The 115343-nt window shown below is 65.2% G+C and carries 96 protein-coding genes and 2 pseudogenes (2 of these 98 only partly in view); 55 read left to right on the top strand and 43 right to left on the bottom strand.

Features of this window, described 5'->3' with window-relative positions; genetic code table 11:
• Positions 1-52, top strand: the final stretch of a protein-coding gene (locus AC5P7I_RS16790) for an amino acid permease (protein ID WP_046433392.1). The gene continues 1376 nt to the left of window position 1, outside the view; 52 of the gene's 1428 nt are visible here — the last part of the coding sequence; its start codon lies off the left edge, out of view; its stop codon occupies positions 50-52.
• Between the two features lie 93 nt (positions 53-145).
• On the opposite strand, the gene AC5P7I_RS16785 is transcribed toward AC5P7I_RS16790, so the two are convergent.
• The gene (locus AC5P7I_RS16785; RefSeq protein ID WP_164077271.1) at positions 146-1387 is read right to left on the bottom strand and encodes a membrane dipeptidase; all 1242 of its coding nucleotides are present in this window, start codon (positions 1385-1387) and stop codon (positions 146-148) included.
• A gap of 135 nt (positions 1388-1522) precedes the next feature.
• Entirely contained in the window at positions 1523-2692 is a 1170-nt protein-coding gene (locus tag AC5P7I_RS16780; RefSeq protein ID WP_032958445.1) for a class I SAM-dependent rRNA methyltransferase, read from the bottom strand.
• Between the two features lie 386 nt (positions 2693-3078).
• Between AC5P7I_RS16780 and AC5P7I_RS16775 the strand changes: the two genes are divergently transcribed.
• Together AC5P7I_RS16775 and AC5P7I_RS16770 are read left to right on the top strand one after the other, a co-directional pair.
• The gene (locus tag AC5P7I_RS16775; protein WP_164077270.1) at positions 3079-4041 is read left to right on the top strand and encodes a TerC/Alx family metal homeostasis membrane protein; all 963 of its coding nucleotides are present in this window, start codon (positions 3079-3081) and stop codon (positions 4039-4041) included.
• A gap of 106 nt (positions 4042-4147) precedes the next feature.
• Complete coding sequence (locus tag AC5P7I_RS16770; protein ID WP_262087900.1) at positions 4148-4918, top strand: rhomboid family intramembrane serine protease; 771 nt, start codon at positions 4148-4150, stop codon at positions 4916-4918.
• A 153-nt stretch (positions 4919-5071) separates the two neighbouring features.
• On the opposite strand, the gene AC5P7I_RS16765 is transcribed toward AC5P7I_RS16770, so the two are convergent.
• From AC5P7I_RS16765 to rpmH, 6 genes are all read right to left on the bottom strand, one after another.
• Positions 5072-6178: a glycerophosphodiester phosphodiesterase family protein gene (locus AC5P7I_RS16765; protein WP_164077269.1), complete on the bottom strand. Its 1107-nt coding sequence runs from the start codon at positions 6176-6178 to the stop codon at positions 5072-5074.
• Between the two features lie 137 nt (positions 6179-6315).
• Entirely contained in the window at positions 6316-7665 is a 1350-nt protein-coding gene (gene mnmE, locus AC5P7I_RS16760; RefSeq protein ID WP_049408439.1) for a tRNA uridine-5-carboxymethylaminomethyl(34) synthesis GTPase MnmE, read from the bottom strand.
• Between the two features lie 3 nt (positions 7666-7668).
• Positions 7669-10341, bottom strand: a complete 2673-nt coding sequence (locus tag AC5P7I_RS16755; RefSeq protein WP_053494814.1) for a polysaccharide deacetylase family protein — start codon at positions 10339-10341, stop codon at positions 7669-7671.
• Positions 10342-10456: 115 nt separating this feature from the next.
• Positions 10457-12172, bottom strand: a complete 1716-nt coding sequence (gene yidC, locus AC5P7I_RS16750; RefSeq protein WP_014648955.1) for a membrane protein insertase YidC — start codon at positions 12170-12172, stop codon at positions 10457-10459.
• A complete protein-coding gene (gene rnpA / locus AC5P7I_RS16745) occupies positions 12172-12666 on the bottom strand; it encodes a ribonuclease P protein component (protein WP_080053031.1) in 495 nt (164 codons plus the stop codon). Before rnpA ends, yidC begins: the two co-directional genes overlap by 1 nt.
• A gap of 5 nt (positions 12667-12671) precedes the next feature.
• A complete protein-coding gene (gene rpmH / locus AC5P7I_RS16740; protein WP_005411729.1) occupies positions 12672-12812 on the bottom strand; it encodes a 50S ribosomal protein L34 in 141 nt (46 codons plus the stop codon).
• Positions 12813-13067: 255 nt separating this feature from the next.
• Between rpmH and dnaA the strand changes: the two genes are divergently transcribed.
• From dnaA to AC5P7I_RS16665, 15 genes and pseudogenes are all read left to right on the top strand, one after another.
• Positions 13068-14399, top strand: coding sequence for a chromosomal replication initiator protein DnaA (gene dnaA, locus AC5P7I_RS16735; protein WP_014645405.1), 1332 nt, complete (start codon positions 13068-13070; stop codon positions 14397-14399).
• A 275-nt stretch (positions 14400-14674) separates the two neighbouring features.
• A complete protein-coding gene (gene dnaN / locus AC5P7I_RS16730) occupies positions 14675-15775 on the top strand; it encodes a DNA polymerase III subunit beta (protein ID WP_005411731.1) in 1101 nt (366 codons plus the stop codon).
• 992 nt (positions 15776-16767) lie between these two features.
• Positions 16768-17862 carry a DNA replication/repair protein RecF gene (recF, locus tag AC5P7I_RS16725; protein WP_014645406.1) on the top strand — a complete coding sequence of 365 codons (1095 nt, stop codon included), beginning with the start codon at positions 16768-16770 and terminating at the stop codon, positions 17860-17862.
• A 112-nt stretch (positions 17863-17974) separates the two neighbouring features.
• Entirely contained in the window at positions 17975-20434 is a 2460-nt protein-coding gene (gene gyrB / locus AC5P7I_RS16720; RefSeq protein ID WP_014645407.1) for a DNA topoisomerase (ATP-hydrolyzing) subunit B, read from the top strand.
• Positions 20435-20501: 67 nt separating this feature from the next.
• Positions 20502-21350: a CPBP family intramembrane glutamic endopeptidase gene (locus AC5P7I_RS16715; protein WP_046433405.1), complete on the top strand. Its 849-nt coding sequence runs from the start codon at positions 20502-20504 to the stop codon at positions 21348-21350.
• A 71-nt stretch (positions 21351-21421) separates the two neighbouring features.
• A complete protein-coding gene (locus tag AC5P7I_RS16710) occupies positions 21422-22228 on the top strand; it encodes a M48 family metallopeptidase (RefSeq protein WP_014645409.1) in 807 nt (268 codons plus the stop codon).
• A 132-nt stretch (positions 22229-22360) separates the two neighbouring features.
• The gene (locus AC5P7I_RS16705; RefSeq protein WP_014035419.1) at positions 22361-23554 is read left to right on the top strand and encodes a tetratricopeptide repeat protein; all 1194 of its coding nucleotides are present in this window, start codon (positions 22361-22363) and stop codon (positions 23552-23554) included.
• 143 nt (positions 23555-23697) lie between these two features.
• The gene (locus AC5P7I_RS16700; RefSeq protein ID WP_049408447.1) at positions 23698-24366 is read left to right on the top strand and encodes an energy transducer TonB; all 669 of its coding nucleotides are present in this window, start codon (positions 23698-23700) and stop codon (positions 24364-24366) included.
• Between the two features lie 94 nt (positions 24367-24460).
• On the top strand, positions 24461-25222 hold the full coding sequence (exbB, locus tag AC5P7I_RS16695) for a TonB-system energizer ExbB (RefSeq protein ID WP_005411738.1): 762 nt from the start codon (positions 24461-24463) through the stop codon (positions 25220-25222).
• 61 nt (positions 25223-25283) lie between these two features.
• Positions 25284-25709, top strand: a complete 426-nt coding sequence (locus AC5P7I_RS16690; RefSeq protein ID WP_005421196.1) for an ExbD/TolR family protein — start codon at positions 25284-25286, stop codon at positions 25707-25709.
• 3 nt (positions 25710-25712) lie between these two features.
• Positions 25713-26126, top strand: coding sequence for an ExbD/TolR family protein (locus AC5P7I_RS16685; RefSeq protein ID WP_005411740.1), 414 nt, complete (start codon positions 25713-25715; stop codon positions 26124-26126).
• A gap of 173 nt (positions 26127-26299) precedes the next feature.
• A complete protein-coding gene (gene cls, locus AC5P7I_RS16680; RefSeq protein WP_014645411.1) occupies positions 26300-27760 on the top strand; it encodes a cardiolipin synthase in 1461 nt (486 codons plus the stop codon).
• Between the two features lie 40 nt (positions 27761-27800).
• The gene (locus tag AC5P7I_RS16675) at positions 27801-28070 is read left to right on the top strand and encodes a hypothetical protein (protein ID WP_014645412.1); all 270 of its coding nucleotides are present in this window, start codon (positions 27801-27803) and stop codon (positions 28068-28070) included.
• A 9-nt stretch (positions 28071-28079) separates the two neighbouring features.
• The gene (locus AC5P7I_RS16670; RefSeq protein ID WP_014645413.1) at positions 28080-28823 is read left to right on the top strand and encodes a pyridoxine 5'-phosphate synthase; all 744 of its coding nucleotides are present in this window, start codon (positions 28080-28082) and stop codon (positions 28821-28823) included.
• A gap of 142 nt (positions 28824-28965) precedes the next feature.
• Positions 28966-29202: pseudogene (locus tag AC5P7I_RS16665) on the top strand (PA0069 family radical SAM protein); the annotation flags it as partial.
• A 159-nt stretch (positions 29203-29361) separates the two neighbouring features.
• Here AC5P7I_RS16665 and AC5P7I_RS16660 read toward each other — a convergent pair.
• Entirely contained in the window at positions 29362-29586 is a 225-nt protein-coding gene (locus tag AC5P7I_RS16660) for a helix-turn-helix domain-containing protein (protein ID WP_012478633.1), read from the bottom strand.
• Positions 29587-29666: 80 nt separating this feature from the next.
• Here AC5P7I_RS16660 and AC5P7I_RS16655 point away from each other — a divergent pair, with 80 nt between their 5' ends.
• The 7 genes from AC5P7I_RS16655 to AC5P7I_RS16625 all read left to right on the top strand — a co-directional run bounded on the left by AC5P7I_RS16655 (position 29667) and on the right by AC5P7I_RS16625 (position 38888).
• Positions 29667-30002, top strand: a complete 336-nt coding sequence (locus AC5P7I_RS16655; RefSeq protein WP_012478634.1) for a hypothetical protein — start codon at positions 29667-29669, stop codon at positions 30000-30002.
• A gap of 150 nt (positions 30003-30152) precedes the next feature.
• Entirely contained in the window at positions 30153-31244 is a 1092-nt protein-coding gene (locus tag AC5P7I_RS16650) for a PA0069 family radical SAM protein (RefSeq protein ID WP_021204599.1), read from the top strand.
• A gap of 299 nt (positions 31245-31543) precedes the next feature.
• Complete coding sequence (locus tag AC5P7I_RS16645; RefSeq protein WP_232418926.1) at positions 31544-32332, top strand: hypothetical protein; 789 nt, start codon at positions 31544-31546, stop codon at positions 32330-32332.
• A gap of 118 nt (positions 32333-32450) precedes the next feature.
• Entirely contained in the window at positions 32451-32924 is a 474-nt protein-coding gene (locus AC5P7I_RS16640) for an NIF family HAD-type phosphatase (RefSeq protein WP_021204601.1), read from the top strand.
• A gap of 619 nt (positions 32925-33543) precedes the next feature.
• Positions 33544-34845 carry a tyrosine-type recombinase/integrase gene (locus tag AC5P7I_RS16635; RefSeq protein WP_012478638.1) on the top strand — a complete coding sequence of 434 codons (1302 nt, stop codon included), beginning with the start codon at positions 33544-33546 and terminating at the stop codon, positions 34843-34845.
• A gap of 90 nt (positions 34846-34935) precedes the next feature.
• Complete coding sequence (locus AC5P7I_RS16630; protein ID WP_021204602.1) at positions 34936-36777, top strand: hypothetical protein; 1842 nt, start codon at positions 34936-34938, stop codon at positions 36775-36777.
• A 38-nt stretch (positions 36778-36815) separates the two neighbouring features.
• Positions 36816-38888, top strand: coding sequence for a hypothetical protein (locus AC5P7I_RS16625; protein ID WP_005414981.1), 2073 nt, complete (start codon positions 36816-36818; stop codon positions 38886-38888).
• Here the strand turns inward: AC5P7I_RS16625 and AC5P7I_RS16620 are convergent.
• From AC5P7I_RS16620 to AC5P7I_RS16570, 11 genes are all read right to left on the bottom strand, one after another.
• Positions 38851-39276 carry a hypothetical protein gene (locus AC5P7I_RS16620; protein WP_146033496.1) on the bottom strand — a complete coding sequence of 142 codons (426 nt, stop codon included), beginning with the start codon at positions 39274-39276 and terminating at the stop codon, positions 38851-38853. The genes AC5P7I_RS16625 and AC5P7I_RS16620 overlap by 38 nt on opposite strands.
• A gap of 244 nt (positions 39277-39520) precedes the next feature.
• The gene (locus AC5P7I_RS16615) at positions 39521-40942 is read right to left on the bottom strand and encodes a UvrD-helicase domain-containing protein (RefSeq protein ID WP_012478642.1); all 1422 of its coding nucleotides are present in this window, start codon (positions 40940-40942) and stop codon (positions 39521-39523) included.
• Positions 40932-42659, bottom strand: coding sequence for an ATP-dependent nuclease (locus AC5P7I_RS16610; RefSeq protein ID WP_005414983.1), 1728 nt, complete (start codon positions 42657-42659; stop codon positions 40932-40934). The genes AC5P7I_RS16615 and AC5P7I_RS16610 overlap by 11 nt, the downstream gene beginning before the upstream one ends.
• Before the next feature lie 686 nt (positions 42660-43345).
• Positions 43346-44680: an MFS transporter gene (locus tag AC5P7I_RS16605; protein WP_005414984.1), complete on the bottom strand. Its 1335-nt coding sequence runs from the start codon at positions 44678-44680 to the stop codon at positions 43346-43348.
• 165 nt (positions 44681-44845) lie between these two features.
• A complete protein-coding gene (locus AC5P7I_RS16600; RefSeq protein WP_005414985.1) occupies positions 44846-45085 on the bottom strand; it encodes a hypothetical protein in 240 nt (79 codons plus the stop codon).
• Positions 45086-45124: 39 nt separating this feature from the next.
• A complete protein-coding gene (locus tag AC5P7I_RS16595) occupies positions 45125-45763 on the bottom strand; it encodes a hypothetical protein (protein ID WP_012478643.1) in 639 nt (212 codons plus the stop codon).
• 19 nt (positions 45764-45782) lie between these two features.
• Positions 45783-46514: a HupE/UreJ family protein gene (locus tag AC5P7I_RS16590; protein ID WP_012478644.1), complete on the bottom strand. Its 732-nt coding sequence runs from the start codon at positions 46512-46514 to the stop codon at positions 45783-45785.
• Positions 46511-49648: an efflux RND transporter permease subunit gene (locus AC5P7I_RS16585; protein WP_012478645.1), complete on the bottom strand. Its 3138-nt coding sequence runs from the start codon at positions 49646-49648 to the stop codon at positions 46511-46513. Before AC5P7I_RS16585 ends, AC5P7I_RS16590 begins: the two co-directional genes overlap by 4 nt.
• Before the next feature lie 9 nt (positions 49649-49657).
• Positions 49658-50893, bottom strand: a complete 1236-nt coding sequence (locus AC5P7I_RS16580) for an efflux RND transporter periplasmic adaptor subunit (protein WP_005411786.1) — start codon at positions 50891-50893, stop codon at positions 49658-49660.
• Positions 50890-52140 carry a TolC family protein gene (locus tag AC5P7I_RS16575; protein WP_012478646.1) on the bottom strand — a complete coding sequence of 417 codons (1251 nt, stop codon included), beginning with the start codon at positions 52138-52140 and terminating at the stop codon, positions 50890-50892. The genes AC5P7I_RS16580 and AC5P7I_RS16575 overlap by 4 nt, the downstream gene beginning before the upstream one ends.
• A gap of 90 nt (positions 52141-52230) precedes the next feature.
• Complete coding sequence (locus tag AC5P7I_RS16570) at positions 52231-52599, bottom strand: hypothetical protein (RefSeq protein ID WP_012478647.1); 369 nt, start codon at positions 52597-52599, stop codon at positions 52231-52233.
• 421 nt (positions 52600-53020) lie between these two features.
• Between AC5P7I_RS16570 and AC5P7I_RS16565 the strand changes: the two genes are divergently transcribed.
• Both AC5P7I_RS16565 and AC5P7I_RS16560 read left to right on the top strand, forming a co-directional pair.
• On the top strand, positions 53021-53608 hold the full coding sequence (locus AC5P7I_RS16565; RefSeq protein ID WP_012478648.1) for a cyclin-dependent kinase inhibitor 3 family protein: 588 nt from the start codon (positions 53021-53023) through the stop codon (positions 53606-53608).
• A 120-nt stretch (positions 53609-53728) separates the two neighbouring features.
• Positions 53729-54583, top strand: a pseudogene (locus AC5P7I_RS16560) (PA0069 family radical SAM protein); the annotation flags it as partial.
• 56 nt (positions 54584-54639) lie between these two features.
• On the opposite strand, the gene AC5P7I_RS16555 reads toward AC5P7I_RS16560, so the two are convergent.
• From AC5P7I_RS16555 to AC5P7I_RS16545, 3 genes are all read right to left on the bottom strand, one after another.
• On the bottom strand, positions 54640-55347 hold the full coding sequence (locus tag AC5P7I_RS16555) for a 2OG-Fe(II) oxygenase (RefSeq protein ID WP_049408471.1): 708 nt from the start codon (positions 55345-55347) through the stop codon (positions 54640-54642).
• 108 nt (positions 55348-55455) lie between these two features.
• Positions 55456-56472, bottom strand: coding sequence for a class 1 fructose-bisphosphatase (locus AC5P7I_RS16550; protein ID WP_014035428.1), 1017 nt, complete (start codon positions 56470-56472; stop codon positions 55456-55458).
• A gap of 259 nt (positions 56473-56731) precedes the next feature.
• Positions 56732-57934, bottom strand: coding sequence for an amino acid aminotransferase (locus AC5P7I_RS16545; RefSeq protein ID WP_014645417.1), 1203 nt, complete (start codon positions 57932-57934; stop codon positions 56732-56734).
• Between the two features lie 171 nt (positions 57935-58105).
• Between AC5P7I_RS16545 and AC5P7I_RS16540 the strand changes: the two genes are divergently transcribed.
• Entirely contained in the window at positions 58106-60199 is a 2094-nt protein-coding gene (locus AC5P7I_RS16540; protein WP_262087901.1) for a TonB-dependent receptor family protein, read from the top strand.
• A gap of 79 nt (positions 60200-60278) precedes the next feature.
• On the opposite strand, the gene AC5P7I_RS16535 is transcribed toward AC5P7I_RS16540, so the two are convergent.
• Positions 60279-60623: a hypothetical protein gene (locus tag AC5P7I_RS16535; protein ID WP_142235492.1), complete on the bottom strand. Its 345-nt coding sequence runs from the start codon at positions 60621-60623 to the stop codon at positions 60279-60281.
• 146 nt (positions 60624-60769) lie between these two features.
• Here AC5P7I_RS16535 and AC5P7I_RS16530 point away from each other — a divergent pair, with 146 nt between their 5' ends.
• The 3 genes from AC5P7I_RS16530 (at position 60770) to ligD (ending at position 64749) form a co-directional block, all read left to right on the top strand.
• A complete protein-coding gene (locus tag AC5P7I_RS16530; protein ID WP_014035432.1) occupies positions 60770-61168 on the top strand; it encodes a hypothetical protein in 399 nt (132 codons plus the stop codon).
• A gap of 164 nt (positions 61169-61332) precedes the next feature.
• Positions 61333-62253, top strand: a complete 921-nt coding sequence (gene ku / locus AC5P7I_RS16525) for a non-homologous end joining protein Ku (protein WP_049408879.1) — start codon at positions 61333-61335, stop codon at positions 62251-62253.
• A 3-nt stretch (positions 62254-62256) separates the two neighbouring features.
• Complete coding sequence (ligD, locus tag AC5P7I_RS16520) at positions 62257-64749, top strand: DNA ligase D (RefSeq protein ID WP_262087902.1); 2493 nt, start codon at positions 62257-62259, stop codon at positions 64747-64749.
• Positions 64750-64824: 75 nt separating this feature from the next.
• On the opposite strand, the gene AC5P7I_RS16515 is transcribed toward ligD, so the two are convergent.
• From AC5P7I_RS16515 to AC5P7I_RS16500, 4 genes are all read right to left on the bottom strand, one after another.
• The gene (locus tag AC5P7I_RS16515; RefSeq protein ID WP_014645422.1) at positions 64825-65217 is read right to left on the bottom strand and encodes a hypothetical protein; all 393 of its coding nucleotides are present in this window, start codon (positions 65215-65217) and stop codon (positions 64825-64827) included.
• Positions 65218-65383: 166 nt separating this feature from the next.
• A complete protein-coding gene (gene adhP / locus AC5P7I_RS16510) occupies positions 65384-66412 on the bottom strand; it encodes an alcohol dehydrogenase AdhP (protein ID WP_014645423.1) in 1029 nt (342 codons plus the stop codon).
• 96 nt (positions 66413-66508) lie between these two features.
• Positions 66509-67147, bottom strand: a complete 639-nt coding sequence (eda, locus tag AC5P7I_RS16505) for a bifunctional 4-hydroxy-2-oxoglutarate aldolase/2-dehydro-3-deoxy-phosphogluconate aldolase (RefSeq protein WP_262087903.1) — start codon at positions 67145-67147, stop codon at positions 66509-66511.
• Positions 67148-67264: 117 nt separating this feature from the next.
• Positions 67265-67855, bottom strand: a complete 591-nt coding sequence (locus tag AC5P7I_RS16500; protein WP_014645425.1) for a cysteine dioxygenase family protein — start codon at positions 67853-67855, stop codon at positions 67265-67267.
• A gap of 240 nt (positions 67856-68095) precedes the next feature.
• Between AC5P7I_RS16500 and AC5P7I_RS16495 the strand changes: the two genes are divergently transcribed.
• On the top strand, positions 68096-69151 hold the full coding sequence (locus AC5P7I_RS16495) for a LacI family DNA-binding transcriptional regulator (protein ID WP_041862907.1): 1056 nt from the start codon (positions 68096-68098) through the stop codon (positions 69149-69151).
• 106 nt (positions 69152-69257) lie between these two features.
• Here AC5P7I_RS16495 and phhA read toward each other — a convergent pair whose 3' ends face one another.
• Positions 69258-70151 carry a phenylalanine 4-monooxygenase gene (gene phhA, locus AC5P7I_RS16490; protein ID WP_164077263.1) on the bottom strand — a complete coding sequence of 298 codons (894 nt, stop codon included), beginning with the start codon at positions 70149-70151 and terminating at the stop codon, positions 69258-69260.
• Between the two features lie 125 nt (positions 70152-70276).
• Here phhA and AC5P7I_RS16485 point away from each other — a divergent pair, with 125 nt between their 5' ends.
• Positions 70277-70762 carry an Lrp/AsnC family transcriptional regulator gene (locus AC5P7I_RS16485; RefSeq protein WP_049446786.1) on the top strand — a complete coding sequence of 162 codons (486 nt, stop codon included), beginning with the start codon at positions 70277-70279 and terminating at the stop codon, positions 70760-70762.
• A gap of 39 nt (positions 70763-70801) precedes the next feature.
• Here the strand turns inward: AC5P7I_RS16485 and AC5P7I_RS16480 are convergent, their stop codons facing one another.
• Together AC5P7I_RS16480 and AC5P7I_RS16475 are read right to left on the bottom strand one after the other, a co-directional pair.
• On the bottom strand, positions 70802-71794 hold the full coding sequence (locus AC5P7I_RS16480; protein WP_032958418.1) for a patatin-like phospholipase family protein: 993 nt from the start codon (positions 71792-71794) through the stop codon (positions 70802-70804).
• Between the two features lie 204 nt (positions 71795-71998).
• Positions 71999-73018: a TIGR00266 family protein gene (locus AC5P7I_RS16475; protein ID WP_164077262.1), complete on the bottom strand. Its 1020-nt coding sequence runs from the start codon at positions 73016-73018 to the stop codon at positions 71999-72001.
• Between the two features lie 157 nt (positions 73019-73175).
• Here AC5P7I_RS16475 and AC5P7I_RS16470 point away from each other — a divergent pair, with 157 nt between their 5' ends.
• A complete protein-coding gene (locus tag AC5P7I_RS16470; RefSeq protein ID WP_049408885.1) occupies positions 73176-75446 on the top strand; it encodes a TonB-dependent receptor in 2271 nt (756 codons plus the stop codon).
• 133 nt (positions 75447-75579) lie between these two features.
• On the opposite strand, the gene AC5P7I_RS16465 is transcribed toward AC5P7I_RS16470, so the two are convergent.
• Complete coding sequence (locus AC5P7I_RS16465; RefSeq protein WP_049408886.1) at positions 75580-76419, bottom strand: acid phosphatase; 840 nt, start codon at positions 76417-76419, stop codon at positions 75580-75582.
• Positions 76420-76677: 258 nt separating this feature from the next.
• Here AC5P7I_RS16465 and AC5P7I_RS16460 point away from each other — a divergent pair, with 258 nt between their 5' ends.
• Together AC5P7I_RS16460 and AC5P7I_RS16455 are read left to right on the top strand one after the other, a co-directional pair.
• Positions 76678-77556 (top strand): hypothetical protein, encoded by an 879-nt coding sequence (locus AC5P7I_RS16460; RefSeq protein ID WP_032962353.1) that lies wholly within the window; start codon positions 76678-76680, stop codon positions 77554-77556.
• An 11-nt stretch (positions 77557-77567) separates the two neighbouring features.
• Positions 77568-78770 (top strand): DUF4785 domain-containing protein, encoded by a 1203-nt coding sequence (locus tag AC5P7I_RS16455; protein ID WP_046427650.1) that lies wholly within the window; start codon positions 77568-77570, stop codon positions 78768-78770.
• Positions 78771-78900: 130 nt separating this feature from the next.
• Here AC5P7I_RS16455 and AC5P7I_RS16450 read toward each other — a convergent pair whose 3' ends face one another.
• On the bottom strand, positions 78901-79722 hold the full coding sequence (locus AC5P7I_RS16450; protein ID WP_164077261.1) for an ABC transporter ATP-binding protein: 822 nt from the start codon (positions 79720-79722) through the stop codon (positions 78901-78903).
• 151 nt (positions 79723-79873) lie between these two features.
• Here AC5P7I_RS16450 and AC5P7I_RS16445 point away from each other — a divergent pair, with 151 nt between their 5' ends.
• From AC5P7I_RS16445 to AC5P7I_RS16425, 5 genes are all read left to right on the top strand, one after another.
• A complete protein-coding gene (locus tag AC5P7I_RS16445) occupies positions 79874-81076 on the top strand; it encodes a DesA family fatty acid desaturase (protein ID WP_164077260.1) in 1203 nt (400 codons plus the stop codon).
• A complete protein-coding gene (locus tag AC5P7I_RS16440) occupies positions 81073-81405 on the top strand; it encodes an EF-hand domain-containing protein (RefSeq protein WP_164077259.1) in 333 nt (110 codons plus the stop codon). Before AC5P7I_RS16445 ends, AC5P7I_RS16440 begins: the two co-directional genes overlap by 4 nt.
• Positions 81406-81603: 198 nt before the next feature.
• Entirely contained in the window at positions 81604-82422 is an 819-nt protein-coding gene (locus tag AC5P7I_RS16435) for a hypothetical protein (protein WP_164077258.1), read from the top strand.
• Positions 82423-82498: 76 nt separating this feature from the next.
• Complete coding sequence (gene mutM, locus AC5P7I_RS16430) at positions 82499-83311, top strand: bifunctional DNA-formamidopyrimidine glycosylase/DNA-(apurinic or apyrimidinic site) lyase (RefSeq protein WP_014645439.1); 813 nt, start codon at positions 82499-82501, stop codon at positions 83309-83311.
• A 105-nt stretch (positions 83312-83416) separates the two neighbouring features.
• On the top strand, positions 83417-85021 hold the full coding sequence (locus AC5P7I_RS16425) for a glucan biosynthesis protein (RefSeq protein ID WP_164077257.1): 1605 nt from the start codon (positions 83417-83419) through the stop codon (positions 85019-85021).
• A 541-nt stretch (positions 85022-85562) separates the two neighbouring features.
• On the opposite strand, the gene AC5P7I_RS16420 is transcribed toward AC5P7I_RS16425, so the two are convergent.
• Genes AC5P7I_RS16420 through AC5P7I_RS16410 form a run of 3 tightly spaced genes read right to left on the bottom strand, consistent with a single transcriptional unit; the run spans position 85563 to position 87630 of the window.
• Entirely contained in the window at positions 85563-86183 is a 621-nt protein-coding gene (locus tag AC5P7I_RS16420; protein ID WP_014645441.1) for a thymidine kinase, read from the bottom strand.
• Positions 86184-86192: 9 nt separating this feature from the next.
• Positions 86193-86921, bottom strand: a complete 729-nt coding sequence (locus tag AC5P7I_RS16415; protein ID WP_032962363.1) for an SEL1-like repeat protein — start codon at positions 86919-86921, stop codon at positions 86193-86195.
• 37 nt (positions 86922-86958) lie between these two features.
• Entirely contained in the window at positions 86959-87630 is a 672-nt protein-coding gene (locus tag AC5P7I_RS16410; RefSeq protein ID WP_014645443.1) for an SEL1-like repeat protein, read from the bottom strand.
• 99 nt (positions 87631-87729) lie between these two features.
• Here AC5P7I_RS16410 and AC5P7I_RS16405 point away from each other — a divergent pair, with 99 nt between their 5' ends.
• Positions 87730-89706, top strand: a complete 1977-nt coding sequence (locus AC5P7I_RS16405) for a UvrD-helicase domain-containing protein (protein WP_495222169.1) — start codon at positions 87730-87732, stop codon at positions 89704-89706.
• Between the two features lie 83 nt (positions 89707-89789).
• A complete protein-coding gene (locus AC5P7I_RS16400; RefSeq protein WP_032962369.1) occupies positions 89790-90314 on the top strand; it encodes a GNAT family N-acetyltransferase in 525 nt (174 codons plus the stop codon).
• 131 nt (positions 90315-90445) lie between these two features.
• Here AC5P7I_RS16400 and AC5P7I_RS16395 read toward each other — a convergent pair whose 3' ends face one another.
• Positions 90446-91096, bottom strand: coding sequence for a YceH family protein (locus AC5P7I_RS16395; protein WP_046427683.1), 651 nt, complete (start codon positions 91094-91096; stop codon positions 90446-90448).
• A 101-nt stretch (positions 91097-91197) separates the two neighbouring features.
• On the opposite strand from AC5P7I_RS16395, the gene AC5P7I_RS16390 reads away from it, so the two are divergent.
• The 5 genes from AC5P7I_RS16390 to plsB all read left to right on the top strand — a co-directional run bounded on the left by AC5P7I_RS16390 (position 91198) and on the right by plsB (position 97789).
• Positions 91198-92121, top strand: coding sequence for a 5'-nucleotidase, lipoprotein e(P4) family (locus AC5P7I_RS16390; RefSeq protein WP_032962372.1), 924 nt, complete (start codon positions 91198-91200; stop codon positions 92119-92121).
• Entirely contained in the window at positions 92118-92843 is a 726-nt protein-coding gene (gene pyrF, locus AC5P7I_RS16385; RefSeq protein WP_164077855.1) for an orotidine-5'-phosphate decarboxylase, read from the top strand. The genes AC5P7I_RS16390 and pyrF overlap by 4 nt, the downstream gene beginning before the upstream one ends.
• A 218-nt stretch (positions 92844-93061) precedes the next feature.
• Positions 93062-93883, top strand: coding sequence for a trypsin-like serine protease (locus AC5P7I_RS16380; RefSeq protein ID WP_164077854.1), 822 nt, complete (start codon positions 93062-93064; stop codon positions 93881-93883).
• 316 nt (positions 93884-94199) lie between these two features.
• Positions 94200-95153, top strand: coding sequence for a hypothetical protein (locus AC5P7I_RS16375; protein WP_014645453.1), 954 nt, complete (start codon positions 94200-94202; stop codon positions 95151-95153).
• Positions 95153-97789, top strand: a complete 2637-nt coding sequence (plsB, locus tag AC5P7I_RS16370; RefSeq protein ID WP_032962379.1) for a glycerol-3-phosphate 1-O-acyltransferase PlsB — start codon at positions 95153-95155, stop codon at positions 97787-97789. The genes AC5P7I_RS16375 and plsB overlap by 1 nt, the downstream gene beginning before the upstream one ends.
• A gap of 100 nt (positions 97790-97889) precedes the next feature.
• Here the strand turns inward: plsB and AC5P7I_RS16365 are convergent, their stop codons facing one another.
• Positions 97890-98093, bottom strand: a complete 204-nt coding sequence (locus tag AC5P7I_RS16365; RefSeq protein WP_032962381.1) for a YdcH family protein — start codon at positions 98091-98093, stop codon at positions 97890-97892.
• Between the two features lie 91 nt (positions 98094-98184).
• On the opposite strand from AC5P7I_RS16365, the gene ttcA reads away from it, so the two are divergent.
• The 3 genes from ttcA to AC5P7I_RS16350 are packed head-to-tail and all read left to right on the top strand — an operon-like array spanning position 98185 to position 100886.
• The gene (gene ttcA, locus AC5P7I_RS16360) at positions 98185-99105 is read left to right on the top strand and encodes a tRNA 2-thiocytidine(32) synthetase TtcA (protein ID WP_032962383.1); all 921 of its coding nucleotides are present in this window, start codon (positions 98185-98187) and stop codon (positions 99103-99105) included.
• 36 nt (positions 99106-99141) lie between these two features.
• Complete coding sequence (locus AC5P7I_RS16355) at positions 99142-100047, top strand: recombination-associated protein RdgC (RefSeq protein ID WP_005411825.1); 906 nt, start codon at positions 99142-99144, stop codon at positions 100045-100047.
• A gap of 59 nt (positions 100048-100106) precedes the next feature.
• Positions 100107-100886 carry a M48 family metallopeptidase gene (locus tag AC5P7I_RS16350; protein ID WP_262087904.1) on the top strand — a complete coding sequence of 260 codons (780 nt, stop codon included), beginning with the start codon at positions 100107-100109 and terminating at the stop codon, positions 100884-100886.
• Positions 100887-101211: 325 nt separating this feature from the next.
• Here the strand turns inward: AC5P7I_RS16350 and AC5P7I_RS16345 are convergent, their stop codons facing one another.
• The gene (locus tag AC5P7I_RS16345; protein WP_014035467.1) at positions 101212-102078 is read right to left on the bottom strand and encodes a methylglyoxal synthase; all 867 of its coding nucleotides are present in this window, start codon (positions 102076-102078) and stop codon (positions 101212-101214) included.
• A gap of 166 nt (positions 102079-102244) precedes the next feature.
• On the opposite strand from AC5P7I_RS16345, the gene AC5P7I_RS16340 reads away from it, so the two are divergent.
• The gene (locus AC5P7I_RS16340) at positions 102245-104653 is read left to right on the top strand and encodes an ATP-binding protein (protein WP_262087905.1); all 2409 of its coding nucleotides are present in this window, start codon (positions 102245-102247) and stop codon (positions 104651-104653) included.
• Here AC5P7I_RS16340 and AC5P7I_RS16335 read toward each other — a convergent pair.
• The 3 genes from AC5P7I_RS16335 to AC5P7I_RS16325 form a co-directional block, all read right to left on the bottom strand.
• Positions 104639-106084: an FAD-dependent oxidoreductase gene (locus AC5P7I_RS16335; RefSeq protein WP_032962391.1), complete on the bottom strand. Its 1446-nt coding sequence runs from the start codon at positions 106082-106084 to the stop codon at positions 104639-104641. The two genes, AC5P7I_RS16340 and AC5P7I_RS16335, sit on opposite strands and share 15 nt — an antisense overlap.
• 61 nt (positions 106085-106145) lie before the next feature.
• Positions 106146-110600, bottom strand: a complete 4455-nt coding sequence (gltB, locus tag AC5P7I_RS16330; RefSeq protein ID WP_069118198.1) for a glutamate synthase large subunit — start codon at positions 110598-110600, stop codon at positions 106146-106148.
• 174 nt (positions 110601-110774) lie between these two features.
• Positions 110775-111164: an I78 family peptidase inhibitor gene (locus AC5P7I_RS16325; protein WP_014035471.1), complete on the bottom strand. Its 390-nt coding sequence runs from the start codon at positions 111162-111164 to the stop codon at positions 110775-110777.
• 111 nt (positions 111165-111275) lie between these two features.
• Between AC5P7I_RS16325 and AC5P7I_RS16320 the strand changes: the two genes are divergently transcribed.
• A complete protein-coding gene (locus AC5P7I_RS16320; RefSeq protein ID WP_014645460.1) occupies positions 111276-112334 on the top strand; it encodes a DNA topoisomerase IB in 1059 nt (352 codons plus the stop codon).
• Here AC5P7I_RS16320 and AC5P7I_RS16315 read toward each other — a convergent pair.
• Positions 112322-112630 carry a hypothetical protein gene (locus AC5P7I_RS16315; RefSeq protein WP_014645461.1) on the bottom strand — a complete coding sequence of 103 codons (309 nt, stop codon included), beginning with the start codon at positions 112628-112630 and terminating at the stop codon, positions 112322-112324. The two genes, AC5P7I_RS16320 and AC5P7I_RS16315, sit on opposite strands and share 13 nt — an antisense overlap.
• A 218-nt stretch (positions 112631-112848) precedes the next feature.
• Here AC5P7I_RS16315 and AC5P7I_RS16310 point away from each other — a divergent pair, with 218 nt between their 5' ends.
• Both AC5P7I_RS16310 and AC5P7I_RS16305 read left to right on the top strand, forming a co-directional pair.
• On the top strand, positions 112849-113955 hold the full coding sequence (locus AC5P7I_RS16310) for an SDR family oxidoreductase (RefSeq protein WP_014645462.1): 1107 nt from the start codon (positions 112849-112851) through the stop codon (positions 113953-113955).
• A 114-nt stretch (positions 113956-114069) separates the two neighbouring features.
• Positions 114070-115343 carry the 5' portion of an XVIPCD domain-containing protein gene (locus AC5P7I_RS16305; protein ID WP_164077875.1) on the top strand. Its footprint extends 142 nt past the window's final position, so the window shows 1274 of its 1416 coding nt (coding positions 1-1274); it begins with the start codon at positions 114070-114072; its stop codon lies off the right edge, out of view.

Here is a 115343-nt window from a genome sequence, read left to right as displayed (position 1 = left end):
CCTGGTGCTGTACCTGCTGTACAGCCGACGCCATGCGCTGATCGCGAAATAGACCGATCACCGGTAGTGCCGGCCGCTGGCCGGCAACCCGAATCCTGTTGATAGGGGCGATGCCGGCCGCTGGCCGGCACCATCGCAGGGCGTTTCAACCGCCCTGCTTTGCGGCGTAATCCTGCGCCTGGCGCATCACCCGCAGCAGGTTGCCGCCCCAGATGCCGGCAATCTGCTGCTCGGTATAGCCCTTGCGCAGCAGCCAGGCGGTGATCTTCGGCAGCTGGCTGACATCGGGCAGGTCGCTCAGGCCACCGCCGCCATCCCAGTCCAGGCCGATACCCACGTGCTCGGGGCCGACCACCTTGAGGATGTGCTCGAAGTGGGCGAAGAAGTCGTCCAGGCTGGCATGCCGCACGGGGTGTTCATGGTCCAGTGCCTGTTCGGCTTTCAGCAGGGCCACGCCCTGCTCGATGCCCATCCCTTCCCAGCCGCCCAGCTGCCTGCTCAGCGCTTCTTCGGCCTGCTTGCGCTCGGGTGTCTTCGCCGTGTCGATCAGGTAGCCGCCATAGGCGTTCACCTGGATCACGCCGCCGGCCTTGGCCAGCTTGCGCAGCCGCGCGTCATCAAGATTGCGCGGGTGGTCGTAGACCGCCTTGGCCGAGCTGTGCGACAGCACGAAGGGCACCGGCATCATCGCCAGCAGGTCGTCGAACACCGCGTCCGAGGCATGCGACTGGTCGATCACGATGCCCAGCTTCACCGCCTGCCGCACCAGCTCCTTGCCGGCCAGGCTCAGGCCCTTCCACTCCGCGCCCTTGGGATCGGTGGCCGAATCGGCGAACTCGTTGTTGGCGAAGTGCACGGTGCTGAGCAGGCGCAGGCCGGCGCGGTGGTAGAACGAGAGCAGGCTCGGGTCTTCCACCAGCGGGCTGGCATTTTCCATGCTGATGTAGACCACGCGCTTGCCGGCGGCCTTGATCCGCGCCGCATCATCGGCGGTCAGTGCCAGCGCGAAGCGCGCGGGATTGGCCGCCAGCATCTCGCGGATTTCCAGCAGTCGCTGCAGGCCGTGGTCACGCTCGGCCAGGTGGGCCGCTGCGCTGCGATCGCCCTGGTCGGTGTAGATCGCCCAGAAACCGCCATCGAGCGCACCTTCGACCATGCGCGGGTAGTCCACCTGCGAAAGCGCGTTGCGGTCGTGGCGCTGCTCGATGTCGAAGCCGGTGCGGCCGAAGTTGGCCGGTGTATCCAGGTGGCTGTCGAGCGTGACCAGGCGCTGCTGCAGCGCCTTGGCACGGGCCAGTTCCTCGGCGCTGAACTCGATGGCGTGAGCCGAAAGCGGCGCGCACAGCGCCACGGCGAGCACGACGGACAGGTGGCGCAACGATGGCATGGGCTCTCACCGGCATTGGGAAGAGCCCGACCATAGCGCCGCACCCGGCCTTTTTGTAGAGCCGAGCCCATGCTCGGCTGCCAGACAGATCAGCCGAGCGTGGGCTCGGCTCTACAGAGATCGGCAGTGACGCGGTCAGTCCACCACGCGGCAGAACACGGCCTTCAGGTAACGCGATTCCTGCACGTGGGCCATGAACGGGTGGTCCGGACCGGCGCCGGCCACCTTCAGGATCTGGATCGTGCGGCCGGAGAAATACGCCGCGCGGCGCAGCATGTCGAGGAACTGGTCCTCGGCCACCAGGCCGGTGCAGGAGAACGTGGCGAACAGGCCGCCCGGCTTGACCACGCCCAGCGCCAGCTTGTTCATGTCCAGGTACTTCTTCAGCGCAGTGATGACCTGGTCGCGGTCGCGGGTCATCTTCGCCGGGTCCAGGATCACCACGTCGTACTGCTCGCCACGATTGGCCGCATCACGCAGCCACGGGAAGATGTCGGACTGGACGAACTTCGGGCGCACGTTGTTCAGGCGCGAATTGCCCTTGGCGATCTGGATGACGTCTTCATCGATGTCGATGCCGACCACTTCCGAGGCGCCTCGCGCCGCCGCGTACACCGCAAAACCGCCGGTGTTGCAGCACAGGTCCAGCACGCGCTTGCCTTCCACCTGCTGGCTCAGCCACTCGCGGTTCTCGCGCTGGTCGGCGAAGAAGCCGGTCTTGTGCGCACCGGCCGGGTCGGCGCGGAACTTGATGCCGTACTCGGTGATCACCGACGCTTCGGTGGTGGTATTGCCGTGGAAATCGAAGCTTTCCTGTTTCTGCACGTGCTCATCGGCGAAGCTGTGGAAGCGGCAACCCGGGAACTGCTCGCGCAGGGCGTCGTAGATCCACTCGCGGTGGCGGAACATGCCGGCGGCGAAGAATTCGACCACCACCAGGTCGCCGTAGCGATCCACCACCAGGCCGGACAGGCCGTCGCCTTCGCTGTGCACCACGCGCCAGGCGTCGGAGACCGCGTCGAGCTTGAGCACCTCACGGCGCAGTGACACCGCCTGGGCAATCTTGCGCGAGAACCAGCCGGCATCCACCGGCACGTTCTGGTCGGTCTCAAGGATGCGCACGGCAATGCGCGAATGCCCGTTGTAGAACCCGCGGCCAATGAACTCGCCATCAATGCCGACCACGTCGACGATGGAACCGGGCTTGGGCCGGACGGTCGGCTTCTCGACCAGTTTCTGGAAGATCCACGGGTGGCTGGAGCGCCACGCATTCTTGAGGCGGACAATCGGAAGGGGGGTATTCATCCACCCATTGTAAACCGGGCGCCGGGGTCAGATCCCCGCAGGGGCTCTGACCCTCGCCGGCGTGCCAACCAAGGTTGGCACCCACCAGGCCGGAACGGGCTCGGGAATGGGGTCAGAGCCCCTACGGGGATCCGACCCCTCGTCCCCCATTTGACGGCGGCCCAGCCAGACGGCAGAATCGGCGCCAGAAGGGGAGTAGCTCCCAGACGTTGTCGCCGTCATTTCGAGCCCGCAGGCTCCGGTGCAACGGCAGTTCCAGCCGACTGGAACTGCGAGCGAGACCTTCGCCGTACTGGCGAAGCTCTGTCCCTGGATCCCCCTCCCGATCCTCCGTTGCAGATCCTCGCCGTCCGGCCTGGCATTCATCTTTCCAACGGACATTCCCAATGCAGACGATCGGTAACGTGTGGTTGTGGGGCGGCTTCGCAGCGGTGGTGGTCATCGCCCTGCTGGTCGACCTCGTGTTGATGCGCCATGGTGGACCGCACAAGGTCACCTTCAAGGAAGCCCTGTGGTGGTCGATCGGCTGGGTCGCGCTGGCCCTGCTGTTCAACGCCGGCCTCTGGTACTACCTGAATGAGACCGCCGGCCAGGTGGTGGCCAACAAGGTCGGCCTCGAATTCCTGACCGGCTACCTGGTCGAGAAGGCGCTGGCGGTCGACAACATCTTTGTGTTCCTGATGATCATGAGCTACTTCGCAGTACCGGAGGAGCAGCGCCAGAAGGTGCTGATCATCGGCATCCTGGGTGCGATCGTGCTGCGTACGATCATGATCTTCGCCGGCAGCGTGCTGATCAGCCAGTTCCATTGGCTGCTCTACGTGTTCGGTGCCTTCCTGCTGTTCACCGGCTGGAAGATGTGGTTCGCCGCCGGCCAGGAACCGGATCTGGAAGCCAACCCCGCCCTGCGCTGGATGCGCAAGCACCTGCGCCTGCTGCCGGACTACGCCGGCAATGCGCTGAGCGTGACGCGCGATGGCGTGCGCTGGTTCACCCCGCTGTTCGCGGTGCTGATCCTGATCGCGGTCACCGACGTGATCTTCGCCGTGGACAGCATCCCGGCGATCTTCGCGATCACCACCGACCCGTTCATCGTGCTCACCTCCAACGTGTTCGCGGTGCTGGGCCTGCGTGCGATGTTCTTCCTGCTGGCCGGCATGGCCGACCGCTTCCACCTGCTGCCGTACGGCCTGGCGCTGGTGTTGGCCTTCATCGGCATCAAGATGATGATCATCGACCTGTTCAAGATCCCGACCCCGGTGTCGCTGGGCGTGGTCGCGGTGATCATCGCCGCCACCGTGGTGCTGAGCCTGAAGTACCCGCCGAAGGAAGGCTCGGGCCACGCCTGAGCCTGAGCGGTGGGAAGACGCGGCCGGCGGGATTGTCCCGCCAGCCGCACCCACTCTCCCGCAACAGTGGCCTTGGTTTCGCGCCAGCCACCGCCATTGCTGAGGTATGGACAACAACACGCCCCTGCCCGCCGGCGACGTGCGGGCCCCCCGCAATGACCGCTCGCGCATCCTGCGGGCGTTCAATGTCAGCCTGGCGGCCGTGCTGGTGCTGGTGGCCGTGTTCGCCCTGCAGGGCACGTTCGACTGGCGACCGTGGGCGGTTGCGCCGCTGGAAGCCAAGGGCCTGCTCGGCCTGATCGGCGGCCCGATGCTGCATGCCTCGGTCGAGCACATCGCCGCCAACAGCATCGCCATCCTGATCCTCGGCACCCTGGCCGGCAGTGTGTATCCCAAAGCCACCGTGCGCGCCCTGCCCCTGCTGTGGCTGGGTTCAGGCCTCGGCGCGTGGATGCTGGGCAATCCGGGCAGCGTGCACCTGGGTGCCAGTGGCGTGACCCATGGCCTGATGTTCCTGCTGGCCAGCCTCGGCCTGCTGCGCCGCGACCGTGCGGCAATCGCCACCGGCCTGATCGGCATGCTGTTCTATGGCGGCATGCTGATGACCATCCTGCCGCATGCCGATGGCGTGTCCTGGCAGTCGCACATGGGCGGCGCCTTCGCCGGCATCATCGCCGCGCTGCTGTTCCGCAACGCCGATCCGCTGCCGCCGCGCCAGCGCTACAGCTGGGAAGACGAAGAAGACGAGGCCGAGCCGCTGGCCGACGACGAGCTGGAGCCGCCGTCACCGCAGCGCGTGCCGGTGCTGTGGCAGCCGCGCGAGGGCCAGGACTACGTGGTGATCCCGTTCCGCCGGCCGGACGAGCCACGCGGTTGAGGGGACGGTCGTGCCGGCCGCTGGCCGGCAACCTCATGAACCGGTAGTGGCCGACCTTGGTCGGCGCGGTTGTTGCGTGCCAACCAAGGTTGGCACCTACCAGAGCACACCGGCCCCCGGGTAGCGCCGGGCCATGCCCGGCGCGTTGATCGCTCAGTTCCCCGCTGTGCCCATCCCATCCACCGCCTGCCGGCCCAGCGCCGGATCATCGGTGAAGAAGGCATCGATGCCGGTCGCCAGGTAGGCGCGCATCTCGGCGATCGAGCCTTCGACGTTGCGCGCGTTGTCGGCGCCCTTGCGCAGGTTGCTGGGCTGGAAATGGTTCTCCGGGCGGAAGGTGTACGGAATCACCATCAGGCCGGCCGCGTGCGCATCTCGTACCAGCGAGGTCGGCGTGCCCAGCGCGCCCTTGGCATCCAGCGGAATGATCGAACGCAGCTCGGGGCCGATGCCATCGGCGTAGCCGGCGATGTCCTTCAGCCCGGCCGGGGCCATCATCTGTGCGTAGGTCAGCGTGCCGCCGGCCTTGGCGATGTCGGCCGGCTGGGTATCGCCCTTCCACAGCAGCTGCAGCAGGCGGATGTTGCTGCCCCGGCCGATCTTGCCATGCAGGTAGCGCAGGTTGGCGGTCTCGAACGACTGGATCGTGACTGGGCCGACATTGGTGTACGCGTTGCCACGCAGCGCGGCCAGCAGCTTGTCTTCCATCGGCAGGCCGATGGACTGGAAATAGGTCGGGTGCTTGATCTCCGGCACGAGGCCGATGCCACGGTTGGCGCGCCCGGCCTGCTGCACCAGGAAGGCCAGGATCTCGTCCAGGCTGGCGATGCGGAACTGGCCGTCGTAGGCGGTGCTGCGCAGCTCCGGCAGGCGCTCACGGGCGTACAGGGTCTTCAGCTCGGCCAGGGTGAAGTCCTCGGTGAACCAGCCCTCGACCTGCTGCCCATCGATCACCTTGCGGGTACGGCGGTTGGCGAACTCCGGATGCGAGGCGACGTCGGTGGTGCCGCCGATCTCGTTCTCGTGGCGGGCCACCATCACCCCGTCCCGGGTCATCACCAGGTCCGGTTCGATGTAGTCGGCGCCATCGGCGATGGCCTGCGCATACGAGGCCAGGGTGTGCTCGGGCAGCAGTGCGCTTGCCCCGCGATGGCCGTAGACCGACACCTTGGGCACGGCCGGGGTGGAGGATTCAGCACTCATGGCCACCGATGGTGCCACGGCCAGCGACAACAGCAACGCACAACCCCACGACTTCACTGCGACTTCCCCAAGCGGTATGTGATGGGCGTCAGTATGCGGCGGCAATGTGACAGGTGGGGGAAGCCAGTCCCTGTAGAGCCGAGCCCATGCTCGGCTGACGGGCAGAACAGCCGAGCATGGGCTCGGCTCTACAGTTACTTGCCGATGCAGAAACTGGAGAAGATCCTCCCCAGCAGATCATCGGCACTCATCTGCCCGGTGATCTCACCCAGCGCATCGTGGGCCAGCCGCAGTTCCTCGGCGGCCAGCTCCAGGTGCTCGTGCGCCAGCTCGCCATCGGCGCGCTGCGCATGTTCCTGCGCGCGTTCAATCGCATCCACGTGGCGCGTGCGCGCGGAGAACTCGCCGTCCACCTGCTCACCGGCACCGGCCGAAGCAATCGAACGCAGGCGCGCATGCAGATCGTCGAGCCCGGCGCCGGTGGCGGCCGAAACGAACACCCGATCCGGATCATCCAGCGACGGCAGCGCCGCCAGCAGATCCGACTTGTTGTGGATGTAGAGCTTGTGCGGTACCGCCGCCACGGCCTCGCCCAGCGCCGCTTCACCGGCCGCCGGATCGCGCGCATCCAGCACGATCAGCGCCAGGTCGGTGCGCTCGATTTCCACGTGGGCGCGGCGCATGCCTTCGCGTTCGATGGCGTCGCCGCCGTCGCGCAGGCCGGCGGTGTCGACCAGGGTCAGCTCCAGGCCATCCAGGCGGATGGTTTCGCGCAGGGTGTCGCGGGTGGTGCCGGCGATGTCGGTGACGATGGCGCGTTCGCTGCCGGCCAGCGCGTTGAGCAGTGAACTCTTGCCCGCATTCGGCGGACCGATCAGCACCGCGTGCAGGCCATCGCGCAGGCGACGGCCGCGTTCGGCATCGCGGCGCAGAATGGCCAGATCGCTGCGCGCCTGTTCCAGCCCACGCCGCACCTGCGCGCCACCGAGGGTATCCAGCGGTTCGTCGGCGAAGTCGATGGCCGCTTCCACGTGGATGCGCAGCAGCACCAGCTGCTCGACCACCGCATCGATGCGGCGCGAGAACACGCCATCCAGTGAACGACGCGCCGCGCGTGCGGCACGGTTGTCGCCCGCGGCGATCAGGTCGGCGATGGCCTCGGCCTGGGCCAGGTCCAGCTTGCCGTTGAGGAACGCCCGTTCGCTGAACTCACCCGGCCGCGCCTGGCGCGCACCGAGCGCGATGCAGCGCGCGACCAGCTGCTGCAGCAGCACCGGGCTGCCATGGCCCTGCAGTTCCACCACCTCTTCGCCGGTGAAACTGTTCGGTGCCGGGAACCACAGCACGATGCCATCGTCGATGACCTCGCCGTCGGCATCACGCAGGCGCGCGTAGTGCGCGTGGCGCGGGCGCAGTGCAGGCGCCCCCAGTGCATTGGCAATCGCCGCAGCGCGCGGACCGGACAGGCGCAACAGGCCGACACCGCCGGCGCCGGGGGCGCTGGCGATGGCCACGATGGTGTCGGTGCGGATCGCGTCGTTCATGGCTCAGAGCTTCTCCAGCTGCGCGCGCGCCTGGGCCGCGCCACTGCCCTGCGGCTGCAGCGCCAGGTAGGTGGTGTAGGCCTGCTTCGCCTTGGCCTTGTCGCCGGCGTTGAAGTAGGCATCGCCCAGGTTCAGATGGGCCACCGCGCGCGACGGGTCGATCTTCAGCGTGTTCTCCAGCCAGCGCGCGGCTTCTGCATAGCGCTGCTGGCGGTAGTAGACGAAGCCGAGGTTGTTGGCGGCCTGGGCGAAATCAGGACGCAGCTTCAGCGCTTCGGCAAACTGCGCGGCTGCCTCGTCGTACTGCTTCTCGCGGTACAGCTGCAGGCCGCGGTCGTTGGCCTGCTGCGCGCGCTGGCGGTCGGACGCCGGGCCAGCGGTGGGCACCACCAGCTTGGCCTTGCCACCCTGCAGGTCGGCCACCGTCACCGGCGCCTGGCTGCCCTTGGCCTCGCTGGCCGCATCCACCTTGTTGTTCAGCGCGATCGCATCGGCGGTCAGCTGGCGCGTATCGGCGTTGAGGAATTCCTGGCTGTCCGGCACCTGGAACACGAACTCGCCGCCCTGCGAACCGGGCAGGCTGCCGAAGGCCGGGGTCTGGTGCGAGACCGCCGATACGGCCGGCGCCACGTAGGCGGCCAGCTCGGTACCGGTGATCAGGCCGTCGCCGTTGAGGTCGCCCTTGCCGGCCAGCGCCTGCAACAGCACCCAGGTGAACACCGAGTGGCCGTTGGGGCCAGCATCGGCCACCTGCTGGTCGGCACCACCGGCGGTCAGCATCTGCCGCGCGCTGCGACGCGCGTTCTCGCGCAGGAACGACGACGACGACGGGCCACCGCGGGTCAGGCCCAGGCCGCTGTAGCAGGCATCCATCACGAACATCACATGCTTGGCCTGCATGCTCTCGGCAATGTTCTGGATGTCGGTCATCGCGATGGCGTCGGTGGCGAATTCCTTCGGGTCCGAATCGACCGGAATGATGTAGCCCAGGTCGCGCCCGGAAGCGAGCTGGCGGGTCGCGCCATGGCCGGCGAAGAACACGAACACGCGGTCGTTCTTGCCGGTGCGGTCATCTGCCAGGCGATCGTGGAAGGCCGCGAGGATGTTGTTGCGGGTCGCCTGCTCGTTCTTCAGCACGATCACCTGCGAGGACGGGAAGCCGAACTGCCCGGTCAGGGTATCGGCCACCGCCTGCGCGTCGTGGCTGGCGTACTCCAGCTTCGGCCACTTGGCATAGTTGTCGATGCCGACCACGATCGCCCAGGACTTCTCGTAGCCGGTGGTGACCGTGGCGGCACCGGCTTCACCCTTGCGCGCACGGGCGACAGTGAAGTCACGGCCGTTCCAGCCGGCGAACTGGTAACCATCGGCGATCAGCCGGTCGAGGATCTGCGGCAGCGCCTTCACCGCACGATCGTGGATGTCGTGGAACAGGATGATGCCGCGCTGTTCCTTGTTCACCTGGTCTAGCACGCGCTGCACGATCGATTCCGGTACCGGGTCGGCCCAGTCCATCGAGTCGATGTTCCACATGATCGACTTCAGCCCGGCCTCGTTGAGCAGCTGCAGGCCTTCGGCATTGCGCGCGCCATACGGGAAACGGAACAGCGGCGCGCGCTTGCTGTCGACATCCTTCAGCAGCGTGTCGGTGTCGAGCACCTGCTGGCGCAGCGCGTCACCGGTGGTGCGCGACAGCTGGGCGTGGGTCAGGCTGTGGTTGCCGACCGCATAGCCCTCTTCCATCAGGTTGCGGCTGATCTTCGCCATCGGGCCGAGGCTGACCTTGCCATCGGCCTCGACCTTGCCAAGGTTGCGGCCCACTTCAAAGAACACGCCCGGCACGTCGTAGCGCTTGAGGATGGCCACCACTTCATCGGTATAGGCCTTGTGCGGGCCATCGTCGAAGGTCAGCACCACGGTCTTGGCCGGCAGGTCGCGGCCGAAGATCTCGCGGTCGCTGTCCTTCATCGACATCGGGTAGGGCTCGATCACGCCGTAGTCGCGCAGGATCGCTTCGCGGCTGTAGTCCTTGTGCAGGTGGGCGATGTAGTCGTCCCACTTCTCACGCTTCAGCTCGATGGCACGGGTGCGCTCGAAGCGGCTGAAGATGCGGGTCAGTTCCTGGTTGTAGTTTCGCTCGATCTCGTCGAGTGCCTCCAGGTCCTCGCCGATGCGCTGGTGCAGCTTGACCGCCGGCAGCGACGAATCAGTGCCGACCCGCTCATGCAGATCACGCAGCACTTCGCGGAAGGCCAGGCGGTCGGCGTCGAACAGTTCCGGCGCCGACTCGATGTAGTCCAGCACGGTGCCGAGGGTGGCGAAGCGCTGCGGGCTGGAGCCGCGCAGCAGGGTGTCGAACTGCGCGGCGATCGCCGTGCGCTGTTCCAGGCCATCGTGGAACAGCTGCTGGCCCACACGCGTGGAGGTGCCGCGGTCGGCGGCCGATTGCTGTTCCTCGTCTGCCAGCAGCACGATGATCCGGCGGTAGCCGTCGAGCTGCTTCTGCAGCGCCGCCAGCAACGGCGCGGCGGCCGGATCGGCGGCGGCCGCGGCCTGCGCGCTTGGCTGGGTGACGGTGGTCGCCGGCGCCTTCGCGTCCTTGTCGCCGCAGCCGGCAACAACCAGGGTCAACAACAGCGAGGGCAGGAACAGGCGGAACGACGACGCACGCGGCATGGCGGACTCGAAGGTGGGAGGAACGGTGTGCCGGCGATTCTACCGCCGCATGCGAAAAGCCCGCCTTGCGGCGGGCTTTTGCTGGGGTCAGCCGGCCAGCGGCCGGCTCTACCGATTACTTCTTCTTGACCGGGGCCGGAGCGGTGGTGGCCGCAACCGGCTCGCCGCCATGGCGCTTGGTCATCCACCACTGCTGCAGCAGGCCCAGGCCGCCGTTGACCACCCAGTACAGGACCAGGCCGGACGGCATGAAGGCCATCATGACGCCGAACACCAGCGGCATGAACTGCATCATCTTCTGCTGCATCGGGTCCATGCCCGGTGCCGGGGTCAGCTTCTGGGTGAACCACATCACTGCCACGTTGATGACCGGCAGGATGAAGTACGGGTCGCGTGCGGTCAGGTCCTGGATCCAGCCGAACCAGGGCGCCTGGCGCAGTTCGACCGATTCCACCAGCACCCAGTACAGGGCGAAGAAGATCGGCATCTGGATGAGGATCGGCAGGCAGCCGCCCATCGGATTGATCTTTTCCTTCTTGTACAGCTCCATCATCGCGGTCTGGAACTTCTGGCGGTCATCGCCATAGCGTTCCTTCAGCTGCGCGATGCGCGGCTGGAAGCGGCGCATCTTGGCACCGCTCTTGTACTGGGTCGCCGACAGCGGGTACAGCACCAGCTTCAGCAGCACCACCAGGCCGACGATCGCCCAGCCCCAGTTGCCGACCAGCTTGTGCACCTGGTTCAGCACCCAGAACAGGCCCTGGCCGATCACCGCCATCATCGAGAAGCGGCTGTAGTCGACCACGCGGTCCAGGCCCGGCACGTCTTCCTTGGCGATCAGGTTGACCAGCTTCGGGCCGACCCACAGGCGGGCCTCGGTGCTGGTGGACTGGCCCGGGGCCACGGTGAAGGCCGGGCCACGCGCTTCAATCAGGTCACGACCGGCCACCTGCGACAGCACGTAGTGCGCGGTCTGGTCCTTCTGCGGGATCCAGGCGGTGAAGAAGTGATGCTGCAGCATCGCCAGCCAGCCGCCGGTGATGTTCTGGTTCAGTGCGCCGTCGTCCAGGTAATCCTTGAACGCACGACGCTGGTACTTCTTGTCGTTGTCGTACCAGGTGGCGCCGTTGAAGCTGAACGAATCCGGGTTGGTCATGCTCCGCGACAGGATGGTCGGGGTGCGGTCCAGGGTGCGGTAGACGTAGCCGTTCCACGGTGCGGCGCCGGCATTGCTGACTTCGTCCTTGAAGCGCACGGCGTACTCGTTGCGCGAGACGGTCAGGGTGCGCTTGATGGTCACGCCGTTGTCGGCGGTCCACACGAACGGGATCTGCAGTTCGTTCTGGCCCTTGGCCAGCACGAAGTCCTTGGTATCACCGACCAGCTTGAAGCCGTCAGCGCCGGGAACCGGGGTGTTCTTGTCTTCGCTGGCCCAGCCACTGATCGCGCTGTACGGATGCGCGGGGTCTTCGGTCAGCAGGCGAACCGGCGGGCTGCCTTCGTCCTTGGTCTGCGGGAACTGCAGCAGCTCGGCATCGAGCACACGGCCGCCGTCCAGCACCAGGCGCAGCACGTCGGTGGTGACGGTCACGCGCTGGCTGGCCGGGGTGGCGCTGGCCTGGGCCTGCACAGCGGCCTGGCCCGGCGCACCCGGGACCTGAGCGCTGGGGATGCTGCCCGGGGTCGCGCCCGGAACACTCTGTGCAGCAGCCGGGGCCGACGTGGTCGTCGGTGCCGGGGTCGGAGCAGCCTTTTCACGGCTCCACTCCATCCACAGCAGCACGGCCACCATCAGCCAGGCAAAAATGAGGAATACGCGGGTCTGGTTCATCAGCGGACAGGCTCGGCGGGGCCGGGACGCGATGCCGGCTCGGTCAAAGAAGGAGTTGCGATGCCATCAGGCGGCGGCATTGTGCCGTCCACGCCCGGCGCGGGCAATGCACGCAGGCGACGCAGCAGGCGCAGGAAGGCCTGGCGGATCTCGTCGTTGCTGGCGGAACGCGCAGCACTACGCGCCACGACGACGAAGTCGCCTGGCTGGATTTCGGTACGTGTCTGACGCAGGATGTCGCGCAGGACGCGCTTGATCCGGTTACGCCCCACGGCGTTCGGATCAACCTTGCGGGAAACCGCCAGACCCAGCCTGGCCGGCCGGTCAGCCGGCAGCCAGTGCAGGGTCATCAGCGGATCGGACACACGGCGGGCGCCGTTGAAGACCGTTGAATATTCGGCACGCGTGCGAACCCGCGCAGAGCGAGGGAATCGCTTGCGCGGGTCTGCAGTATTCACTGTCGAAGGGATTGCGTCTGCCGCGGGGTGCGGCATGGCAATCAGGCGCTCAGGACTTTGCGGCCCTTGGCGCGGCGACGCGACAGGATCTTGCGGCCGTCAGCGGTCTTCATACGGGCACGGAAGCCGTGGTCGCGCTTACGCTTGAGGTTGCTGGGCTGGTAGGTGCGCTTCGTGGCCATTGGGGGCCTCTCGTATGAATGGGACGGAAAGAACCGGAAATTCTAGAGAGGTACCCTACCCCGCGTCAACCCCTGGCAGCTACGCGAATTCACCGGGCTGTGCAATAGCTGTGGATGTTTTTGTGAATAAGTAGGGGACAAGCATTCCGAAGGCGGGCGCTCGGTGGTAGTCTGAGCCATCCATTTCCCCCCTTTCCGGCCTGTGTTTGGGCGCCTTGTCGCGTCCATGCCCCGGCCACCGGACGATTATTGCTGATGGATGCCTGGTCCCGTAGTCTCGAGCGCCTCGAAGCGGAGTTCCCGCCGGAAGACGTTCATACCTGGTTGAAGCCGCTGCAGGCCGATCTGCGCGTGGACAGCCTGGTGCTGTATGCACCGAATGCCTTCATCGTCGACCAGGTTCGCGAGCTGTACCTGGCCCGGATCCGCGAGCTGCTGGCGCATTTCGCTGGTTTCAGCGACGTTTTTCTTGAAATCGGCTCGCGCCCGCGCCCTGTGGAGGCGCAGAACGCGCCGGTTTCCACGCCGTCGGCGCATGTGTCCAGCGAACCGCAGGTGCCCTTCGCCGGCAATCTGGACAGCCACTACACGTTCGCCAACTTCGTCGAAGGCCGCAGCAACCAGCTGGGCCTGGCCGCCGCCTTCCAGGCAGCGCAGAAGCCGGGCGACCGGGCGCACAACCCGCTGCTGCTGTACGGAGGCACGGGCCTGGGCAAGACCCACCTGATGTTCGCCGCCGGCAACGCCATGCGCCAGGCCAATCCAGGTGCAAAGGTGTTGTACCTGCGTTCGGAACAGTTCTTCAGCGCGATGATCCGGGCCCTGCAGGAAAAGACCATGGATCAGTTCAAGCGCCAGTTCCAGCAGGTGGATGCGCTGCTGATCGATGACATCCAGTTCTTCGCCGGCAAGGACCGCACCCAGGAAGAGTTCTTCCACACCTTCAACGCGTTGTTCGATGGCAAGCAGCAGATCATCCTGACCTGCGACCGCTATCCGCGCGAAGTCGAGGGCCTGGAAGCGCGCCTGAAGTCGCGGCTTGCCTGGGGCCTGTCGGTCGCGATCGAACCGCCGGACTTCGAGACCCGCGCCGCGATCGTGCTGGCCAAGGCGCGCGAACGCGGTGCCGAGATTCCCGATGATGTTGCGTTCCTGATCGCCAAGAAGATGCGCTCCAACGTGCGCGACCTCGAGGGCGCGCTGAATACCCTGACCGCCCGCGCCAACTTCACCGGCCGCGCGATCACCACCGAATTCGCCCAGGAAACCCTGCGCGACCTGCTGCGCGCCCAGCAGCAGGCGATCAGCATTCCCAACATCCAGAAAACCGTTGCCGACTACTACGGCCTGCAGATCAAGGATCTGCTGTCGAAGCGTCGGACCCGCTCGCTGGCCCGTCCCCGCCAGGTCGCCATGGCCCTGACCAAGGAACTGACCGAGCACAGCCTGCCCGAGATCGGCGACGCCTTTGCCGGTCGCGATCACACCACGGTGCTGCATGCCTGCCGCCAGATCCGGACCCTGATGGAGACCGACGGCAAGCTCCGCGAGGACTGGGACAAGCTGATCCGGAAGCTGAGCGAATGATGCACGGATGCCGATGAGGCGTCATCGCACAAAACGGTGCAGAATCCGGTAGCAAGCGCGGGACACGTTGTGGATAAAAATGCCGTTTGAAATCGCGCCAGATTTATCCACAGCTTTACCCACCCCTTGGGGGTCGGTAATGCAGAGGGTTTCGAGGTCTGAAATACCTTTAATTACAAAGACTTAGCATTGTTTTCCAGCGATTCTGTCTCTACCAGCACCACCAAGCTTTTGATTTATTCCACATTTTTTAAAGCATAGGGGCACGGAACCACATGCGTTTCACACTGCAGCGCGAAGCCTTTCTCAAGCCGTTGGCACAGGTCGTCAACGTGGTCGAACGCCGCCAGACCCTTCCGGTTCTGGCCAATTTCCTGGTCCAGGTGCAGAACGGCCAGCTGTCGCTGACCGGTACCGACCTGGAAGTGGAGATGGTGTCGCGGATCGCGGTTGAAGATGCCCAGGACGGCGAAACCACCATTCCCGCCCGCAAGCTGTTCGAGATCATCCGCGCCCTGCCCGACGGCAGCCGGATCACCGTCTCGCAGACCGGAGACAAGATCACCGTGCAGGCCGGTCGCAGCCGTTTCACCCTGGCCACGCTGCCTTCGAACGACTTCCCGTCGGTGGATGAAGTGGAAGCCACCGAGCGCGTGGCCATCGGCGAGGCGACCCTGAAGGAGCTGATCGAGCGCACCGCGTTCGCGATGGCCCAGCAGGACGTGCGCTACTACCTCAACGGCCTGCTGTTCGACCTGCGCGGCGATGCCCTGCGTACCGTTGCCACCGACGGCCACCGCCTGGCGCTGTGTGAAACCGATCTGGCCAAGCCCAGCGGGTCCAAGCGCCAGATCATCGTGCCGCGCAAGGGTGTGACCGAACTGCAGCGACTGCTGGAAAGCGGCGATCGCGAGATCGAGCTGGAAGTCGGCCGCAGCCACGTGCGCGTCAAGCGCGACGATGTCACCTTTACCTCGAAGCTGATCGACGGCCGCTTCCCGGACTACGAAGCGGTGATTCCGATCGGTGCCGACCGTGAAGTGAAGGTTGATCGCGAAGCGCTGCGCGCCTCGCTTCAGCGCGCCGCGATCCTGTCCAACGAGAAGTACCGCGGCATCCGCGTGGAAGTCTCGCCGGGCAACCTGAAGATCAGCGCGCACAACCCGGAACAGGAAGAAGCCCAGGAAGAGATCGAAGCCGATACCACGGTCAGCGACTTGGCCATTGGCTTCAACGTGAACTACCTGCTGGATGCCCTCTCCGCCCTGCGCGATGAGGAAGTCATCATCCAGCTGCGCGATTCCAACTCCTCGGCGCTTGTACGTGAGTCCAGCAGCGAGAAGTCGCGCCACGTGGTGATGCCGCTGCGTCTCTGACAGCTGCTGTTCCACGTGGAACCGAACGACGCCCGGGATCTTCCCGGGCGTTTTTTTTTGCAGGTTCCACGTGGAGCATCGAGAAGACGCAGTTCTCCGGACGACGTCACTTCCGTCGATGGGCTCGGTTGAAATCCGTTGCCTTTCCGGGATGTTCGTCTCGATCGTTGAAAACAGGATCGCTGGATCGTAGCAATGACGAGTCGCGATTGATCGAAAGTCCAGGTGCAGGATCCGATACTCGTCGCCTGTCCCCAGATCTGGCCTGACAGGGACCGATGATCCTGCATCGCGGCGCGATGGACTTCCCTCTGCAAACGCCGCTGTCCACAGGGAAGATTCGATGCAGATTGGGGCAAGCCTAGCTTCTAAATCTGGGTATAAATCTAAAGCATGGTGGTGATGGTAGAGCCAGATCTCGTGGAAAAACACCTTATCTGACTGATTTAAAAGAAATTTATGCACCTGAAACCCCCTGTATATCGGCCTCCCAGCCTGGGGGGGAACCTGTGGATAGTTTCGAAGGCATGGCAAAAGGGCTTTTTTATCCACAGATTGCCCATACCTTGTGTATAAGTCATACAGGGCAGCTGTGGACAGCGTGGAACGATCGGTCTGAATTCTTTGAAATCTGTGGAACCGCCCAGGGCATGGGACCGTAGATTTCAAGGAATCTGCAGGTTCATCCGCTGGTACTCGTCGGCGACGAGGCAAGCGCTGTCCACGGCATCGCCTGAAATCGGCGAAATCCAAGGCTCACACCCCCGCTACCCTTCGCAGAATCGAAGGATTTCCGGGCTTGCCGAGACCCGCATCTGCTGGGATGAGGAAACAGCGCCACGTGGAACCAGCGGTCAGGGCGCAGGCAGACCTGCGGTAACTGCTCCATAGCTGGCCGGATAGCTGGCCGGGCACGTCCGGCTTGACCGATGCAGTAAGCTGATGAATTCCCTGCCCCTCTGCCGCCCCGTGCGGATGGTCTTTCGCGCCCCATGCTTATCCGCCGCCTCGCCCTGCACCAACTGCGTCGCTTCAATGCGGTGGAGCTGTCGCCCCAGCCGGGATTGAACCTGCTGACCGGCGACAACGGTGCCGGCAAGACCAGCGTGCTCGAGGCCCTGCACCTGATGGCCTATGGGCGCAGCTTCCGTGGTCGTGTCCGCGATGGATTGGTGCGCCAGGGCCAGGAAGCGCTGGAAATCTTCGTGGAATGGGACGAACAACGTGCCAATCACCCGCCGCACCGCCGAAAGGCCGGCCTTCGGCACAGTGGTCAGGATTGGAAGGGGCGCCTGGACGGCGAAGACGTGGCCCAGCTCGGCAATCTGTGCGCAGCGCTTGCGGTAGTCACATTCGAGCCAGGCAGCCATGCGTTGGTCAGCGGTGGTGGTGAACCCCGCCGCCGATTCCTCGATTGGGGCTTGTTCCACGTGGAACCTGATTTCCTGTCCCTGTGGCGCCGGTATTCGCGGGCACTGAAACAGCGCAATGCCCTGCTCAAGCAAGGTGGCCCGTCGCGGATGCTGGATACCTGGGATCACGAACTGGCTGAAGCCGGCGAACCGTTGACCAGCCGTCGGCAGCACTACCTGGAGCGTCTGCAGCAGCGCACCGTGGCGCTGGCTTCCAGCCTGGCCCCGCAGCTCGGCATCCAGGCACTGGAACTCAGCCCGGGCTGGCGTCGGCACGAGCTCCCTCTGGCCGATGCGCTGCTTCTGGCCCGGGAACGTGACCGCCAGGCCGGATACACCTCGGTCGGTCCGCACCGGGCAGACTGGAGCGTGGATTTCCACAGCATTCCGGGTCGCGATGCGCTGTCCCGCGGCCAGGCCAAGCTGACGGCATTGGCCTGCCTGCTGGCGCAGGCCGAGGACTACGCGGAACAGCGCGGCGAATGGCCGGTGATCGCATTGGACGATCTGGGCTCGGAGCTGGATCGCACCCACCAGGCGCGGGTTCTGCAGCGCCTGCTCGGTGGGCCGGCGCAGATCTTCATCACCGCCACCGAAACGCCGGCGGCGCTGCAGGAACTGACCCACATCGCCCGGTTTCACGTGGAACATGCACAGATCGTGGCTGTGCCATAGTGGGCACACCAGGGCCGCTCGACCCCGGCTGGTATAATTCGGGTTGAAATCCTTTCATTCTCGGCGCATCGCTCCAAGCGGTGGCCGACCTGCGGAGCCTACGGCAAGCGCAATGAGCGACGAACAGAACACCCCGGCAAACAACGGCAATTACGACGCCAACAGCATCACCGCCCTGGAAGGCCTGGAGGCTGTCCGCAAGCGACCCGGCATGTACATCGGTGACGTGCATGACGGCACCGGTCTGCACCACATGGTGTTCGAGGTTGTCGACAACTCGATCGACGAAGCGCTGGCCGGCCACGCCGATCACGTTGCAGTGACGATCCACGCCGATGGCTCGGTTTCGGTATCCGACAACGGTCGCGGCATTCCGACCGGCAAGCACGAGCAGATGAGCGCCAAGCTCGGTCGCGAAGTGTCGGCTGCCGAAGTGGTGATGACCGTCCTGCACGCAGGCGGCAAGTTCGACGACAACAGCTACAAGGTGTCCGGCGGCCTGCACGGCGTCGGCGTCAGCGTGGTCAACGCGCTGTCGCAGAAGCTGCTGGTGGACGTGTTCCAGAACGGCTTCCACTACCAGCAGGAATTCAGCAACGGCGCCGCCGTGACCGCGCTGGCCAAGCTGGAAACCACCACCAAGCGCGGCACCACCGTGCGCTTCTGGCCGTCGACGGTCGCCTTCCACGACAACGTGGAATTCCACTACGACATCCTGGCTCGCCGCCTGCGCGAGCTGTCGTTCCTGAACTCCGGCGTCAAGATCGTCCTTGCCGACGAACGTGGCGATGGCCGCCGTGATGACTTCCACTACGAAGGCGGCATCCGCAGCTTCGTGGAGCATCTGGCCCAGCTGAAGACCCCGCTGCACCCGAACGTCATCTCGGTCACCGGCGAGCACAACGGCATCGTCGTGGATGTGGCGTTGCAGTGGACCGACTCCTACCAGGAGACGATGTACTGCTTCACCAACAACATTCCGCAGAAGGACGGCGGCACCCACCTTGCCGGCTTCCGCGGTGCGCTGACCCGTGTGCTCAACAACTACATCGAGCAGAACGGCATCGCCAAGCAGGCCAAGATCAACCTGACCGGCGATGACATGCGCGAAGGCATGATCGCGGTGCTGTCGGTGAAGGTGCCGGACCCGAGCTTCTCCAGCCAGACCAAGGAAAAGCTGGTCAGCTCCGACGTGCGCCCGGCGGTGGAAAACGCCTTCGGCGCGCGCCTGGAAGAGTTCCTGCAGGAAAACCCGAACGAAGCCAAGGCGATCGCCGGCAAGATCGTCGACGCTGCGCGTGCACGCGAAGCGGCGCGCAAGGCCCGCGACCTGACGCGCCGCAAGGGCGCGCTGGATATCGCCGGCCTGCCGGGGAAGCTGGCCGACTGCCAGGAAAAGGACCCGGCGCTGTCCGAACTGTTCATCGTCGAGGGTGACTCGGCAGGTGGCTCGGCCAAGCAGGGCCGCAACCGCAAGAACCAGGCGGTGCTGCCGCTGCGCGGCAAGATCCTCAACGTGGAACGCGCACGCTTCGACCGCATGCTGTCCTCCGACCAGGTGGGTACGCTGATCACGGCCTTGGGCACCGGCATCGGCCGTGACGAGTACAACCCGGACAAGCTGCGGTACCACAAGATCATCATCATGACCGACGCCGACGTCGACGGCGCCCACATCCGCACCCTGCTGCTGACCTTCTTCTACCGTCAGATGCCGGAGCTGATCGAGCGCGGTTACGTCTACATCGGCCTGCCGCCGCTGTACAAGATCAAGCAGGGCAAGCAGGAGCTGTACCTGAAGGACGACCCGGCGCTGGACAGTTACCTGGCCAGCAGTGCGGTGGAAAACGCCGCGCTGGTGCCGGCCACCGGCGAACCGGGCATCGAAGGCCTGGCGCTGGAAAAGCTGCTGCTGGCCTATGCCGCCGCGCTCGATTCCATCGAACGCAATGCCCACCGCTATGACCGCAACCTGCTCGAAGCGCTGGTCGATTTCGTGCCGATGGACATGGACAGCCTGCGCAATGCGGGCGAAGGCGAAGGCCTGGATGCGCTGGCCAAGCGCCTCAACCAGGGCAGCCTGGGCAGCCCGCGTTTCAGCCTGGAACTGCAGGAGGCCAACGAGGAGCGCCCCGCCGCCGTGCTGGTGACCCGTCGCCACATGGGCGAGGAGCACATCCAGGTGCTGCCGCTGTCGGCGTTCGAAAGTGGCGAACTGCGCGCGATCCACCAGGCCTCCAAGCTGCTGCACGGGCTGGTGCGCGAAGGTGCAACGATTTCCCGCGGCGCCAAGTCGATCGAAGTCGACAGCTTCGCGAAGGCGCAGAACTGGCTGCTCGAGGAGGCCAAGCGCGGCCGCCAGATCCAGCGATTCAAGGGTCTGGGTGAAATGAATCCGGAGCAGTTGTGGGATACCACGGTGAACCCGGAGACCCGTCGCCTGCTGCAGGTGCGCATCGAGGATGCGGTCGCTGCCGACCAGATCTTCAGCACCCTGATGGGCGATGTGGTCGAACCGCGTCGTGACTTCATCGAAGACAATGCGCTGAAGGTCGCCAACCTGGATATCTGACACAATCGGGACCTGGCCGGTGCGCGGGGAGCTGCACCGGCCTTCGTCCCTTGAACGCAGGTACCTGATGTCCGCATCCGCCCCGGTCTCCGCCGCTCCGCCTCCGGTTCCGCCGCCGTCTACCCCGCCGCGCGCCGTGGCACCGTTGGCAGGTTTCTTCATCGACCTGGGCATCGCCGCCGTCACCCTGGTCGGCCTGAGCATGGTCACCGGACTGTTCTGGGGCTTCTACCGTGCGATCGTGGTCAGCCGCGCCAACGTCGCGGCCAATGGCGGTGCACTCACACCTGACAGCGCCGGCGCGGCAGTGGGCCAGCCCGGGGCCCTGGCCCAGATCCTGATGGCCCTGATCGCCACCGGTGGTGCCGCGCTGCTGCTGTACTTCTGGCGGCGCCCGGCGAACGCCGGCGAACGCCTGGCCTCGCGACAGGCGCTGCAGCGTCCTTCCACCTGGGGCTGGACCCTGCTGGTGGCCACGCTGATCGTGGTTGGCAGCAACGGCGTCGCCTTCCTTTCCAAGCAGTTCGGCATCGAGCCGGTGCCGACCAACGTGGAACTGATGCAGAGCGCGATCGCGCGCTTCCCGTTGTTCCTGGTGCTGTTTGCGGTCGTCCTCGCCCCCGCCTACGAAGAGCTGCTGTTCCGTCGTGTCCTGTTCGGGCGCCTGTGGCAGGCCGGCCGCCCCTGGCTGGGCCTCATCCTCAGCAGCCTGGCGTTCGCCCTGGTCCATGAAGTGCCCGGTGTCAGCAAGAACTCGCTGCTGGGCATGGCGCAGCTGTGGCTGGTCTACGGCGGCATGGGTGCCGCCTTCTGCTGGCTGTACCGCCGCACCGGCACCCTGTGGGCGGCGATCACGGCGCATGCGCTGAACAACGCGGTGGCGCTCGCCGCAATGGTGTTCCTGGGGTCAACGTAACGCCGTGCCCGCTTGACGAAAGATTAAGCAGGTACTCTACACACTGCGCACATGAACACGGGGGCGGACCCATGAAACAACTGCTGCTGGCTCTAGTCATCACCACCGTGGTCAGTGCCTGTGCGACCACCACCTCGCCAACCGGAAGACGGCAGATGGTGGGCGGCGTATCGCAGGCACAGCTTGACCAGCTCGGCGCGCAGGCGTTTGCCGAGACCAAGCAGAAAGAGAAGATCAGCACCGATGGCCGCCAGAACGGCTACGTGCAGTGCGTGGTCAACGCGTTGGTCGCGCAGTTGCCGCCTCAGTACCGTGGCGTACGGTGGGAGACCGCCGTGTTCGTCGACAAGGAACCGAACGCCTTTGCCCTGCCCGGCGGAAAAGTGGGCGTGAACACCGGCATTTTCACCGTCGCCAAGAACCAGGACCAGTTGGCTGCCGTGATCGGCCATGAGATCGGCCATGTCATCGCGCGTCACCACGAAGAACGCATCACCCGGCAGATGGGCGCGCAGACCGGCCTGGCCGTGCTGGGCGCGCTGGCCGGTGCCGCCTATGGCGATGGCGCCGCCAGCACGGTCAACCAGCTGGGTGGGATGGGCGCGCAGGCGGCCTTCCTGCTGCCGGGTTCGCGCACGCAGGAAAGCGAGGCAGACGTGATTGGCCAGCGGCTGATGGCGCAGGCTGGATTCAACCCGGCCCAGGCCGTGGACCTGTGGCAGAACATGATGGCCGCCAGCGGCGGTCGCAGCCCGCAATGGCTGTCCACCCACCCCGATCCGGCCAACCGGATCCAGGAGCTGCGACGTGATGCACCGGGCCTGACGCCGGTCTACCAGCAGGCGCAGGCGGCCGGGCTGCGGCCAAAGTGCGGATGAGTGCGCAGTTCTATGCTGTATTGCAGCACATAAAACGATTTCTCACGCCATCTGTTTCTGATACGTTTGGCGGCTCAGATTTTTCTGACAGTCCGACTTTGCCGCTATCCGGCGGTTCGATCGAGGTGAACGATGATTTTCCGTAACCACAAAGCTGTGCTTTCCGTCCTCGTCGCGACCGCCCTGACCGGCGCCGTGGTCACCGATGCCTTTGCGCAGTCCTCGCGTTCCTCCGACCGTGGCAGCCGCGGCGGTAGCAGCAAGCAGGCCAAGGCCGAACCGCTGTACCCGAATGCGACCCGCCAGGAGCCGACCGCCAAGGCCTCGGCCAAGATGGGCAGCAAGCTGCAGAAAATGATCGACAGCTACAACAAGGAAAAGTTCCCGGAGACGCGCGAACAGGCTGACGCGATCCTGGCCGACAGCGCTTCCAACGAGTACGACAAGTCGCTGGCCGCGCAGCTGGCCTCGCAGGCCGCCTACCAGACCGACGACGTGCCGGGCGCCATCGCGTATCTGAAGCAGGTGATCCAGTTCAACGGCCTGGACAACAACGGCCACTTCCAGTCGATGCTGATGCTGGGCCAGCTGCAGCTGCAGGAAGACAAGACCGCCGAAGGCCTGGCCACCCTGGACAAGTACTTCGCAGAGAGCAAGTCGACCAAGCCGGAAGAGCTGATCGCCAAGGGCCAGGCGCTGTACCAGCTGGAGCGCTACCAGGAAGCGATCCCGGTGCTGAAGCAGGCCATCGCCGGCGCCGCCGAGCCGAAGGACAACTGGAACCAGCTGCTGATGGCGGCCCTGTCCGAAGCCGGCCAGACCGGTGAGGCCGTGCAGGCCGCAGAAGCGCTGGCGGCCAAGAACCCGACGGACAAGAAGGCCCAGCTGAATCTGGCCAACATGTACATGCAGGCTGACCAGATGCCGAAGGCCGCCGCGGTGATGGACAAGCTGCGCAGCAGCGGCCAGCTCACCGAAGAGCGCGAGTACAAGCAGCTGTACTCGATCTATGCCAACACCGAGAACAAGGAAAAGGACGTCATCGCGGTCATCAACGAAGGGTTGCAGAAGGGCATCCTGAAGCCGGATTACCAGGTCTACCTGGCGCTGGCCCAGTCCTACTACTACTCCGACCAGGTGCCGCAGGCGATCGATGCGTGGCAGAAGGCTGCCCCGCTCTCCAAGGACGGTGAGACCTACCTGAACCTGGCACGCGTCCTGCATGCCGAAGGTCGCGTCCCCGAGGCCAAGCAGGCCGCCCAGCAGGCGCTGGCGAAGGGCGTGAAGAACCAGGCGGATGCCAAAAAAATCATCAACCTGAAGTAAGTAGGAATAACGCCTGAATGCCTGCTCAGTTGATGCGCAGGCGCTCAGGATTGGTATAAGCTTGGAGGTTCCTGCGGTGTCATGCACCGCTGATCAGGGATCCCGCCCCCGGGATTCCGGCCCCACTATTGAGCTCTTGGCGCATGACGGAACAACTAGTCGTTCACCGGTACGAACAACCCGATGACAAGGGGCTGAGCTGGCCTCGCATCGTCGGCATCGCGTTTGTAATTGCCCTGCATCTGGCCGCCTTCATGATGCTCCTCATTCCCGCCGTGGCTCCCAAGGCCGTCGCGGAGAAGGAGCGCAACGTCATGGTGACCATCGTCGACGCGCCGCCGCCGCCCCCACCGCCGCCGCCGCCGCCGCCGCCGCAGGATACTCCGCCACCGCCGGTGAAGAATCTGTCGCCGCCGAAGCCGTCGCCCGTACCGCCGCCGCCGCAGGCGCCGGTCGTGGACGTGCCGGAGCCGCGCCCGAACGATATCGTCACCCCGCCGTCGCCCCCGTCGCCGCCGGCTCCGCCGACCTCGATCGAGGCCAGCGTGGACATCTCGTCGAAGGCCATGAATCCGCCGCGCTATCCGCCGGCCGCCTTCCGCGCGGGTATCCAGGGCGAAGTGATCCTGATCATTGATGTCGATGCCAACGGCAACGTCACCAATGTCACGGTGGAAAAGTCCAGCCGTAACCGCGACCTGGACCGTGCTGCGATGGAAGCAGCTCGCAAGTGGCGCTTCAACGCCGCTGAATCTGGCGGTAAGAAGGCGGCAGGTCGCGTTCGCGTCCCGGTCAACTTTGCGCTGAACTGATGCGTCCGGGTGGCCCTCCGGCCACCCCCGCTCCCGGTTCGATTGTTTAGCTTAGCTACACCCTTTATCACCACACACAACAAAGGTAAGCGTCATGCTGCAGGAAATTTTCATCGCCGCTGCTGCCGGGGGCAATCCGTCCAACGCCCTGTCGCAGATGGGCTTCGAGCACCTGATCCACGAAATGACCACCAAGCCGGGTGATTTCGCGGTTTCCTGGGTCGTGCTGCTGACCCTGATCGCCATGTCGGCCATGTCCTGGTACTGGACCGTCATCAACATCTTCCGTGCCACCCGCCTGAAGAGCGCCGCTGACCGCGTCGTCAGCCTGTTCTGGGACACCCCGAACGCGCAGGACGCCATCCGTGCGATGGAAGAGCAGCCGGCTTCGGAGCCGTTCTCGAAGATCGCCCTGGACGCTGCCCAGGCCGCTGCCCACCACCAGCGCGCTGAAGGCGGTGCTACCGGCGGCGTCGGTGAGAACCTGAGCCGTTCGGAGTTCGTCGACCGCGCTCTGCGCCAGGCCGTCACCCGCGAAAGCAACAAGCTGCAGTCGGGCATGACCCTGCTGGCCACCGTCGGCGCGACCGCTCCGTTCGTCGGTCTGCTGGGTACCGTGTGGGGCATCTACGGCGCGCTGATCAAGATCGGTGCCACCGGCTCCGCTTCGATCGACGCCGTTGCCGGCCCGGTGGGTGAAGCGCTGATCATGACCGCGATCGGTCTGTTCGTCGCAATCCCGGCCGTGTTCGCCTTCAACTTCTTCAGCAAGATCAACAGCGCGACCATCAGCAAGTTCGATACCTTCGCGCACGACCTGCACGACTTCTTCGCCACCGGTTCGCGCGTCCGCTAATTGCGGCGCGCGTCACCCAGCGACGAAGTAAGTAGTCACCAAGATCTAGACGGAGCCCGTTATGGCTTTCAGTAGTGGTAACAGCGGCGGCCCCATGGCCGACATCAACGTTACGCCCCTCGTGGACGTGATGCTGGTGCTGCTGATCATCTTCATCATCACGGCGCCCCTGATGTCCCACAAGGTCAAGGTGGATCTGCCGGAAGCCAACCTGATCCAGAAGCCGGAAGATGCTGAAAAGCGTCCGAACCCGATCACGCTGGCAGTCAAGGAAGACGGCTCGATCTACTGGAACGACGAAGAAATCAACAAGCAGACTCTCGAGTCCCGCTTGGCGACCGCCGCACAGCAGACCCCGCAGCCGCCGCTGAACCTGCGTGGTGACCGCACCACCAAGATGCGCGTCATCAACGACCTGACCAAGGTCGCGCAGGAACAGGGCATGCTGGACGTCGGCTTCGTTGCGACCAAAGAAAAGGGGCAATAAGCCATGGCATTCAGTAGTGGTGGTGGCAAGGGCCCCATGGCAGACATCAACGTCACGCCCCTCGTGGACGTGATGCTGGTTCTGCTGATCATCTTCATCGTGACCGCGCCGATCATGACGTACCCGATCGCCGTGGACCTGCCGCAGCGCGTGCTCAACCCACCGCCGCAGCTGGTCGAACCGCCGCCGCCGATCGAACTGAAGATCGACGCCAGCAACCAGGTCTCGTGGAACAACAGCCCGATCAATACCAGCGAGCTGCAGCAGCGGATGGAGCAGGAGGTCCAGCGTGACCCGACCAACCAGCCGGAACTGCGCATCGACGCCAGCCCGGATTCCGAGTACGACGTGATGGCCAAGGTTCTGGCCGCCGCGAAGAATGCTCAGATGAAGAAGATCGGATTTGTGCAGCAGTAAACGCTACACCGCAATACAACAGTCATGACGCGACTGCAGACGCCCCTGGAAACAGGGGCGTTTTTTTGTGTTCTCGTCGTGGCGCACGGGTTGGGGTCAGATCCCTTTTCCTGAGGAAAGGGATCTGAGCCCATCCGACCCCATCCGGCAGCAGGCGCCGCTATGATCGGCGGATGCTCGCCCTCTTCGACTCCCTGCGCCATTGGCTCGACGGCATCGCCCACCTCGGCACGATCCTGGCGGTGGCCTACCTGCTCTACCTGTTCGCGCTGGCGGGCTGGATCATGCTGCAGAAGCGCGAGCCGGTGGCCACGCTGAGCTGGATCCTTTCGCTGGCACTGCTGCCCTACCTCGGGCTCTTCATCTACTACCTGCTGGGGCCGCAGAAGGTGAAGCGGCAACGGCTGCGTCGTGGCCGTGCACGCTCGGGCATGGAGCACTACAGCGATGTCTGCCCGCCCGATTCGGACTGCACCGAGCTGGCCAAGGTTGCCCAGGCCACCACCGGACTGGCGCCCAGCAGTGCCACCGAGGTGACCTGGCTGGTCGACGGCGCAGCCACCTATGCCGCGCTGCTCGACGCGATCGCACAGGCGCGCGACCACGTGCACCTGGAGTACTACATCTTCAACCCCGACCATGCCGGCACCGCACTGCGCGATGCCCTGGTCGAACGTGCGCAGGCCGGTGTGCAGGTGCGCCTGCTGCTGGATGCGGTGGGCTCTTCCGCCCTGCCCCGGCGCTTCCTGCAGCCACTGCTGGACGCCGGCGGCGAAGCGATCTGGTTCCATCCGCGACAGCTGCTGAAGCCGTTCAAGCGCCCGTGGCTGAACCTGCGCACCCACCGCAAGCTGGTGATCGTCGACGGTCGCCTCGCCTTCACCGGCGGCATCAACATCACTGACGAGGAAGACGAGAGCCGCAGGCCCGACGCTTACCGCGACCTGCACATGCGTATCCGCGGCCACGTGGTGCGCAGCCTGCAGCTGGTGTTCGCCGAGGACTGGCTCTATGCCAGTGGCCAGGACCACTCGCGTTTCGACATCGCCCGCCTGTGGCCGGCCGACATGCCGCTGCGTGCGGATGGATCGATCAGCGCCCAGGTGCTGGTGTCCGGGCCCGACTCGGGCTGGGAGACCATCCACCGCCTGCACGTGGCGGCGATCCAGGAAGCACACGAGCGCGTGTGGCTGGTGACGCCCTACTTCGTGCCCGGTGAAGCAGCGAGGATGGCGCTGACCTCGGCCGCGCTGGGCGGCCTGGACGTGCGCCTGCTGGTGCCGAAGATGAGCGACTCCTGGTTCGTCACCCAGGCCGCACGGTCCTACTTCGACGAACTGCTGCACGCGGGCGTGAAGATCTACGAGTACGGCCCGCGCATGCTGCATACCAAGGCGTTCATCGCCGACGACGATGTCTGCATCGTCGGCAGCGCCAACTTCGACCACCGCAGCTTCCGGCTGAACTTCGAACTGTCGATGATGATCAGCGACCGTGACCGCGTCGCTGCACTGGCCGAACTGCTGCAGGGCGAATTCGACCGTTCCACGCGGGTGCACGACCAGGCCGGCCGCTCGCTGTGGCTGCACCGCCTGCCCGAGGCCTTCGCCCGGCTGGCCTCGCCGCTGCTCTGACGCAGCGCTACACTGCGGCGATCATCCGGGGAGCCCGACTATGTACTGGTTGTACCTGCTGCTGGCGCTGGGCTGCTTTGCCTTCGCCCTGAAGACCCCGAGCGCGGGGTTGATGACCCTGTGCCTGCTGGCGGCGCTCGGCTTCCTGCTGGCCTGGGTGCGCGGCCGCTACGTGGCCCGCTTCGGTGACCTGCAGCGCGACCCGGCCACGCTGATCGATGCCGAGGAGCTGCGCCGCCTGCGCGAACAGGCCCAGGCCCGCCGCACTGATGACCACAACGACCACGACCCGTCCCCTCTTTCCAAGTAGTCCCGTTCCATGACCCAGCTCAGCGTCAACGTCAACAAGATCGCCGTCCTGCGCAATTCGCGCGGCGGCGCCGAACCGGACGTGGTGCGCGCCGCCCAGGCCTGCCTGGATGCCGGCGCGCATGGCATCACCGTGCATCCGCGGCCGGACCGCCGGCATATCACCGCCGAGGACGTGCTGGCCCTGTCCACGCTGACCCGCGCGCGTGGCGTTGAATTCAACATCGAAGGCAATCCGTTCGCGCCGCCGCGCGAGGGCTACCCGGGGCTGCTGCCGCTGTGCGAACAGACCCGTCCGGCGCAGGCCACCCTGGTCCCCGATGATGATGGCCAGATCACCTCCGACCACGGTTTCGACTTCGAACGCGATGCCGAGCGCCTGCGTCCGCTGGTGGCTGCGCTGAAGGCCATGGGGTGTCGGGTCAGCCTGTTTGTTGACGCGGGCAACCCATTGCTGGAGCAGGCAGCTGAGGTGGGGGCGGACCGCATCGAGCTGTATACCGGGCCCTATGCAGAGGCGCATGCGGCGGGCGATGCCGATGCGATGCTGGCGCTGTTCGCCACTGCTGCCCGACGAGCGCAGGCCGTCGGCCTGGGTGTCAATGCTGGCCACGACCTGTCGCAGGACAACCTGCGCGACTTCCTGGCCCATGTGCCGGAGGTGCTGGAGGTGTCGATCGGTCACGCGCTGATCGGCGAGGCACTGTATGACGGGCTGGATGCCACCGTGCGCGGGTACCTGGCGCTGCTTTGATGCATTGCAGCCGAGCGTAGGCTCGGCTCCACAAGGTCTCTGCATCAACTGTAGAGCCGAGTCCATGCTCGGCTCAGCCTCGCCCTGAACCCTTCAGGCGGCCGTCGCAGCCATTGAGACGGCCACGACGTACCCTGCCGCAATGGGTATTGCGATCAAGGGCCGAGGTTCCACGTCCCACCTTGCCGGGCGCTTTGAAGGCACCGTCAGCGAGGCGGTGGACGACGGCTGGGCGGTCGACGAAAGCGAAGAGTTCCTCGCCCCGCGCCTGCGCACCGAAGTACGCGCCGAAACCGCGCGCAGCATCATCACCCGCAACAACTCGCCCGACGTCGGCTTCAGTCAATCGGTGAATCCCTACCGCGGTTGCGAGCACGGTATCAATACCCCCTGATTGTTCACTAGATAAATCCATATAGATCAACAGGTTAGAGAATAATCAGTAAACACATTGCTATCGGCACAATCCCCCGCGCAGTGCCGGCCAAACACGCCCATCCTGGAGAGGTTGGCCAACCTTCGTGGTCTGCAAAGAGTGTTAGAGCCCTGCGGCGCGCAGCAGGGCCGACATCGAGGTACCCATGCCTTTAGCAACTCGCTCCAAGGTAGCGAGAGTGAGGTTCTTTTCGCCACGCTCGATCTTGCTGTAGTAGGCGCGGTGCATCTGGATGTGGTCAGCAAAGGCTTCTTGGCTGACACCCAGATCAATGCGATGCGCGCGGATCACATCTGCAAGTTTCGCTTGGTTCGTATGCTCGACCATACGAAGCAGCTTGTGGTTCCAGTACTTTAAAGACTACGCCTCTAAAGGTAGTCTACTTATAAGTACTAATTGCATCTCCCATGAACTTTTACCTCGTATGTCCGGAACTGGAGTTCACTCTTGAGCTTCCCTTTTCTCCCATGGGCAGGGAGCAGGTCGCTATGCAGATGCGTCGAATGCAAGAAGAGGAAGGGCAAGCAAGAGGCTTTGAGTACCGCCTGGCAGAAGAGCTCTCAAAGCTCATCCCCCAGCTAACGGATTGGGACATCAAGCCGCCCACGGGTGCACAGATGGCATATGCGACTTCGCTCTGCGCACAGTTGGGCATTCCACTGCCTGCAGCAACACGTCGATCGCGGGCATTGATGCAGATCTTCTTGGCGGAAGCCAAAGCGCTCCATGGCCAACGCAGCTGATAAAGGCCTTGCCAGCCGAAGCTGTGGATAAGCCTGGGCAGAACCTACTCGCCAAACGACCGTATGGCCTACAGCTAGCTGAATTTCACGGTGTTGCGGCGCCTGTGGTTAGCAATAATACTAACGGCCCGACCTTCCCAAGTTGTCGCCATGGAACAGGATGCTCGAAAGGCCCAAGTTCCCCTCAAAGGCAGAGGGGCCGCATCGCGTGTCCCAAGCCGTTTCGATACCACTGCAACAGTGGGAGTCGACGACGGCTGGGAGTCGGTCTACCAGGAGATGGAAGACGCGCCACCGCTGAGAACTCAGGTGCAGGAAGAGCGAGCGCGCACAGTGATCAGCCACAACTCATCCCCTGACGTTGGCTTTAGCGCGTCGGTCAACCCGTACCGCGGCTGCGAGCATGGCTGTGTTTACTGTTTTGCTCGCCCTTCTCACTCCTACTTGAGCCTTTCACCAGGCTTAGACTTCGAGACGCGCCTGTTTGCAAAGACAAATGCCCCGGAGCGCCTCAGAGCAGAAATTAGCAAGTCGAACTACAAGTGCACCCCGATTGCGTTGGGGATAAACACAGACGGCTATCAGCCGATTGAAAGGAATTACCAAATTACACGCCAATGCCTTGAGGTGCTTGCTGATGCCAAGCATCCGGTGAGCTTCGTCACCAAGAGTGCCTTGATCACCAGGGACGTCGAACTGCTGGCGTCGATGGCCAAGGATCGGTTGGTTACGGTCTACTTCTCGGTCACCACGCTCGACAGGAAGCTATCTGCAAAACTGGAACCACGAGCTGCTGCTCCCCACGCAAGGCTGCGAGCAATGAATCAGCTGCACGAGGCAGGAGTACCGGTAGGGGTTTTGATCGCGCCGGTCATTCCCATGATCACCGACCATGACCTAGAAGCCATCCTTGAGGCTGCTCACGAACACGGCGCTCGGGCAGCAGGCTACGTGCTTCTCAGGCTACCCAACGAGATTAAGGACATTTGGAGAGAATGGCTCGAGCTGCACTATCCGGACCGCGCTGCGCACGTGCTTAGCTTGATGCGACAGATGCATGGTGGAAAGGAGTATGACGCCAGCTTTGGCACCAGGATGTCCGGAACTGGCCCTGTAGCGGACTTGATCCGGAAGCGCTTTGAAAAGAAGCATCGTGAACTCGGTTTCACTAGGCTGCCAGCGCTGGCCACTCATCTTTTTCAACCTCCCCAAGACAAGTCGCCACAGGGGCAACTTTTCTAGCCGAACGGAAAACGAGGCTAGCATCAGTACAAAGCTATGGATGCAGTCCGAGCGGCGCCTACAGGGACAGAGCGTCCTAGGTTTCTGAGTACTGATACCATCTCCCCGAAAAGGAAATAGCATCTCCTCCGCAGCAAGCTTAGACGGCTTTCCAAACATATTTGGTTATCCCGCTTCCTCATGAAAAGGACCAGCGTATGCCCAAGCAAGTGAGAGGTTTATCAGTCTACCGAAGCACGATTGAGCGGCTGCCACAGTTTCGCATTCTTAGCGGCCCACTCACAGAACACCAAGCGGCGATGCTGGGATTCGACGACCTTCCGCTCGCAGGCGCTTCCATTGTGCCAAGCGCCGAAGGACCCGCGACGTTATTCAATGCCCGAGGCAAAGAGATCATCCGAAAGGACCTTCCGATGGTCACCAAGTCTCGATCAATCAATACCTCGTGGAAGGACTGGCACGGACACACTCACCACGGTACTCAGACAAGATCCTATGAGACCTATCCCAGGGAATACGTTGCACCACCTGGTGAATTCCTCACTGCTGTAGATACAGACAGTGGTATCGCAATGGCTACTAGGATCATTGACCGGACGGAGCCAGAAGAGAGCATTGCAAACCTCCTCAACATCTACCTGGAATGCTTCCAACACTTCGAAATCGTTGACCCGGACCTCGCGGTGCCGGTCAGGGTCGAGAAGATCAACTGGCGCATTCTCCCTCCGGGGAAGTTCCCGTTCGATAGAGCGATGCAGGTATTGGATAGTTATCTGAAGCAGTTGACCGACAGCGACCGCGCAGTCGCTAAGCAGCGCATCCGGACCATCACTCGTCACGAGCCCGACTTCATGGCAGTCGGATTAGGCGGTTTCAGTGAGTACATCGTTTTTGGGTTCACGGGAAGGAATCGATACGTGTTCGAGAGTCCCGAGTCAGGCAATGCCACTTACATCTTCAGGAACGAGTGGGAGGCGGTGTCTCAGCTCACCAAACGCCAGATCCTTCAAGAGCAGCTGCAGGAGACCAGGATCATCCACACCTCGCGTTGGGCCGTAGAGGTCTCAGAAGCAATCCAACGGAAGTGAAGTGGTTGGGCAAAGTTTCAGAGGGGCGTAGCCCGAACCGGTACCCTGTGACCCACGCCATGGATAGCTACCTACCGATGCGTTTACTCAGGCTTAGAAGCTTAGACAGGAACTCCCAATGAAGCCAACCATCCTGGCACTGGACCTCGAAGGCACGCTCATCTCCAACGCAGTCAGTCAGATTCCTCGCCCTGGGCTTCACCGGTTCCTAGAGGATGTCCGATCGCAGTTCGAGGAACTTGTACTGTTCACTACGGTTCCCGAGGCACTTGCAAGAAGAATTGCCGGACTCCTGGCTAGGGAAGGCAGTGTTCCGGCATGGTTTGTCGAGCTTCGATACATCCACTGGTCTGGAAGGACAAAGGATCTTTCCTATGTCTCCCCCCACGTGGGTGAAGCCCTTCTCTTGGATGACCATGGCCCCTATGTGCATGATGGGCAGGAGAGACTGTGGGTCGAGATCCCGCTGTTCGGCTCCCCGTACTCGTCAGACGATGACGGGTTGCAGATCGCAGCTGAACGCCTGACCGATCGCATCATTGAACTGCAGAGTGCATCCGACCTTGGCCACATGATCGCCGATCATGGCTGAGCAGCGCGTTGTCTCGATGGCTCGTTGAAAGAGCGCGTATGCAGCGGCCGTCCTCTCGCACATTCGGCACAGTTAGGGATCAGCACGCGGGCAGCACTCGAGAAACTCTTTGATAGCGTCGCTCCGGAGAACCCGGAGACGGCCAACCAAAGGTTGCCAGCAATCAAAAGTGGTGCAGTGGCGTTGCGGCAACCTTACCTTTGCCGGCAGCAATTGAATCGGTAGCTCCAGGCGTACCCACTGCCCAGCCAACACGCTTCCCTAAAGAACGCGCAGTAGCAACCGCGGCGTCTCCCGATTGATGATGTCAACTCACTGCCAGCCTTGGGTAGCCATTGACCGCGCGCTACCGATTGCCGCGCCAAGCGGACACCAACATTGGTACTGAAGGAGCAAATCTAGCCTGCGCGACGAACGAACCCACCTCTCTGTTGCGCACTTCCCCCGTACCAGCGAGCAGGTCTTCCTTCACACCGAGCGTACCAGTAGGGTCACGATCACGCGTAAATATATGAATCAATGGAAGTAAAAAGTAGGCATGATTCTCATTTCAGTTGTTAACGTACCGTAAGGCTCACAGCAAAAAAAACTTTCCGTATACCTGATAGCTTTCGGCGCCATGGTCTATGACGTCGAAATATGCACCGCACGTGCAATCGCTTCGGAAGCGACAGGAATCAAGTGTGCGCAAGGCGTACCCTTACCCGAAGGCTTCTGCTTTTTGGTCAGCAGGTCTGATGGAACGATCGTTCAGCCCGCTTTTGAATTCTTTGCAGATGCCCATCTAACGATCGGTCCAAAGCCAAAGCTTGCCTGCAGCAAGAACACAACCGCAGCTATCGCGGCTGACCTCACCGACTTCCATCACTTTCTTGACGCAAGAAAAAAGCTCGTTTCCGACGTAGATGAGGATCTCCTCAGATCCTATGCGGACACCTTGACTGACCTGGACTCTGCGGTGACCTTGGATAAGCTCGCCGCCGCGACTATTCATCGAAGATGGTCGACCGTGACCAAGCTAATCGCATTCTGCGTGAAACGGGGATACCTGAGGAAGGCACCAGCGCTGCTGAGCAAGCAGACGAAGCGAGGAACTGTTCAAGTTCTCGACGTTGGCGTCGACCTTCCCGGGCTGAACGACGCTGACGAACTCATCACTGCGCTCCATCCCGAGACCGTCGTCGGTATTCTTGACGAACTAGGTCCAAACCCTGTGCTCGAGCGAAACGGTCTGGTTGAACTGGCATACGCAACCACGGCGCAGCGATTGATGGCTGAGCTTTGCTATCAAGCAGGACTGAGGCGGGCGGAAGTGTGCGATCTCAAAGCGAAAACCATCCTTCAGGCCCGTACGGAAGGGCGCGATCCTCTCACTGCAGTCGCCATCCCCGTGCTCGGGAAAGGTAACAAGAAGCGCAATGTTCCCGTTCCAGTCTGGCTACTCAACGCGTTGAAGCGCTATGCCAAAGGTGTTCGGCAGCGCCTCGTTGACCTCCGACTGGGATACCACAAGCTCGAGGATCACGGCGTCCTATTCGTCCTCGACGCAAACAACCGCAAGCATGCGGGCAATCCGATAACCCCGCAGATCTTCGACCGGCATTTCGCCCAGGCCAAGGACAGGCTGCTCAAACGGCTCTCCAAAGAGCGTGACCTGGCTCGCTACGAATCCACGCAGCGCGAGCGAATAACCATTCACGCCCTTCGACACACCTTCGCCTTGTACACGTACATGGAGAAGCGCGCAAACGGTGACATGGATGCGATCAAGTATGTTCAGTCGGTACTGGGACACAGTCTCAGGGATACGACTGAGTCCATCTACCTGCGAAGCGCGAACGCATTCGAGAGCGAAACCAGGGAATCGATCAGACTGCACCTTGAAGGTCAACCCTTTATGCGAATCGGCGTCGAGGCCTGACGAGTTGGAGCTCACACGGCTCCACGGCCAGCATACGCACTACTCCTCGCATGTGACCGACTCACCTTATCAAATCAGATTGAACACGGATTGGAGCGTTACGTGGCAGGAAGAAGATCCGCCCAGCTGCGGCACGCCGTAGTAGTTGAGGAAAAGGTAGGCAACACAAAGAAATGGGATGTCCGCGAGAGCGCTGGTCGCCTAGAAGTCGCGTTCAGGCGCGCCGGAGACCTGCGCGACAACATCGTTAATCTCAGCCGGTGGAAGGGCATAGGTGCAGCGGCACCGCTCTTCGCCGAGGCGTTCTGCCGAGCTAACAAGAACAGCAGGGAGACGACTAGATCCTCTTCAGCTAACAACATCGTGAGTGGCCTGGTGCAGTACCTAACCGTAAAAGGGGTAAAGATAAGCGGCCCAGACGACACTCCAATGGATCTCGGCGAGTCCTTTCTAACGTATCTGAAAGGTAGGGATACCACGCACCCGACAGTTCTCTCGGTGGAGACCCAGCGCCACTATTACGGGACCTTCAAGAAGGTCGTTCTTGCGCTGCACGAGATGGATCCACGGTGGAAGGTGATCCGTATTCCGCCAAAGCCGTTCGCAGGACTGCCACGGAAGAGCAAGCCGAAAGAGCTGGACCGTGCGGCTTGGGCCAACGTCATGAAGGCGGCGGTCGAAGAATGCATATCGACAATGGACGAAGTGTGGCCGCTTCTAGATAGGGTTCACAGTGCCCTCGCTCAGAAGAAAAAGGGCGACGCTGTATCGCTAAGCGATCCGGCAGAGGCAATTGCTCAAATATTGGCAAACTTTGACGGTCATCTTCCTCGCCAAGGCGCGGTTCACAAGCTCCCAGGCGTAGGAAAGATCAGCGAAAGCGAGTACTTCCGTCTGAGGAGACTAGCGCACCCGATCGGCGGCGATCTGATCCCATTCTTTCTCGTACTAGCCATGCACTCGGGCTTCAACGAGCAGCCACTTAGAACACTCACCCTGAATGGCATATCGGAGCACTACCCGCTTGGACAAAAGCGAACGGTGATCAAGTCCTCCAAGCGCAGGGCTGGAAGTTCCGCTCAGGGCGCGACACAGCGAGCAGCCTTCCCCGCTAGCGATCACCCGCTAGCGCCTGAAAGATTGATCAGTTTCGTTATTGCTTGGACCAAACGAATCAGAGACTACGCTGCTGGTGAGCTTGCCAATGACTTCTTCCTCCACGCAGTTTCCGAAGGCGGGCGGCACAAGCGCCGAGGAATGCACATCGACTCCTACTCAGCCAGAACCGACGACGTGACCACGCGGGTGACCGGTTACATCACGTTGTTCTGCAAACGAAGGGGGCTTAAGTACTCTGGCTCTCAAGCAAACAGGCTTGCGTTCTCCGAAGCGGTTGATGGGCTGACCGACGGCGACGCCTTCGAGCTCCGAGCAATGCTAGGCCATCGGCTACTGTCAACTGGTCAAGACAGTTACCAGACAACCACGATGCAGCATCGGCAAAAGGAACAGCTGGCAGGAGCCATGACCGCACAGGAGCGCTGGGTGACTTCAAATGGAAAGATCGACACACGCTCCGCCCGAAGTGATCGTGAGCAAACGGCAGCCACGCAGGGCTTCTGCTGTGCAGATCCATTCCAAAGTCCTCAACCAGGGCAGCGCCATGGAAAGCTCTGCACCAGCTATGGTTCCTGTCCTGCATGCCCGCTCGCCGCAGCTGATCCAAACGAAGCCTACGCGCTCGCGCGCTTTCTTCAACTGCAGGAGCTATACGAAGAAGCCAGGGCAGAGCTCGGCAGCGAGATCTGGAGGCGAAAGTTCGAGAATGCCTATCTCGCTCTCCGCGATTCATGGATCCCAGCAGTGAGCACAACTGCGAATCGACAATCAGCGATGATGATCATGCTGACGCCCCTGCCTGGACTTGAATAGTCCGGCTGTACCGCCACTAGCGAATCAATTCTAGAGATATGGCTATGCCCGCAGCAAGAAAGGTCGAAACAGCGCAGGCAGCGACCCTGCATCCTTCCTTCCAAGTTGACTATGACAGTGATGTCTGGACCTTTGCCCAGACCACGGTCGGCCAACAGAAGGAGTTTGTCACAGTTGACTGGGCAATCCCTGTGGCACGCGGAGAGTTGCTCACGGACTACAAGCACAGAGGACTGCTCTCTGAGCTGAAGTGCTACCTCAAGACCGCCATCATTGAGGACACCGTACGTATGACGGTTGGGTCTATCCCTGGCACTTACATGGGCATGAGGGAGCTGGTGAAGTTCATGGGAGAGCGGGAGATCCACTCCCTCTTCGATATCACCACGGCGATGAGCTGGGACTACGTCGAAGGTCTCGAAGAGCAGTACATGACGGCCCGAAGTGATGCCGGTCGAGACAGGGCGTGGACGCATGCGACCGCCTACAAACTCATCCATCCACTTACACAGATCTACGAAATCGCGGACAGCTTGCGCGCCAGAGGCGGACAAGCACCGTGCGAAGCGCCGTTTGACGGAAGAAAGACCTACGACGTCGTGACAGAGCCGCTCGGGCTTGCTCGAACGGGTGGATTGATGCCTGTCCCGGACGAGATCTCGGTACCGATTCTTTCCTACGCATGTGAATGGATTGAGTACGGCTCGGAGGATGTGATCAGACTTCAGGCTGAGGTCATCCCGATGCTGATCGACGCAAGAAGTGCTACGGGACCGAGACGAATCGCCTGCTTTCGTCAGATCAAACGGCACATCGAGGAGTTCCAGATGAGCCCGATCCCAGGGACACTGACACCCTGGCATGAGCCATTGGCCACCATAGATCGGATTGATGACGCTGGTGACGAGCGCGAGATTAGCGGAACTCAGGGCCTGAGACGCCTAATACTAATGACTCAAAGCGCATGCAGTGTCTTGCTGCAGGGATGCACCGGGATTCGAGCTCATGAGCTGATTGGCCTCTCCCTGGACCACGATCCGACGCTACAGCACGGTGTGGTCAAGTCAGTGACGTCGCTAGACGGACTAATGGAGGTGTTCTCCATCTGTGGCATTTCCGCCAAAAGGGAAGCGACTCGCCATGAGTGGACTGCCGGACTGCGCCCGTTGGGCACGAATCACCTGCCGATCGTGCTGAAATCCGTCGAGGTGCTGGTGCGGCTAATGGAGCCTTGGCGAGCACTATCGGGCACTAAGTCACTGATGCTCAGCTTCTCCCACGCCAAGTCCCTTCCATCGGGTCCCGATGGAATCGGCCGAATGACAGCATCCAGAAATTCTCTGCTGCAACGTGAGTTTGCCGTCGAAGCCCTCACGAAGAAGCGTGGCATCGAAACGACGCAAGCTGTTTACGAGGTGAGGTACCTACGCCCGCAGCGATGGAGGATCACCTTTGCGCACTATGTGTTCCGATCCAAGCCGGAACTAATGCCAGCGCTACGGACGCACTTCCGTCACATGAGCGAGCAGATCACGGATCAAGGGTACATTGGAAACGATGCGGCTCTGCTCGAGAACTTGGAAGGAGAGAGAGTCATGGAGACCTCTCGGTTCCTAGTTCAAATCACCCTCGGCAGGCCGATCGGAGGTGGACCGGCGCAGCGTCTTCTCATGCAGCATGCCGAATCAATGACCGAGGCACTGTCCAAGATGGACGGAGAGACGCCGATCGATAAGGCCGTGGCATACGTGAAACTCACCGACCTGCGGATATGGACAGGGACCTACGCAAGTTGCCTGATTGATATGTTGCCTGACCGTTCCAGCTGCAACCCACAAGCAAGCCTCCTCACTGTCCGCGCCTCGCCGAACTTCGGCCTACGGTCGCCCGGCCTGTGCGCGGGGTGCAAGTGCTGCATCATCCTGCCAGAGCATAAGGACTTTTGGGAGGATCGCCTCCTGAAAAATCAGGCCATTGTCCAGATGGAGCGGACCAACTCTAGGGATCAGTATTCCAAGATTGCTATGAGCCGTGTTGTTCAGAGTCGAGCAGTGCTGAGGATGATATCCAACGCTACCGGGGACGCTTCCGATCGTTCCGGCGAAAGTTGACGACATTTGCTCCATCGTCTCTCTTGGTACTCTGCTTCTGAAGCCGGGACACTGCGAGTTGGAGAGATGCGTTGTGGATGTTGGTCTTGTAAAGCAGAGCCTTCAACCTTGCGTTCTCAGCCTTAACCCTGGCGAGCTCTTCAGCTACTGAGCCTCGCCTCTCCTCCTCAGCCAGCTCCTGAATTCTAAGCCAGACGTGCCCAAGTCGAGCGTGCCTTGATCCAAAGCTCCCTCTATTTACTCCTGCCTCTGCCGCGACCGCGGTAGGCGTGATGATCCGATGACCTGCGGCCATCTTTGCCTTCAGCAGTTCATTGGTCGGGCGTCGCTTCACCAGGCGGTCAAGAGCGGCCAATGCCTTATCCTCTACTGAGTTGGGTCTGCTCATTCTGCTGTCCGCTGACGCATCATTGGTAAGCAGATAGCCTACGCCACCTTCGCCGCCCAATCATCTAGGTGGGACAAGGAGAACCTTGAAATCAATCCTGATGCAGTCGCTGCCCGGCGAGACCCACGTTCTTCAGACCCAGATGTTCAGCAACGACTTTGGGACAAGGTCCATTGTGACCATTGCAATGATGAAGCGCCGCAAAGCTTCGTGCCTGATAGGGCGCAGAATGGTTAGGTTGAGGCTATGGGGTCGGGGTCAGCGTTGGGGTACTGGAGCAGATCACCAGCCCTTTCGCACCACGCGTGAGGGCTACATAGAGGTTCTGCACGCTCATGCTCTCCGGATAGAGGACCACGGCAATGTCTGCCTCGAGACCTTTCAGAAGGAGAGTGCTGCCGACTGCTCTGCGCGCAATGGGGCGGCTGAGGTGACGATTTCGCTCGCGGGCATGAAGTGCGGCTCCTAATAGATCTTGCTCTCCGTTGATAACGCTTCGCATGGCTGATCGACAGCAGTGCAGAATCTCGGGCCGATAGACCCGAGTGCCTGTCTGTTCGGCCAAAGCGTCCACCAGCCGCAAGGCGCGCGTCATGGTCCGCTCGGACTCAAAGGCGACTGCCTCAGCTTCTACAGGAGTTGGAGGTGTCCTGGCTCTCCCTCTACGAATGGTACCGACACGCGTCACTAGATTCGCCGTGCCGACGCCCGTCATCATGAGAGCGGAGAAGGTGGCCAAGTCTTGCAGCGCACTAGGAGCCTGAAGATTGAATTGCCTGGCGAAGTTGACGAGGTCTCGCATGTCCACGGCTTCTACCGCCATTGCCCCAGGCGTTTGGCTGGTGAGTTGGTGGCGGCCTTGAACATTCATGGACTCGCCAATTACCAGAACCGTTCCTTGGCTACCAGGCGCATTGGTCCGTGCCGCAGTCAATCTTTGCTGCACTTCACTACCGGCAACCAGCTGGATCCAACGAACGGATGACGGAGCCGTAGTTAGATCAATGGGTAAGCCGGCCGTAAGAGCATGCCTTTGGGATAGCAGCCACTGGCCCAGCTCTTCATTACCTGCAATTTGCCAGCGCCAAGGGGTTCGAAGGCTACCCGCTGCTGGGAAGGACGATTGAACGTCTTGTTCCCAGTGAACCAGCCGATTTCCGCCAAATCCGAAGATGGCCTGCAGAGGGTCACCGAGGACGCACGTGGGCAAAAGCGCAGCGAGGGTGGACACGATGGAGTGCTGAACGGTGCTGCAATCCTGATACTCGTCAACCAAAAGCCGGGCGTAAGTGGCTGCGATGGGTGCAGCGATATGCCCCGAGTCCAAGAGTTGCCGGAATGATTCACGGATCGCGGGGTAGTCGCTACCCGCGTTGTTGAGCTCCAAGAGTTGGGGATGATGGCCACTGCGCGCCGGGAACTTGGCGATGAGACGCATAGCGAATCCATCAATCGTCGACAGCCGATAGGCAGAGCTGGGCACCCCCGCGCGTTTCAAGCGTGTCCTCAACGCGGTGACGCCAGCATTTGTGTGAGTCAGAACAAGGATCGGTCTGTTCCCAGAGTGGGATGCCAGCGCCTCGGCAATCAGCTGGGTTTTGCCGCATCCTGCTGGGGCGGTGATCGATCCGCGTTGGATAGCTAGCAGATCGATTTCAGGCAGCACGGGTAAAGGCCCAGAGTTGGTCTACTACTGCCTTGAAGCTAGCGTCCGCGTTTGCGTAGCCCCGAGAGACGATATCCAGGACGATTGACTGGTAAGTCGTAAGCGACTTGAACCAGCTATTCTTTTTGATACGGGAGACTTCGCCAAGCAGTACGCGAATATCAGGCGGATAGGGTGAATTCGGCCTCAGCGCTTCGATGGACGCCAAAGTTGTTAGACCGTTCGATTTGGCAACCAGCTGTTGGTTCATAAGATCTTCGCCAACACGCTCTTTAGCCTTCAGGAGCAGGGCATCAATCGATGTGTCAGGAAGGCAGAGGAACAGCTCGTCCTCCAACGTCATTCCTGCCCGCCAAGTCACGAGGCTGCCGCCTGATTGAAGATATGCTTCTGCAACACCTGGAGCGGCAGGTTTGTCAGCGTCTATGAAGACGAGGACTCGGTAACCCAGATCCATAAGCGCAGTCGCTCGGGCAAAAGCGTTGTCCGGAGTGCCTCCGCCTGCATTGACGTATGCACCACCTAAAGCCAAGAAAGAGGATTCTTTGCTGGCTACCCCCCATAGATCGAGGCCACGCACAAACCCTACCTCGCTTGCTCCCTCGCACACAATCACAGACTTCGCCAGAAAGGCCTCCGGGTCAGTGCGCAGCGTGCTTTGAATCTCGTCGGTCGAGCCAGCGGAAATGACGACATGGCCAGCCGGTCGTGGCCGAACTACAAGCAGCTGCTCACCTGAAAGCTCACGAAGTGCCACAGGGGAGTGTGTTGTGAGAAACGCTTGGAGAGGCGGCGGCGTCTCCTTGGCTCCCAAGGAATCCAGCAGCCGCATGAGCCGATGGGGCTCTAACCCATATTCCACCTCATCCACCAAGGCAATCGGCGCTGACTCCGCCGCGGCCCGTTGAAGTCCCGTCACCAAGAGTCGAGAAGAACCCGTACCAAGGGACCGAAGGGGGATGCCTGCCTCGCTGTGAAGCGCGATGGCGCCTTCGCCGATGGAGACGGAGTGCGAGTCGAGTAAGGCCTGCGGCATCGATCCGACGTCAACTCCAAGGCTCTGGGCAGTTGTCCGGACGATTCCGAGTGTCTGACTCAGGTGGGGCGATGCTTGAGCGCCAAAGTTGGCGCGCGCCTGACGCGCTGCTAGAGCGAGCTGGGCTCCCAATTCTGCGCGCTCGTCTGTTAGCCGGTTGAGCACCGACCCGCGGCTCCAAGATAAGTTGGAGCTTGTAAAGCTGCCGATGCGTGCCGGAGCTAACACGATGCGTTCTTTCCAAGGCAGGCTTCGTTCCAAGCCTTGTTGAAGCGACCTATCGGAGATCAGCGTCCAGCTGGGCTCAAGGTCCGCCCCGACTTGAAGCAGCAGCGTAAGCACTGTCTCCAACCCCGCGGCGGGTTCGTCTTCTAGGGTGTCAAATACCGAATCGAATCCTCGCAAGAAGTCGCCATAGACATCAATGTCCATCAGCGATGCCGGCAGTTCCCCGAATGTCACGGCAATACGAATGGGCTCTGAGACATCGAGGTCAAAAAAGTCCATGTCGCCGAAGGAAATGCTTCGTCGAGCACCCAAGCACAGGTCGATGGCATCGAGGATGGTGGACTTGCCACTATCGCCAGGACCGATCAAACAGTTGATGCCCGGGGCGGGCGACCAGTCGAGCGCCTTGATGGATCGAAAGTTCCGAATGGCCAAATGGCGAATTCGAGGCATGGGGCGTCCTGTAAGAGGCTTGGTCAACGGTCCGTGTAGGACGCAGACTGACACCAACTCCTACTACGCCCCTGAGGCAATCCTAGCCCTAAAGCGTTCTGCCAGTCATTGGCTCATTGGTGGAACTTGGCGCCACGCCGAGCTGCTTCGCGAACTTCCCTAACCTGTAACGCGGCAACACTGAGAGAGCGGTTCCAGGTCGCTTCTTCCGTGGTCACCTGCCCGCTTGCAGGCGACGGAGGTCCGTTCATCGCCAACAGCGGACTTCCCTGAGCGAAGGAAATTGGTTCGCGAAGCTGAATAGGCTTGAGCTGGTGTCCGCCCGGCGCGCGGCGGTGCTAGGATTCGGCCATGGACATCGGTCGGACAACCTTAACCGTCGGCGTCGCCATAGTCGCGGTTTCTTGCGGCGGGTCCCAGGGGCGCTGGACTGCCTTTGTCTATCCGCCCGGCGCGTCCACTCAGGAAGTCCGTCACGCTGTTTATGGCGATTACGACACCTTCGAGCATTGCCAGGCGGCTGCAATAGCCGCCCTGAGAAATAGCCCTCCACTGCCAGGGGCGCAGGAAGTGGGATCTTACGAATGTGGGCGCGCGTGTCGATATGACGTCGACATGGACTTGTACGTCTGCGACCAAACTCGCAAGTAGGTAGCTCCGTGCTCGCCGCCCGCCTGGCGCCTTGGTCAGCCTGGCCAGCGTGTGTGAAGTTGATCGATGACAAACCGGTGACGGTGCGTGCCATCCACGTCTCGGTGTGCCAAGAGGTGCGGGTCGTCCTCAGCAAGATGTTCGTGCTTATGCGCTATCTCCTCTGGATCGTGCGCCGGCCATCTGCGCCACGCGGCGACCAAACCGAGTGTGGCCAGAATCCCCAAGGCGGCCAAGGCAACATGCAAGCCGTAGCGCGCACCAACCCACCCGGCGAGTGGATAGGCGATCAACCAGCAAACATGCGATAGGGAAAATTGGGCAGCGAAGAGGAATGGTAGATCGGCGGACTCAGCCGAACGCCGCAGCAGCCGCCCGCCGGGGGTAACCAAGCCGGCATACGCCATGCCCAGCAGCGTCCAGGCCGGAATGACCGCCGTCCACCCGGGATGTCCCTTCAGGGCAAACCAGACGCCAAGGAAGGTAACCAGGACAACTGACATGAACAGTCCTGCAGCCAACATTACTGTCCGGTCCGAAATGCGGTCGAGAACCTTCGGAAGAAGAAGTGCGACCAGCATGGACCCGCCTCCGAAGGCCGCCAGCGCCCATGCAACCTGCTCCTCCGCCCCGCCCAGAACGGTGCGGACCATAACCACCGTATTGACGAACACCATCGCGCCGCCGGCTGCGGCGCAGAGGTTCAACGCGAGCAGGCCCTGCAATCGCGGTGTGCGGAGGTAGATTCGCATTCCACGGATGGCTCGGGCATAGGGACCGTCCTTGGAAGAGACCGCAGCGAGGGCCGGGAAGGTGGTGGACGCGACGAGCAGCGCCGAGAGGATGAAACCTACCGAGGTACCAGCGAACAGCCCGTGGAAGCTAATGATCGTCAGCAGTGCGGCAGCAAGCGCCGGGCTCAGCAGGCTTTCAAGGTCATATGCCAATCGGGAAAGTGAGAGCGCACGGGTGTAATCACGCTCTTCTTGAAGAATTTCGGGGATGGTGGATTGAAACAGCGGCGTGAAACATGCCGATGCCGACTGCAGCACAGCGATGAGGACATACACCTGCCAGATCTCGGTGACGAAGGGCAGGCAGACCGCCACAACCGCACGAACCAGATCGAGTGCGATCAGCACCCGCTTGCGCAGCCGTGCAGGGACCAACGCTCCTGAAACGGGCGCCAAGGTCACGTACACGACCATCTTGATCGCCAGCGCGGTGCCCAACACCGCTCCGGCCTGGCTGCCAGCGAGGTCGTAGGCCAGGAGGGCAAGGGCGACAGTCGCCAAGCCGGTTCCGACCAGGGCGACTATCTGGGCACCAAACAGGCGCCGAAACGCCGGGTGACTCAGTACTTCGAGCATGGGATTGTCCTGGTAGCAACGTTCTGACGGCACCAACCCGTGTGCGCCCTTTTGCCCGGATTCAGGGCAGAGGCGGCAGACAGGCGGAGTGTACGCCCACCACTGTTCGGGTCGAGGTGACGACCCCGCCGGAATGGCAGGGTCGTTGGCTAAATCCGAGTGGATTTACTTCTTCTTCGGAGCTGCCTGTGCGTCGCAACGTTCCTTCAGCGCCTTGGTCTGGGCATCCTTGAGGTCCACCTTGTACTTCGAACGGTCGGCAAGCTGTTCGCAAGTCGTCGGCTTGGCCTTGGGAGCAGCCGGGGGAGCCGGATCGGCATGGAGGGCAGGATCATGAGCGGATGCCGTGGTGAAAAGGGACATGCTGAAAAGCAGGCCGGCAATTACTGCGCTATGAGTTTTCATGTTGTTTCTCCTCGGGTTGGGTCGGCGAAGTGCCGGGTGTTACGGCTGATAGATGTCGGCTTGGTAGCCCACAAGTTCGATGCTCACGGTCACCGGCGTGTCGCTTCGGTTCTGCCAGTACCACCCATGAGTTCCTTCAAATGGCGCGACGAAGGTGCCGTGCGCCTCCCGCTGCGCAGCTTCGACGGCGTAGCTGGTCCATGCACCCTTCACGTCGGGCCGCTCACCATGCATATCGACTGCTACATCACCGGTCGCCTTCCAGCTGAACAGAATTCCCGCGCCAGCAGCCATGTGGGATTTGACCTCTTTGCCTTTCCCCGGCTCCAGCGTGATCGTCATCGCGTCCTGGCGAAGCTCACCGTTGGTGAGCGATACCGCGGCTGGATCAAGCGATTGCCCCTTGTTCGCCCCGAACGCAGCCGCAGCCTTTTCCGCCAAGGTGGTCGCTGCGTCCGATGCTGTCGAGGACGTCGGCGTAGCCGGGTCTGCGGCGGTGCTTCCGCCGTCTGCCAGGGCAGTCAGGCCCAGCGCTCGGCCGATCCCGGTGGGATCAATGCCGTACTCCGCCGGCAGAACGGCCGTAACGAGAAGCGCGCCGGCAATGGCGGCAGCGACAAGGGTCGACTTCAGCAGGCGGCCAGTCGTGGGAAGTGGTTGATTGATAGTGATTGACATGATGGGTCTCGGTCAGAAATCAGGAAGCGAAGTAGCCGGTGAGCTGCATGCCGATGAGCACGAAGCCGGCCGTCATCAAGATGGTGTTCACGCCGTAGGCCTGGCGGTTGAAGGAAGGCAGCCGACGCCAGAAGCCCATCACGATCAAGATGCCGGCAAGCGCCAGAAGTTGGCCGAGCTCAACGCCCACGTTGAACGCAAGCATGTTGGGGACCAGCCCGTCCGGCGATAGCGAGAAGTCCTGAAGCTTCGTGGCCAGGCCGAAGCCGTGGAAGAAGCCGAAGACAAGGACTGCAATCTTGGTGTTGGGTTGCACGCCGAACCACCGCTTGAACGCGCCCATGTTGTCCAAGGCCTTGTAGACCACCGAGAGACCGATGATCGCGTCGACCAGATAGGCGTCGACATGAAAGCCGCCGAGCACGCCGAGCAGCAGCGTCGTGCTGTGGCCAATGGCGAACAAGGTGACGTAGATGCTCACGTCCCGCATGCGGTATAGGAAGAAGATCACCCCGAACAGAAATAGAAGGTGGTCGTATCCAGTCACCATGTGCTTGGCGCCAAGGTAGGTAAACGCGATCAGTTGCCTACCGGTGCTTTCTTCAAGGAAGGCCTGGTCTCCCTCGCTTACACCGTGCGCGAACGCCGCAAACGGCAGGAGGACTGCGGCAAGCATCGAAAGCCAAGCAAAGAGCTTGTTGGAAGAAGTCAAAGACAAGTTCCTTGTGCAGAAAGGGGACGGGTGGTTCATGAGGAGCGACTTTCCAGAACAGAATCTTCGCGGTGAACCAATCGATACAGCGCCGGCAGCACGAGAAGTGTCAGCAGCGTTGAAGAGATGATTCCGCCGATAACAACAGTGGCGAGCGGACGCTGAACTTCCGCGCCAGCACCGACGTTCAGGGCCATAGGAAGGAAGCCCAGACTCGCCACCAAGGCCGTCATCAGGACTGGCCGGAGGCGGGTAAGAGCACCTTCGGTGACAGCCTTGTGCAGGGGGACGCCTTCTTCCCGCAGGTTCTTGATGAAGCTGATCATTACCAGGCCATTGAGCACGGCAACGCCCGAAAGAGCGATGAAGCCCACACCTGCGGAGATGGACATGGGAATGTCGCGCAGCCACAGCGCCACCACGCCCCCGGTCAGTGCAAGCGGCACGCCACTGAATACGATCGCAGCGTCCTTCCCTGAGCCGAATGCCATGAACAACAATCCGAAGATCATCACCAGAACCACTGGCACGACGACGGACAGCCGCTTGCTTGCCGAGATCAACTGCTCAAACGTGCCGCCGTACTCGATCCAGTACCCTTCCGGCAGCTGGACCTCCTGTCCGACCTTGGTGCGCAACTCCTCGACAAAGGACCCTAAGTCGCGCCCGCGCACATTGCTTGTGATCACCACCCTGCGTTTACCATTCTCACGGCTGATCTGGTTCGGACCAGGCGCGATCTCGACCTTGGCCAACTGGCCCAGCGGCACGAAGCTGCGCTCTTGGCCTGTGCTCACCCCGGGCGCGACGGCCACAGGTAGTGACGCCAGTGTCCGGACGTCCTGGCGAAGGTTCTCCGACAGACGAACCACGATATCGAAGCGCCGATCGCCTTCGAACACCTGGCCGACCGATTCACCTCCCAGCGCCACCGAGATGGTCTTCTGCACGTCGTCAATGGCTACGCCGTATCGTGCAAGTGCATCCAGGTCCGGCGTGATCGTCATCAATGGCAGACCGGTGATCTGCTCAAGTTTCACGTCGGCCGCTCCCTGGATCTCACTGGCAACGTTCTCTACCTGGCTGCCGATGGTTGCCAGTTGCTCCAGGTCGTCGCCGTACAGCTTGACAGCAACCTCAGCCCGAACGCCCGCAATGAGCTCGTTCATCCGCATCTGCACCGGCTGGGTGAACTCATAGTTGTTGCCAGGAATGGCGCGAACCACTTTCTCGAGCTCGGCAACAAGCTGTGCCTTCGGCTTGCGCGGATCAGGCCATTGGTCCCGATCTTTGAGCATGATGAAGGTGTCGGCTACGGAGGGGGGCATGGGATCGGTGGCCACCTCGGCAGTGCCGATCTTTGCGACGACTTCATCTACCTCGGGGAACTGTTTGATCGCCGCTTCCAGCTGACGTTGCATGCCGATCGCCTGGGTCAAGCTGGTCCCTGGAATTCGAAGCGCATGCAAGGCGATATCGCCCTCATCCAGGTTCGGAATGAACTCGGTGCCGAGGCGACTTGCAAGCAGGCCCGCCAGGACGGTGAGCACCGCAGCAGAGGCCACCACTACCTTGCGTGCATTGACGGCACGCTCAAGCATCGGGCCATACACGTTGGTGACTCGGCGCATGGCTTTGGTTTCCTTCTCCGAAACCTTTCCCGTTACGAACTGAGCCACAGCGGCAGGTACGAATGTCAAGGACAGTGCCATGGCACCGGTAAGCGCGATGACCACGGTAAGCGCCATCGGGTGGAACATCTTCCCTTCCACGCCGGAGAGGGCAAAGATCGGGATGTAGACCGCCGCGATGATGAAAAGGCCGAACAGGCTTGGCTTGATCACCTCTGCACTGGCACTTGCCGCCAAGGAAAATCGTTCTTCCCGAGTCAACAAACGGCCCTGAAGGTGTTGCCGCTCGCCAAAGCGACGCAGGCAGTTCTCTACGATGATGACTGCCCCATCGACGATCAAGCCAAAATCCAGTGCGCCCAGGCTCATCAGATTCGCAGAGACGCGATTCTGGACCATGCCTGTGATCGTCAGCAGCATCGTCAATGGAATGACCGCCGCAGTGATCAGTGCCGCACGAAGATTGCCCAAAAGCAGGAAGAGCACCGCGATGACGAGCAAGGCGCCTTCGAGGAGGTTCTTCTTCACCGTCTCGATGGTCCGATCCACCAGTTCGGTTCTGTCATACACAGGATGCGCCCGAACGCCGTCAGGCAGCGTAGCGTCGATGTCCTTGAGCTTGGCCGCGGTTCGCTGAGCCACGTCCCGGCTGTTTTCGCCGATGAGCATGAACGCCGTACCAAGGACCACTTCGTTGCCATCCTTGGTTGCCGCGCCTGTACGAAGTTCGGTGCCTTCTACAACTTCTGCCAGATCGCCAACACGCAATGGCATGCCATCACGGTTAGCCACTACGATCTTGCGCAAACCCGCCATGTCGGCCACTTGGCCCGGCACGCGTACCAAGTACTGCTCACCGCTTTTCTCGATGTAGCCGGCACCCACGTTAGTGTTGCTGCGGGCCACGGCTTCGAGCACATCCTGCAGCGTCAGTCCGTATGCTTGGAGCTTCTTCGGGTCCGGCGTGATGTGAAACTGGCGAACATAGCCTCCGACGGTGTTGACCTCGGTTACGCCTTTCAAGTGGCGCATCTGCGGTCGGATCACCCAGTCCTGCAGCGTACGAAGCGCCATTGGTGTCCACGTCTCTTCAGCACCGGACTCCGCTTCCACGGTGTACATGAAGATCTCACCCAGGCCCGTCGCTACCGGTCCAAGGCTTGGCTTTAGTCCCACGGGCAATTGGGATCCCGCTTGCTGAAGTCTCTCTGCGACCTGCTGACGGGCGAAGTAGATATCTGTGCCATCTTCAAACACGACCGTGACCTGAGACAGGCCGTAGCGTGAGATGGAACGGGTGTATTCCAGCTTTGCCAACCCGGCCAACGCTGTTTCGACCGGGAAGGTGACCCGTTGCTCGGCCTCCAGCGGTGAGTAGCCCGGAGCTTCGGTGTTGATCTGCACCTGGACATTGGTAATGTCAGGAACGGCGTCGATGGGAAGCTTGCTGTAGTTCCAGATCCCAAGGCCTGAGAGGGCCAGGACCAGAAGGAGCACAAGCCATCTGTGCGCGATAGACGCGCGAATGATTCGCTCTAGCATGGTGCGTCCTTAGTGGTCGTGGCTTGCGCCGGACTTTTCGATGTCGGCACGAATCAGGTAGCTCTGCTCGGAAACGTACCGGGTTCCCGGCTTAAGCCCTTTCAGTACCTCCACGCGATCGCCATCGCGCCTACCCAGTTCAAGCATCCGCACCTCATAGCTGTTGCCCACTTGGGCGAATACCACGGTGAAGTCCCGAAAACGCTGCAGGCCCGATTCCTTTACTGTTAATGGAACCTCCGTTTCCGCGATGACGACTTCGGCGGATACGGCCATTCCTGGTCGCCACCTGCCCTCGCTGTTGGTAAGGGCCACACGTGCCACCACGGTCTGGCCAGCGCTGGCCAACGGAAGGATGCCCTGCAGCTTTCCCGTTGCTTCCAAACCGCCTGTTGCCGAGCGAATGGTCACCATCTGGCCTGGCGACAGTCGCTCGGCATCGCTTCCCAGCGCACGCAGGTCCACCCAGACCTCCGAAAGGTCGGCAATTTCAAACAGCGTGTTGTCGGCAGCGACATCGCCTACCGACGTGCTGCGCGCGAGTACGACTCCACTGAAAGGTGCCGTGACGGAGTAGGTCCGCATGCTGTCATTGCCCTCGACTGTGGCCAACGTCTGACCAGCCGAGACGCGTTGTCCCATCTCGACCGCCACACTGCGGACCACGCCAGGGAAGCGTGCCTTGACCGCAGCAAATCGGCCGGTGTCGACCGCGACGTTGCCCATGAGGGAAACGGTGTCCCGGATGGTCCCCGGTTCGGCGGACTCGACCACGACACCTGCGTCGGCAGCGGCTTTCGGATCTATCGTGGTGCGCCCTTCATAGGAGGCGTAAGACCAGGCGTAGTTCTTTCCACCCACCACCGCATCGGCTTTGACATCAAAGGAATGCGGCTCGACCACCTCCCCGCTGCCGACCAGGTAGTCCTTCTCTGGAATAAAGCTGAAGTTGTTGACTTCGCCGTCCAGACGCTTGAGTTGTATCGTCGCTTTGACTTCTCCAGGTGCCAGCGGTTTGTCGTTGCGATAGGCATACAGCCGGAAATGAGGCGGGGTATTGGTTTCGTAAACAGTTACTTCAAGGGCGAAGTCGCCGTCGCGAAGCATGCGACCGCGATGCGGCCCTCGCTCATAGTCGCCTGCGGTCGCAGCAGTGTCCTCTGGCTTTGCTCGTTGCGACGATTCGTTGCCACCGCACGCAGCCAGGGCAATTGGAAGCAGGATCAGGAATACGTATCGGTTCATGGGCGAATGTCCAAGGCAGAAGCGGTGAGGCGGTCGGCCTCGACCAGGAGACGGAGATAGCGCGCGGCGGCTTCGACTTCCCGTTCGCGAAGATCGAAGAGCCTTTGCTGAGCCTGGCTGAGTACCAGGAAGGAGAAGCGTCCTTCCTCAAAGCCCCTGCGGCTCTGATCAAAGGCCTGCTGGGCCTTTGGCAACTGACGCTGGCGCACTGACTCCACTTCCGATTGCGCTTGCTTGAGCTGTTGGTAGATGCCAAACAGCTCCTGACGCATTTCCAGCATCTGCGCCTGGCGCCGGTATTTGAGAGAGGTGAGTTCGTAGTCCGCTTCAGCCACGGAGAAGTCCGATCGCCGACGGCTCCCCAACGGGACGGAGACGGACATCACCAGGCCGCTGTCCTTGGTGGCTTCCAGTCGGCGGATGCCGAGGCCAACGCTGACATCCGGCTTGGCGCTAGCGCGGGCGATCTCCCTCCTTGCATCTATAACTCCGGCTTGAGCGTCCAAGGCGCGCTGTTGTGGTGTCGTGGCGAGGCGCCGGCTCAGATCATCAAAATCATCCAGAGGGGGAAGGACCGCGGTATCCCCTGCAACCGAGCCGAAATCCGGACTTGGCGCCCCCCACGTGGCAGCCAGCGACATTCGCGCGCTTTCCAGAGCCTGCAATGCCTGCTCCCGCTTCAGCTCGGCATCGAGCAGGGCGATCTCGGCGGATCTCAGGTCCGAGTCGGGATTGCGGGCGGCCGCGACCCAACGGGCCACTTCACGGCGCATGGCGCTGGCCATTTTGATGCGCTCTTCGGCGTGCTCGACATGCTCCTGGGCGGCCAGCACGTCGACGAAACGCCCTGCGGCCAAAGTTGCGATAGCGATACGGGTGACGTCCGCTTCGCTTCGGGCAGCGTCCACCTCGGCGCCGCCGAGCGCTTGGCGCGCAGCCCGCTTCCCACCCAGTTCTAGAACCTTGGAGATGCGGAAGGTGGATTCGGCGGCGTCTAGGCCGCTCAGGCCGCCTGAGCCAGCCACGTTTTCAAGCTCGCCGCCCAGCACGAGCGGCGTAGGCAATGCCTCCCGGCCCGCCCGGCTTCTGACAGCTTCCAGTCGAGCGGTGTCTGCCTGGACGCTGGGATGGGTGCCGAGGGCGCGGGCGACCACATCCTCCAAGCGCAGCACTTCAGCGGCATGGCCAGGCACGGCCACACCGTAGGCGCCGGCTATGGCGAGCGCCCACAAACTACGTAATTTCACGGAAAATCTCCGACGATGGTCATGACGACGCGCTGCCGGCCAACATTGGGTGGACAGCGCGCTCAGGCCGCTACAGCGCGGCAGGTGTCGTCAGACGATCGGAGGTCTGAATGGCGAGCCGCGATGACCAGAGGGCTCATCGACGGAGTGCAGGCCGGGCAGTAAAGATGCCGGCGGAACAGTTGCTAGGTTCAGATTCGAAGACACCAGCATGCCGGCAAAGCTCACATCGGCCTGGTGAAGGACGCTGTGCACGCCCGATGCATGCTTCGGATCTACGTTGTCGCCAGTTCCAGGACCGTGTGAGTGCCCGTGCTCTGCCGTTGCAGCGATGTCGTGCTCGGCAGTATGGAGCTCGCCCTGTTGGATCACGATCGGCCGAACAACGACGCTCAACAGCATCAGCACGAAAAGGCTGAACCGGATGAGTCGACGGTGGCGGGCCGAGAAGGCGGACATGAAAGGAAGAATAGAGGCAGTCAAGCTGAGTTGTCGAGAGCCCTGAGTTGGAGCCCCCCCTGATCCAGTTATGGCTTGGCGCTCGAGGGAGGGCGTCGCTTAAGCCCACTCCGATCAGATCGCATTGCCTCAGGTATCGCCGCGCCTGCTGCCGCTTCTGGCCGATAGCGGCCGCCCAGTAAGGATGGTGCCGGCCAGAGGCTGGAACTGGGCCTCACTGCTCTCTGGAACCGCGTCCTCCAGGCTCGTTCCAACGTCGAATGGGGCCTGGCCCCTCTCTCAGGCGTTGGGCGATTCTGCGCTGCTTATGGGATTCAGTAAGACCATATCCGTACCACTAGGCTCACCGTTGGACTTTCAGGTTAAAAGGGCGCAGCGTTCGCTTCTCGCCCAACAGGGCCATTGATTTCGGAGAGCGCAGGTGAGCAGAACAAGTAATTCTCATCCACTGCAGATTGCGACGCTGCCTATCGGCGTGAATGGCGGTGCGATCGGCGTTACCTTTGCACCGGGAAAATATCAGGACGTCGCAATGACGGGGTCTTGGGCCCGAGACTTGGATATCGATCTGGCGTCGATAGTCGCGTGGGGAGCACAGCATCTGATCACGTTGATTGAGCCGTGGGAGTTCGAAGAGCTACGAATTACCTCCTTGGCAGAGCGTGCCAAAGCGCATGGCTTGATGTGGCACGGCCTACCGATTAAGGATGGTGCGGCTCCTGATGCACGGCTGCTTCTGCCATGGCAATCCACAGGACCCCAGTTCGCAGCCGAGCTCTTGTCCGGAAGCAGGATCGTGGTGCACTGCAAAGGAGGCCTAGGGCGAGCGGGGACCGTGGCGTCGATGCTTCTCATTGACACGGGCTGCGCTCCAGACGGCATCGATGCGATCGCTAAGGTGCGCTCGGTGCGCCCTGGTGCAGTGGAGACTGCGGAGCAGGAAGAATTCATCCTGAATTGGCCTGCTCGCAGAGCCTCAAGTCTGGGGGTAGTCGCAATGCCCGGCTAACCTACCCTTTACCGCCTTGGGCTGGAATACAAGAGGACGGAACTCCGCAGGTAGTCTGTAGGGAAGCCGCCGTAGGGGACGCAGTGCTGAACACTTTTCCTCGAACACATATAGTGTTGCTGCTCGTACTGCTTCGCCCGCCCTTCGCATGCCTATCTGAACCTGTCGCCGGGGCTGGACTTCGAGACCAAGCTGTTCGCCAAGACCAATGCGCCGCAGCTGCTGCGCAAGGAACTGTCGAAACCGGGCTATGTGCCGCAGCCGATCGCACTGGGCATCAACACCGATGCGTACCAGCCGATCGAACGCAAGTTCAAGCTGACCCGCCAGCTGATTGAAGTGATGCTGGAGACCCGGCATCCGTTCTCGCTGATCACCAAGAACGCGCTGGTCGAGCGCGACATCGATCTGCTCGCGCCGCTGGCCGCGGAGAACCTGGTCAGCGTGCACTTCTCGGTGACCTCGCTGGACCCGCATCTTTCCGCGAAGCTGGAACCGCGTGCATCAGCGCCACATGCACGGCTGCGCGCGATGAAGCGCCTGCATGACGCCGGCATTCCGGTCGGTGTGATGGTGGCACCGGTGATTCCGTGGATCAACGACAGCGAGCTGGAAGCCGTGCTGGAGGCTGCGCACGGCGCAGGTGCGAGCACCGCCGGTTACGTGCTGCTGCGCCTGCCGCTGGAAGTGGCACCGCTGTTCCGCGACTGGCTGGATACGCACCATCCCGATCGCGCTGCGCACGTGATGAGCACCATCCAGCAGCTGCGCGGCGGCAAGGACTACGACAGCCAGTTCGGCACGCGTATGCGTGGCCAGGGCGTGTATGCCGATCTGTTGAACAACCGGTTCAAGCTGGCACGCAAGCGTCTGGGCTTCAATGCACAGAACAGCCATTGGCCGAAGCTGGATTGCAGCCGGTTCCAGAAGCCGCTGCCGCCGAAGAAGGAGTCGCCGCAGGGCTCGTTGTTCTGAGTCCATCAGTCGAGCATGGCTCGACTCTACATACGCGGCCGACGAGCAGCTCGGCATTACCCCCCAAACAACTTCTGCGCACTCTGGAACAGGATCCAACTCGTCGCGATGAACTTGTCGCCGCCCTGTGGCCGATTCCCGCGATGGGTGTGGGTGAACGCCGTCGGGGCGATCAACAGGCTGCCGGTACGTGGCGCGATCTTGCGGCCCTGGAACATGAACTCGGTTTCGCCCTCTTCGAATTCGTCGTTGAGGTACAGCGTCCACAGCACATGCCGGTGCAGGGTCTCGGCCTGCGCATCCTTCGGGTACAGCTCGCAGTGCCAGTACGGGTAGCCGCCCTCGCCCGCCGCATACCACTGCAGGTTGATCGCACCCGGGCGCAGGCAGGTGCGGGCCAGGTCGGCCAGCTGCTGCTGCGGCATGTCGGGGAAGTCCTCGGCAGACAGGCGTCGCGGTTGGCCGTTGCTGTCCTGGATCTGCAACATCAGTGGGGCGATCAACGCCTGTGGATAACGGCGTAGATAAGTCAGCAGGCCGTTGAACACCGCAATCTGCAGCTGCTGATCAACATCCTGCCAGCCGTCCAGGCCACTGATGCGCAGATCCTTGCTGTGCTTGAGTTCCGGGAACACGCCACTGCCCACCGCACCGGGCAGCAGGCCACGCGTCGCACGCATGCGCTCGACGATCGCCGCGCAGACCTCGCTGGGGACGGCGTTGTGGATGACTTCGATGAAATCGACCGGGCCCTGCTCGTGCATGCGTGCGTTCCTTCGGCGGCAACGGCTTGATGGTGCCGTTTGCCGCCCTCGGTGTCACCCCACGGTCATGTCATCGATCTGCCATGACCGCTGTCAGGCGATCGGTTGTCAGCCCTGTGCGTCGTCGTGTGCGTGGTGGTAGCGCACGGCCTCGGCCACTTCCTCGCGCGAACCGAGGAACACCGGCACGCGCTGGTGCAGCTGGTCGGGCTGGATGTCGAGGATGCGCTCGCGGCCGGTCCAGGCGGCACCGCCGGCCTGCTCGACCAGCAGGCCCATCGGGTTGGCTTCGTACATCAGGCGCAGCTTGCCGGCCTTGGACGGGTCCTTCTTGTCCCACGGGTAGATGAAGATGCCGCCGCGGGTCAGGATGCGATGCACGTCGGCCACCATGCTGGCGATCCAGCGCATGTTGAAGTTCTTGCCGCGCGCGCCTTCCTTGCCTGCCAGCAGGTCGCCGACGTAGGCCTGCATCGGCGCTTCCCAGTGGCGCTGGTTGGACATGTTGATCGCGAATTCCTGGGTGGCCGCCGGGATCTGCATGTTCTCGGTGGTCAGCACGAACTCGCCCTTCTCGCGGTCCAGGGTGAAGGCGTGGGTGCCATGGCCGACGGTCAGCACCAGCTGGGTGCTGGGCCCGTAGATGCAGTAGCCGGCGGCGATCTGCTTGCTGCCCGGCTGCAGGAAGGCGTCGTCGCCCGGCAGCTCGACATTGGTCGGGCAGCGCAGCACGGAGAAGATGGTGCCGACGGAGACGTTGACGTCGATGTTGGAGCTGCCATCGAGGGGATCGAACAGCAGCAGGAAATCACCGCGGGGATAGATGTCCGGCACCGGCTGGCTGTGGTCCATTTCCTCCGAGGCGCAGGCGGCGAGGTGGCCACCCCAGGCGTTGGCTTCGAGCAGGATCTCGTTGCTGATGACGTCGAGCTTCTTCTGCGCTTCACCCTGCACGTTGCCGGTACCGGCGTCGCCGAGCACGCCACCGAGGGCGCCCTTGCTGACGGCGATGGAGATGCTGGTGCAGGCGCGGGCGACGACCGCGATCAGCTGGCGCAGGTCGGCATTGATGCGGCCGGCGTGCTGTTCCTGGATCAGGAAGCGGGTCAACGAAGTACGGGACATGAGCGGGCAGGTCTCGGCAGCGGGAAAACACCTATTGTCGCCCGTCTGGCGGGGGCGTGCGTGAGCGCGGGAAGGCGTAATCGTTTCCAGATGCGTTGCGCTCGTGGCGCCTTCCTTCTGTAGAGCCGATCCCGCGCTCGGCTGCTCTTCGTCCTTCATGCCGCACAAGCCGAGCGTAGGCTCGGCTCTACAGAGACCAGGGCGCAAAAAACAAAGGCGCCTTTCGGCGCCTTTGTCCTCAAGCTACTGGAGCGTTGCTTCAGCCCTTGGCGACGGTGGCCACGGCCTTGGCGACGTATTCCAGGTTGTTCTGGTTCAGCGCGGCCACGCAGATACGGCCGGTGCCGACGGCGTAGATGCCGAACTCGTCGCGCAGGCGCTCGACCTGCTCACGGCTCAGGCCGGAGTAGGAGAACATGCCGGCCTGCTCGTTGATGAAACCGAACTGCGGTGCACCGGCAGCGGCCAGCTTCTCGACCAGGCCGTGGCGCAGGGCGTGGATGCGCTCGCGCATCTCGGTCAGCTCCTGCTCCCACATCGCACGCAGTTCCGGGTTGGTCAGCACGCCGGCCACCAGTGCAGCGCCGTGGGTGGATGGGCTGGAGTAGATGGTGCGGATCACGCGCTTGACCTGCGATTGCACGGCCTTGGCGTCAGCGGCGGTCGGCGCCACCATCGACAGCGCACCCACGCGCTCGCCATACAGCGAGAACGACTTGGAGTACGAGTTGGCGACGATGAAGCTGTCGATGCCGGCTTCGGCGATGATGCGCACCGCTGCGCCGTCCTGCTCGATGCCCTTGTCGAAGCCCTGGTAGGCCATGTCGATGAAGGGGAACAGCTGCTTGTCCTTCAGCAGTTGCGCGACCTGCTTCCACTGGGTGACCGTGAGGTCAGCGCCGGTGGGGTTGTGGCAGCAGGCGTGCAGCAGCACCACGGTGCCGGCTTCCAGCTTGCCCAGGTCGGCCAGCATGCCGTCGAAATCGACGCCATGGGTGCCCGGGTCGAAGTAGGTGTAATCCAGCACCTCGAAACCGGCGGCGCTGAACACCGCACGGTGGTTTTCCCAGCTCGGGTTGCTCAGCGCAACGGTGGCGTGCGGCAGCAGCTTCTTCAGCACGTCGGCGCCGACGCGCAGCGCACCGCTGCCACCAACGGTCTGCGCGGTGGTCACGCGGCCGGCGGCCAGCAGCGGCGAATCCTTGCCGAACACCAGCTCACGCGTCGCCTGCGTGTACGCCGGCAGGCCATCGATCGGCAGGTAGCCGCGCGGTTTGGCTTCAGCGGCGAGCTGCTGCTCGATCTGCTTGACGGCGCGCAGCAGCGGAATGCGGCCGCTCTCGTCGTAGTAGATGCCCACACCCAGGTTGACCTTGGTCGGGCGGCTGTCGGCGTTGTACGCCTCGGTCAGGCCCAGGATCGGGTCGCCTGGGACCAGTTCCACGTTTGCAAAGAAGGACACGGCGGTACTCGTTCGGTAGACGGAAAGGGGGAGGAAGTGCGCTACGCGGTCCGCGGCTTTTCGGCCGGAAACAGCCCATCGTAACAAAGCCTGCCGGGGCTGGCCGCCGCCATCGTCATCCGCGGCCCCGTACCATGGCGTGCGTTGCCGCCCGATCCATCAACCTGAATCATGAATCCCGCCGCACGACGCCGTTGCCTGCCGCTGTCCGCCCTGCTGCTGTCGCCTTGGACGGCGGTGGCCGAGCCTGCGCCCACCGCCCTGCCTGCGGTGCAGGTACAGGCCGCCCGGGTGCCGGGCATCGATCCGTTCGCGCTGCCGGCCAGCCAGGACACGGTCTGGATCGACGCCAGCCGCGCGGGCACCGGTGCGCAGCTGTCTGAGGCCTTGGCCGGGGTCCCCGGACTGCTGGCACGTGACCGGCAGAACTTCGCCCAGGACACGCAGCTGTCGATTCGTGGCTTCGGCGCACGCTCGACCTTCGGCGTGCGCGGGGTGCGGGTGCTGATCGACGGCGTGCCGGCCACCATGCCTGACGGCCAGGGCCAGCTGTCGCATGCCAGCCTGTTGGGCGCCGAGCGCATCGAGGTGCTGCGCGGGCCGTTCTCGGCGCTGTACGGCAATTCCTCCGGCGGCGTGCTGCAGGTCTGGAGCGCGCAGGGCCAGGCCGGTGACCCGTGGCGGTTGCGCGTGAATGCCGGCGCCGACAACACGCTCAGTGTCGGCGCACAGCTCAAGGGTGCCGGCCCAGCGCTGGACTACAACATCGCGGCCAACCACTTCCGCACCGATGGCTGGCGGGACCACAGCCGTGCGCGCCGCGAATCGCTCAACGCACGCATTGGTGGTGATCTGGGCGGTGGGCGGCTGGAGCTGCTGCTCAATGCGCTGGATGCCCCCGATGCGCAGGATCCGCTGGGCCTGAGCCGTGCCCAGGTGGCGGCTGATCCGCGCCAGGCCACGGCAGTCGCGCACCAGTACAACACCCGCAAATCGGTGCGCCAGCAGCAGGCTGGCCTGCGCTGGACCCGGGAGACCGGGGCACAGCGCTGGCAATTGATGGGCTATGCCGGCCAACGCACGGTGACCCAATACCTGCCGATTCCGCCGGCACCCCAGACCAACAGCCCGCTGCATGCCGGCGGCGTGATCGATCTGCAGGGCGGGTATGGCGGGCTGGACGCGCGCTGGGGCTGGCACGGCGACCTCGCCGGCCGGCCGCTGGACCTGGTGGCCGGGCTCAGCGCCGACCGCCAGCGCCAGCACCGCACCGGCTACGAGAACTTCGTGGGCAGCGCCCCCGGGGTGCGCGGGCGCCTGCGCCGTGACCAGATCGATACCGTGCAGAACGTGGACCAGTTCGCCCAAGCCTGGTGGCAATGGAGTCCGCGCTGGTCGCTGCTGGCCGGGGTGCGCCACAGCGCGGTGCGTTTCGACTCGGACGATCGCTACATCACCACCCGCAACCCGGATGACAGTGGCCACCGGCGCTACCAGGCGACCACGCCGGTGGCAGGCGTCAGCTTCGAGGCCAGCCCGCAGTGGCGCCTGCATGCCGCCGTGGGGCGTGGATTCGAGACCCCCACCTTCAACGAGCTGGGGTATCGCGCCGATGGTCAGGCGGGTCTGGCGCTGGATCTGGCGGCCGCCCGCAGCCGCAGCCTGGAGCTAGGCAGCAAGTGGCACGCACAGGATGGAACCCAGCTCGATGTCAGCCTGTTCCGTGCAGATACCGACGATGAGCTGGCAGTTGCCAGCAATATCGGCGGTCGCAGCACGTATCGCAACATCGGCCGCACCCGCCGCCAGGGTGTGGAACTGCAGTATCGCCAGCCGCTGGCCGAGCAGCTGGAGCTGCAGCTGGCGTGGACCTGGCTGCAGGCGCAGGCGCGTTCGCCGTACCTCACCTCCAACACCCTGGTTGCCGCCGGCAGCCGCCTGCCCGGGGTACCGCGCCAGCAGGCCTTTGCCCGGCTGCAATGGTCGCCCGGCCAGTGGCAGTGGGCGCTGGAGGCCTCCGCCAGCAGTGATACCGTAGTCAACGACGTGGCGACCGAACGCGCGCCCGGCTTCGCCCTGCTGCATCTGGAAGCCGGCCGTCGCTGGGCCCTGCCGGGTGGCGAGCTGCGCGCCTTCGCCCGGATGGAGAACGTGCTGGACCAGGCCTACATAGGCTCGGTGATCGTCAACGATGGCAACGGGCGCTTCTACGAACCGGGACCGGGACGGCGGGCCAACGTCGGCCTGCAATGGTCGTGGCGTTGAAGGGGTAGTGCCGGCCGCTGGCCGGCATCGCGCCGTGCAGGACGTCAGGAGGTTGCCGGCCAGCGGCCGGCACTACCCGTCAGTCGGGGGCCTTGGCTGGCACGAACGGCGATGTCGGGTCGCTGGCCGGGAAGGTCTCCTCCAGCGCTTCGTCCTGGTTGTCGCTGGCGCGCTGCTTGCGTTCGCGGCGCTTGAGCGGGCTTTCCTGGCCACCGCGATGGCGGTCACCGCCATCCTTGCGGTCCTGCGCTGCCTGTTCAGCCTCGCGCTTCACCGGCAGATGGTCGCTCCCGTGCTCGGCATCGAAGAACGGTGCGCCGGTGCCACGGTAGTCGGCGTTGTCGGCATCGCGTTTGCCGCGCTGCTCGCCCGGAATGGGCGGGTGGTTTGCGCGCAGCGGGTCGCGGGAGGTCTCTCGGCTCATGGTCTGGCTACCTGCGCTCGGGGTTCCCACTACACCGCGACGCAGGTAAAGCCGCCGCGAACCTGGCGTCATGAACATCTCGCTCACCCGCTGGTAACGGCACCGCGCGTATTCCTGCCCACCCGCCCCCGCTGCAGGAGCCGGCCATGCCCCGTCTTGAACGACCCGCACCGTCCGTGTTCAACGCCCTGCTCGATCCGCTCGGCCAACGTACCGCGCAGCGCCGCACGCGCCGCCATGAGGATCCGCAGGCGGTGGCCCAGGACTATCTGCAGTACATGCTCAGTGACTACGAGGAACGTCGCGGGCAAAGTCATCGCAACTGGCGTGACCTGTGCCCGGTCTATGCCTTCGCGTTGACCACCCATGCTGCCGACTGGCCGCGCGGCGACGCTGCCGATACCTGCGAGGAATTGGCCGAGCACTGGGAACAGATGCGCGGGCAGTCGCGGCTGGGCTGGTCGCAGGCGCGGCCGGTGGTGGAGGACGCCTGGCGCGCGCTGGACCATATTCCGGCGGCGGCGGTGAGGCCGTTGCTGCAGTAGTGCCGGCCGCTGGCCGGCAACCCCAGGACACTTGAGGCCGCGAGCTCTGCCGGCCGGCGGCCGGCACTACCGCACCTGCGTGGAACCCACGTGCACGGTATCGACACGGGTGGTTTACACCGCCCATCCGAAGCTGGGTGCCCTGCCCCATCAAAGGTGCGTCCATGGCCCGCCCGATCTGGACCGGTACGCTGTCCTTCGGACTGCTCAATGTGCCGGTGTCGCTGATGTCCGGCGAACGCAAGGTTGACCTGCAGTTCCGCATGCTCGACTCGCGCGATCGCAAGCCGATCCGTTTCGAAAGGGTCAATGCCGACACCGGCGAGGAAGTGCCCTGGAAGGACATCGTCAAAGCCTATGAGTACGACAAGGGCAGTTATGTCGTGCTGGAGGAAGGCGACATCCGCTCGGCGGCGCCGGAAAGCCACGAAGCGGTGGAGGTGGAATCCTTCGTGGACGCAGCGCAGATCGACCCGCGCTACTACGAGAAGCCGTACCTGCTGGTGCCCGGCAAGAAGGCCGAAAAGGGCTACGTGCTCCTGCGCGAAACGCTGCGCAGTACCGGCAAGGTAGGCATTGCCCGGGTGGTGGTGCGCACGCGCGAGTACCTGTGTGCGGTGATGCCGCATGCGGACGCGCTGGTGCTGATGATCCTGCGCTATCCGCAGGAACTGGTGGATCCCGAGGACTACAAGCTGCCTGCCGGCAAGCTGTCCGACTACCGCATCACCAGCAAGGAAACGGCGATGGCCGAGCAGTTGATCGAGTCGATGTCCGGCGATTGGGACCCATCGCACTACCACGATGAATTCCGCGAGCGCCTGCAGCAGGTGCTGAACAAGCGCATCAAGTCCAAGGGCGGCACCACGCGGGTGGAAGATGAGCCCGCACCACACGAGGATGCGACAACGAACGTTGTCGACTTCATGGCGTTGCTGCAGAAGAGCCTGGATGCGAACAAGCGCACGCCGGCGAAGAAGACCGCAACGCGCAAGGCAGCCGCAAAGTCGACGGTGAAGAAGGCCGCAAAGAAGACAACGAAGAAGGCTGCAAAGAAGGCCGCACCACGGCGCAAGGCAGGTTGAACCATGTCGCTGCACCAGTACCGGCGCAAGCGCCGGCTTGGCGGAGGCACAGGGCAGACGCCGGAGCCTGACGACACACCCGCACGCGGTGATCCGCAGCGGCGGCCAACCTTCGTCATCCAGCTGCATCATGCCAGTTCGCGTCACTATGACTTCCGCCTGGAAATGGACGGCGTACTGAAGAGCTGGGCGGTGCCCAAGGGGCCTTCCCTGCGCGTCGGTGAAAAGCGGCTGGCCGTGGAAGTGGAAGATCACCCGTTGTCCTACGCTGGCTTCGAGGGCGACATTCCCGAAGGCCACTACGGCGCGGGGCACGTGGAGGTGTTCGATCAGGGCACCTGGGCCTGCGAAGGCGATCCACTGCAGGCGCTGGCAGCTGGAAAGATCGACTTCGTACTGCATGGACAACGCCTGGCCGGTGGCTGGAAGCTGGTGCGCACGGCAATGAAGGGACGCCAGGTGCAGTGGCTGCTGATCAAGCGCGACGACGAGCAGGCGCGCGATGCCGAAGCAGACGATCTGCTGGACGCGTACGTGCCCAAGCGCGCATCCACCGTGATGAAGCGCACTGGGGGGAAGGCAGGGCGTGCTGTGCCCGCCGCACGCACGGCTACCCGCAAGGCCGATGCACGCTGGCATGCGCGCGCGCTGAAACTGGACGGCGCACGTGACACGCCCTACCCGCATGGGTTCAAACCGCAATTGACCGATCATCGCGACAGCGCGCCGGACGGCGCGCGTTGGCTGCACGAGATCAAGTGGGACGGCTATCGCCTGCTGGCCGATCTGCACGACGGCGAGGTGAAGCTCCGCTCCCGCAATGGCCTGGATTGGACCGATGACTTCCCCGAGGTCGTGCAGGCCGTGCAGGCGCTGCCGGTGCGCGATGCGCGCCTGGACGGTGAGCTGGTGGTGCTGGACAAGGAAGGGCGCAGCGATTTCGCAGCGTTGCAGCGCGTGATCGATGGAAGCTCGAAGCAACCGCTGCGCTACATCGTGTTCGATCTTCCGGGTGTGGCCAACGCGGACATCAGTCGTGCGCCATTGCTGGAACGCAAAGCGCTGCTGAAGGATCTCATCGGACCGGTGCCCGGCATCCTGGCCTTCAGCGAACATGTGATCGACCAGGGCCCGCAGGTGTTCGATGCCAGTGGCCAGGCCGGATTCGAAGGCATCGTCAGCAAGCAGGTGGATGCCCCGTACGTGAATACCCGCGCGCGCAGCTGGGTGAAGGTGAAGCACGAAGACACCGACGAGTTCGTGATTGTCGGCTACACGGCCCCCAGGGGCTCGCGGGTGGGTTTCGGATCATTGTTGCTGGCAACGCCGGACAAGGAGGGTCTGCGCTATGTGGGCCGCGTCGGTACCGGCTTCGACGACGAGAACCTGCGCGCGCTGCTCAAGGCATTGCAGCCACTGGCAGTAAAGACGCCCGTGCTGCAGCTTCCGGCGCATGTGCCGTTCCGCGCCGCCAGCGTGCGCTGGGTGAAGCCGGTGACGGTGGCGGAAGTGGCGTTCCGTGGCTGGGGCAAGGAAGGCCTGCTGCGCCAGGCCAGTTTCAAGCGGCTGCGCAGCGACAAGCAGAAGGAGGACCTGGGAATGAGCAACGCAACAGCAGTTGCTGAAGCCGGGGGTGAGGTCCAGATCACGCATCCGGAGCGGGTGGTGTTTCCCAGTCAGGGACTGGGCAAAGGCGACGTGGCCGACTATTACCGGCGCATGGCGCGCTGGATCCTGCCCGAAATTGCGGGACGGCCGCTGTCATTGCTGCGCTGCCCCGATGGGGTGGGCAAGGCCTGTTTCTTCCAGAAGCATCATGGCCCCGGCCTGGGCGACGCGGTGCACGCGGTGCCCCTGCAGCAGAAGAGCGGCCGCGAGGACTACGTCTATATCGACGACGCACGGGGCCTGCTGCAGCTGGTGCAGATGAACACGCTGGAGCTGCATCCGTGGGGTGCGACCGTAGCAGACACCGAGCATCCGGATCGACTGGTATTCGATCTCGATCCTGGCAACGGCGTCAGCTGGGCACAGGTGAAATCGGGTGCACGTGATGTGCGTGATCGTCTGCAGCAGGTGGGCCTGGAGAGCTTCGTGCGGCTGTCTGGCGGCAAGGGGCTGCATGTGGTGGTACCGCTGCAGCCCAAGGCCGGCTGGGACGAGGCGAAGGCGTTCTGCGAGGCCTTTGCGCAGGCAATGGCAAAGGAGCAACCTGATCGCTATGTGGCGACGATGAGCAAGGCCAAGCGCAGTGGCGTCATCTTCATCGACTGGTTGCGCAACACCCGAGGGGCCACCAGCGTGTGCTCGTGGTCGCTGCGCGCGCGCGATTCCGCCGGTGTGGCAGTGCCGCTGCGCTGGGAGGAACTGGCGCGTATCAGTGCTGCCGACGCCTTTCCCATGGGCAAGGCGCTGGCGAGGGCGCAACGCCTGAAGAGTGACCCATGGCAGGGCATCGCGCAGTTGAAGCAGACGCTGCCGCGCATGGACCTGTAGAGCCGAGCCCATGCTCGGCTGCATGTGTCGATGTGCATGAAAGCCGAGCATGGGCTCGGCTCTACAAAGGCGGCGTTACCCTGCGTCGCGCGAGGCGCGACGGCCGAACCACCAACCGGCCAGCAGTTGCAGCGGCAGCGATGCCAGCAGCGAAATGACGAACCAGAACGGGAAATCCGCACCGGCCGTCCACATCGCGTAGCCACAGCCCAGCGCGATCAGCGACCAGATCGAGAAGCCATGCGAACGCGGCCAGCAGGGGGCGTAATAGGTGGCAAAGGAAACGCCCGCGATGCCACCAAGAACGCTGAAGGTGAGGTCCCAGCCCAGCTGCACGCTGTTGTTGTCCGGCGACAGGCCCAGCAACGGGGGCAGCCAGCTGGCGACGCTGCTGACCAGCGCAAGCGACAGGACGCCGCCGATCAGGGCGACGATGGACAGGAACAGGGTCTTGAGCAGGCCGGGCATGCGCGCATTGTACGGCGGCCACAGAGTGCCCGCGTTGCCGGCCAGCGGCCGGCACTACCGAACCGCCTGGGGTTTGCCGGCCAGCGGCCGGCACTACCGATGGATCGGCATGGCCGCCGCGTCCGTGGGAGAGGGGGACGGAGCGACGACGGCCATGCACAGGCGGTCAGGCGGCGAAGTCGAGTACCACGCGGCCCTCAATGGTGCCCGCGTGCATGCGCGCGAACACGTCGTTGATGTTCTCCAGGCGGTCGGTGCTGACCGTGGCCGCGACCTTGCCTTCGGCGGCGAACTGCAGCGACTCCTGCAGGTCCAGCCGGGTGCCGACGATCGAGCCGCGCACGGTGATGCCGTTGAGCACCATGCCGAAGATGTCCAGCGGGAAATTACCGGGCGGCAGTCCGTTGAGCGAGACGGTGCCGCCACGGCGGACCATGCCCAGCGCCTGCTCGAACGCCTTCGGTGAGACCGCCGTGACCAGGGCGCCGTGCGCGCCGCCGATCTCCTTCCTGAGGAAGGCGGCCGGATCGGTGGTACGCGCGTTCACGGTGATCTGCGCGCCGAGCTGCCGGGCCAATGCCAGCTTGTTGTCGTCCACGTCCACCGCAGCCACGTTCAGGCCCATCGCACGGGCGTACTGCACCGCCATGTGGCCCAGGCCACCGATGCCGGAAATCGCCACCCAGTCGCCGGGCTTGGTGTCGGTGACCTTCAGGCCCTTGTAGACGGTCACGCCGGCGCACAGCACCGGTGCGATCTCGACGAAGCCCACGTCCTTCGGAAGCAGGCCGACATAGTTGGCATCGGCCAGTGCGTACTCGGCGAAGCCGCCGTTGACCGAGTAACCGGTATTGCGCTGTGTCTCGCACAGCGTTTCCCAGCCACCCAGGCAGTGTTCGCAATGGCCACACGCCGAGTACAACCAGGGGATGCCGACCCTGTCGCCTTCCTTGACGTGCCCTACCCCGCCTCCCACGGCCACGACGTGCCCCACGCCCTCGTGGCCGGGGATGAACGGCGGGTTCGGTTTCACCGGCCAGTCGCCCTCGGCGGCGTGCAGGTCGGTGTGGCAGACGCCACAGGCCTCGATCCTGACCAGTACCTCGCCCGCCCCCGGGCGTGGTACCGAGACTTCCTCGATCACCAGTGGCTTGCCGAACTCACGCACGACAGCGGCCTTCATGGTCGAATTCATGTTCGGATCTCCGTAGTGCGCTTGCCCACAGAATGACGCCGGCACGAGGCCGGCGCTTTGATCACGATCAAACCTTTGAAGATTCGCGGAGCAGGTTCAGCTGGCCAGCACGGACGCCTCGCGGGCCAGGCGTTCGATCGCCTCCCAGTCGCGGGTCTGCAGCAGTGCCGGGGTGGTCAGCCACGAACCGCCCACGCACAGCACGTTGGGCAGGTGCAGGAACTGCGGCGCGGTCTGCGCACTGATGCCACCGGTCGGGCAGAAGCGCACATCGGCGAACGGCCCGTGCCAGGCGGCCAGTAGCGCGGCGCCGCCGGCCTGTACCGCCGGGAAGAACTTGAAGGTGTCCTGGCCATGCTCCAGGCCCAGGATCAGGTCCGAGGCGGTGGCGGCACCGGGCAGGTACGGCAGGTCGGCATCACGCGCGGCCGCATACAACGCCAGCGTGGCACCGGGGGACACCGCGAATCGCGCGCCGGCCTGCTTTGCTGCCTGCATCTGCGCGGCGTCGAGTACGGTGCCGGCACCGATCACCGCGTCCGGCACGGCCTCGACCATCGCCTTGATCGCATCCAGCGCCTGCGGCGTGCGCAGCGTCACCTCGATTACCGGCAGGCCGCCGCGGAACAGTGCCTGGGCGACGTCGACCGCTTCATTCACATCTTTGGGGGTGTACACCGGGATCACCGGTGCCAGCTTCAACAGCGCGCGCAGGCGCGGATCAGCGCTGGACATGGTCTTGCTCCTTGCCCGACGGGGCATCGCGGATCGCCGCCGGGTACGGCAGCGCAGCGGCGCATGATGCCACGTGGCTCACGAAGCTGCTGGCAGCGTCGCCCCGCCCTGCCCCGGTCAGGCCGGGTCGGCCTGCAGCGCCTGGATGCGGCGCTGGTACCAGTCGCCACCGAGCGGGTCGAACACCGCCGAGCGCTCCATCTGCGACTCGTACACGTGCACAGAAATCGCCAATGCGTCGTCGCTGGCGTTGCGCAGGGTGTGGTACTCGTGCGGCGGGATCAGGCTGCCGGCACTGCCGCAGCCTCCGCGCAGCGTGGCGTGGCGGTGGAAACGCCAGCGCTCGCCGGCGCGCTCCAGCAGCTCGTAACGGGTGATCTCCAGTTCGCCCAACCACACTCCCTCCACACACCACATGGCATCGTGGTCGTGCAGCGGCGTGCCCTGCCCTGGGCCCCAGCTCATGGCGATCACGCTGTAGCCGTGTTCGCGGCTGTGGTACAGCGGACGTCGCGCGTAATGATCACTGACCGGCCGATGCACGCATTCGGGCAATTCGATGCGGCTGTCGGTTATGGCTTCCTGCAGCGCCAGCTGCAGGTCGGCGGTGATGCGCCCGGCATCACCGGCGGTCACCGCCGCGTCGACCGCAGCGATCAACCGGTCGCGGCCACGGAACGGCGGAAACGGAGAGGTCTGCAGGTCCATGCACCTGACTGTAGCGGAGCATGGTTAAGGGAATGTTGGCGTTCGCGCGCGTCGCGTCCGCATTCAGGGTGAACACGCGCAGAAGAACGGTTCAGATGCAGAGGCACTAGAGCAATCACAATGGAACCTCGCGCAGCAAAACGTGTCGAACACGACGCGATTCAGATCCGCTGCGACGTTCCGCAACTTCGCATCCGACGGGTGCAAGGCTAGAATTCTCCGACTTACCTGGTTCTATACATGTCAGTGCGAAATATGAGCGATGCCGCGTTGCCGGCATCGAAAGGCAAGGCTGCCACGATCAACGACATCGCACGACTGTCGGGAGTTTCCAAGAAAACGGTTTCAAGAATCATCAACAACTCGCCGCTGGTGCGCAAAGACACCCGCGACAAGGTCGAGGCGTTGATGCGCGAGGTCGGTTACGTGCCCGACCCGCTGGCGCGCGGACTCGCGTTCCGCCGCTCCTTCCTGATCGGCCTGGTGTATGACGACCCCGGCGCCCAATGCATTGTCGACCTGCAGCACGGCGCGCTGGAAGCGCTGCGCGGCACCGGCTATGAGCTGGTGGTGCACCCGTGCAACAGCCAGGATCCGGACTGTGCGGACGGCGTGCGCCGTTTCGTGCAGCAGCAGAAACTGCATGGCGTGATCCTCGGCCCGCGCGCCTCCGAATCGATGGCGCTGGCGCAGATGCTCGACGCGATCGACTGCCGCCACATCCGCATCAACGCGCATGCGTCGGAAGAAGACGTGCAGGCGGTGGTCACCCACGATCGCGATGGTGCGGCGGCGGCTGCGGGCTACCTGCTCTCGCTCGGCCACCGCGACATCGCGGTGATTGCCGGTCCCGGTGACCGGCGCGCTGCCCGCGAGCGGACCCACGGCTTCCTTGATCGGCTGGCCCAGGTCGGCGTGACCCTGCCGGGCGAGCGCGTGCTGGAAGCGGGCGACACCTTCGAGTCCGGCGTGCATGCCGCCGAACGCCTGCTGATGGGCGGACAACGCCCCAGTGCGATCTTCACCGGCAACGACGAAATCGCCGCGGGCGTCTACCAGGTGGCATTGCGTGCGGGCATCGCGGTGCCGCAGCAGTTGTCGATCGTCAGCTACGACGACAGCCCGCTGGCGTCGCGCCTGTGGCCGCCGCTGACGTCGGTACGCCGCCACGTCTCCGACATCGGCCGCATGGCTGCCGCGATGCTGGTGCAGACCGACGTACCGGAGGCGCCGGCTGCGGCCAGCGTGCATCCGCAACTGATGGTGCGCGGTTCCTGCCGGGCCGTGGACGGCTGAGTGTCCTGCCCTCGCCTGCGCCGTCGCGACAGAACGGTGCAGGCAACAACGAAAACGGCGCACCAGGGTGCGCCGTTTCCACTGCGGAGCGGTGTGCGTTACGCGCTTACACGTCGCCGCCGTCGGCCCAGCCTTCACCCGTGCCCTTCTGGAACACGCGGTCATCGCCCTGCACCTCGCCCGCCGGCAGATGCGCCTGGTCGGCCAGTGCCGCGTAGATCGGGGTGAAGTCCGGCGACGTCGCCTGCATCAGCTGTTCGAAGCTGTCGATGACGAAGTAGGTCTTCTGGAAGGTGTCGATGCGGTATTTGGTGCGCATGATCCGCTGCAGGTCGAAGCCGATGCGGTTGGGCGCGGTCGATTCCAGCGAGTACAGCGACTCGCCCTTCGATGACACGATGCCGGCGCCGTAGATGCGCAGGCCGTCGGGCGTATCGATCAGGCCAAACTCCACCGTGTACCAGTACAGGCGGGTCAGGTTCTGCAGTGCATCCGGGCCGATCGCGTGGGCCTTGACGCCGCCACGGCCGTACGCCTCCATGTAGTCGGCGAACACCGGGTTCATCAGCAGCGGCACGTGGCCAAACAGATCGTGGAACAGGTCCGGTTCGGCGATGTAGTCGATCTGGTCCGGGCGACGGATCCACCAGGTCACCGGGAAACGGCGGTTGGCCAGGTGGTCGAAGAAATCCAGTTCCGGCAGCAGGCCTTCAACGCCGACCAGGGTCCAGCCGGTGGCGGCGCCCAGTACTTCGTTGAGCTGGTCGAAGCGCGGAATCATGTGTGCGCTCATGCCCATCTCGTCCTGCGCGTCCAGGAACTCCTGGCAGGCGCGGCCGACCAGCAGTTCGCGCTGGCGCTGGTACAGCGTGCTCCAGGTGGCGTGGTCGTCGGCGCTGTAGGTGTCCCACGGCTGCTCGACGAGCGCGGTGGTATACACCGGCACGTAGCCCTTGTCGGTCTGCTGGTGTTCGACGCGGCGGGGCTGGGCGAGGTCCATGGGGCACTCCTTGACGGGATACCCACGATGCTAGGGCAGGGCGCGCGCAACAGGGTTGCAAAAGTTGCGTCGATTGGCCTTGTTGGCGCAATATCCTTGCGTACTCACCATGTTGCGGGGCAACAATGGCCGGAGAAGTCCAGTTCGATCGCACGGATATACGTCTACTGGCTGAAATCCAGCGGGATGGGCGCGCCACCAACGCCGAGCTGGCGACACGGGTGAACCTCTCGCCCTCGGCCTGCCTGCGCCGCCTGCAGCGGCTGGAAAGCGAGGGCGTGATCGTCGGCTATGGCGCGCGGCTGGAACCGCGCCAGCTGCGCCTGGGCCTGCAGGCCTTCGTGCGCGTGCAGCTGGAAAAGCATGACCAGGCCGCCATTGGCCACTTCGTGGACAGCGTGCAGGGCTGGGATGAAGTGGTGGCCTGCCATGCGCTGACCGGCGACATGGACTACCTGCTGCACGTCTACGTGCGCGACCTGGAGCACTTCTCGCACTTCCTGCTGGACCGGCTGCTCAACGCCGGCGGCGTGGCCGATGCCAATTCCAGCTTCGTGCTGCGCACGGTGAAGGGTTTCCAGGCGTTGCCGTTGTCGCAGCTGGAGCCCTGAGCAGCCACCAGGCGTGCCCGGTGGCCTGGCATCAATGGATCAGCACTTGTCCTTGCGGCCCATCAGCTTGCCCAGGCGCGAGGCTTCCTCGCACTTTGGTGCGGCCACCGGCGCGGGTGCCGCCGCGGCGGCGCGCGCGCGCTGCAACTGCTGGATCTTCGCGCGGATCTGCGGCATGGCCGCCATTGCGGCCTTCTCGCCTTCCAGGATCGCGGTGCCGCGCTGGCTGAAATCGGCGGCGCCGATGTCCAGTACCTTCGGACGGATGACGATGTCGGCGCGCGCCAGCTCCTGCTCGCCCAGGCGCTGGCCCATGATCGAGATGGACTGGTTGACGATGCCCAGCATGTCCGTCGGTGCCTTGCCGCTGGCCTTGCTGGAGATGTCCACGGCGATCACGAAGTCGGCGCCGAGCTGGCGCGCGGCATCCACCGGCACCGGGCTGACCACGCCGCCGTCGATGTAATTGCGGCCGCCGATCTTCACCGGCTCGAACACACCGGGGATGCTGCTCGACGCGCGCACCGCCTGGCCGACGTTGCCGCGCACGAAGATCGCGCGCTCGCCCGTTTCCAGCTGGGTGGCAACGGCGGCGAACGGTTTCTTCAGGCGCTCGGCGGGACGGTTGGCGACCTGCTCGTTGACGTAGTCCTGCAGCTTCTGGCCCTGCACCAGGCCACCGGAGAACAGGCGCACGTCGCGGATGCTGGCTTCGTCCAGCGCGACTGCCTTGCTCTGCATCTGGAAGGCGTCCATGCCGCTGGCATACAGCGCACCGACCACGCTGCCGGCGCTGGTGCCGGAGACCACGGCCGGCTCGAAGCCGTTGGCTTCCAGCATCTTGATCACGCCGATGTGCGCGAAGCCCTTGGCCGCGCCGCCACCGAGGGCGATGCCGATCCTGATCGGCTTGGCCTGCGGCACCACGGTCGGCGCCGGCGGCGGCGTGGGGCGGACCGGGTCGCCACCGCAGCCGGCCAGCAGGCCGATCAGGGCGACGGACAGCAGCATGCGGGGGCGGAACAGGCTCATCGGCAGTGCGCTCGCGGCGCTGGATTCAGGAAAGGGCGCCAGCATACCGAAGCCGTGGCGGGGCGGGCAGGGTGGGGGGAACTCCCTATTCAGCAAAAAAAACGTGAATCGCTTCTGGTGGGTGCGGACCTTGGTCCGCACAAATGCCTGGTCGCGCGCTGAAGGAATGTGCCAACCAAGGTTGGCACCTACCAAATGAGTGGGTCAGAACCGGTTGTCACCATCCAGCATCCGGCCCAGGCCGCCCAGCACCGAGCCTTCGCCGCGGCTCTGGCCGCCGCCCTGCGGTGCGGCCATCCACATGCGGCCGGCCAGGCGCGAGAACGGCAGCGACTGCAGCCAGACCTTGCCGGGGCCGGTCAGCGTGGCCAGGAACACGCCTTCGCCGCCGAACAGCATGCTCTTGATGCCGGCCACCCGGCGCACGTCCATGTCCACGCTGGAGTGGTAGGCCACCACGCAGCCGGTATCCACGTCCAGGCGCTCGCCGGCGGCCAGCTCGCGCTCGATCACGCAGCCACCGGCGTGGATGAACACCCAGCCGTCGCCTTCCAGCTTCTGCATGATGAAGCCCTCGCCGCCGAACAGGCCGGTCATGATCCTGCGCTGGAACTGCACGCCGATCTGCACGCCGCGCGCGCCGGCCAGGAAGCTGTCCTTCTGGCAGATCAGGCGGCCGCCGTGCTGGTCCAGTTTCATCGCCAGCACCGTGCCGGGGTAGGGCGCGGCGAAGGCGACCTTGCCCTTGCCATGCCCGCTCTGGGTGTAGACGGTGGCGAACAGGCTCTCGCCGGTCAGCACACGGCGGCCGGCGGCCATCACCTTGCCCATGAAGCCGCCCTGGTCACCGTTGGCAGCGCCAAACACCGTGTCCATCTGTACCGTGGCGTCCTTGAACATCAAGGCGCCGGCCTCGGCAATGGCGCTCTCGCCGGGGTCGAGCTCGAGCTCCACGAACTGCATTTCATGGCCGACGATGCGGAACTCGATGTCGTCGGCGCGGCCGCTGGCGCCGGCGGCGACCGGGACCGGCGGCGGTGTGTTGGGCATGCCCGGGGCCGGAGCCTGCAGCTCGGCCACCTCGGCGATCGGCGTCCACCCGCTCATGCCCTGGCACCATGCCAGGGCGCGTGGATTGGCCTGCGCGTAGCGGCGTGCGGCCCCGTCATCAAGCGGGCCGATGCGCTCGGCCTGGGCGGAGGCATGGAAGTACCACTGGGTCATGGCGGCGGGTCCGTCGCGTGGAAACCCCGAGTCTAGCGAGCGCCCGGGGGTGCCGGCGACGGGGCCATGAACGGCGGGCATTTGCGGCGTAGGTGCTGTATTGCAACAATTATCTGGTAGCGCCGTTTTACCACCCCTCCAAACACAGCCTACCGCCATGTCCCCGACCCGCACTTCCCGTGGCCGATTTCCGGTCGCGCGCCCCCTCGTTGCCGCTCTTTCCGCCCTGCTGCCGCTGGTAGCAGCCGCCCAGGAAACCCCCGCTGCCAAGGATCCGGTTGCCCTCGACGCCCTGCAGGTGACCGCGCAGCGCCGTGTCGAGAACGCCAAGGACGTGCCGGTCGCGCTCTCCGCGATCCAGGGCGAGAAGCTGGATGTGCTCGGTTCGGCCGGCGATGACATCCGTTTCCTGGCCGCACGCGTGCCCAGCCTCAACATCGAGTCGTCCTACGGCCGTGCCTTCCCGCGCTTCTACATCCGCGGCCTGGGCAACACCGACTTCGACCTCAATGCGTCGCAGCCGGTGTCGCTGGTGTACGACGACGTGGTGCAGGAAAGCCCGCTGCTGAAGGGCTTCCCGCTGTTCGACCTGGCCAACGTGGAAGTGCTGCGTGGTCCGCAGGGCACGCTGTTCGGCCGCAACACCCCGGCCGGCGTGGTCAAGTTCGATTCGGCGCGTCCGTCGCAGGATGCCGATGGCTACATCCGCGTCGGCTACGGCAGCTACAACAGCTGGAACGTACAGGGCGCCTACGGCGGCCCGCTGACCGATCGCTGGTCGGCACGCGTCTCGGCGATCTACCAGCGCCGCGATGACTGGGTCGACAACACCCGCGTCGGCGCTCCCAACAGTGGCTTCGAAGGCTATGACGAAGCCGCCGGCCGCGTGCAGTTCCTGTACGAAGGCGATGACTTCGAAGCGCTGTTCAACCTGCACAAGCGCAAGCTCAATGGCACCGCCCGCCTGTTCCGCGCCAACATCATCGAGAAGGGTGGCAACTCGCTGGTCGAGAACTTCGACCGCGACAAGGTGGCCAACGACGGCGTCAACTTCTCCGACCTGAAGACCTGGGGTGGCAGCGCGCGCCTGCAGTGGAACCTCGGCTCGGTGACGCTGCACTCGATCACCGGCTACGAAACCGCCGAATCGCTCAACCGCGGTGACATCGACGGTGGCTACGGCGCGGCGTTCCTTGGCGCCGGCAACTACGGCCCCGGCCTGATTCCGTTCTCGTCGGAGTCGGCTGACGGCCTGCCGCATCACCGCCAGTGGACGCAGGAAGTCCGCATCGAGTCCAACGAGTGGGGCCGCTTCGACTGGCAGGCCGGCGTCTTCTACTTCGATGAAGACGTGACCATCAACAACTTCAACTACGACTCGCTGGCCCCGGGCAATCCGCAGACCGGCCACGTGGTGCAGAACCAGCGCAACAAGGCCTGGGCGGTGTTCGCCTCGGGTGACTTCGATGTCACCGACCGCTTCAAGCTGCGTGCCGGCGTGCGCTACACCCAGGACAAGAAGGACTTCAGCGCCAGCGTGCTGCAGGCCGTTCCGTTCGGCACCCCGGTCAGTGGCCCGTACCTGGCCAACACCGACGTCAACGACGTCAGCTGGGACCTCAGCGGCGTCTACAAGCTGACCGACGACATCAACGCCTATGCCCGCGTGGCCAAGGGCTTCCGCGCGCCGTCGATCCAGGGCCGCCTGGCCTTCGCGCCAGGCCTGTCGCAGGCCGATTCGGAGAAGGTGATCTCGTACGAGGCCGGCATCAAGGCCGACCTGTTCGAGCGCCGCGCGCGCCTGGGCCTGAGCGTGTTCCGCTACAACGTCGATGGCCAGCAGCTGATCGCGGTGGGCGGCAGCAACAACACCGCCACCCTGCTCAACGCCGACAAGACCATCGGCCAGGGCGTCGAGCTGGACCTGGAGGCCTACCTGGCCGACAACGTCCTGCTGACCTTCGGCAGCAGCTACAACGACACCGAGATCAAGGACAAGAACCTGGCGGTGGCGATCTGCGGCGGTGGCTGCACCATCACCGACCCGACCACGGTGATCAACGGCCAGACCTATGCGCTGGTGAACGGCAACCCGCTGCCGCAGGCGCCGAAGTGGATCCACAACGCGACCCTGCGCGTGGGCTTCCCGCTCAGCGATGGCAGCGAGCTGTACGCCTACACCGACTGGGCCTACCGCAGTGCGGTGAACTTCTTCATCTACGAGTCGCCGGAATTCCGCGGCCGTAGTTCGCTGGAAGGCGGCCTGCGCCTGGGCTACAACTGGGATTACGGCCAGTACGACGTGGCGGTGTTCGGTCGCAACCTGACCAACCAGACCCGCGTGGTCGGCGCGATCGACTTCAACAACCTGACCGGCTTCCTCAACGAGCCGCGTACCTGGGGCGTGGAGTTCACCGCGAAGTTCTGATGCGGTGGCTGCGTTGATGCAATGCAGAAGGGCCGGCGCAATGCCGGCCCTTCTGGTTTCCTGCTTCGTGTAGAGCCGAGCCTGCGCTCGGCTGCTCTGAGCCGAGCATGGCTCGGCTCTACAGAGGCGTGGCCTACAGCGCGCTCTGCGGGCGCACCTTCAGCACCGCATTCTCGGTGGCGCAGTCGCGGCTGGAGTGCCGACCGGCCTTGCGCGCCGCCTCGATCTCCTTGCGTGCGGCCAGCAGGTCCTTGTTGAAGGCAGCGTTGTCATGCAGGCGGGCCACGGCGGCCGCGCCCATGAAGCGGCCTTCGAGGATGTCGCTCTGCCAGTGCACGTTGCACACCAGGCGGCTCTCGCCGTAGTTGCGGCCGCGGGCCTGGATGGCATCGGCGCGGTCCGGCGCGATCTCCGACAGGATCAGGGCCCAGGCCCAGCCGATCGAGGTGTGGCCGGACGGATAGGAACCGTTCTTGCGCAGGCCGTCCTCGTCCTTCGGCGAGCAGGTCGGCTCACCGTTGACCATGAACGGGCGCGGGCGCTGGTAGTGGTTCTTGGCCGCCTTGGTGGCGGCGCTGGCGTCGATCCGGCTGCGCTCCAGCAGTCGGTACAGCGCCGGGGTCTTCACTGCATCGACGTCGATGTCGGCGGCGCAGGAGAAGTGGTTGGCGCCTTCGGGGAAGCCGAGTTCCGCATCGACGCCGGCCTGGGCGAAGCGCGGGCTGCCACGCAGCGCGCGGGCTTCACGGCTGACCTGTTCGTCCAGGGCGAGGGCGGCCGAACCGGCCGCCGGTGGTGCCGGCACCAGGTCCAGGCTGGCCGGAACCGCGCTCGTGTCCAGATAGCCCACCGCCTTGGTGGTGATGTTGGCTTCGACGGCGGTCGGCTTGCTGGCGGTGGCTGCGCAGCCAGCCAGGACCGCGACAACGGTGAGACCGAGCAGTGGGCGGGCGGTGTGGGAAATCAGCGACATGGACGGCTCCAGAGGAAAAACATCGCGTCATGATCGCAGCCCGTATGCGACACCGCAGTGGCCATCGGTCATACGGCCAGACCCGGCATGGTCATCGGGGCAGTATGAAAAACGTCATCGAGTGTCGTCAGTCTCCTGAATCCGGGCGCAGCGCACGGACTTTCACGCGCCTGCGCCGCGAGCATCGACACAACGGGGTCGAGAGGCCGTCCAGTTCCAGCCGGGTCGGGGGGATCCACTGACAGAGGGAGAGAAGCGATGCGCAGCACCGCAACAGGAAGTACCGTCCTGGCCCTGCTCCTCGGGCTGGCAACCGCCCCGGCGCAGGCCGCCGACGTGGTCGGCGTGGCCTTCGTGCATGGCACCGGCGCGCAGACCAATGCCACCCAGGACTACTGGCAGCCGGCGATCATCGACACCGTGCGCCAGGGCCTGCCGAACAGCAGCAACTACGTCGTCATCAACTGTGACTTCACCCAGTACATGTGGAAACCGGAAGCGGCCGGTTGCCTGGCCAACCAGCTGACCGGCTTCATCGACAGCCGTGGCATCACCCAGCTGGTGGTGATCACCCACTCCAACGGCGGCAATGTGATGCGCTGGATCCTGTCCAACCCGACCTACGACAGCCGCTATCCGAAGATCATCCGCACGGTGCGCAAGGTCAATGCACTGGCTCCGTCCTCGGCGGGCACGCCGCTGGCCGATGCGGTGCTCAACGGCAATACCTTCGAAACGTCGCTGGGCTGGCTGCTGGGCTACAAGAACGACGCGGTACGCCAGCAGCAGGTGGCGAGCATGGCCACCTACAACGCGCAGAACCTGTACGGCACGGCCGGTCGCCCGGCGCTGCCCAAACCGTTCCGTGCGGTGGTCGGCAGCGATGTGGAATCGGCGGTGTGGGACAGCAACAGCTACTGCGGTGGCTACGCCGCCAATGTCGGCCTGGAGTTCACCCAGAACTGGCTGTCGTCCTGCTCCGATGGCTTCCTGGAGTGCAGCAGCCAGAAGGCTGCCGGCACCACCTGGTTCACCGACAAGGCACGCACCCAGGGCGCCGAACCACTCAGCCACAACCAGAGCCGGCGCGAGTGCTTCGGCCTCGGCACCCTGCTGCGCAACGACCTGAACCAGTGAGGGAGATGACCATGACGAACCATTCCACCCTGCTGGCCAGTGCTTTGCTGGCCGTGCTGTCCCTTTCCGCAGCGCAGGCCGCGCAGCCGCTGCAGGCCGCCCGCGCGGGCGATCAGGTGCCTGCCGCACTGGTGGCCGCGCCGCTGCCCGCCGATGAAAGCGAGCACGCGCCGCTGTCCTTTGCCTGGGCGCTGGACCCGGCACAACCGCTGCAGGCGGCCACGCCGTATGCCTCGGTCAGCCGCAGCTACTGGCAGCAGGTCGATGGCACGCAGCTGCAACGCGGCCTGGACCTGCCGCTGACGGCGCCCGATGCGGTGATCCAGCTGAGCCCGGCCGCAGGTGCCCGCGCGCTGCCGGCCAACACCCTGCAGGTGCGCGACCCGGCCGGCCGCAGCAGCGTGGCCCGCAGTGTCGATGCGCGCGCGCTGCAGGATGCCGGCATGCCGGTGAGTGATGGCAGCAGCATGCTGCGCACCGGCGCGACCAGTTCGGCCGGTGCGTACACGCTGCAGAGCACGCAGGCGCAGGGCCGCTATGTGGTGCAGGTGCTTGAGCCGAACAGCCCGCTGCGGCTGGAAGTGCAGGCCAACCAGGCGCAGGTGCTGGCTGGTGGCAACGTGCAGCTGCAGGCACGCCTGCTGGAAGACGGCGCCACCACCGCGCAGCTGGCATCGCGCCGTGGCGGCCTGGGCGGTGAAGCCCTGCTGGTCGCACCGGATGGCCGCAGCTGGCCGCAGCGCCTGCTGCGCACCACCGACGGCAGCCTGCGCGCGCAGGTGCGCATCCCCGCCGATCTCGGCAGCGTGCAGGGGCTGTGGGAACTGCAGGTGTTCGCCCAGGCCGATGGCGTGCTGCGCGACGGCAAGGTGGCTTTCGCGGTGGCACGGCCGACCGCGCGCTTCAGTGGCCAGGCGGCACCGGACCCGTCCAGCCGCCAGGTGGCACTGCCGCTGCAGGTGGCCGCCGCTGGCCGCTACGAAGCACGCGGCACGCTGTACGCCACGGCCCGCGATGGCCAGTTGAAGCCGGTCGCGCAGGCACATGCGGCGGCGTGGTTCGATGGCCCCGGTGCAGGCCAGCTGGTGCTGCCGTTCGACCAGGCCGCATTGCCGGCCGGTTTCGGTGCGCCGTACGAACTGCGCGACCTGCAGCTGCAGGACCAGAGCCGGATGGCACCGATCGAGTCGCGCGCGCTGGCGTTGCGGTTCTGAGCACGGCGGTGGCGGGCCGGGATATCCGGCCCGCTGCATTGCATCCTGTAGAGCCGAGCCGATGCCCGGCTGCTGTTTGTCGTGATCAGGAGCAGCCGAGCATCGGCTCGGCTCTACAGTGGCATGTCGATCACCCCGCGTACGCGGTCAGCCGGCCTTCCTGCTCGCATACGGTGATCGCGCCGCCGAACACCGCCGACAGCGGTTCGTTGCGCAGCAGCTCGGCGCGGGTGCCGTCGGCCAGTACGCGACCATCGCGCAGCAGCACCACGCGCTCGATCTCGGGAATGATCTCTTCGATGTGGTGGGTCACCAGCACCAGGGTGATGCCCTGCTGCGCCAGCACCCGCATGGTCGCCACCAGCTGCTCGCGGGCGACCAGGTCCAGCCCGGTGGAGGGTTCGTCCAGCAGCAGTGCCTGCGGTCGATTGACCAGCGCGCGGGCGATCAGCACGCGGCGGGTCTCGCCGGCCGACAGCTCGGCATAGGCGCGCTCGCGCAGCGTCAGGGCACCGGTCATCGTCAGCGTTTCGCCGACGCGTGCACGCATGTCGGCGGTCACCTCGCGGAAGGCCGGCACCACGTAGCTGGCGAAGAAGCCGGACAGCACCGCCTGTTCCACGGTCAGGCCGGGCATGTCGGCCAGGTTGCTGCTGAGGTCGCCGGTGACGATGCCCAGCTGCGAGCGCAGCCGGTCCACCTGCCAGCGGTTCTGGCCCAGCACCTTCACCGCCACCGTGCCGTCGCCCTGCGCCAGTGGATACAGTTCGCGGGTGATCAGCTTGATGAAGGTGGATTTGCCGCAGCCGTTGGGGCCGAGCAGGGCGGTGTGCTGGCCCTGCGCGATGCGCAGGCTGAGCCCGTGCAGCACCTTCACCTGGCCGCGCACCACGGTGGCGCGGTCCAGTTCGATCAAGGGGGGCAGCTCCGCGACGGGCGGGGCGGCGGTCATGGCGCTGGCGCGTGGATCAAGGCTCGACAACTCAGGTCCCCAACTGTGAACGGTGCCACGGATGGCGATGCGATACATCGCCGCAGGGATGCAGTTTGCAACGCAAGCGGCCATCATGTCTGCCATCCCCGCGTCGATCCGGAGAGCCGTCATGCCTGATGCCCTGATGTCCCTGTTGACCGGTGGTGTGCTCGGCCTGGGGTGGTGGGCCATGCTGGCAGTGCTGCTGGTCTTCACCCAGATCACCATCTTCTCGGTGACCCTGTACCTGCACCGCAGCCAGGCCCATCGCGGGGTCGATTTCCACCCGGCGCTTGCCCACGTGTTCCGTTTCTGGCTGTGGCTGACCACCTCGATGATCACCCGCGAGTGGGTGGCCATCCATCGCAAGCACCACGCCAAGGTGGAGACCGAGGACGACCCGCACAGCCCGGTCACCCGCGGCATCGGCAGGGTGTTCTGGCACGGCGTGGAGCTGTACCGGGAGGCACGCGGCATGCGCGCGGACATCGAACAGTACGGGCGCGGTACCCCGGACGATGCGATCGAGCGCCACCTGTATACCCCGCACCCCACGCTGGGCCCGGTGCTGCTGCTGGTGATCAACAGCGTGCTGTTCGGCCTGCCCGGCGTGGCCCTGTGGGCGATCCAGATGGCATGGATCCCGTTCTGGGCGGCCGGCGTGGTCAACGGCCTGGGCCACTGGTGGGGCTACCGCAACTACGAGTCTGCCGATACCTCCACCAATCTCACGCCGTGGGGGTTCTGGATCGGTGGCGAGGAGCTGCACAACAACCACCATGCCTTCCCCAGCTCGGCGCGCTTCGCGATGCGGCGCTGGGAATTCGACATCGGCTGGAGTGCGATCCGCCTGCTGCAGGCGCTGCGCCTGGCCAAGGTGCTGCGGGTGGCACCGGCCATGGACGTGCGTCCGAACATCGCCGTGCCCGATGCCGAGACCCTTAAGGCGCTGCTGTCGCATCGCTTCCAGGCGATGACCGACTACCAGCGCAATGTGTTCATGCCGGCCCTGCGCGAGGAAGCCGCCCAAGCCGGAGCCAAGCTGCGCCGCCTGCTGCCGCGCCGGCTGCGCCGTGGACTGGTCAACGATGGTCGCTGGCTGAAGCCGGACAGCCGTGCCCAGCTCAGCGCATGGGTGGCACAGCGCCCGCGCATCCGCACCCTGGTCGAGTACCGCGCGCGGCTGGCGGCGTTGCTGGAAGCCCGAGGCCACGACGCCGCCGAGCGCCTGCACCAGTTGCAGGCGTGGTGCCGCGAGGCCGAGGAAAGCGGTATCGCGGCGTTGCAGGCCTACGCCGCACGCTTGAAGGGCTACAGCCTGGTGGGCGCATGAGGGCAGGGTACGGGCTTCTGCTGGCGGCACTGCTGCCGGGCGCGGCGCTGGCCCAGGTCAACGACACCGCCAGCTATCTGCAGCGGATGGACAGCGATGGCGACGGCAGGGTCAGCGAGGCCGAGTACGTGCAGTGGATGCTGTATGCCTTCGACCGCATGGACCGCAACGGTGATGGTGTGCTGACGGCCGAGGAGCTGCCCGGTGGCAAGGGCAGGGCGATCAGCCGCGAGCAGCAGCGGCAGGTGATCGTGCAGCGCTTCCACAAGCAGGATGCCAACGGTGATGGTTTCCTGGATGCGCGCGAACTGGCGGCGCCTCCGCGCTAAAGATTCCCGGCGTGCTGCCGATGGTGGGTTCGACGCGATCCCGGGTACCGGTCGATCCGCACGGGTAAGGCGATCTGGCATGTCGACCGCGATGGATCGCGGTAGGGGGAAGGACATGGAAGGGAGTGCGGTGCCATTGCGATGATCGATGCCGAACGGAATCGCCTGCACTGGCCCGACACGACCCAAGGATCCCCCATGAAATCGAACCCACCCCTGCTGGCGGCCGCGCTGCTCGGCAGCCTCGTCATCGCCTCGCCTGTGCTGGCCAATGAGCCACCCCCGACCGCCCCGTCCGACACGGCGACGGCTGCAGACGTTCCCGCCGCTGATGCCGGCGTTGTCGCCGCCGTGGCGGAGCTGCCTGCCTGGGAAAGCCGGGTGCCGGTGAGCGTAAAGCTGCAGATGGGCGCGGATGGCCAGCCAGTCGGCGACAAGACGCTGCGCCTGGTGCAGCGTTCCACCACCGGCAAGCTGGTGGCCGCGCAGGTTGCCGTGTCATTGTTTTCCGGCACGCTCGGCGGCAGCTCGTTCAAGAAGGACCAGCTGAAGGGAACCCGGGTGGAGACCGTTCCGAACCCGGCCCTCGGTTACCTGCAGGACCAGGTGCGCATGCGCCTGGCCGAGTACTTCACCGCGCATCCGGGCGCCGTGCCGGCAGAGGTACGGCCGGTGCAGATCACCGCCGATGGCTTCACCCTGATCTACAAGGAACTGGGCGATGCCGATACCCAGTACGAGCTGCGCCAGACCCAGCACGTCGGCTTCCCGTATACCCGCAAGCTGTTGCGCCTGGTCGGTGGCGAAGGCGTGCAGTGCCAGGTCGACGCACCGGTGGCCGCACCCCTGGAAGCCTGGCAGGCCGACGACTATGCGTTGGTCAAGCAGACGGCCGAGCGCTACAGCGACCAGTGCCTGGCCCGGTTCGTGGAAACGCTGCCGTCGCTGTTCCCGGACCGTCCCGCCGCTGCGGCACCGGTTCCGGCGGAGCCTGTGCGCGCCGGCCAGGGCGCCTGACACCGGTCGATGCCGGGGATCATTCCCCGGCATCGACGGCCAGGTGCCGGCCGCAGAGCGGGGATAGAATCCCTGCATGCCTGAACTGCCCGAAGTCGAAACCACCCGCCGCGGCCTGGCGCCGCACCTGCAGGGCCGCCGCGTGCATGGCGTGATCCTGCGCCGCGCCGACCTGCGCTGGCCGATTCCACCGGAAGTGGCCGAGCTGCTGCCGGGGCAGCGCATCGAGGACATCCGCCGCCGCGCCAAGTACCTGCTGCTGGATACCGCCATCGGCAGCGCGGTGCTGCACCTGGGCATGTCCGGCAGCCTGCGCGTGCTGCCGGGTGACACACCGCTGCGCGCCCACGACCATGTGGATATCAGTCTGGACAACGGCCGCCTGCTGCGCTTCAACGACCCGCGCCGATTCGGCAGCCTGCTCTGGCAGCCCGCCGGTGAGATCCACCCGCTGCTGCAGGGGCTGGGCCCGGAGCCACTGGACGAGGGATTCGACGGCGACTACCTGTTTGCGCGCAGCCGTGGCCGCAGTGCGCCGGTGAAGACCTTCCTGATGGACCAGGCGGTGGTGGTGGGCGTGGGCAACATCTACGCCGCCGAGAGCCTGTTCAAGGCCGGCATCAGTCCGCTGCGCGAGGCTGGGAAGATCTCGCGCGAACGCTACCAGCGGCTGGCCGACGCGGTGAAGGAGATCCTGGGCTATGCCATCACCCGTGGCGGCACGACCCTGCGCGATTTCATCAGCCCCGATGGCGCGCCGGGCTACTTCGAACAGGAACTGCTGGTGTACGGCCGTGACGGGCTGCCCTGCCCGAACTGTGGCCGCGCGCTGAAGCACGCCACCATCGGCCAGCGCGCCAGCGTCTGGTGCAGCCACTGCCAGCGCTGAGCCGGCAGCCAGCGGCAGCTGAACGGGCAGGGCGCGTCTCCGCTGCCCGTTAACGTTTGTCTGCCTATGATGGCCGACCTTCCTCCCTGTGCCTGACGCGCCTGCATGCAACGACGCGACTTCATCCGCAATGCCTCCCTCGCCCTGGCTGCATTCGGCCTGCCGTCCCTGCCCGCGTGCGCGGCCAGCAGGAGCGGCCAGATGGGCCTGCGCCGCCTCGGCCAGCCGCAACCGTTCGACTTCGCTACCCTGAAGGGCCAGGCGCGCGCGCTGGCGCAGGCGCCCTACAAGAGCCACAAGCGGGTGCTGCCGGGCCGTCTGGAAGGACTGGACTGGGACCAGTACCAGTCGATCGGCTACCGCCAGGACCATGCGCTGTGGGCCGACCAGCCCGGCAAGTTCCAGGCCAAGTTCTTCCACCTGGGCCTGTACTTCCATTCGCCGGTGCGCATGTTCGACGTGGTCGACGGCAAGGCGCAGGAACTGGCCTATGACGGCGCGGCGTTCAACTACGGCAAGAGCGGCATCAAGGATGGCGAGCTGCCGGCCGACCTCGGCTTCGCCGGCTTCCGCCTGAACACCCGCAAGGACACTGACCGCGACTTCGCCGCCTTCCTCGGCGCCAGCTACTTCCGCGCGGTAGGCAAGGAAGGCCAGTACGGCCAGTCCGCGCGCGGCCTGGCGATCGACACCGGGATGGGCAAGCCGGAGGAATTCCCGGATTTCATCGCCTACTACCTGGAACAGCCATCGGCTGATTCGGACACGATCGTGGTCTACGGCCTGCTGGATTCACCCAGCGTGGCTGGCGCCTATCGCTTCGCGATCACCAATGGCGACGTGCTGCTGATGGACATCGACAGCGCGCTGTACCCGCGCAAGCCGATCGAGCGGCTCGGCATCGCACCGTGCACCAGCATGTACCAAGTGGGCGAGAACGACCGCCGCATGGCATGGGACTGGCGCCCGGAGATCCACGATACCGATGGCCTGTCGCTGTGGACCGGCGCTGGCGAATGGATCTGGCGGCCGCTGCTGAACCCGCGCAACCTGCGCTTCAACATGTTCGTGGACCGCAACCCGCGCGGCTTCGGCCTGCTGCAGCGCGACCGCAATTTCGACCATTACCAGGACGACGGCGTGTTCTACGAGAAGCGCCCGTGCCTGTGGGTGGAGCCGAAGGGCGAATGGGGCGAGGGCTCGGTGCAGCTGGTGGAGATTCCCACCGTGGACGAGACGTTCGACAACATCGTGGCGTTCTGGAACCCGAAGGAAAAGCCGCAGCCGGGCCAGGAGCTGCTGGTCGGCTACCGCCTGTACTGGGGCGCCGAACCGCCGGCGCGCCCGCCGCTGGCGCACTGCGTAGCCAGCCGCACCGGCCTGGGCGGTGTGGTCGGCAAGAAGCGCGAGTACTTCAGCTGGCGCTTCGCGGTGGACTTCGAAGGGGGCGAGCTGGCCAGCCTGATCGACAAGGGTGAGGTCGAGGCGGTGGTGGAAGCCAGCCGTGGCCGGGTCGAGATCGTGTCGGCGCGCCCGCTGCGCGAGATCAACGGCTATCGCGCGATGTTCGACCTGGTGCCGCCGGAAGGCAGTACCGAGCAGATCGACATCCGCCTGTTCCTGCGCAGTGGTGGCAAGACGCTTACGGAAACCTGGCTGTACCAGTTCACCCCGCCGCCGGCGGGTGCGCCGGAGCGCACGCTGTACTAAGAGGGGTTGGGTTTGCAGGGCTTGCAGCCCTGCACCTGCAGAGGCCAGAGCAACAGCAACAGCCGAAGCAGAAGCTGGTTTCCTGAGGGTAGGCGGGGTGGGTCCGGCGGCGGGAGACGCCGTAAACCCTTCCCTGGGGGCTTGGTCGCGGCATCCATGCCGCGAACACTCCCGCCACCGGACCCACCCCGCCTTCGACAGATCGCCGCGATCTGTCGGAATTGCTCATGGGGTCAGATCCGTTTTACGAAGGAAAACGGATCTGACCCCGGAATTTCATTCGATATCTGACAGATGTGTCGACCAAGGTCGACACCTACCAACAGCCGCGGCCAACTGTCAGAGGTGGGGCGGTGTCGGAGTGCGGGGTGTCAGCCGCATGGATGCGGCTGCCAAGCTTACAGGGACGTACTTGCAGCGTCCCCGCAGTCCGACACCGCCCCGCCATCACACGCAATGCCAGCTCTTGCTGTTGCTGTTGCCGGCCAGCGGCCGGCACTACCGCGGGTGCAGGGCTGCAAGCCCTGCAAAAGAACACCCCTTACAGCGGCAGGGGCGCCTGCGCCGGATCGATCCGCCCTTCACCGCGGGTGATCTTCTTGAACTCGGCACGGCTGACCGACACGTAGCGGTCGTTGCCACCGATCTCCACCTGCGGGCCATCCTTCACCGCATGGCCATGTTCGTCCACGCGTACCGTCATCGTTGCCTTCTTGCCGCTGTGGCAGATGGTCTTGATTTCCTGCATCTCGTCGGCCCAGGCCAGCAGGTACTGGCTGCCCTCGAACAGCTCGCCGCGGAAGTCGGTACGCAACCCGTAGCACAGCACCGGAATTCGCAGCTGGTCGACTACCTCGCTGAGCTGCCAGACCTGGGCCCGGGTCAGGAACTGCGCCTCGTCCACCAGCACGCAGCCCATCGGGCCGTTGGCCGCCAGATCCTGCTCCACCCAGCGCTGCAGGTCGGTATCGCGGTCGAAGGCCATGCCATCGGCGCGCAGGCCGATCCGCGAGGCGACCACGCCGGCGCCGGCGCGGTCGTCCAGGCGCGGGGTCAGGATCGCCACCCGCATGCCGCGCTCGCGGTAGTTGTGTGCGCTCTGCAGCAGAGTGGTGGTCTTGCCGGCGTTCATCGCCGAATAGTAGAAGTAGAGCTTGGCCATCGGCCAATTCTAGTCGCCCCCCGGCCCGCCGTCGCGGATCTGCTGCGGTGCACCGATCTCGATGCTGGGCGCAAGCGCTGGCCGCCAGTAGTTGTCCTGCAGGCACCAGTAGTCGGCGGCCTTCCAGTAGTCGTTGTCGTAGACGATGTTGCCTGGCGTTGCGATGCCCTGCTCGTCGCCGCGGCGCTGCACGACGACCAGGGCCGAGCTCACGTAGCCGACGCGGCTGCCGGTGATCTGCCGGCGCCCGTCGCTGAGCGCCCGTTCCATGCGGGGCTTGGCTACGCGGTCGCCATAGTCGGCGTATACCTGTTGGCCGCGCTCGATCGCCTGTGCCTGCTGCAGCGGATCAAGGCGTGCCCAGTAGTGTTCCCGCAGGACCAGGAAGTCGTGGTACATGCGCTCGGCGGCCAGGTCCATCCAGATGTAGGCCATCACCGGGTCCGGCGCAGTGCCGATACCCTCCTGGTACAGCCTTGCCACCATTGCCTGGGAGAACTTGTCGGCGTAGCGTGCCGAGCGTTTGTAGTAGACCAGGGCCCTGGCGGGCTGTTTATCCTGTTCGGCCCGTTGGGCCATGCTTCGCCAGAAGAGGTCCGGGTGCGAATCGAAAAACCCTCCGGTCAGGACGGTGGGCGGAATCCGTCGCGGGGCCTCAACCGGACATTCCTTTGCGGCGACGGCAGCGGCCGTCGACAGAAGCAGCAACAGGCAGAGTGGAGCGTGTTTCGCCTTCATGATCGCCCTCCTGGCCATGGCCATGGAAAAACCAACGTCATCGCCCCGACTTCGCCAACGCCTCGTCCTGCCATTGCCGGTAGGCCACCGGATCCCAGTAACGAGCCAGTTGGTGCTTCTCCGGTTGCAGCACGCGCGGCCCGGCATCGCCGCGGCCCTGGCTGCGCATGGCGCCGCTCCAGCCGGCGCGGCTGCCGGTCTGCTGCATGCTGCCGGCGCGCAGTTCGCGTTCCAGCCGCGGTGTGGCGGCGGGGTCACCGAACTCGGCGTACAGCGCGCGGCCCTCGCGCACCGCGCGCTCGCGTTCGTCGGCGGACAGCGCCTCCCAGAAGCGTTCACGCTGCACCACCAGCCACTCGGTGCCGCGCTCGGCCGCCAGGTCCATCCACGCGTAGCCCAGGGCGCGGTCAGCCGGGCCGCCTTGCCCGTTCCAGAGCATGTCGGCCAGCGCTGCCTGTGACAGCTTGTCGCCGTAGCGCGCGGCATTGCGGAAGTCGATGCGGGCTTCTTCGTGGCGGCCCCGTTCGCGGGCCTGCATGCCGAGCCCACGGAAGCGCAGGTCCGGATGGTAGACGAGGAACTCGTGCGACTGCAGCACGATCGCTTCATAGGCATCCGTGCGCGGCGGCGGGCCGGACCCGGCCGCAGGCAGGGCCAGCAGGCCGAGCAGGGCGGCCGCAAGCGGACGGGCGATGACAGTCGGGGACATGGACCACGCTCCTGTGTTCCGGTGCCGATTCAATACCTTACGGGCGGGCGCCATGCAAGTCAGGTGGGCCTGCCGGCACCCCGCTACAATCCTGTCCCCATGCACGGTCTGAATCCTCCCCAAGCTGCCGCGGTCCTGCACGTCGAAGGCCCGTTGCTGGTGCTCGCCGGCGCCGGCAGCGGCAAGACGCGCGTGATCGTGGAGAAGATTGCCCATCTGATCGGCCGTGGCCGCTACCCGGCCCGCCGCATCGCCGCGATCACCTTCACCAACAAGTCGGCCAAGGAAATGCGCGAGCGCGTGGCCAAGCGCCTGCGCGAGCAGGACGCCGACGAGGTGACCATCTGTACCTTCCATGCGCTGGGCCTGAAGTTCCTGCAGATCGAACATGCCGCGGTGGGCCTGAAGCGCGGTTTCTCGATCTTCGATGCCGACGATGCCGCCGCGCAGATCAAGGACCTGATGTACGGCGCCAAGCCCGATGACATCGAGGACATGAAGAACCTGGTGTCGCGCGCGAAGAACGCTGGCCTGTCGCCCGAACAGGCGATGGCCGCCGCGCGCAGCAACCGCGAGAAGGAAGCGGCCAGCGTCTACGAGCGCTACCAGCTGCGGCTGACCGCGTTCAATGCGGTCGACTTCGACGACCTGATCCGCCTGCCGGTGCAGATCCTGGAAGAGAACCCGGAGATCGCGCTGGCCTGGCGCGAGCGCATCGGCTACCTGCTGGTGGACGAATGCCAGGACACCAACGACGCGCAGTACCGCCTGCTCAAGCAGCTGGCCGGCGAGAAGGGCAACTTCACCTGCGTCGGCGACGATGACCAGTCGATCTACGCCTGGCGCGGCGCCAATCCCGAAAACCTGCAGCAGATGGGGCGCGATTACCCCACGCTGGAAATCATCAAGCTGGAGCAGAACTACCGCTGCTCCAACCGCGTGCTGCGCGCCGCCAACGCGCTGATCGCCAACAATCCGCATGAGCACCTGAAGAAGCTGTGGAGCGACCAGGCCGACGGCGAACGCATCCGCGTGTGGGAATGCCGCAACAGCGAACATGAAGCGGAGAAGGTCGCCGCCGAGATCGCCTTCGTGGCGCAATCGCGCAACGTGCCGTGGAGTGACTTCTGCATCCTGTTCCGCGGCAACTTCCAGTCGCGCCCGCTGGAAAAGGCGATGCAGCTGCTGCGCATTCCCTATCACCTGACCGGCGGCACCATGTTCCTGGAGCGCCAGGAAGTGAAGGACACGCTGGCCTGGCTGCGCCTGCTGGTGAACCCGGACGACGACACCGCGTTCATGCGTGCGGTGCAGTCACCCAAGCGCGATGTCGGTGCCGGCACGCTGGCCAGGCTGGCCGAACTGGCGCAGGAGAAAGACATGCCGATGGCGCATGTGGCCGAAACCATCGGTGCCCTGCAGCAGCTCCCACCGCGCGCGGCCAACAGCCTGGCGCGCTTCACCGACATCCTGCGCGACCTGCGTGCACAGATGCGCCAGGTGACGTCCGGCGACATGATCCGCAAGGTGGCCAAGGAATCCGGGTTGCTGAGCGAGCTGCGCCAGCAGGCCAAGGAAGAGGCCAGCTACCAGCGCCGCGCAAACAACATCGAGGAACTGGCGCAGTGGTTCGAGGGCGGCCCGCGCGGTGCAACCGCCGCCGACCTGGCCGGCCAGCTGGCGCTGCTGTCGCGCAGCGACAAGGACGAGGGCGGCAACCAGGTGCGCATGATGACCCTGCACGCTTCCAAGGGCCTGGAATTCCCGTACGTGTTCATCGTCGGCTGCGAGGACGGCGTGCTGCCGCACCAGGTCAGCCTGGACGAGGGCAACCTGCAGGAAGAACGGCGCCTGCTGTACGTGGGCATTACCCGCGCCAAGATCCAGCTGTGGATGAGCTACAGCAAGCTGACGCGCAAGTTCGGCGAACATGTGCGGTTGAAGCCAAGCCGGTTCTTCGAGGAGATCCCGGCCGAGGAGATCCAGCGCGACGGTGCCGACCCGGTGGCCGATGCGGCGCGGAAGAAGGAGCGGGCGAGTGCCGGGTTGGCGGCGATCGAGGCGTTGTTCGATTGACCGGGGCCGGACCCCTTCCCGATGGGAAGGGATCCGATCCCAGCTCACGGCTCTACAATCGGTTTTCCATTGGAGGTCTGCGCGTGCATCCGATTGAAAGTGAACGCCTGCGCCTGCGTGCGATCGAACCTGATCGCGATGCGGTGCCGATGCTGGCGCTGTTGAACGATCCGGGTTTCCTGCGCTTCATCGGCGACCGTGATGTGCGCAGTGAGGCGCAGGCGCGGGAGTACATCGCGCTGCGGGTGCTGCACAGCTATGCGTTGAACGGGTTCGGCATGTATGCCATCGAGCGCTTGTCCGATGGTGCCTGGCTGGGCAACGCCGGGCTGGTGCGGCGTGATGGCCTGCCGGGGCCAGATATCGGCTATGCGGTGCTTTCGGAATTTGCCGGGCAGGGCTATGCCGGCGAGGCGGCGCGGGCAGTGTTCGCGCATGCACGCGGAGCGCTGGGCCTGCACGATCTGTATGGCATCACCGACCTGGACAACGTGGTGTCCGGAAAGATCCTGCTGGGCCTGGGCATGCAGGAACGCGGGGTGATCCAGCTGCCGGGCGTGGACAGCCCGAGCCGGCTGTATGCCACGCCGGGCGCGGCCGAGGTTTGATCATGGTGGGTGCCGACAGTTGGTCTGCACTGCATCGGCAGGACATCCGGTAGTGCCGGCCGCTGGCCGGCAACCCGGGATAGCACTGGGGTCAGAGCCCGCCTTGCGGGATCCGACCCCAGTAGATTGCTTCAGACGCGCAGTTCGGCCAGCTGTGCCTGCAGCTCGGCCACGGCCGCTTCCAGCTGGGCCACGCGCTCGGCCAGGCCCGGGTCGGCCGCATCGCTGCTGCCGCTGCTGCTGGCGTACTTCGCCGCCAGCGCCGCGCCATCCACCTCGCCGCACAGCAGGTGCATGTAGCGGTCTTCGCGCTGGCCACTGGCACGCGGCAGCACTACCAGCAGGGCACGCTGCTGCAGGCGCTCGATGGCATGGCGGGCTTCGTCGGTGTCGGCGAAGCGGTGCAGGCGCTCGCTGCGCGTGACCAGCTCGCCCAGCGTCTGTGGACCGCGCAGCAGCAGCAGCGCCAGCAGCACGGTCTGCTGCCGGGTCAGGTCCAGCGCGGCCTGCAGGCGGTGTTCGTAGCGATCGGCGCGCGAGGAGAAGTGCTGGCGGGCCAGGCCCAACGCCTCCAGCTGGCGCAGCGCGTGCTGCACGCTACCAGCGTCCACGTTCATCACCGGCTCGCGCGCGGTCTTCTGGTTGGCCGCCGATTGGGCGGCGTTGACCGTCAGCGGGTAGGTGTCCGGGGTGGTCGCCTCCTTCTCCACCAGGCAGCCCAGCAGGCGGGCCTGCACGGCGTCGAGCAGGGGGACGTCAGGGGTCTGGGCGGAATCGGTCATGGCGGCCTCCGGAAGGGCAACGGGTCAACCGCCAAGCATAGCCGTCCCGGGGCCGGCTTTGCCGGTAAAATGCGCCGGTATATCTGATTGCCGGTGAATCCATGCGTCGTCCCGTTTCCCTGTCCCTGACCCTGCTCGCCACTGCGGCGCTGGGCCTGTCCGCCTGCAAGCGCGTGGAGGCGCCCGCCGCCGAAGCCGCGGCCCCGCAGGCGCCCGCTGCCGCCGCCAAGGCCGACGGCGCGCTCGATGCCACCGCCAACGACAACCTCAACGCAGTGCTGTGGATGCAGCGCGCGCAGGAGTACAGGGCGATCACCGAGCAGACCTACCGCGCCGCCGCCGACCACCTGGATGCGGCGTTGAAGGAAGCCCACTGGGATGCGCTGGTGCCGGAAGAGCGCGGCAACGACGCCAAGGGCCTGAAGCCGGCCGTGGTGCTGGACGTGGACGAGACCGTGCTGGACAACTCGCCCTACCAGGCGCGCCTGGTGCGCGACGGCAAGGAATACGACGAACTGACCTGGGACCAGTGGGTAGCCGAAAAGAAGGCCAAGGCGATCCCGGGCGTGGTCGACTTCGCCAAGGCCGCCAATGCCAAGGGCGTGACCCTGCTCTACATCTCCAACCGCGCCGTGCACCTGAAGGACGCGACCCTGGCCAACCTGCGCGAGCAGGGCCTGCCGGTGGCCGACGACAGCGTGTTCCTTGGCCTGGGCACGGTGGTGCCGGGCTGCGAGCAGGCCGGCAGCGAGAAGAACTGCCGCCGCCGCCTGGCAGGGCAGAAGTACCGCGTGCTGATGCAGTTCGGCGACCAGCTGGGTGACTTCGTCGAAGTGACCGCCAACACCAACGACGGCCGTGACGCGCTGCTGCAGCAGTACCACGACTGGTTCGGCGAGCGCTGGTGGATGCTGCCGAACCCGACCTACGGCGGCTTCGAGCCGGCGCAGTTCAACAACGACTACAGCCAGTCGCGCCAGGCCCGCCACGACGCCAAGCGCGCCGCCCTGGACTACGCCCCGTGAGCCGCGCACCGCTGCCGTTGCGCGCCGATGAGCGCCTGATCTTCGCGCTGGACGTACCTGATCGCGTGCAGGCACTGGACTGGGTCGATCGCCTTGGTGACAGCGTGGCGTTCTACAAGATCGGCATGGAACTGCTCGCCTCCGGCGAGTACTTCCACGTGCTGGACGAGCTGGCCCGCCGCGACAAGCGCGTGTTCGTCGACCTGAAGTTCTTCGACATCCCGGCGACCGCTGCAGCGGTGATCAAGCGCCTGTCGCAGTGGCCGGTCAGCTACGCCACCATCCATGGCTGGCACCCGGCGATGATGGAGGCCTGCGCGGCCGCCAACAGCAGCGACATGCGCCTGCTGGCGGTGACCGTGCTGACCTCGATGGGGCGCGCCGATCTGGCGCAGATGGGCGTCGACCGCGAGCCGGTGGACGTGGTGGTCGAACGCGCGTTGGCCGCCCAGGCAGCGGGCGTCGATGGCGTGATCGCCTCGGGCCAGGAGGCTGCACCGATCCGTGCCGCGACCGGTAGCGGGTTCTCGATCGTCTGTCCGGGCATCCGTCCCGGTGGTCCGGTCGGCGATGACCAGAAGCGCACCGTTGGCGTGGCCCAGGCCTTCGCCGATGGCGCCGACGCCATCGTGGTCGGACGCCCGATCCGCCTGGCGGCTGATCCGCAGGCCGCTGCGCGGGCAATCCAGCAGGAAATCGCGTCGGCTCTGGCTGCACGCTGAGCCCACCGCTGACGCCGGTCACGCCGGCACCACGAACGCCATTCCGATCCATGCGGGATGGCGTTCGCAATTGTTGGCCTGCGACTGTCGCAGGCAGCGCATTGCACCGAAACTGTGCGCGCGTTCGCGCTGCAGGCTTCATCCCTGCTTCCCAATCGATGCACCGGCACGGACCGCGGCCGCGCCGGTTCCAACCATTGATAGAGGAGTACAGGGATATGTATCGCAGCACCTCTTTGTTCATCGGCCTGTTGTTGGCCGCGTCCGCCGTACCCGCCTTCGCTGCGCCACAGGTGCGCGAAGCACCGCGCATCATCGGCGGTGAAGCAGCGCCGGCTGGCGAGTACCCGTTCATGGTCAGCATCCAGGGCATCTTCGACGGCGATTCGGATCATGACCGCCACTTCTGCGGGGGCACCCTCATCTCGCCTTCGTGGGTGCTGACCGCCGCGCACTGCATGCAGGGGGAAGCGCCGGGCGGCATCGCCATCGTCGGCAACGCGGCGGCCCTGTCGACCGAAGCCTCGCCCCGCGCCTCCAACGTCAAGGCGATCCACGTCCATCCGGCATTCAACAGCGGCAACTCGCTGGAGCACGACGTGGCCCTGATCCAGCTCAACGCCCCCCTGGACGGTGCACAGCCGGTGGCGCTGCGGCTGCGGCCCGACGCCAGTTATCTCAAGCCGGGCCGCGAATTCACCGTGATCGGCTGGGGCGACACCGACATCGGCGATGGCCGGGTCTACCCGACCCAGCTGCAGACCGTGCAGGTGCCGTTCGTGGCATTCGATGAATGCCAGCAGGCCTACGGCGGGGAACTGTCGCGCGGCAAGGTGATCTGCGCCGGCCGCGAGGGCATCGACAGCTGCCAGGGGGACTCCGGCGGGCCGCTGCTGCTGCGCCTGCGTGAGGGCTGGACCCAGTTCGGCATCGTCAGCTGGGGCGAGGGCTGCGCGCTGGCCGGCTATCCGGGGATTTATGCCCGAATCGCCGAAAAACACGCCGTAGATTTCATTGAATCCGTCTGGCAGCACGATTGATTCAATAAAATCAAATACATACATGGCATTACGTGAAGTGTTGCCTTAACTTGAAGGGCAGCGTAGGATCGCCGCCATCCGGTCCTCGGACCGGACATGTGCCACAACACTGTCCTCCGGCCCCGTGCCGGTTTGAAGAGCCTGTGATCCCCGTGATCCGGGCTCTTTTTTTATCCCGCTGGTGGTTCTGGGGTCAGATCCCTTCTGCCTGCCGGCAGAAGGGATCTGACCCCCTTGGTTGGAAACGTGACCGCCCGGCTTGCCGCTGTCACGTCGCAGGCCGCAAGATGCGGGCCGGTCCGGGGAGTCCGAGTGCATGAGCGTGGCGGTGCGAGGAAGGTCTGCGCGTGGATGGGGGCTGGCGGCGATGCTGCTGCTGGCCGTTGCGGCATGCCGCGAGTCTGTGAACGATCCGGCCAGGCCAGCGGCCGAGCCGGTGGCTGCGGTGCAGGCGATGGCGTTGCGCCTGGCCGAAGATGATCTGGTCGGCTACGCAAAGCTGTCGGTACCGCCAGGCCAGTATCAGCGGCTGCAGCAGGCCTGGGCGGAGGGACACAGCCAGTGGCCGCTGACCGAGCTGCCGCTGGGGGACCAGCTGCTGCCGATGCTGGCCGCGCTGCGCAAGCCCGATGCCAGCACCGAACTGCAGCGCAGCTTCGACCGCCAGCTGGCCGGCCAGGCCAGCGCCGTGCGCCAGGCCGCGCAGTCGATGGGCAATTTCGGGGTGCAGTACCTGCGCCATCAGAAGGGCTACACGCCCGGCCAGCAGGCCCATTACATCGCCCTGGTCGAAACCCTTGCCGTTTGGGCGCAGGGCGCGCCGATCAGTGACCGCGCCCGTGCACGCAGCACCATCGCCGCGCTGGTCGGCGCGGCCGGCAAGGTCGGCTTCGATGACGAGGCTGGCCTGCAGGCGGCTGGCATGGAGGGCAGCCTGCAGCAGCTGGCGCCGTTCATCCACACCCTCAAGGCGGTGCTTGGCAGCTACGGGCTGGGCGTGGATGACGCGCTTCGCAGCGTGCGGGGCGAGCTGCTCTCGGTGGAAGGCGACAATGCGCTGGTACGCCTGCACTACGACCTGGCCGGCCGCGAGATGAGCCTGCAGCTGCCACTGAGCCGGCGCGAGGGCCACTGGTACCTGACCCGTACCCTGGCCGACACCGACGCGCTGCTGCGCAAGGCCGACGCGGCCCGCGCGGCCGCGTCGCCGGCAGCCGCTGAAGCCCCCGCCGAAGGTGGGGAAGCGGCAACGCCGCCGCCTAAGCCATAATGGCGCCGATGTCGAAACAGAACCCGCTGCCGTTCCCCGGCGAAGAATCCCAGTCGACGCCCGCCGATACGGTGCCGGCGTCCCCCTCGACCGGTACCGGCCCGAACCCGGTACCGCCGCCCGCGCACGCGCGTCCGGCCGGCCGCCGCCCGCTGTGGGCTCGCCTGCTCGGCCGTCTGGTCGAGCCGTGGCTGTCGCTGAAGATCGAACCGGAAGACCCGGGCCAGTACAACGATGGCCGCCCGGTCATGTACGTGCTGGAAGACTACGGCCTGTCCAACGCGCTGATCCTGGACAAGGCCTGCCGCCAGGCCGGCCTGCCGTCGCCGCTGGTGCCGCTGGCCGGTGACCCGACCGGCCGCAAGCGCGCCTACCTGGCGCTGTCGCGGCGCAGCTCCAGCAACTCGCTGATTCCCGAGCAGCGCGGCGCCAAGACCCACTCCGACTCGCTGGCCAAGGTCCTGCAGGCGCACCGCGTGCGCGATGACCTGGACGTGCACCTGGTGCCGGTGTCGATCTTCGTCGGCCGCGCCCCGGACAAGCAGAGCGGTTGGTTCGCGGTGCTGTTCTCGGAAAACTGGGCACTGGTCGGCCGCTTCCGTCGCCTGCTGGCGGTGCTGCTCAACGGCCGCAGCACCATCGTCCGCTTCGCCCCGCCGATCTCCCTGCGCAACACCGTGGATGAAGGCCTGGAGCCGGAGCGCACGGTGCGCAAGCTGCAGCGCGTGCTGCGTACGCACTTCCGACGCATCCGTGAATCGGTGATCGGCCCCGACCTGTCGACCCGGCGCCTGCTGGTGGACCAGGTGCTGGCCGCCGAGCCGGTACGCGAAGCGATCGCCGCACAGGCCAAGCGCGACAACTCAAAGCCGGCCGATGCCTGGAAGAAGGCACACGCCTACGCCTGGGAAATCGCTGCGGACTATTCCAGCCCGGTAGTGCGCTCGGCCAGCTTCATGCTCAGCCACGTGTGGAACCGCATCTATGCGGGCGTGCTGGTGCACCACCTGGACAAGTTCAAGGCCGCCGCGCCGGGGCACGAAGTGGTCTACGTGCCCAGCCACCGCAGCCACATGGACTACCTGCTGCTGTCCTACCTGCTGTACGACCGTGGCATCGTGCCGCCGCACATCGTGGCCGGCATCAACCTGAACCTGCCGGTGGTCGGCACCCTGCTGCGCAAGGGCGGTGCATTCTTCATCCGCCGCTCGATCCGTGGCAACGCGCTGTACTCGGCGGTGCTCAGCGAATACGTCGCGCAGCTGGTGGCCGGCGGCTACTCGCTGGAGTACTTCGTCGAAGGCGGCCGCTCGCGTACCGGCCGGCTGCTGCAGCCCAAGGGCGGCATGATCTCGATGACGCTGCGCGCGTTCCTGCGCCAGCCGCGCAAGCCGGTGCTGTTCCAGCCCATCTACATCGGCTACGAGAAGCTGATGGAAGGCGGCAGCTACCTGGACGAACTGTCCGGCCGGCCGAAGGAAAAGGAATCGATCTGGTCGCTGCTGTGGGGCATCCCCAAGGTGCTCAAGCAGAACTATGGCCAGGTGGTGGTGAACTTCGGCGAGCCGATCGCGCTGAACGACGTGCTGGCCGAGAAGGCGCCGGAGTGGAAGGGCGAGGCGGTGTCCGAGGACGAAAAGCCTGCCTGGCTGTCGACCACGGTGGACACGCTGGCCGAACGCATCCAGGTGCGCATCAATGGCGCCGCCGACGTCAACCCGATCAACCTGCTGGCGCTGGCCCTGCTGTCCACGCCGAAGCACGCGATGGGCGAGGCCGACCTGATCGCGCAGATCGAACTGTGCAAGACCCTGCTGGTCGAGATGCCGTACTCGGACCGGGTGACGGTGACGCCGCACTCGCCGGAGCGGATCATCGCCCACGCCGAGGAAATCAACGTCCTCACCCGCATCAAGCACCCGCTGGGCGATGTGCTCAGCGTCAGTGGCGACACCGCAGTGCTGCTGAGCTACTTCCGCAACAACGTGGTGCACCTGTTCACCGCCTCGTCGTGGGTGGCCTGCTGCTTCCAGAACAACCGCCGCATGAGCCGCACCGGCCTGGTCCAGCTGGGCCGTACGGTGTACCCGTTCCTCCAGGCCGAGCTGTTCCTGCCGTGGAGCGAGGACGAGTTCGCCCAGCGCATCGACCGGACCATCGATGTGTTCGTGCGCGAGGGCCTGCTGCAGAACGTCAACGATGACGACGGCGGCATCCTGGCGCGCAACACCGGGCAGACCGACGAGGTGTTCCGCCTGCGCGCGATCGGCCATTCGCTGCAGCAGGCGTTCGAGCGCTATTACATTGCCATCTCGGTGCTGGTGAAGAACGGCCCCGGCGTGCTCGGCGCTGCCGAGCTGGAAAGCCTGTGCCAGCAGGCCGCGCAGCGGCTGAGCCTGCTCTATGCGCCGGCCGCGCCGGAGTTCTTCGACAAGTCCCTGTTCCGTGGCTTCATCCAGAAGCTGCGCGAACTGCGCCTGGTGTGGCCGGACGAGAACAGCAAGCTGCTGTTCGACGAGCGCCTGGATGCCTGGGCCAAGGATGCCAAGTTCATCCTGGGCCGTGAGCTGCGCCACACCATCGAACGGGTCAGCCCGGAAGCGGCCCGCCCGGACGAGCCTGCGCCGCAGGATTGAAGGCAGCGCCGGGTCCTGCCCGGCGAACGACATGCCAACCAAGGTTGGCATCTACCGGGGCGAAGCAGTAGGTCCACGCCATGCGTGGATGGGCCACCGCTCAGGCCGGCTCGTCGGGAATCTGCAGGCTTTCCAGCCTGGCGATGCAGTCCTTCAGCTGCAGCTTGCGCCGCTTCAGGCGCTTGGACTCCAGCTCGTCCTCGCCGTTGGCGGCCATGCGGGTGATCTGTTCATCCAGCAGGCGGTGCTCGGCGCGCAGGGCGACGAGGCGCTCGACGATCTCGGCGGGGCTGTAGGTGTCCACAGCCTCCGAGCATACACAGCGATGATGACCGCCGGGAGAGGGGAATCCCGATCCCCGGCCGGGGCGGCTCCGAGCCGTTAGAATGGAACCCATGAGTGCCGTGATTTCCCTTCCCGATCCCCCACCGCGCGCCGCCCGCGATCCGCGCGTGGCCGAGCGCGAGCAGCACAAGCTGGCCAAGCGCCTGCGCCGCCAGGTCGGCGAGGCGATTGCCGACTTCGGCATGATCGAGGCCGGCGACAAGGTCATGGTGTGCCTGTCCGGCGGCAAGGACAGCTACACCCTGCTGGACGTGCTGCTGCAGCTGCAGAAGAAGGCGCCGGTGCCGTTCGAGCTGGTGGCGGTGAACCTGGACCAGAAGCAGCCGGACTTCCCCGAGCACGTGCTGCCGGAATACCTGGCAGGCCTGGGCGTGCCGTACCACATCATCGAGCAGGACACCTATTCGGTGGTCAGCCGGGTCATCCCGGAAGGCAAGACCATGTGTTCGCTGTGCTCGCGCCTGCGTCGTGGCGCGCTGTACAACTACGCCGAGACCCATGGCTTCACCAAGATCGCGCTGGGCCACCACCGCGACGACATGGTGGCCACGTTCTTCATGAACCTGTTCCACCACGCCAAGCTGTCGGGCATGCCGCCGAAGCTGCGCAGCGACGACGGCAGGCACGTGGTGATCCGGCCGCTGGCCTACGTGCGCGAGAGTGACATCGTCGAGTACGCGCAGGCACGCCGGTTCCCGATCATTCCCTGCAACCTGTGCGGCAGCCAGGAGAACCTGCAGCGCCGCCAGGTCGGCCTGATGCTGAAGCAATGGGAAAAGGACCACCCGGGCCGCATCGAGCAGATCGCGCGCGCCATGGGTGAAGTCCGGCCCTCGCAGCTGGCCGACACCACCCTGTTCGACTTCATGGCGCTGGGCCGTCGCGACGACGCGCCGCTGCCCGACGCCCATGCCTGGCTGGCCGGCTCCCCGGCCGACGCCGACGCAGATCCCGAGACGCCCACCGTTTAAGGTCGGGCGCCCTTCCTCTTCGCCATCCGGAATTCCATGTTCTTTCGCAACCTGACGTTCTTCCGTTTCCCGACCACCACCGATTTTTCCGAAGTCGACACCCTGCTGCCGCACGCCCTGCTGAAGCCGGTCGGCGCGCTGGAAATGAATTCGCGCGGCTTCATCTCGCCGTTCGGCCGCGAGGAGAAGGAACTGCTCTCCCACCGCATCGCCGAACACCTGTGGCTGACCGTGGGCGGCGAGGACAAGATCCTGCCGGCGGCGGTGGTCAACGACCTGCTCGAGCGCAAGCTGGAGGAGATCGAGGAGAAGGAAGGCCGCCGCCCGGGTGGCCGCGAGCGCAAGCGGATGAAGGACGACCTGCTGCATGAACTGCTGCCGCGCGCCTTCGTGAAGTCCTCGCGCAATGATGCCTTCATCGACCTGCAGCACGGCTACGTGGCGGTGGATACCTCCAGCCGCAAGACCGGCGAGTACTTCATGTCCGACATCCGCGGCCTGCTCGGCAGCTTCCCGGCGATGCCGCTGAACGCCGAAGTCGCACCGCGTTCGATCCTGACCGGCTGGATCGCCGGCGAGCCGCTGCCGACCGGGCTGAGCCTGGGCGAAGAGTGCGAGATGAAGGATCCGGTGGAAGGCGGCGCCGTGGTCAAGTGCCAGCACCAGGAACTGCGCTGCGACGAGATCGACAAGCACCTGGACGCCGGCAAGCAGGTGACCAAGCTGGCGCTGATCTTCGAGGACAACCTGTCCTTCGTGATCGGCGACGACCTGATCGTGCGCAAGCTGAAGTTCCTCGACGGCGCACTGGACCAGCTGGAGCATGCCGACGAAGACGGCCGCCGCGCCGAGTTCGACGCCCGCTTCGCCCTGCAGAGCGCCGAGATCCGCCGCCTGTTCCTGTTGCTGGAAGAAGCGTTCAAGCTCAGCAAGGCTGACTGAACAGGCACCCTGTGGGCCGCCGGTCATCCGGCGGCCCGAAGCAGCGCTATGCTGGGCGCATGAGCCGTCTGCTGCGCCGCCTGATCAGCCCGACCCCGCCCGCTACCGTGCAGCGCGACACCGTTCGCCTGCGCCTGGAGGATGCCGAGATCGAGGTGCTGCGCGTGCGCGATCCGCGCGCGCGCCGGATCAAGCTGAGCGTGGACGAGCGCGGCGCACGGTTGACGCTGCCGCCGCGGGCCAGCCTGGTGATGGGCGAGCGATTCCTGGAACAGCACCGCGACTGGTTGGCGCTGCAGCTGCGCCAGTACCAGAGCCAGGGCCTGCCCGCCCCGTTGCAGCCGGGCGAGGGCGGCGTGCTGCCACTGCGCGGCGACCTGTTGCCGCTGCGCTGGCAGGAAGGCCGCTATGCGCGGCTGGAGATCGACGAACACGGCGCCTGCGTGCAGTGGCCGACCCGTGCCGGCGATGCCACCCTGCGCCGCCTGCTGCGCGAGTTCTACGAAGCACAGACCCGCGCCGATGTCGGCCGCTGGCTGCCGAAGTACCTGCCCACCCTGCCACGTGCACCCAGCCGCCTGCGGCTGAAGGTGATGTCTTCGCAGTGGGGCTCGCTGGCGCCGGACGGCAGCATGGCACTGGACCTGGCACTGGTGCTGGGGCGCCCTGAAGCATTCGAGTATGTGCTGGTGCACGAACTCTGCCACCTGATCCAGCCGAATCATTCGCCCGCGTTCTGGCACGAAGTGGAACAACGTTTCCCCGCGTGGCGCGAGCAGCGCGACTACTTCCAGCTGGAAGGGCGCAGGCTGAAGGCGATGCTTCGCCAGCTGCTGTAGAGCTGAGCCGATGCTCGGCTGACGCGCGTGGCGCGGATATCCAGCCCTCGCGATCGACAGCAGCCGAGCATGGCTCGGCTCTACAAAAGCGCGCGCAGCGCGCGACCCGCTCCTGCTCTTCCTTCTTTCTTCCGTGATGGGCACACAGGAAACTGTCCGTGGCCGGGCGGGGTGGGTTGCGCAGGGGCGTGAGCCGCATGGATGCGGCGACCGAGCTTGCAAGGACGTACTTGCAGCGACCCCTGCGCAATCCACCCCGCCCGGCAGAGCACGGCTTCTGATTTGAACGACCCACCACGAGGGGCTCAGCCGTTGGCCGAAACCCTCACCCCGCCCGCAACGCCGCCGCTGCCGCCCAGCGTGCCGCCACCCGCGGCGCCGTGATGCACACCGCCTGGTCGGTCACCGTCGTCACCGCGCGCTCCAGCAGCTGGATATCGGCCTCGTGCTGGCGTGCCACATGCGGGTCCTCGAAGAAGATCGCGCGCTGGCAGCGCCCCTCCAGCACCCGGTCGGCAATCTGTGCATCGCCGCCCATCGGGCCACTCTGGTAACGCGTCACCCACGGCGTATCGCTGGGCCAACCCCGGCTCCAGGCCAGCTCGTTCAAGCGCTGCCCGGTGGTGCCCGTCGCAACGCGTTGGCCAAACCGGGCCAGCACATCGAAGTGCTCGTCAGCGAAGGCCAGCATCGCCGGCTTCATCGCATCATGCGCGATCAGCGCCAGCGTCTGCCCCTGGAAGGCATGCAGGTCGTCGGCACCGGTGTCGGCAGCCAGCCCGGCGTGGATGCGCTCCACCTCGATCCAGTCGCGTGCAGTGGCCACGGTTGAAATGAACGGCTTGCCGTGGATCACGCACTGCCGCTTGAGCGCGGTTGCTTCCGGAAACACCGAGGACGGATCGACCGGGTCGATCAGGTAGATCGCACCGTCCAGTGTCCGCTCCGGCCCCATGCCGACCACTTCGGCCACCAGCTTCATCAGGCCTCCCTCGCGCCCGTAGGGATACCGGTGCAGGCCGCCGTAGCCGGCCAGGAATCCCTGCCGTTCGATCGCATCGTGGGTGCGCCCGACCGCGTGCAGTGACACCCCCAGTTCGCGCAGGCCTGCCTCGCTGGCACGCAGCCAGCGGAACAGCGCCGCGCGCGCATCGTGGTGATGGAGACGGTTGGCAGCCAGGCCGATACGCATCGAGCGCTCCGTAGGACGGGTAGAAGCGGCAGTGTATGTCGGCATTCGCCGATGCGGATGCTTTTCCAATTTTTCTCATTGTCGCGGAAGCCTGCCTCGCTAGCGTGGCTGGCAGCGGTACCGCTGCGCGGCCGTGGTTCCTGCCCGCGAAATGAGGACGTCTACCGTGAATGTCGCCGGCCGCCGCGCCGTCGCCGCCGTCATGGCATCGCTGTTGCTGCCCGGCATCGCCGCTGCATCCGGTTGTACGGGCCCCCTGCAGGTGGCATGGCGCTCCGACCGGCCGCCCCTGTCATACAGCCAGCAGGGCGAGGTTGCGGGACTGGCCGCGGATTACCTGCCGCTGCTGGGCATGCAGGCGGCGCAGCATGCGAAGCCGTTGCCTGCGACGGTACTTACCGAGGGAGCACTGCCGGCCGGCACCCAGGTGCTGCTGGGCTGGCCGCGCGCACAGCTGCCGACAGGCTGGGTGGCCAGCAGGGCCTACCTGGAGGTGCCGCAGGTGATCGTGCGGCGCGAGGGCGCCGCTGCGGTGCTGGGGCTGGAGGGCCTGCGTGGCCGCAGCGTGGCCAGCCCGGACCGGCTGCCGCTGGAGCCATTGCTGGCCGAGCAGGCCCCGGGGGCGCAGCTGCTGGCCCCTGCGCCGCTGGACCACGCGCTGTCACTGCTGCGTGCCGGGCTGGTCGACGCCGTGGTCGCCAATCTCGCTGAACTGGAGGCCGCGCTCCGCGCGGAGCCAGGCGATGCTGTGGTGATCGCGGCACCCGCGGGCTTCGGCGATGCACTGGTACTCGCGGCCGTGCCGGCCTGTGCCGAGGTGGTCGCTGCTTTCGACCAGCGGCTCCTGCAGGAGAGCGATGCACGTCGCGCGTCGAGCCGCAGCGCCTGGCTGCCGGACCGGCCACGCGCGCGGCTCACCGGTTCGGCGCTGCGCTGGCTGGTGCCGGCGTCGCTGATCCTGCTCGCGCTCGTGCTGCTGCATGCCTTCGGCTACTGGCGCGTGCATCGCGAGAGCGTGCGCCGCCGCGTGCTGGAGCAGCGGTTGCACGACGTCACCGCGAACCTGCCGGCGGTGGTCTACCAGGCCCGCCGTTCGGCAACCGGCCACTACAGCCTGGCGCAGATCGCCGGTGACGTGCAGGCGTTGTTCGGCGTAAGCGTGGAGACTGCGCGGATCGACCATCTGCAACTGCTGGCCGCGGTGCATGCCGACGACCGCAGCCGGGTGATGGCGTGCATCGAAGCGGCCGCGCTGGTGCGCGGTCCCATCGACGTTACGTTCCGCACCCGGTCGGCGCAGGGCTGGCGCTGGGTCCGCTCACAGGGACGACCGCTGCAGTGCGATGACAGCAGCGTGGAGTGGAGCGGCTACTGGTTGGATGTCAGTGAAGCACAGGCGCGTGCAGTAGCGCTGGCCGAGGCACGCCGCGCGGCCGAGCAGGCGGCGCTGGCCAAGAGCCATTTCCTGGCGACCATGAGCCACCAGATCCGCACGCCGATGAGTACCCTGCTGGGCATGCTGGAGCGATTGGCTGCCAGTGACCTGGATGCGGGCCAGCGGCAGGTGCTGACCACCGTGGGTGATGCCGCGCAGATGCTGCGACAGATCCTGGACGATGTGCTGCACAGCCAGCGCCTGCAGCCAGCGCCACTGCAGCTGCGGCCGACCGATCTTGCGGCGCTGGTGCGCGCGGTGCAGCAGCTGTTGATGCCCGTCGCGGCCAGCCGCGGCCTGCACCTGCACAGCGAGATCGACCCCATGCTGCAGCAGTGGTCGCTGGCCGATGGGCTGCGCCTGCGCCAGGTCCTGTTCAACCTGGCCGGTAATGCACTCAAGTTCACTCTGCAGGGAAGCGTGGTGCTGCAGGCCCATGTGCTGCAGCAGCGCGATGGCGGGCAGCGGTTGCGCCTGCAGGTGACCGATACGGGCGTGGGCATCAGCATGGAGCGGCAACAGGCGGTATTCGCTGCCTACGAGCAGGCCGAGACCTCGACCACGCGCCGCTTTGGTGGCAGTGGGCTGGGCCTGTCGATCTGCCGCGAGCTGGCGGCATCGATGGGGGGCCAGCTGCACCTGCGCAGCGCGCCGGGCAAGGGAACCACCGTATGGCTGGAACTGGTGCTGGCGGCCTCTGCGGCACCGACGGTGGTACCGGTGCTCACGACGGCCGTGCAACGGCCGCTGCCGCCGGCGCGGGCACTGGTTGTTGAAGACCATCCGACCAACCTGCAGTTGCTGGTACAGCGCCTGCGCGAGCTGGGGCTGCAGGTACACGCCTGCGACGACGGCCAGCAGGCATGGGAGGCCTGGCAGGCGCAGCCCTTTGATCTGGTCATCACCGACTGCCATATGCCGCACATGGACGGCTTCGCGCTGGCACGGGCGATCCGTGGCGATACCTGTGCCATCCGTGCGCAGGTGCCGATCGTCGCGCTGACTGCCAGTGTGCTGGAACGCACACGCGAGGCCTGCCGTGATGCGGGCATCAACCATTTCCTGGCCAAGCCGGTGGCGCCGTGCGAACTGCGCGCGCTGCTGGAGGAGCTGCTGTTGCCGGACTCAGTGCGCCAGTAGGCGGACGATGCTGGCAGCGGCATCGCGGCCTTCGGCCACGGCGGTCACCACCAGGTCTGCACCGCGTACCGCGTCGCCACCGGCGAACAGGCGTGGATGCGCGGTCTGGAACGGCAGGCGATCCTTGCCCCCGGCGACGATGCGGCCGTTGGGCTGGCCTTCCACCCCCAGGTCCGCCAGCCACGCCGGCACGCTCGGCGAGAAGCCGAAGGCGATGATCACCACGTCCGCTTCCAGCAGGGATTCACTGCCTTCGATCGGCACGGCGTTCTGGCGGCCATTGGCATCGGGTTCGCCCAGCCGGGTTTCGACCACGGTCACGCCGATCACTTCATCGTCGGCGCCGGCTTCGATCGACAGCGGTTGGCGGTTGAACAGGAAGCGCACGCCCTCTTCGCGCGCATTGGCCACTTCGCGAGCGCTGCCGGGCATGTTGGCTTCGTCGCGCCGGTAGGCGCAGGTGACCTTGGCCGCGCCGAGGCGCACCGCGCTGCGCACGCAGTCCATGCCGGTATCGCCACCACCGAGCACCACCACCCGCTTGCCGTTGAGGTCGGGCAGGGCGATGGTGTCTTCCCAGCCGGCAATCGGCCGGCCCTTCGGGTCATCGCCGCCGACGATGCGGCTGTTCTGCACCAGGAACGGCAGCGCCGGCAGCACGCCCTTCAGGTCCTGGCCGTCGAGGCCACCATCGGTGTAGCGGTAGGCGCCGGTACCGATGAACACCGCATCGTGGGTGTCCAGCAGCTGCTGCACGCTGAGGTCGCGGCCGATCTCCACGCCGAGGCGGAACTGCACGCCCATGCCCTCCAACACGTCGCGGCGCCGGTGGATCACGTCCTTGTCCAGCTTGAAGCTGGGAATGCCGAACTGCAGCAGGCCGCCGATCTGCTCGTAGCGGTCATAGACCACCGCGGCAATGCCGGCGCGGGCCAGGCGGTCGGCGCAGGCCAGGCCCGCGGGACCGGCCCCGATCACCGCCACGCTGCGGCCGGTCGGCTGCACCGCGCCCAGGTCAGGGCGCCAGCCGCTGGCCAGCGCGGTATCGACGATGTACTTCTCCACCGCACCGATGGTGACCGCACCGAACTCTTCCAGCGTGCAGCTGCCCTCGCACAGGCGATCCTGCGGGCAGACCCGGCCGCACACCTCTGGGAGCGGGTTGGTGCTGTGGCACAGCGTGGCGGCTTCGTGGATGCGGTTCTCCTGCACCAGCTGCAGCCACTGCGGAATGGCGTTGTGCACCGGGCACTTCCAGCTGCAGTACGGGTTGCCGCAGTCCAGGCAGCGGCCCGCCTGGTACTGGGCGTCCTCCTTGCCGAACTTTCCGTACAGCTCGCCCCAGTCGCCGGACGTGCGCAGTTCCACCGGGATGCGCTGCGGCATGGTGCGGGGCAGGTCGAGGAACTGGAAGGCGTGCTTGCGGCTCATGGCGGGCTCTGGAATGCGGGAGGGAACGTTGCCGGCCAGCGGCCGGCACTACCGGAAAACATCACGCGGCGCGTCGCAGGGTTTCGGTCAGCGACTCGATGCTGGCGGCCTTGGGTTTGACCAGCCAGAACTTGCCGATGTAATCGCGGAACTCGTCCAGGATCTGTTGTGCCCAGATGCTGCCGGTCAGCTCGCGATGGCGGCCGATCAGGCGGTGCAGGTGCTGGCGGTAGTTCTCGAAGCCTTCGGCGGACACGCGATGGATGTCGATCAGCTCGTGGTTGTAGCGGTCGACGAAATCACGGTCCACGTCCAGTACGTAGGCCAGGCCGCCGGTGAAGCCGGCGCCGAAGTTCAGCCCGACCTTGCCCAGCACCAGCACCACGCCATCGGTCATGTACTCGCAGCAGTGGTCACCGGCACCTTCGACCACGGCCAGTGCGCCGGAATTGCGCACCGCGAAGCGCTCGCCGGCGCGGCCGGCAGCGAACAGCTCACCGCCGGTGGCACCGTAAAGGCAGGTGTTGCCGATGATGGCGGTGCTGCGTGCCTCGAAGCGCGCGCCACGCGGCGGCCGCACCACCAGCCGGCCGCCAGCCATGCCCTTGCCGACGTAATCGTTGGCTTCGCCTTCCACTTCCAGGTGCAGGCCACCGACATTGAAGGCGCCGAAGCTCTGCCCGGCGCTGCCACGGAAGCGCAGTTCCAGCGGTGCCTCGGCCATGCCCTGGTTGCCGTGCGCGCGTGCCACCGCACCCGCCAGGCGGGTACCGATGCTGCGGTCGGTGTTGTGGATCAGGAAGCGATGCTCGCCGCCGCGCTTGTGCTCGATGGCCGGGGCCAGCAGGCCATCCATCTGCGTGGCCAGGCTGTCCGGCGATTCGTACAGGCGCTGCGCGGCGCAGTGGCTGCCCTCGTAGCGGCTGTCGGCCAGCAGGCGCGACAGGTCCACGCGCACGCCGTCGCGCGGCGCGGATTCGATCTGGCGCAGCAGGTCGGTACGGCCGACGATCTCTTCCAGCGAACGCGCGCCCAGGTAGGACAGCCAGCCACGCACTTCCTCGGCCAGCAGCCGGAAGAAGTTCTCCACGCGCTCGGGCTGCCCGGTGAAGTGGTTCTCGCGCAGGCGCTCGTCCTGGGTGGCCACGCCGGTGGCACAGTTGTTGAGGTGGCAGATGCGCAGGTACTTGCAGCCCAGCACGATCATCGGCGCGGTGCCGAAGCCGAAGCTGTCGGCGCCCAGCAATGCGGCCTTGACCACGTCCAGCCCGGTCTTCAGGCCGCCATCGGTCTGCAGCAGGGTACGGCCGCGCAGGTCGTTGGCGAGCAGCGCCTGGTGCGCCTCGGCCACGCCCAGCTCCCACGGCACGCCGGCATAGCGGATCGAGCTGACCGGCGAGGCACCGGTGCCGCCATCATGGCCGGAGATGGTGATCAGGTCCGCACCGGCCTTGACCACGCCCGCCGCAATCGTTCCGACGCCGGCATGGCTGACCAGCTTCACCGACACCAGCGCGGTCGGGTTGACCTGCTTGAGGTCGTAGATCAGCTGCGCCAGGTCCTCGATCGAATAGATGTCGTGATGCGGCGGCGGCGAAATCAGACCGATGCCCGGGCGCGCATAGCGCAGCCGCGCGATCAGTTCGTTGACCTTGTGCCCGGGCAGCTGGCCACCCTCGCCGGGCTTGGCACCCTGCGCGACCTTGATCTGCAGCACCTCGGCATTGACCAGGTACTCGGCGGTCACGCCGAAGCGCCCGGAGGCCACCTGCTTGATCTTGCTGCGCCTGGCGGTGCCATAGCGTGCGGGGTCTTCACCGCCTTCGCCGGAATTGCTGCGGCCCCCCAGGCGATTCATCGCAATCGCCAGCGCTTCATGCGCTTCCGGTGACAGGGCACCGAGGCTGATCGCCGCGGTATCGAAGCGCGGGAACAGTTCGCTGGCCGGGGCCACTTCATCGAGCGGTGCGGGCGTGGCGGCAGGGACCAGTTCCAGCAGGTCACGCAGTGCCGAGGGCGGGCGCGCATGCACCGCATCGCAGTACTGCTGCCAGGCACGCGGATCGCCGCTGCGCGCCGCGCGCTGCAGGGTGGTGACCACGTCCGGGTTGTACATGTGGTACTCGCCGCCGTGCACGTACTTCAGCAGGCCGCCGACATCCACGTCCTGCTGCGCGTCCCACGCCTGCGCGCACAGCTCGCGCGCGTCGGCATCCAGGCGCGCGAAACCCGCGCCACCGATGCGCGAAGCGGTATCCGGGAAGCACAGATCGACGACCTCCGGTTCCAGGCCGATGATCTCGAACAGCTGCGCGCCGCGGTAGCTGGCCACGGTACAGATGCCCATCTTCGAGATGATCTTCGACAGCCCCTTGTAGACGCCCTTGCGGTAGCGGCGGCCGATCTGCGACTGCTCACCGCCCTTGCTGAGCTTGAGGATGCCGCGACGGCCCAGGTCGAACAGGGTCTGGTAGGCCAGGTACGGATACACCGCCGTGGCGCCGAAGCCGAGCAGGCAGGCCATGTGGTGCGGGTCGCGCGCGGTGCCGGTCTCGACGATGAGATTCACGTCGCAGCGCAGGCCCAGCCGCGAGAGGTGGTGGTGGATGGCGCTGGTGGCCAGCAGCGCATGCACCATCGGCCGCCCGGCCACCGGGTAGCGGTCGGACAGCAGCAGCATCACCATGCCGTCGCGCGCGGCCTGTTCGGCCTCGGCGCAGATGCGCTCGATGCCGGCACGCAGACCCTCGTCTTCGCTGTAGGACAGGTCGAGCAGGCGGTTGGCCTGCACGTACTGCTCCATCTTCAGCAGCTGGCGCAGCTTGCGCTGGCTGAGCACCGGCGAATTGAGGATGACGTGGTTCACCGTCTCCGGACCGGCATGGAAGATGTTGGTCTCCTTGCCGAGCTGGGTGGACAGGGACATCGCGCAGTCTTCGCGCAGCGGATCGATCGGCGGGTTGGTGACCTGCGCGAAGGCCTGGCGGAAATAGTCGTACAGCGGGCGGCTGCGCTGGCTCAGCACCGCCATCGGCGTGTCGTCGCCCATCGAGCCGGTGGCTTCCTGCTCGGTCTCGGCCAGCGGCCGCAGCACCTGCTCCACTTCCTCGCTGCTGAGCTGGTACAGCTTGTGGTAGCTGCGCAGGGTGGCTTCGTCGAACGGCTCTTCCACCAGCGACGGGTCGATCAGTTCGGTCTGCAGGTAGGTCACGCCCTGCTGCAGCCACTGCTTGTAGGGCGCGCGGCCGCGGTTGATGCGGTCGACCGCATCGGAGTCGAGCAGGTCGCCGCGCTTGAGGTCGATCGCGATCATTTCGCCGGGGCCGAGCTTGCCCTTGCGCACCACCCGCTCGGTGGGCACTTCCCACACGCCCGCTTCAGAGGCAACCAGGAAGTGGCGGTCGGCGGTCAGCATCCAGCGTGCCGGGCGCAGGCCGTTGCGGTCGAGGGTGCAGACGGCGTAGCGGCTGTCGCAGGCAACGATGCCGGCCGGGCCATCCCACGGCTCGCTGTTCAGGCCGTGGAACTCGTAGAACGCGGCCAGGTCCGGGTCCTTGAACTCCAGCGACTGGGTGGCCGGCGGCACCAGGATGCGCAGCGCCTGGATCAGCTCCATGCCACCGGCGACCATCAGTTCCAGCATGTTGTCCAGGCTCTGCGAGTCCGAGCCGTGCATGGAGATCACCGGGTCGAATTCGGCGATGTCGAAGCGCGGCGTCTTCCACACCTTGCTGCGCGCCTGGGCCCAGCGGCGGTTGCCTTCGATGGTGTTGATCTCGCCATTGTGGGCGAGCATCCGGAACGGGTGGGCAAGCGGCCAGCGCGGCAGCGTGTTGGTCGAGAAGCGCTGGTGGAACACGATCGCGCTGGAGGCCAGTTCGCGCCGCTGCAGGTCCGGATAGAAGCGGCTGAGCTTGTCCGGCAGCACCATGCCCTTGTAGCTGATCGCATCGGGGGTGAGGGTGGTGACGTAGAAATCAGCGTGATCGCGCAGCTGCTGCTCGCTGCGGCGACGGGCCAGGAACAGCGCCAGCGCGAAGCCGGCATCGTCCTGGCCGACACCGGCATCGACGAACACCTGTTCGATGCGCGGCAGGGTATCGCGCGCCAGCTGGCCGCAGACGCTGTCATCGGTGGGTACCTCGCGCCAGCCGGCGACCTTGCAGCCGACCGCTTCCACCTGCGCCTGCAGCTGGGTACGGCAGGCGTCGGCGGCCTCGGTGTCGTGCGGCAGGAACACCAGGCCGGCAGCGAAGCGCGCGGCGGTGGTGATGCCGGCTTCGCTGGCCAGCAGTTTCAGGAATGCATCGGGGCGGCGCAGCAGCAGGCCACAGCCATCGCCGGTCAGGCCATCGGCGGCGACGCCGCCACGGTGGGTCATGCGCGAAAGCGCGGCGATGGCGGTATCAACCAACAGGCGCGAAGGTTGATCGTCGAGCTGGGCGACCATGCCAAATCCACAGGCATCGCGCTCGGAGCGCGGGTCGTAAAGCCCTTGGCGGTTGCGGGGGGCCATCTCTACCTCGATGCGTATAGGGTTGGCGGCGACACTCGTCCCCGCTCATTCCCTGGAGCGCATCGTGAGGCCACCGGATGCCTCGACTAGATCACAGGTTGCTGCAGCGCCGCAATACACGGTTGCAGGTGCAACAGAACGCGCCGGCAACCCCGTGCCGGCGCGGGGTCGCCCTCAGCCGCAGCGCACGCCGCTGACCAGGCCCTTGTCGTCCACTTCGATGTTCAGGCGGTCGCCGAGGAATTCCATCGTGGCCACGTCGTTGGGCTTCATGACGCGCAGCTGGTGGGCACCGGCATCTTCCTGCGCCTGCTTGCCCAGCGCGTCGGCGTAGGCCTGGCCGACCAGGCTCTGCACCTGGCTGGCATCGCAGGTGCCGACCGGCGGTGCCTCGGTGGCCTTGCCGGCTTCGTCGGCGGGTGCCTTGGCGGCTTCGGCAGCCTGCTGGGCATGGGCCGTGGCCGAATCCTGTTCATCCAGCGCCGGTGCCTGGCAGGCGGTCAGGGCCAGCACGGCCGGCAGCAGCAGGGCGGAGAGCGAACGGGCGCGAATCGGGAACGACATCATGACTCCGGAAGGGATTGTGAAAGCCCGAGCATAGCGGCGAACCGATCCTCACGTGTTTGTCTTGTGTTATCGACAGGATCGCGGCAGCGCGGCAGCGACACTGCGCGCATGCCGACCCCCTCTACCCCCGAACGACAGGCCGCGCGCGCTGCGGGCCTGCGCTATGTCGATGACACCCAGCCGGGCATCAGCCGGCGCCGCGCCGGCAAGGGCTTCAGCTACCGCGATGCCGATGGCCACGCGGTGCGCGATGCCGCCACCCTGCAGCGCATCCGCGCGCTGGCGATTCCACCGGCCTATACCGCCGTATGGATCTGCGCCCACGCCAATGGCCATCTGCAGGCCACCGGCCGCGATGCCCGCGGGCGCAAGCAGTACCGCTACCACGCCGATTGGGCCGCAGTGCGCGACGCCGGCAAGTTCGACCGGGTGATCGCCTTTGGTGAAGCACTGCCCGCGCTGCGGCGCCGGCTCAGCCGCGATCTCAAGCACAGCGGCTTCCCCCGCGAAAAGGTGCTGGCGGTCGTGGTCGCGCTGCTGGCCGACACCCTGGTGCGGGTAGGCAATGAGTCCTACGCCAAGGAAAACAGATCCTTTGGCCTGACCACGCTGCGCAACCGGCACCTCGACCTGCTGCGCGGCGGGCGCGTACGGATGCGCTTCCGCGGCAAATCCGGGCAGCTGCACGAAGTGACGGTAGGTGACCGCCGGCTGGGCACGCTGGTGCGCGGCGTGCAGCAGTTGCCGGGCCAGGCGTTGTTCCAGTATCGCGACGACGACGGTGCCATCCAGCCGGTCGACTCCGGTGCGGTCAACGATTACCTACGCGAGGTGATGGGCGAGGAATTCACCGCCAAGGATTTCCGCACCTGGGGCGGCACCCTGGCCGCGGTGCAAGCGTTCGCGGCCACCGAGTTGCCCGAACCGGCCAGCCAGCGTGCGCTGGCCAAGGTACAGCGTGAGGTGGTGTGCAAGGTGGCGACCCAGTTGGGCAATACCCCTGCGGTGTGCCGCAAGGCCTACATCGACCCCTGCGTGTTCGCCGGCTGGGAGCGCGGTGAACTGGCGGAACTGGCCGGCCTGCGTGGGCCGCGCCAGTGGGAGCAGGCCACCCTGCGCGTGCTGCGCAGGGCGCGCCGGCTCAGCCGCAGACGTCAGCCGCAATAGATCGCGGTGATGTTGTTGGTGCGGCCCTTCTCGATGGTCAGGCGGTCACCGCCTTCGTGTGCCGGCGGCACGCGCGGGCCGTCATGGCGCAGCACCTGCACGTGCAGGCTGTCGCTGTCCACGCGCGCGCGCTCGACGGTTGCGGCGGAGGCGGCCAGGCCGAGCGCACCACGCACCCTGTCGCTGTGGCACTGACCGGAAATCACGCCGTCGATCGGCTGCACCTGGGCCACCGGCGTACTGCTGCAGGCGGCGAGGGCGAGACAGACGGCGGCGGTGGCGATGGCATGCTTCATGGAAGGATTCCTTGGTGTGGTTGCGTGCAGCGTGCGACGGCGCACGTGGTGGCGGAATGAACACCGTGCACATCGTGGATACGGTGCGCTCACCCCCGCCAACAGCCTGGGTGGAGACACTGCAGTCGCGGCGGATGCCGCCCCCGGTACTGCGGCGCACGCGCCCGGTAGTGCCGGCCGCTGGCCGGCGATCCCATTCCCCCCCCGAGGAGACCTGCATGGCCACCACCCGAAAGACCCCCGCCCGCCGCAAAGCCTCACCCAAGGTGCGCAAGGGCAGCACCGCGACCCAGACCGCTGCCGACCCCGCTCGCCCGCGGGTGGTGAAGACCGCAACCCGCAAGGCGGCGGCCGGTGATCCCCGCGCCGCCCGCGTTGCCGCCCGGCAGCGGCGCCTGCAGGACCAGGAAAAGGCCAAGGACGCACGCGCAGCCAAGAAGGCCACGAAAAAGACCGCGACCCAGGCCGGCGCACGCCGCCAGCCGGAGGCCATGCCGGCCCAGCAGCTGGCAAAGCCGGGGCACGAACACGAACTGGAGCTGGCACCGCGCTTCCTCGCGCCGGACTACACCGGCAGCGGCAAGCTGCAGGGCATGCGCGCGATCGTCACTGGCGGTGATTCCGGCATCGGCCGTGCTGTGGCCGTGCTGTTCGCACGCGAAGGCGCCGATGTGGCGGTCCTGCACCTGGACGAGGCCGAAGATGCCGACATCACCCGCCAGCACGTGGAGCGCGAAGGTGGCCGCTGTGTGGTGATCGCCGGTGACGTACGCGACCCGCGCTTCTGCAACAAGGCGGTCAAGCAGGTGGCCAAGGCCTTCGGTGGCATCGACATCCTGGTCAACAACGCCGCGTTCCAGCTGCACTGCGAGCGGCTGGAGGATCTGGAAGACGCGCACCTGCAGGAGACGCTGCAGACCAACATCGGCGGCTACATCCAGATGGCGCGTGCGGTACTGCCGCATCTGGGCGAGGGCGCCAGCATCATCAACACCGGCTCGGAAACCGGACTCTTCGGCAGCAAGGCGCTGATCGACTACTCGGCCACCAAGGGCGCGATCCATGCGTTCACCAAGGCCCTGGCCAGCCAGCTGCTGCCGCGCGGCATCCGGGTCAACTGCGTGGCGCCGGGGCCGGTATGGACGCCGCTGAACCCGGCCGACAAGCAGGCCGGGGATGTCGCCGAGTTCGGAAAGGACAGCGACATGGGCCGGCCTGCACAGCCTGAAGAGCTGTCACCGGCGTATGTGTTCCTGGCCTCGCCGGTCTGTGCAAGCTACATCAGCGGGGCGATCCTGCCGGTGATGGGTGGGCCGCGCGGCTGAGTCGTGTCGGTTCCCGCCTGGATCCGGCGGCAGCGAAGGTGTGCGGCCTGTCAAAGGCCCCACACCGTGCGATTGGTAGGCTGATCCTGTACCGACCATGTTCAAGGACCGACCATGCCCGAAATGGATATCAATGCCGCAGCCAACGAGGTCGTCGCCCTGCTGCGGCGGAACGATGCGCGTGCTGCCGCCACCCGCCTCCAGGCCCTGCACGACGGACAGAGCGCAGTGGTGCAGGAATCGCTGGATCGCTATATCTCGGCGCGTGCGGCCGCCGAGCTTGAGGGCTTGCGCCGGAACGGGGGCGTGGCCGCAGCGGATGCAGCTACGGTGAATCCGATGCTGGATCGCTTGGGCGAGGCGACGCGCCCGCCGCGGATGCCCGATGCTGCCGAGACAGCGGGATTGAGCCAGGCCCAGCAGTACGACGTTTATGGCAGCATCGTGGCCCAGCGCGGCAACATCGCAGCGAACGATGCAATGGCGACCCAGGACCGCGTGGTGCTGGGGTTGCGCGATGAGAACCGCACGACCGAGGCGCGCGGACGTGGCGTCTACGATGACCGCATCGTGGTGCTGTGGAAGGATGCGCAGGGCCGCGGCCACGTGCGCGAGTTCAACCAGGCCACGACCGAGCCGACCGCCCAGTACGACGGCCATGCCAAGACCGCGCCGCGCAGCCCGGGCTTTGGCAATGTGGCGCCGCGTACCAAGACCGAGGGCGAGGACGTCAACGGCGACCGGGTCAAGGATCTGGGGCGCCTGGGCGAGGGCACCATCGAGATGCGCGTGACCACCCATCCGCGCAATGGGCATCCCGATGAGTTCGCGCTGCGTCCTTCGCAGGACGCGATCACTGCGGGCGCCGGACGGGTGGAGCGCGACAGCAATGGCGATGGCTGGTTCGATGCGCGTGATACCCAGGGCGTGCAGGACCTCAACGACACCTTCAAGATCCATCGTGGCAGCCGTTCCAACACCGATTCGGCCGGTTGCCAGACCATCGGTGGCGGCGAGTATGACGACTTCGTGTCGACGGTGCGCGGCACGCCTGGGCAGAACCGCTGGCAGTACGTGCTGACCTCGGTTGCACCCGGCCAGACGCGCGAATTGGGGCAGGACGTGCCGCTCGCGGCCAACGAGGACCCCCGTCAGCCGCAGCATCGCGATCATGCCCTGCAGCAGCAGATCAGTACGCGCCTGCAGGCCCTGGGCGGACGCTACGCCGAGCATGCCGAGGACTACAGCCTGGTGATGCTGCGCGAAGCGAAGGCCGCGCGCATCACCCGGGTCGACCAGATCGTGGCCAGCAATCCCAGCGCCGGCCGTGCGGCTGGCGAGACACTGTTCCTGGTGCAGGGCAGCCCGGGCGATCCTGCGGCGCTGCG

Source organism: Stenotrophomonas sp. YJH_SMC_138 (assembly GCF_059369855.1).
This window is presented reverse-complemented; position numbering and strand designations above follow the sequence as displayed.

What these genes read in the sequence shown, in the direction of transcription:
- AC5P7I_RS16355 (WP_005411825.1), top strand. Translation starts at nt 99,142, where the DNA reads ATGTTCTTTCGCAACCTGACGTTCTTCCGTTTCCCGACCACCACCGAT.
- AC5P7I_RS16780 (WP_032958445.1), bottom strand. Translation starts at nt 2,692, where the DNA reads ATGAATACCCCCCTTCCGATTGTCCGCCTCAAGAATGCGTGGCGCTCC.
- gyrB (WP_014645407.1), top strand. Translation starts at nt 17,975, where the DNA reads ATGAGCGACGAACAGAACACCCCGGCAAACAACGGCAATTACGACGCC.
- AC5P7I_RS16755 (WP_053494814.1), bottom strand. Translation starts at nt 10,341, where the DNA reads ATGCCGCGTGCGTCGTCGTTCCGCCTGTTCCTGCCCTCGCTGTTGTTG.
- AC5P7I_RS16645 (WP_232418926.1), top strand. Translation starts at nt 31,544, where the DNA reads ATGCTGGGATTCGACGACCTTCCGCTCGCAGGCGCTTCCATTGTGCCA.
- AC5P7I_RS16485 (WP_049446786.1), top strand. Translation starts at nt 70,277, where the DNA reads ATGGCCGGAGAAGTCCAGTTCGATCGCACGGATATACGTCTACTGGCT.
- AC5P7I_RS16530 (WP_014035432.1), top strand. Translation starts at nt 60,770, where the DNA reads ATGCCCCGTCTTGAACGACCCGCACCGTCCGTGTTCAACGCCCTGCTC.
- plsB (WP_032962379.1), top strand. Translation starts at nt 95,153, where the DNA reads ATGGCGCCGATGTCGAAACAGAACCCGCTGCCGTTCCCCGGCGAAGAA.
- AC5P7I_RS16785 (WP_164077271.1), bottom strand. Translation starts at nt 1,387, where the DNA reads ATGCCATCGTTGCGCCACCTGTCCGTCGTGCTCGCCGTGGCGCTGTGC.
- AC5P7I_RS16770 (WP_262087900.1), top strand. Translation starts at nt 4,148, where the DNA reads ATGGACAACAACACGCCCCTGCCCGCCGGCGACGTGCGGGCCCCCCGC.
- AC5P7I_RS16675 (WP_014645412.1), top strand. Translation starts at nt 27,801, where the DNA reads ATGTACTGGTTGTACCTGCTGCTGGCGCTGGGCTGCTTTGCCTTCGCC.
- AC5P7I_RS16465 (WP_049408886.1), bottom strand. Translation starts at nt 76,419, where the DNA reads ATGTCGCTGATTTCCCACACCGCCCGCCCACTGCTCGGTCTCACCGTT.
- AC5P7I_RS16610 (WP_005414983.1), bottom strand. Translation starts at nt 42,659, where the DNA reads ATGCCTCGAATTCGCCATTTGGCCATTCGGAACTTTCGATCCATCAAG.
- AC5P7I_RS16315 (WP_014645461.1), bottom strand. Translation starts at nt 112,630, where the DNA reads ATGAAGCATGCCATCGCCACCGCCGCCGTCTGTCTCGCCCTCGCCGCC.
- AC5P7I_RS16320 (WP_014645460.1), top strand. Translation starts at nt 111,276, where the DNA reads ATGCCGACCCCCTCTACCCCCGAACGACAGGCCGCGCGCGCTGCGGGC.
- AC5P7I_RS16555 (WP_049408471.1), bottom strand. Translation starts at nt 55,347, where the DNA reads ATGCACGAGCAGGGCCCGGTCGATTTCATCGAAGTCATCCACAACGCC.
- AC5P7I_RS16345 (WP_014035467.1), bottom strand. Translation starts at nt 102,078, where the DNA reads ATGCGTATCGGCCTGGCTGCCAACCGTCTCCATCACCACGATGCGCGC.
- AC5P7I_RS16625 (WP_005414981.1), top strand. Translation starts at nt 36,816, where the DNA reads ATGGCTATGCCCGCAGCAAGAAAGGTCGAAACAGCGCAGGCAGCGACC.
- AC5P7I_RS16495 (WP_041862907.1), top strand. Translation starts at nt 68,096, where the DNA reads ATGTCAGTGCGAAATATGAGCGATGCCGCGTTGCCGGCATCGAAAGGC.
- AC5P7I_RS16405 (WP_495222169.1), top strand. Translation starts at nt 87,730, where the DNA reads ATGCACGGTCTGAATCCTCCCCAAGCTGCCGCGGTCCTGCACGTCGAA.
- mutM (WP_014645439.1), top strand. Translation starts at nt 82,499, where the DNA reads ATGCCTGAACTGCCCGAAGTCGAAACCACCCGCCGCGGCCTGGCGCCG.
- AC5P7I_RS16775 (WP_164077270.1), top strand. Translation starts at nt 3,079, where the DNA reads ATGCAGACGATCGGTAACGTGTGGTTGTGGGGCGGCTTCGCAGCGGTG.
- AC5P7I_RS16635 (WP_012478638.1), top strand. Translation starts at nt 33,544, where the DNA reads ATGGTCTATGACGTCGAAATATGCACCGCACGTGCAATCGCTTCGGAA.
- adhP (WP_014645423.1), bottom strand. Translation starts at nt 66,412, where the DNA reads ATGAATTCGACCATGAAGGCCGCTGTCGTGCGTGAGTTCGGCAAGCCA.
- AC5P7I_RS16420 (WP_014645441.1), bottom strand. Translation starts at nt 86,183, where the DNA reads ATGGCCAAGCTCTACTTCTACTATTCGGCGATGAACGCCGGCAAGACC.
- yidC (WP_014648955.1), bottom strand. Translation starts at nt 12,172, where the DNA reads ATGAACCAGACCCGCGTATTCCTCATTTTTGCCTGGCTGATGGTGGCC.
- AC5P7I_RS16460 (WP_032962353.1), top strand. Translation starts at nt 76,678, where the DNA reads ATGCGCAGCACCGCAACAGGAAGTACCGTCCTGGCCCTGCTCCTCGGG.
- AC5P7I_RS16310 (WP_014645462.1), top strand. Translation starts at nt 112,849, where the DNA reads ATGGCCACCACCCGAAAGACCCCCGCCCGCCGCAAAGCCTCACCCAAG.
- AC5P7I_RS16710 (WP_014645409.1), top strand. Translation starts at nt 21,422, where the DNA reads ATGAAACAACTGCTGCTGGCTCTAGTCATCACCACCGTGGTCAGTGCC.
- AC5P7I_RS16455 (WP_046427650.1), top strand. Translation starts at nt 77,568, where the DNA reads ATGACGAACCATTCCACCCTGCTGGCCAGTGCTTTGCTGGCCGTGCTG.
- AC5P7I_RS16550 (WP_014035428.1), bottom strand. Translation starts at nt 56,472, where the DNA reads ATGTCCCGTACTTCGTTGACCCGCTTCCTGATCCAGGAACAGCACGCC.
- rnpA (WP_080053031.1), bottom strand. Translation starts at nt 12,666, where the DNA reads ATGCCGCACCCCGCGGCAGACGCAATCCCTTCGACAGTGAATACTGCA.
- AC5P7I_RS16480 (WP_032958418.1), bottom strand. Translation starts at nt 71,794, where the DNA reads ATGAGCCTGTTCCGCCCCCGCATGCTGCTGTCCGTCGCCCTGATCGGC.
- dnaA (WP_014645405.1), top strand. Translation starts at nt 13,068, where the DNA reads ATGGATGCCTGGTCCCGTAGTCTCGAGCGCCTCGAAGCGGAGTTCCCG.
- eda (WP_262087903.1), bottom strand. Translation starts at nt 67,147, where the DNA reads ATGTCCAGCGCTGATCCGCGCCTGCGCGCGCTGTTGAAGCTGGCACCG.
- AC5P7I_RS16540 (WP_262087901.1), top strand. Translation starts at nt 58,106, where the DNA reads ATGAATCCCGCCGCACGACGCCGTTGCCTGCCGCTGTCCGCCCTGCTG.
- AC5P7I_RS16715 (WP_046433405.1), top strand. Translation starts at nt 20,502, where the DNA reads ATGTCCGCATCCGCCCCGGTCTCCGCCGCTCCGCCTCCGGTTCCGCCG.
- AC5P7I_RS16395 (WP_046427683.1), bottom strand. Translation starts at nt 91,096, where the DNA reads ATGACCGATTCCGCCCAGACCCCTGACGTCCCCCTGCTCGACGCCGTG.
- AC5P7I_RS16705 (WP_014035419.1), top strand. Translation starts at nt 22,361, where the DNA reads ATGATTTTCCGTAACCACAAAGCTGTGCTTTCCGTCCTCGTCGCGACC.
- AC5P7I_RS16440 (WP_164077259.1), top strand. Translation starts at nt 81,073, where the DNA reads ATGAGGGCAGGGTACGGGCTTCTGCTGGCGGCACTGCTGCCGGGCGCG.
- AC5P7I_RS16410 (WP_014645443.1), bottom strand. Translation starts at nt 87,630, where the DNA reads ATGTCCCCGACTGTCATCGCCCGTCCGCTTGCGGCCGCCCTGCTCGGC.
- AC5P7I_RS16535 (WP_142235492.1), bottom strand. Translation starts at nt 60,623, where the DNA reads ATGAGCCGAGAGACCTCCCGCGACCCGCTGCGCGCAAACCACCCGCCC.
- AC5P7I_RS16605 (WP_005414984.1), bottom strand. Translation starts at nt 44,680, where the DNA reads ATGCTCGAAGTACTGAGTCACCCGGCGTTTCGGCGCCTGTTTGGTGCC.
- recF (WP_014645406.1), top strand. Translation starts at nt 16,768, where the DNA reads ATGCTTATCCGCCGCCTCGCCCTGCACCAACTGCGTCGCTTCAATGCG.
- AC5P7I_RS16380 (WP_164077854.1), top strand. Translation starts at nt 93,062, where the DNA reads ATGTATCGCAGCACCTCTTTGTTCATCGGCCTGTTGTTGGCCGCGTCC.
- AC5P7I_RS16580 (WP_005411786.1), bottom strand. Translation starts at nt 50,893, where the DNA reads ATGAACCGATACGTATTCCTGATCCTGCTTCCAATTGCCCTGGCTGCG.
- AC5P7I_RS16595 (WP_012478643.1), bottom strand. Translation starts at nt 45,763, where the DNA reads ATGTCAATCACTATCAATCAACCACTTCCCACGACTGGCCGCCTGCTG.
- AC5P7I_RS16700 (WP_049408447.1), top strand. Translation starts at nt 23,698, where the DNA reads ATGACGGAACAACTAGTCGTTCACCGGTACGAACAACCCGATGACAAG.
- AC5P7I_RS16475 (WP_164077262.1), bottom strand. Translation starts at nt 73,018, where the DNA reads ATGACCCAGTGGTACTTCCATGCCTCCGCCCAGGCCGAGCGCATCGGC.
- AC5P7I_RS16655 (WP_012478634.1), top strand. Translation starts at nt 29,667, where the DNA reads ATGAACTTTTACCTCGTATGTCCGGAACTGGAGTTCACTCTTGAGCTT.
- AC5P7I_RS16690 (WP_005421196.1), top strand. Translation starts at nt 25,284, where the DNA reads ATGGCTTTCAGTAGTGGTAACAGCGGCGGCCCCATGGCCGACATCAAC.
- AC5P7I_RS16435 (WP_164077258.1), top strand. Translation starts at nt 81,604, where the DNA reads ATGAAATCGAACCCACCCCTGCTGGCGGCCGCGCTGCTCGGCAGCCTC.
- exbB (WP_005411738.1), top strand. Translation starts at nt 24,461, where the DNA reads ATGCTGCAGGAAATTTTCATCGCCGCTGCTGCCGGGGGCAATCCGTCC.
- AC5P7I_RS16585 (WP_012478645.1), bottom strand. Translation starts at nt 49,648, where the DNA reads ATGCTAGAGCGAATCATTCGCGCGTCTATCGCGCACAGATGGCTTGTG.
- AC5P7I_RS16415 (WP_032962363.1), bottom strand. Translation starts at nt 86,921, where the DNA reads ATGAAGGCGAAACACGCTCCACTCTGCCTGTTGCTGCTTCTGTCGACG.
- ttcA (WP_032962383.1), top strand. Translation starts at nt 98,185, where the DNA reads ATGAGTGCCGTGATTTCCCTTCCCGATCCCCCACCGCGCGCCGCCCGC.
- AC5P7I_RS16500 (WP_014645425.1), bottom strand. Translation starts at nt 67,855, where the DNA reads ATGGACCTGCAGACCTCTCCGTTTCCGCCGTTCCGTGGCCGCGACCGG.
- AC5P7I_RS16600 (WP_005414985.1), bottom strand. Translation starts at nt 45,085, where the DNA reads ATGAAAACTCATAGCGCAGTAATTGCCGGCCTGCTTTTCAGCATGTCC.
- AC5P7I_RS16470 (WP_049408885.1), top strand. Translation starts at nt 73,176, where the DNA reads ATGTCCCCGACCCGCACTTCCCGTGGCCGATTTCCGGTCGCGCGCCCC.
- ku (WP_049408879.1), top strand. Translation starts at nt 61,333, where the DNA reads ATGGCCCGCCCGATCTGGACCGGTACGCTGTCCTTCGGACTGCTCAAT.
- AC5P7I_RS16325 (WP_014035471.1), bottom strand. Translation starts at nt 111,164, where the DNA reads ATGTCGTTCCCGATTCGCGCCCGTTCGCTCTCCGCCCTGCTGCTGCCG.
- rpmH (WP_005411729.1), bottom strand. Translation starts at nt 12,812, where the DNA reads ATGGCCACGAAGCGCACCTACCAGCCCAGCAACCTCAAGCGTAAGCGC.
- AC5P7I_RS16650 (WP_021204599.1), top strand. Translation starts at nt 30,153, where the DNA reads ATGGAACAGGATGCTCGAAAGGCCCAAGTTCCCCTCAAAGGCAGAGGG.
- AC5P7I_RS16660 (WP_012478633.1), bottom strand. Translation starts at nt 29,586, where the DNA reads ATGGTCGAGCATACGAACCAAGCGAAACTTGCAGATGTGATCCGCGCG.
- cls (WP_014645411.1), top strand. Translation starts at nt 26,300, where the DNA reads ATGCTCGCCCTCTTCGACTCCCTGCGCCATTGGCTCGACGGCATCGCC.
- AC5P7I_RS16375 (WP_014645453.1), top strand. Translation starts at nt 94,200, where the DNA reads ATGAGCGTGGCGGTGCGAGGAAGGTCTGCGCGTGGATGGGGGCTGGCG.
- phhA (WP_164077263.1), bottom strand. Translation starts at nt 70,151, where the DNA reads ATGGACCTCGCCCAGCCCCGCCGCGTCGAACACCAGCAGACCGACAAG.
- dnaN (WP_005411731.1), top strand. Translation starts at nt 14,675, where the DNA reads ATGCGTTTCACACTGCAGCGCGAAGCCTTTCTCAAGCCGTTGGCACAG.
- ligD (WP_262087902.1), top strand. Translation starts at nt 62,257, where the DNA reads ATGTCGCTGCACCAGTACCGGCGCAAGCGCCGGCTTGGCGGAGGCACA.
- AC5P7I_RS16425 (WP_164077257.1), top strand. Translation starts at nt 83,417, where the DNA reads ATGCAACGACGCGACTTCATCCGCAATGCCTCCCTCGCCCTGGCTGCA.
- AC5P7I_RS16335 (WP_032962391.1), bottom strand. Translation starts at nt 106,084, where the DNA reads ATGAGCCGCAAGCACGCCTTCCAGTTCCTCGACCTGCCCCGCACCATG.
- AC5P7I_RS16445 (WP_164077260.1), top strand. Translation starts at nt 79,874, where the DNA reads ATGCCTGATGCCCTGATGTCCCTGTTGACCGGTGGTGTGCTCGGCCTG.
- AC5P7I_RS16450 (WP_164077261.1), bottom strand. Translation starts at nt 79,722, where the DNA reads ATGACCGCCGCCCCGCCCGTCGCGGAGCTGCCCCCCTTGATCGAACTG.
- AC5P7I_RS16590 (WP_012478644.1), bottom strand. Translation starts at nt 46,514, where the DNA reads ATGAACCACCCGTCCCCTTTCTGCACAAGGAACTTGTCTTTGACTTCT.
- AC5P7I_RS16685 (WP_005411740.1), top strand. Translation starts at nt 25,713, where the DNA reads ATGGCATTCAGTAGTGGTGGTGGCAAGGGCCCCATGGCAGACATCAAC.
- AC5P7I_RS16640 (WP_021204601.1), top strand. Translation starts at nt 32,451, where the DNA reads ATGAAGCCAACCATCCTGGCACTGGACCTCGAAGGCACGCTCATCTCC.
- AC5P7I_RS16390 (WP_032962372.1), top strand. Translation starts at nt 91,198, where the DNA reads ATGCGTCGTCCCGTTTCCCTGTCCCTGACCCTGCTCGCCACTGCGGCG.
- mnmE (WP_049408439.1), bottom strand. Translation starts at nt 7,665, where the DNA reads ATGAACGACGCGATCCGCACCGACACCATCGTGGCCATCGCCAGCGCC.
- AC5P7I_RS16670 (WP_014645413.1), top strand. Translation starts at nt 28,080, where the DNA reads ATGACCCAGCTCAGCGTCAACGTCAACAAGATCGCCGTCCTGCGCAAT.
- AC5P7I_RS16350 (WP_262087904.1), top strand. Translation starts at nt 100,107, where the DNA reads ATGAGCCGTCTGCTGCGCCGCCTGATCAGCCCGACCCCGCCCGCTACC.
- gltB (WP_069118198.1), bottom strand. Translation starts at nt 110,600, where the DNA reads ATGGCCCCCCGCAACCGCCAAGGGCTTTACGACCCGCGCTCCGAGCGC.
- AC5P7I_RS16515 (WP_014645422.1), bottom strand. Translation starts at nt 65,217, where the DNA reads ATGCCCGGCCTGCTCAAGACCCTGTTCCTGTCCATCGTCGCCCTGATC.
- AC5P7I_RS16620 (WP_146033496.1), bottom strand. Translation starts at nt 39,276, where the DNA reads ATGAGCAGACCCAACTCAGTAGAGGATAAGGCATTGGCCGCTCTTGAC.
- AC5P7I_RS16570 (WP_012478647.1), bottom strand. Translation starts at nt 52,599, where the DNA reads ATGTCCGCCTTCTCGGCCCGCCACCGTCGACTCATCCGGTTCAGCCTT.